The organism is Arthrobacter sp. TJ-238 (assembly GCF_058269215.1).
In genome coordinates this window covers 1-112,872 of record NZ_JBZCNH010000006.1, presented here as the reverse complement: position 1 = coordinate 112,872, position 112,872 = coordinate 1, and the positions used below count along the sequence as shown (strand labels likewise).

Here is a 112,872-nt window from a genome sequence, read left to right as displayed (position 1 = left end):
GAGTACCACCACCGAGGCACCCGACACCACGGCCGCCGTGAAGCCCAAACTCAAGACCTCCGCCATGATCGCTTCCTTCGCCGATCCCGGGCAGAAGACCGCCCCGGCACCGTTCGGGCACGCACTGGTCAAAGCAGCGGAACAGGACCCTCGCATAGTGGGTCTGACGGCCGACCTTGGCAAATACACCGACATGCACATCTTCGCCAAGGCATTCCCGAACCGGTTCTTCCAGATGGGTATGGCCGAACAGCTCCTCTTCGGGGCAGCCGCCGGAATGGCCGAAACAGGACTCGTCCCGTTTGCCTCCACCTACGCGGTCTTCGCCGCCCGGCGCGCCTACGACTTCCTCTGCCTGGACATCGCCGAACCGAACCTGAACGTCAACATCGTCGGCGGGCTTCCCGGCCTGACGACGGGCTACGGACCGAGCCACCAGGCGACAGAGGATATCGCCATCTTCCGCGGCATGCCCAACCTCACCATCGTGGACCCCTGCGACTCACTCGACATCGAGCAGGCCGTGCCACAACTGGCCGCGTCAGAAGGACCGACCTACCTCCGTCTGCTCAGAGGCAATGTCCCAACCGTCCTCGACGGATACGACTACTCGTTCGAGCTCGGCAAGGCCAAGGAACTACGCCCCGGCCGCGACGTCCTGTTCATCTCCAGCGGACTCATGACCATGAGGGCACTCCAGGCCGCCGAGGAGCTAGCCGCCCACCACGTCGATGCCGCTGTGCTCCATTCCCCCACGATCAAGCCCTTCGACAACGAGACAGTGCTCCGGGAACTCGGCAAGGACCGCCTCGTCGTCACCCTCGAGAACCACACCGAGGTCGGCGGCCTCTTCGAGACCGTCGCAAGCGTCGCAGTTCGACACGGTGCCGGCACCAGGATCGTGCCGGTCGCCCTGCCCGACCTGTTCCTCGACGCCGGCGCACTACCCACCCTGCATGAGAGGTACGGGCTCTCCCGCAACCGCATCGTGCAGAAGGTCCTCGGCGAACTGTCCTAGGACTGCAGGGTTCCGGCTACGGGGCCAAGCATGCGCCTCCCCAAAGGATCGGTCGGTCCGTAAGATCGATGTCGACGAGTGAATGTCGACAATCACCACCGGCGAAGGATTTCTCAATGACGGCAGCACCAGCATCGCTTCTCGGAGGGCTGGAGAAGAACAACCTCCGTCAGTTGGCGCTGAGCGCCCTCCGGCGCGCCATCACCACCGGTGAGCTCGCTCCGGGCACGCACCTGGTGGAGACGGAACTGTCAGAAAAGCTCCAAATCAGCCGGGGCACCCTGCGTGAAGCCATGCGACAACTGCAACAGGAGGGCCTCATCTCGGCCGGCGCCCGGGGGCGGCTTGCCGTACGGCACCTGGACGCCGCCGATGTCCACGACATCTTCCAAGTGCGAGCCGCCCTGGAGGGATTAGCCGCCCGGATGCTGTCCGAGCAGGACGACCGGGACGCCGTCGTACAGGACCTGGAGGATGGGATCCGGCGTATGGAGGAGTCGGCTGAAGGCGACCTGGACGAGCGCATCGAAGCGGACCTGAACTTCCACCAGACGCTATGCTCGCTCACCGGCAACCGGACGCTGCTCCACTCCTGGAAGTCCCTCGAGGGCTCCATCCGGATGAGCGTGATGTATGCCGGAGTCAGTCAGGCACTGAGCAACATGAGCGCACACCGTCACTCGAGCATCGTGGCGGCCATCAAGACCGGGGATTCCCTCGGTGCGACCCGCGCGGTCGAAGACCACATGCGCGAAACAGCACAAATCCTCACCGGCAACGGCGCCTAACTCGGCTGAGAAGGCGGACCCCGGCACCCCCGGGCACATCGCCGCGCGCTTCACTGAATCCGTCACCGTCGCCCGCGCGGAAGGGGATACCGTGGTTGCCGGCGACACCGTCGCCACGATAGAGGCCATGAAGACGGAGGCCAACATCACGACGCCGGTCGCCGGTAGCGCTCAGCGCTTCGCCTTCACGGGCGGAGCACATGCCTAGGGCGGTGACATCCTCCTCGTCACACCGTCCTGATAGCGGCTCACTGAGAACCAAGGGAAAGGGAACCCGACCATGACCGACCAAGTTCGCCACCTGACGGAAGATGGGTTATCGGCGCTTCAGGTGGAGCCTTGAAAGGGTCGCACAACGACCCTTCAGGAATTTTGATCACGCCAGATCGTGTCACGTCTGTGTCCGCGAGATTTGATGGGGAGCCAGCACCAGTTGCACCATGTCGTGCGTGAACGTCTGGTCCATGGTGGACCTGGCGAGTACCCGGAGGACCAGAGCGCCGATCAGGGCTTCGGCCACCTGATCCATCGGCACCTCCGGATGCAACTCGCCGGCCTCGATGCCTTGCTGAAGTCGGGCTTCAATGGTGTGACCACCGCCGAAGCGCGCATTGAAGTGCTCGGCAACACCCGGATCACCGGCCGCCGCGGAGATGAGCGACAGCAATAGCCGCGTGTTGGTCTCGGTCTGGAAGTAGTCGGCGACGCCGGCATACCAGGAACTGATGTCGTCGATGACGTGCCCGCCTGCAGCCGGGTCGAAGCGGTCGTTGGGTAGCAGATACCCCTCGGCGAGACACTCGGCGATCAGGGCACTCTTGGACGGCCACCAACGGTAAATGGTCTGTTTGCCCACTTTCGCGGCCGACGCTATGCCTTCCATCGTCAAACGCTCGTACCCTCTCGAGGCGAAGAGCTGTCCAGCAGCGGTGAGGATGGCTGTCCGGGCTGCTTCGCTGCGCTGGGCCCCAGCACGGTGGTTGATCGACATCACACCAGCCTAATTCGGACTTTGACGAGACGGTGCGTATCGTCTAAGTGTCGGTGTCGCTCGAAGCAAGGAATTCTCATGGCCCTGTTCCTCCACCGTCTCGGCTCATGGGCTGCGGCTCATGCCTGGCGCACCCTCGGGGCCTGGCTCGCCATCCTTGCGCTGGCTGTCACGTCCTTCCTGACGTTCGGCGGCGCGCTGGCCTCCAGTTTCGACATCCCCGGGACCGAGGCCGCGAAGGTCACCGACGAGCTTGCCGAGAAGTTGCAGGACCTCAGCGGTGGCTCCGGGGCGGTCGTTCTACAGACCGCTGATGGTGAGCCGTTCACGCAGGCCCAGAAGGACGCCGTCGCGGACCTGGTCGCTGATGCAGGGAACCTTGCCGATGTGTCCGCTGTCATCGATCCGTTCGACACCGAGGCGCAGCTCGCCGAGCAGGAGAAGACGCTGACGGACGGCCGCATCTAGATCGAATCGGCCCGCGCCGAACTCGACGCCGGGCAGGCGCAGCTCGATGCAGGTTTGCAACAACTCGACACCGCGCAGGCCCAGCTGGACCGCTCACGACAGGCTGCGACAGGGCCGGTAGTCCAGGCGTTGGAAGCCCAGCAACAGCGGCTCGATACGCAGTCGGCCACGCTCGAGGCGCAGCAGAAGACTCTCGATGACGGGCGGGCGAAGCTCGAGGAGCAGAACCGACAGCTCGAGGACGGCACGGAGCTCTTCTCCTTCACGGAGAACATCGGCTCCGTCTCCGACGACGGCACGACGGCGATCATCAACGTCAGCTTTGACGTGCCGCAGCTCGAGCTGAGCAACGAGACCCGCGAGGGGGTCATCGACTATGTGGCGGAGCATCCGATCGAAGGCGTGAACGTCGAGTACGCGAACTCCCTCGCCCAGGCCACCCCCAGCGTCTTCGGCCCCGGTGAAGCCATCGGACTGATCATCGCGGCCATCGTCTTGTTCGTCATGCTCGGCACGGTCCTCGCTGCGACGCTGCCCCTGGTCAGCGCCATCGTCGGCATCGGCGTAGCCCTTACGGCCTCGTTGGCATTCTCGGGCGCCGTGGAGATGGCATCCGTGACACCGGTCCTCGGCCTCATGCTGGGCCTCGCGGTCGGTATCGACTACTCACTGTTCATCCTCAACCGCCACCGCAAGCAACTCATCGCAGGAACGGACCTGCACGAATCCATCGGGCTCGCGAACGGTACGGCCGGCAACGCAGTGGTGTTCGCCGGGTCGACCGTCGTCGTCGCCCTGCTGGCCCTGAACATCACCGGGGTGCCGTTCCTCGGCCTGATGGGCACCGTCGGTGCCGTCAGCGTCGCCGTCGCGGTCCTCGTGGCCATCACCCTCACCCCGGCACTGCTCGGACTTGCGAAGGACCGGGTGCTTTCACGCAAGGAACGGGTCCACCGCGGGCATCCCCCGCAGCACCGCGTCGAGAAGCAAATCACCCCCATGCGGACCGGACGAGCGGTGACCAGCGTCATCGTCGGGGCCTCCGTCCTGTTGCTGGTCGCCGCGCCGGCCCTGTCGATGCGTCTCGGCCTGCCGGACGGGTCCTCCGAACCGGAGGACTCCACCCAGTACCGGGCCCACCAGATCACCACCGAGAAGTTCGGTGACGGAGTCAACGGGACCCTGCTCGTTACAGCCGACCTTCCAGAAGGAACACCCGACGACGAGATCCTGACGGAGCAGCTCGACACTGCCCGCTCAATTGCGGGCGAGGAGAACGTGACCGCCGTAGCGCCGATCGCCGTCTCCGACGACAACGCCCTGGCCGCATTTCAGGTCATCCCGACTGGAGGGCCCAACGACGCCTCGACCGAGGACCTTGTCCGCAGTCTCCGGGACCTCCCCGCCCCTGACGGGTCCACGCTCGGTGTGGCCGGTCAGGCTGCGACAAACATCGACATCTCCGGCAACCTCGCCGACGTCCTCCCGCTCTACGTAGCCGTCGTCGTCGGCCTGTCCTTCCTCATCATGGTCGTCGTCTTCCGGTCCCTGCTCGTCCCACTGATCGCAACGGCCGGTTTCATCCTGTCCCTCATCGCCACCTACGGGGCCCTCACCGCGGTCTTCCAATGGGGTTGGCTCGGCGGACTCTTCGGCATCCATGATCCAGGGCCGATCCTGAGCTTCCTGCCGGTCATCCTCGTCGGAATCCTCTTCGGCCTCGCCATGGACTATCAGCTCTTCCTCACCGCCGGAATGCGCGAAGCCTTCGTCCATAGCTCCCCTGCCCGACTCGCCGTCGCCCAGGGCTTCCGGGCCGGCCGCTCCGTCGTCACCGCTGCAGCCCTCATCATGGTCTCGGTCTTCAGCGGCTTCATCTTCGCCCACTCCACCATCATCCGAGCCGTCGGTTTCGGGCTCGCGTTCGGCGTGCTCGTCGACGCGTTCATCATCCGCATGCTCGTTGTCCCCGCCCTCATGCATCTCCTCGGACGCAGCGCCTGGTGGACCCCCGCCTGGCTGGGACGGATTCTCCCCAACGTCGATGTCGAAGGCGCCGCCCTCGAACGCCAGCACCCGCCCCGCCCCGTGGACCATCAGAACAACCAGCACGATCGAGCAGCGGCTCGTCCACCCCGAGGGCGGACCGGCTCTGCGGGGCTCTCTGGCGCAGGCCCGCACTGACGAGGCCGCCCTCGGCCCGGCTCGCTACATGCCCCTGCAGCAGTTGGTCGCCCTGAGCCAGGGCAGGGTCTGTCGGAGCGAATGCGTACTCATCGGTACAGAACGTATGGTGGACGCATGGTGAGTAACGAGACGGTCCGTAGCGGTCGACCTCGCGAGTTCGATGTGGACGACGCACTGGAGGCTGCGCTTACGGTCTTCTGGTCCAAGGGCTACGAGGGGTCGACCTTGGCTGATCTGACGTCCGCCATGGGGATCACGAAGACGAGCATGTACGCGGCGTTCGGCAACAAGGAACAACTCTTCCGGAAAGCTCTGGATCGCTATACGAACGGCCCCGCTTCGTACGGCTACCGAGCCCTCGAGGAACCCACCGCGCTTCGGGTTGTGACGACCCTGCTCCATGGTGCTGCAACGACAACTACACGCGGTGGAGCGCCAACTGGTTGTCTCGGGGTGCAGGGAGCGCTGGTGACAGGCGACGCTGCTCTTCCTGTTCGGGAGATACTCGTTGCGTGGAGGCGGGATGTCGGCGTCAAACTGGAGGAACGGTTCCGGCGGGCACTGGTGGAGGGTGATTTACATGAGAGTTCGGACCCTCATGCCCTTGCGACCTTTGTGATGAGTGTTGCTTACGGCATAGCAGTCCAGGCGGCAAGCGGTTACACCCAGTCCGACCTGCACGACGTGGCGGACCAGGCAATACGAAATGGTCCTTGGGGATCCGCAACCGCTGCTTAGGCGGTCAGCCCTGTTCAGAGGTGAGTCGAGCCGGGCTCGCGGCGCGAGCGAGCAGAACGCACCGCGGCAGCGAAGTCATCGGTCGACTACAGCCATGCTTTCTTCGTCGAAGCGCTCCCCCCTGGCCGACGGCAGGTTACTCAAGCGAGTGAGTTGAGCCGAGGAGAGCTCTATGTCATCCGCAGCACTGTTCTCCTCCAGGCGCGAGACGCGCTTGGTGCCCGGAATGGGGGCGATGTCGTCGCCCTGGGCGAGGAGCCACGCAAGCGCCACCTGCGCCGGCGTCCTATCGACCTCAGCCGCCACCGCCTCCACTTCATCGACGATCTTCAGGTTGAGCTCGAGGTTGCCGCCGGTGAAACGGGGATTCCCTCGACGCCAATCGCCACCCTCGAGGCCGTCGAGTGTGCGGATACCCCCTGTAAGAAATCCGTGACCCAGAGGCGAGAAGGGCACGAGTCCGATCCCCAACTCGCGCAGGACAGGGAGTACTTCGGCTTCAGTATCGCGAGTCCATAATGAATATTCGGACTGCACGGCCGCGATCGGGTGAACTGCATTCGCCCGGCGGATAGTCGAGGGGCCGGCTTCGGACAGCCCGAGGTGGAGAATTTTCCCCTCGCTGACCAGGTCCGCAAGAGCGCCGACGGTTTCCTCGATCGGCGTCGCGGGGTCCATGCGGTGCTGGTAATACAGATCGATGTGATCCGTGCCGAGCCGACGCAGAGAGCCCTCGACAGCCCTTCGTACGTTCTCGGCAGTCCCGTCCATCCCCTCCCTCCCGGTATGAGAGATCAGACCGAATTTGGAAGCGATGACGACCTCGTCGCGGCGCCCCGACAATGCACGAGCCAAAAGCTCCTCGTTGACGTAGGGGCCATACACCTCGGCAGTATCGAAGTGGGTCACTCCGAGGTCGATCGCCCGATGAATCGTCCGTATCGACTCACCCTCATCCTGTCCGGCACCTGTGTAGAACGCGGACATTCCCATCACCCCGAGACCAATCCGCGACACGTCAAGGCCGCCGAGATTCACAAGTTTCATGCTCACTCCTTCTTCAATTCAAGTGGTGGATGTGACCTCCAGGAAACCCGCTCTATAGCGCGGATGAGCATCGAAGTCGGCGGCCCGTCTTACCCTGACCTATTCAGTACCGTAAGGTACATAAGTCGCTCAGGTCAATGGTCGGGCGTGGGAAGCTCGGCATCTGGACGAGACAATGGGACTCGCCGATTGGTGGAACAACTGCGTTGATGGGCTGCCGATGAGGGTGCCGATCCCGTCGTACCCGTCGCCGGCGTGATCGTCCACGGGCAATACCGAGGCGATGCCGGTTCGGCCACGGTCGTGGAAGACTGCCTGCATGGAGACTCGAGCGCGCGACCACGACCTCGTTCTGCTCGGCGCCACGGGCTTCGTCGGTGAACTGGTCGCCGGGTACCTCGCGGACCACGCACCGCCGGAGCTCCGCGTGGGACTCGCGGGCAGGTCGAGGAAGAAGCTCGAAGCGGTGCGGTCCAGGCTGCCCGTCGCCGCACGCGACTGGTCCCTCCTTGAAGCCGACACGGAGCTCCCCGACTCGCTCGCCGCGCTGGCCGCGGGCACAAGGGCGCTTTTCACCACGGTGGGCCCCTACACGAAGTACGGATTGCCGGTCGTGGAGGCGTGCGCACGGGCCGGCACACACTACGGGGACCTGACGGGAGAGGTGTCCTTCGTCCGCGACGCCATCGACCGCTACGACGCCCTGGCGAGGACCACCGGCGCACGGATCGTCCATGCGTGCGGCTACGACTCCATCCCCTCGGACCTCGGGGTGCTGCTGCTGCACCGGGCCGCGCAGGCCGACGGTGCCGGCGGGCTGACCGAGGTCGAGCTGGTGGCGACCGCCAAGGGCGGCTTCAGCGGGGGCACGATCGACTCGATGCGGGGGCAGCTAGACGGCGTGCGCACGGACCCGTTGCTGCGAAGGCTCGCGGCCGATCCCTACTCCCTCAGCCCCGATCGGGCGGAGGAACCTCCTACGCGGCAGCCCGCGGATCTGGGCTGGGTCGGCCGTTCGAAGGACGGCCTGTGGACGGCTCCCTTCGTCATGGCGTCGGCGAACACGCGGATCGTACGTCGCAGCACCGCGCTGCAGGGGTGGGCCTACGGCAGGTCCCTGCAGTACGGCGAGGTGATGGGCATGGGACGCGGGCCCGCAGGGGCTGTCGTCGCCGGCGCGACGGCGATCGGTCTGCGCGCCTTCGGAGCTGCGATGGTGTTCCCCCCGACGCGGAAGCTGCTCGACCGGGCCCTTCCTGCCCCGGGCACCGGCCCGAGCGAGGCCACGCAGCGCGCTGGCTGGTTCCGTTCCCAGGTGACGGCCTCGACGGAGGGCGGTCGACGGTACCGGGCCGTCGCAGCCGGACCGGGCGATCCCGGGTACGCTGCTACCGCTGTGATGGCCGGGGAGACAGCGCTCTGCCTGGCCCTCGACGGCGACCGTCTGCCGCCCGCCGCCGGCTCCCTCACCCCTGCGACCGCCCTCGGCGATGTCCTGGTGGAGAGGCTGCGCGCGGCAGGCCACACCTATGAGGTCACACTCCTCACCTGACGCTCTAGTCCGACGACATCGTGTTCCGCCAGGGACAGCCGGTGGACCATTGTGTTCGAGGCCTGAGGACTTCAACGTCAGGGCAGCCGAGCTCGCAGGGTCGGGAGCCCGTCACCGGCGAGGACCCCCAGGGCAGCACTGCGCCCCGTGAGAACCAGCAGAAAAGCTTCCGCTCGACCACTGACTGATGGGCCGTGGCCGTGTGCCCAGTCGAGGTCGTCAGCTTCGAAGTGCAGTCCGTCCAGCAAACCCCGGGGGACGAGACCACGGCCGGATCGGCTGATCAAGAAGGTGAGCGACGTGGCCACCCGATCCTCCGGAAGCTCGCGTACCAACCCGAGCGGCCAGCGGATATCCAATCCGTGCACCAACAAGTCGGTGAGGGGCGCCTCCGGGCCAGACCCGGGTGGGGTGAAGCGCGATGCCGCTCGTCGTCGTAGCACCTCCACGATCTCGTCAAAAGGTCGCGCAGCCTGCTGGCGAGTCAGGCGCACGTTCGCGCGATCGAAGTCACCGCGACAGGCCAGCATCGTCAGGAGGAAGGCCGGCATACGCACCTCAAGAGGCATGACAAGATGAGCGGCGACATCGTGAACACTCCAGCCCTCGCACAGGCTCGGCGTCCTCTGCTGCTCCAGGGACAGCTCCGACAGCATGTCGGCCACGGCCCGACGCTCGTCGGCGATAGCCGCGAAGACATCCATGGGCCAATGGTTCCACGCTGAAGGTGGGTGGACCATACCTTGAGTCGGCCATCGGCGGTGCCGCAGGCCGGCTCGCTGACCGCAAAGCACCCGGCCGTTCCGGATGACGACCCCTCCCCTACTCATCGGCGGAGCTCCAGCACATGGGTCGGCGTACCACTCACCGATGGTAGTCAGCATGCTTTGATGACATATGAGTGTTTCCAAGAAGGCCAGATACATGGCGTCGGGGCTGCTGTTGACCATTTCTGGAGCAGTCGGTGGCGTCGTCTTCTTTCTTCAACCGTGGCGCAGTTGCCCCGAAATCGACGACAGTTCCGCAGGTTGCCCCGCCACATCGACCGATCAGGCTCTACTAGTCCTGGCTCTTTTCATTCTTGTGGTGGGAGTAATTCTTCTCGTGAACTCGATGAAACCAGAACGTTTGTCTTCCGACGCAGCAGGGCACTTCGGGAAGCTCAACTAGGCTGCTCACGTCTTTGGAGGAGGAATTGGGATTACCGCCGGAGAAACGCGGTACGGGTGCCTCTGATCAGTCATTCAAGGGTTTCATCACCTCGCTGCAGCGAGCCGATCAAATGCTGAGCGCGGGGCAGTCCGGGAGAGCCCAGGAGCTTTTCGACGGTGCAGCGCATCTAATAGGAGACACCTGGTCTTTCACCTCGGAGTTGGGTATTCATGTGCTCGAATACGTACGGGTGTCGACACATTGATCATCTGAGTCGTAACTGCTCGAGCTCCTGTCGGCGACGACAGCCAGGACGAACCGCAGCAGGGAGGATGGCTACGCGACAGTTCTCTGATGTATGAGAGCGGCACCGTGGTCGTCAGGTATTGCTCGTGCGTCAGCAGTGGGCGGTAAACAGGAACTCAAGGAAACGAAAGACCAAGCTGCTTAGCAAAAAGGGGAACAAAAGAATCTAGGCTGCTTAGTGAAAAGCGCGTTGAAATCACTGGTGCGGACGCATCCCATAGGCGGTTACTCGCCAGTAAGAAAAAAGACCTTTACCCTAGGTGCATTGGGTGTGGCTGGGGTCACATAGGGCAAGCCCTATCCCATTTCCGGGCCAACCGGAACGCAGCGCTGAGTTCCGGATTCGATGACGAACCGGGCAGTTCCCCTGCCTCGGTGATGAGGGGCTAGTTGTGAGCGGAACGTTTGAGCTTTTCCAGGACGGAGGAGCTTCCTTCAGGTTCAGGCTGAAAGCGGCCGGTGGGACGGTCGTCGCCGTATCCGGGCAGTTCCCGGACAAAGGGTCAGCGGTCGAGGGCATTCGCGCGGTCCGTGAGTGCGCCGGGACGGGGCTGATCACGGACCTCTGCCCACCGATGTCCTGTGAAGCAGCAAGGGAGCAGAACCCCTTCCCGGCCGCTGGGGCCGGGTGACACACCCTTCAGTCCAAGGAAGGCCGCCCGCGAGGCGCGGTACCCGATAGGCACCAGGTCGCCTGATACTTGAAGCGCTCACAGCGCCCGGCCAAGATATGCCGGAGCTGCGGAACGACAACCCGCTTCAAGAGCAGGCTTCCTGGCTCCTCACGGGTAGGGCACATCGCGGTTACCCATCACCTGTCCCGACAAGCGCACCAGCAAGCGGTGCAGTCGTGCAGGGCACGGGGGTTGCGACCGGCTTTGGGTGTGAGCCGCGCCGGCAAGCGGCAGGCACGGAGAATGGCCGCTGGAGTCAGGCGGCGGGGCGAGGGAAGATCCGGTCCAATTCCGTGAGGTCCTCGTCCGACGGCGACCATGCGGCAGCCGCCGCGTTCTGGCGCACCTGCTCGGGCGACGTGGCTCCGGCGATCACGGATCCGACCGAGGGCTGGGCCGCGAGCCAGGAGAAGGCGACCTGCACCTCGGTGAGGTCCCGCTCGGCTGTGAACGCCGAGAAGGCCTCGAGCTGGTCCCAGTCCGCCGTCTCCAGCACGTTCCTGCGGGAGTGCGTGAGCCTGCTGCCGGCCGGCACCTCGTTGCGGCGGTACTTGCCGGTCAGGAGCCCGTTGGCGAGGGGGAAGTACGGCAGGATGCCGAGACCGTAGGCCTCCGCTGCCGGCACGACCTCGCGTTCCAGCCGCCGGTCCAGCAGGCTGTAGGGATTCTGCGCCGAGATGAAGGGCGTGTAGCCGCCGCTGCGCGCGGTGAACTCCGCCTCGGCGATCTGCCAGCCCGCGAAGTTGGAGTGCCCCAGATAGCGGACCTTGCCGCTGGTCACGAGGTCGTCGAGGGCCGCGAGGGTCTCCTCGACGGGGGTGAGGGCGTCCGGTGCGTGGTACTGGTACAGGTCGATCCAGTCGGTCCCGAGGCGCCGCAGGGACGCTTCGGCGGCCCGGACGATGTAGCGGCGCGAGCCGCGCGCACCCCAGTCGGGTCCATTCGCACCAGCCATGTCCAGGCCGAACTTCGTGGCGAGCACGACGTCGTCGCGCCGGCTGCCCAGCGCCTTGCCCAGCTGGATCTCACTGACGCCGGGCGCCTTGCCGTACATGTCGGCGACGTCGAAGAGCGTGATGCCGGCTTCGATCGCGGCGTGCACCACGGCGTCGGTGCCCTCCTGCGACTCGGAGCTCGTGCCGGCCCTGCCCAGGTTGTTGCAGCCGAGCCCGACGGTGGAAACGCTGAGCCCGGAGGTACCCAGTCTTTGGTAGGTCATCATTGCCCTAACCTACCAAGACGGTTGCCCCGGGCACATGACCCGGGGCAACCGTTCATCCGCTGGCATTCTCAGGCGAACCAGATATCGATCTCGCGTTCGGCGGACTCCGCCGAGTCGGAGCCGTGCACGAGGTTCTGCTGCACCTTCACGCCCCAGTCACGGCCGAAGTCACCACGGATGGTGCCGGGCGCCGCCGTCGTCGGCTCCGTGGCACCGGCGAGGGAGCGGAAACCCTCGATGACGCGCTGGCCCTCGAAGATCGCGGCGACGACGGGCCCGCTGAGCATGAACTCGACGAGCGGGTCGAAGAACGGCTTGCCGACGTGCTCGGCGTAGTGCTCCTCGAGCAGCTCGCGGGTGGCGTGGACCTGCTTCAGTTCGGCGATGGTGTAGCCCTTCGCCTCGATGCGGGACAGGATGGTGCCGGTCAGGCCGCGGGCCACGCCGTCGGGCTTGACGAGGACAAGGGTTCGCTCAACGCTCATGGGATCTCCTTCAGGGGGCGCCGTTCTCGACGGCGCAGCGGATCAGTATCGGGTCCGACTCTACTAAAGGCGCCGCTACTCGGGGTTCGCCTTCTCCCACTCGGCCTGCAGGCGGTCCCGCTCCACGTTCTCGCGGTCCACCCGCCGGCCCTGGCGGAGGCCGTAGAGCCAGGTGAGGGCGAACGCGAGCCCGACGACGAACATGGTCGGCTCCAGGAAGCCGCCCGCGATGATCACGAGCTGCAGTACCCAGCCCACCGCGATCCCCCACCGTTTCGTCAGGACGGCGCAGGTCAGGACCAGCACCACGCTGAGGGTCAGCCCTGAGGTCAGGATGAGGGCGGGCGAGATCTCGTCACGGCGCAGACCGAAGACCGTAAGCGTCGCGAAGAACACCACGAACGCCTCGAGCAGCAGCACAGTCGAGGCGAACATGATCTTGGTGGACCTGCGCTTCTTCGGCGTCCCGGGGCGCCACTCCCGCTGCGCCCTCGTCATTCGTCGAGCCATGCTCTGCCTACTTCCCTAGGAGCGTGCGGGCTTCCCCGACCACCGTGATGGAACCGGTCACGAGGACACCGCCCGCGAGGTCGTTGTCCTCCTCGGCCTTCATCACGGCCCACTCGAGGGCGTCGTCGAGGCCCGGCGCGATGTTGATGTTCTCCTCGGCGAAGCCCGCCGACAGGGCGGCCTGCAGGAGGTCCGCGGCGGGCACCGAGCGGGGCGAGGTGGACTGCGTCAGGCAGACGTCCTCCAGGATCCCGCCGAGCTCCTCGTGGAGTTCGGCGAGGATGCCCGCGGCATCCTTGTCCTCGAGGACCCCGATGACCAGCACGAGCCGGGAGAAGTCGAACGCCTCGTTGACACCCTTCGCCGCCGCTCGCGCACCGGCGGGGTTGTGGGCGGCGTCCACGATGATGCTCGGTGCGGTGCGCACCACCTCGAGGCGGCCCGGGGAGGTCACGGCGCGCAGGCCGTTCCGCACCAGGTCCGTCTGCAGCTCCCGCTCGCCGGCGCCGAGGAACGCCTCGACGGCGGCAACGGCGACGGCCGCGTTCTCGGCCTGGTGCTCGCCGTGCAGGGGGACGAGCAGCTCGCCGTAACGGCCGGCCAGCCCGGTGAGGGAGACCACCTGCCCGCCCACGGCGACCGTGCGGGACTCGACACCGAACTCGACACCCTCGAAGCGGAACTCGGCGCCCACCTCGCGGGCCCGGTCGAGGAGCACTTGGGCCGCGTCGCGGGGCTGGATGGCGCTGACGAGGAAGGAGCCGGGCTTGATGATGCCGGCCTTCTCGCGGGCGATGTCCTCCTCGGTGTCACCGAGGAGTTCGGTGTGGTCCAGGGAGATGGGCGTGATGACCGCTACCTGCCCGTCACCGACGTTCGTGGCGTCGGTGACCCCTCCGAGTCCCACCTCGATCACGCCGACATCGATCGGCTCGTCGGCGAAGATCGCGAACGCGAGGATCGTGATGCACTCGAAGTACGTGAGCCGGGGCTCCCCGGCGACGAGGAGCTCGCCGTCGACGATGTCCAGGTAGGGCTTGATCTCGTCCCACACCCGCACGAAGGTCTCGTCCGCGACGGGCTCGCCGTCGATGCTGATGCGTTCCGTGACCCGTGACAGGTGCGGGCTCGTGAACCGGCCGGTCCGGAGGTCGTGCGCCAGCAGGATGCTCTCGATCATGCGCGCCGTCGACGTCTTGCCGTTCGTGCCGGTGATGTGGATGATCGGGAACGCCCTGTTGGGCTCCCCGAGGATCTCCATGGCCCGGTACAGCGGAGCCATGCGCGGCTCCATCCTGTCCTCCGGGGCGCGGCCCAGGAGTTCGGCGTACACGCTCTCGACCGAGAAGGCGTCGAGCCCCGCACCGGTACCGTTCGTCTCATCCATGCTGCTGCTCCTGCTTCGCGACGGTGATGGTGAAATCGTTCCCCGAGCCCTCGACGGCCTCCACGCGGAGGTCCACCGTGAGCGTCTCGGTCCGGATCAGGCCGGCATTGGCCTCGAGGGCGGCGACCTGCTCGGCGGCGACCCCGATGGTGGTGCTGATGCGGTCGCTGATGTCGAGATCGGCGTCCCGGCGAGCCTGCTGAATGGCCCGGATGGCGTCCCGTGCCGTGCCCTCGGCCGCGAGTTCCGCGGTGACCTCGGTGTCGAGGACGAGGAATCCACCGCCCGGCAGCACGGTGACTGCCTTCGACGCGGCGTCGTTGCCCTCCACGACGGTGTCGAGCGTGTACTCGTGCGGCTCGAGCGCGAGGCCACCGGCGGTGACCTCGCCGGCGTCGTCCACGGACCAGTCCCCGGACTTCGAGGCCTTGATGACGGTCTGCACGTTCTTGCCGAGGCGGGGCCCGGCGGCCCGGGCGTTCACCACGAGGCGCTGCGCGATGCCGAACTCGGCCGGCTCGGCGTCCGCGGAATCCACCAGGCGGACGCCCTTGAGGTTCAGTTCGTCGGCGATGATCGAGGCGTACTGCCCGGAGAGGCCCTCGGCGCCGGGCGCGACGACCGTCAGCTCCCGCAGCGGCAGGCGCACCCGGAGGTTGGCCGCCTTGCGGAGGCTCGATCCGACGGAGCAGACCTGGCGGGTCCGGTCCATCTGCTCCACGAGGTCGGGAGCGGCCGGGAACGACGCCGCCTCGGGCCAGTCGGTGAGGTGCACGGACCGGCCGCCGGTGAGGCCGCGCCAGATCTCCTCCGTGACGAGCGGCAGCAGCGGGGCCGCCACGCGGCAGACGGCCTCGAGGCAGGTGTAGAGCACATCGAAGGCGTCGGTGTCCTCCTCGAAGAACCGCTGGCGGCTCCGGCGGACGTACCAGTTGGTCAGTGTGTCCAGGTAGCGGCGCAGCGACTCGCAGGCGTCGCTGATGGTGAACGCGTCGAGCGCCTCCGTGAGGTCCCGCACGAGGTTCCCCGTATTCGCGAGGATGTACCGATCGATCGGCTCCGCCAGCCGGGCGGCCGCCTCCGGGGTGACGGTCCTCGCCTCGTAGCCCTCGCCACCGTTCGCGGCATTGGTGTACAGGCTGAAGAAGTGCCAGACGTTCCACAGCGGCAGGATCACCTGGCGGACGCCGTCGCGGATACCCTGCTCGGTGACCACGAGGTTGCCGCCGCGCAGGATCGGGGAGGCCATGAGGAACCAGCGCATGGCGTCGGAGCCGTCGCGGTCGAACACCTCGGAGACGTCGGGATAGTTCCGCAGGCTCTTGGACATCTTCTGCCCGTCGGAGCCGAGCACGATCCCGTGGCTGATGACGTTGCGGAACGCGGGCCGGTCGAACAGCGCCGTGGACAGGATGTGCAGCATGTAGAACCAGCCGCGGGTCTGCCCGATGTACTCGACGATGAAGTCCGCCGGGTTGTGCGTGTCGAACCACTGCTCGTTCTCGAACGGGTAGTGCACCTGCCCGTAGGGCATGGAGCCGGAGTCGAACCAGACGTCGAGGACGTCCTCGACGCGCCGCATGGTGGAGCTGCCGGTCGGGTCGTCCGGGTTCGGGCGCGTGAGCTCGTCGATGAAGGGACGGTGGAGGTCCACCTCGCCCTGCTTGTTCACCGGCAGGCGGCCGAAGTCGGCCTGCAGCTCGGCGAGCGAGCCGTACACGTCGGTGCGCGGGTACTCGGGGTTGTCCGACTGCCACACGGGGATGGGGCTGCCCCAGAAGCGGTTGCGGCTGATGGACCAGTCGCGCGCGTTGGAGAGCCACTTGCCGAACTGGCCGTCCTTGACGTTGCCGGGGATCCAGGTGATGTCCTGGTTCAGCTCGACCATGCGGTCGCGGATCTTGGTGACCTCCACGTACCAGGAGGACACGGCGCGGTAGATGAGCGGGTTGCGGCACCGCCAGCAGTGCGGGTAGCTGTGGACGTAGCTGGACTGGCGCACGAGCCGTCCCTCGGATTTCAGCACGCGCGTGATGTGGCGGTTGGCCTCGAAGACCTGCAGGCCCGCGATCTCAGCGAGCGGTCCCTTGCCGAACAGGGGGAGGAACTTGGCGCCCTCGTCGACGGAGAGGATCACCTGGATGCCGGCGTCCTCGCAGACCTTCTGGTCCTCCTCGCCGTAGGCGGGTGCCTGGTGGACGAGCCCGGTACCGTCCGTCGTCGTCACGTAGTCCGCGACGAGGATGCGGAACGCATGGCGGTATCCGCCCTCCTCCGGGTCGGCGAGGTAGTCCCAGAGCGGCTCGTAGGTGAGACCCTCCAGTTCGGTGCCGCGGTGGCGGGAGGTGACCGCGTCGCGTGCGGCGGCGGCATCTGCGAACCCGAGGTCCTTGGCGTAGTTGCCGAGCAGGTCCTCCGCGAGGAGGTAGCGGCCCGCCCGGCCTCCGTGCTCGCCGTCGACGACGACGTAGGTGATGTCCGGCCCGACGGCGAGCGCCGCGTTGGTGGGCAGGGTCCAGGGTGTGGTGGTCCAGGCGAGGGCCTGGACGCCGGCGAGGTCCCGCGAGAGCTCGGTGGTGCCGGCGAGGATCGGGAAGGTCACCGTGACGGTCTGGTCCTGGCGGTCCTGGTAGACGTCCTCGTCCATGCGGAGCTCGTGGTTGGACAGCGGCGTCTCGTCGTTCCAGCAGTACGGGAGCACGCGGTACCCGTTGTAGGTCAGACCCTTCTCGTGCAGCGTCTTGAACGCCCAGAGGACGGACTCCATGTACTCGGGGTTGAGGGTCTTGTAGTCGTTGTCGAAGTCGACCCAGCGGGCCTGGCGCGTCACGTAGTCGCGCCACTCCCCGGCGTATTTCATGACGGAGGCGCGGGAGGCCTCGTTGAACTTGTCGATGCCCATGGCGAGGATCTGCTGCTTGTCGGTCATGCCGAGCTGCTTCATCGCCTCGAGCTCGGCCGGCAGGCCGTGGGTGTCCCAGCCGAAGCGCCGCTCCACGCGGTGCCCGCGCTGCGTCTGGTAGCGGCCCACGAGGTCCTTGGCATAGCCGGTGAGGAGATGTCCGTAGTGCGGCAGGCCGTTGGCGAACGGCGGGCCGTCGTAGAAGACGAACTCGTTGGAGCCGTCCGTCCCGGCGTCGCGGTTGTCGATGGAGGCCTGGAACGTGCCGTCCTTCTCCCAGTAGCTGAGCACGCGCTGCTCGAGCTCGGGGAAGCGCGGGGACGCGCTGGTCCCGGAGGTGGGCGCACCCGCGTCGTCGGGCGACACTGCTTTGGGGTAGATCTGCGGCATGGTTCTCATCCTGTGTACGGCGGCGTGGGGTGGGCAGTCCTGCCGTGAGGACGGGAGCCTGTTCGGTCCGCCGCCGGTTGCCTGACCGGCCGCAGGGAACTGGACCCGCGGTACCACCTCACTTGCCGCCGTCGTCCGCCGTGCCGCTCGTCGCGGGCACTGCGGGCGGGGCCGCCGCTCGTTGCCAGGCTGTGACGGGCCGCCCCGTCCGGTTCTACGGGCCGCCGCGCGGGCTGGCCTTTCTTCCGGAAGCTCACCGGTGATCGCCGGGTCGATGCTGATGCAGCAAGTCTAGCGCCGGGGCGAATTCCTTGTCGAAAGGGCGCCCGCACAGCCGGCGGGTGCGTGGGCGCCGGGAAATACGTTGTGGCGGCGGCGCATGCTTGGGAGGCTGGGAGAGTACCCGAAGCAACAGGATGGATGCCGTATGCCGACCACCGCCCCCACCGCGACCACCGCCCCCACCGCGACCGGTCTTCCGACCGCGACCGCACTGGACACCGCACGGCTGCTGCTGGGGGTGTTGCTGCCCACCGTCGTCAAGGGACCCATCATCCGCAGGCCGTGGGCGGTCGGGCTGACCGCCCGCCTGGGCCTGGACACGAGGGCCGTGGGGATCGTCCGGAAAGTTCATGCGAGATACCCGTCGGGGCCGCTGATGCTGAAGCTGCCGGTCCGGAAGCAGGCGATGGTCCTGGACCCGGGCGACGTGAACACGGTCCTGGCGCACTCCCCGGAGCCGTTCTCCCCCGCGAGCAGCGAGAAGAAAGCAGCGCTCTCACACTTCCAGCCCGCCAACGCACTGATCTCCCGCGGGTCCGTCCGCACCGTGCGCCGCGCGCTGCACGAGCAGGTCCTGGACACGGACCACCCGGTGCACCACCTCGCGGACACGTTCCTACCGGTGGTGGAGCAGGAGATGCAGGGCCTGCTCGCGGAGGCACTGAGGACCGGATCGCTGCCCTGGGCCGACTTCCTCGACGCCTGGTACCGCGTGGTGCGGCGGGTTGTCTTCGGCGACCACGCGCGGGACGACAAGGAGCTCACCGCGATGATCATCCGGCTGCGGAAGGACGGCAACTGGGCGTTCCTCAAGCCGGTGCGGAAGGACACCCGTCGCCGCTTCCTGCAGCGGATCAGCGACGAGCTGGCGAACGCCGAACCCGGCAGCCTGGCCGCCGTGATGGCGGCGGCCCCAAAGGCAGAGGGCGCCGAGCCCGCGCAGCAGGTGCCCCAGTGGCTGTTCGCCTTCGACCCGGCGGGCATGGCGGTCTTCCGCACCCTGACCGTGCTCGCCACCCACCCGGAGGCGATGGCGACGGCCCGCCGCGAGATCGACGGCGACACCTCGGGGCGGCGAGTGCTCCCCTACCTGCGCGCGAGCGTCCTCGAGACCCTGCGCCTCTGGCCCACCACCCCGATGATCCTCCGCCAGACCACGGGACCCGTGGAGTGGCCGGAGGGGCCCATGCCGGCCGACTGCGGCGTGCTCGTCTACGCGCCGTACTTCCACCGCGACGAGCGCTCGCTGCGCAGCGCCCACAACTTCTCGCCCGAGCGCTGGCTGACCGACGAGGACGACGGCTGGCCGCTCGTTCCGTTCAGCGACGGACCGGTGGTGTGCCCCGGGAAACAGCTGGTGCTGCTCCTGACGAGCGCGGCCCTCGCCTCGCTGGTGAGCGGGCACGACGTCCGCGTGGAGGAGGGCCAGGATCTCGACCCGGAGCGGCCCCTGCCCGGGACCATGGACAACTACTCGGTGCGTCTCGTCGTCTCGCCACGGGCCTGACCCGTCGATCTCACCGGTCTGCGCGAGGTTCTGCTACGACCCGGATCGCAGCACCTTGTGGTTGGCGGCCTGGGCGAGCGGGCGCAGGACGAGGTGGTCGATGTTCATGTGGTGCGGCGCGTTGAGGGTGAAGGCCACCGCCGAGGCGACGTCGTCGGCGGTCAGCGGGAAACCGACGCCCTCGTAGACCCTGTCCGCCGCGCCCCGGTCACCGCCGAGACGGTTGAGGGAGAACTCCTCGGTGTACACCATGCCGGGCGACACCTCGATCACGCGGATGTTGTGCTCGGCCTCCTCGAGCCGGAGCGAACGCGCCATCGACTCCTGGGCCGCCTTGACGCCGCAGTACCCGGCCCCGCCCTCGTAGGCGGCGAGCGCAGCGGTCGAGGTCAGGAACAGGACGCTGCCCTGGCCGCCGTCGCGCAGGGCCGGCAGCAGTGCGCGGGTCATGCGCATCGAACCGAGGACGTTCACGTTGTACATCCATTCCCAGTCCGCCGTCACCGCGTCCGCGACCCGGTCCGCACCGAATGCTCCGCCCGCGTTGTTGACGAGCGCGTGGACCGGTCCGGCGGCCGTGACCTCCGCGGCGAAGGCATCGACCGAGGCCTGATCGGTGACGTCGAGGGCCATCGGCGTGGCCCGCGTCTCCTCCGCGAGCGCCGTGAGGCGGTCCAGGCGCCGGGCCGCCGCGACGACGTCCCACCCGTCGCGGCGGAGCGCGCGCACGGTGGCCGCGCCGATCCCGGAACTGGCTCCGGTGACGATCACGCGCAGGGCGGAAGGGGCAGGATCTGCAGGGGCGCCGAGCGGCGCGGGCGATGACTGGCTCATGGGGCCACTGTAGCGATCGCCTCCGGGACAAGGAGTCCTGCAGGCTCACCCACGGCCAGCCCGCCGCCTGATGATCCGTGCCGGAGGACGTCAGGATCTCCTCGGGGCGGTCCGGAGAACGGGTCCCCCGGGGTAGGGAACAATGGAGGGATGGCCGACACCACCCAGGGCACAGACACGCCCTCCCCCCAGCCCGTATCCGTTCCCGACAAACCCGCCCTCGAGGGCCTCGAGGAGAGGCTGTCCCGCCAGTGGCGTGAGGACGGCACCTACACCTTCCGGCGCGACACCACGCGCGAGCAGGTGTACTCGATCGACACTCCCCCGCCCACGGCGTCGGGTTCCCTCCATGTCGGGCACATGTTCTCCTACACGCAGACCGACGTGATGGCCCGCTTCAAGCGCATGAACGGCGCCAACGTGTTCTATCCGATGGGCTGGGACGACAACGGCCTGCCCACCGAGCGCCGCGTGCAGAACTACTACGGCGTGCGCTGCGACCCCTCGGTGGCCTACGACGCCGGCTACCGGCCGCCCGCGGAGCCGGCGAAGAACCAGCGCGACTTCGACGCCGTCTCGCGCCGGAACTTCATCGAGCTCTGCGAGGAACTGGCCGTCGAGGACGAGAAGGTCTTCGAGAACCTCTTCAGCACCCTGGGGCTCTCGGTCGACTGGGACCTGACGTACCGGACCATCGACGACACCTCCCGGGCCGTCTCGCAGCGCGCCTTCCTCGAGAACCTGAAGGCCGGCGACGCGTACCTCGCCGAGGCCCCCACCCTGTGGGACGTCACCTTCCGCACCGCCGTGGCCCAGGCGGAGCTGGAGGACCGTGAGCAGCCCGGCGCGTACCACCGGATCGCCTTCCATCTGCCGGACGGCGGGCAGGTCCACATCGAGACGACCCGGCCCGAGCTGCTCCCGGCGTGCGTGGCACTCGTGGCCCACCCGGACGACGAGCGGTACAAGCCGCTGTTCGGCACCACGGTGACCTCGCCCCTGTTCGACGTCGAGGTGGAGGTCAAGGCGCACCCCCTCGCCAAGCCCGACAAGGGCAGCGGCATCGCGATGATCTGCACCTTCGGCGACCTCACCGACGTCACCTGGTGGCGTGAGCTGCAGCTGCCCACGCGCGCCGTCGTCGGCAGGGACGGACGCCTCCGCTCGGAGACGCCGGAGTGGATAGCCACCGAACGGGCGCGTGAGCACTACGGGCAGCTGGCCGGCAAAACGATCTTCAGCGCCAAGGAGGCCGTCGTCTCGATGCTCCGCGACAGCGGGGACCTCGAGGGCGAGCCGAAGAAGATCATGCATCCGGTCAACTTCTACGAGAAGGGCGACAAGCCGCTGGAAGTGGTGACGAGCCGCCAGTGGTACATCAGGAACGGAGGCCGCGACGCCGGCAAGCGCGAGGCGCTAATCGCGCGCGGTCGCGAGATCGACTTCCACCCGGCCTTCATGCGCTCGCGCTACGAGAACTGGATCGAAGGCCTGAACGGCGACTGGCTCGTCTCCCGCCAGCGGTTCTTCGGCGTGCCCGTCCCGGTCTGGTACCGCCTGGACGCCGACGGCGAGCCCGAGTACGAGGACCCCATCCTCCCTGCGCTCGAGGCCCTGCCCGTGGACCCGGCAGCCGACCCGGCGCCGGGCTTCGACGAGTCCGCCCGGAACCAGCCCGGCGGCTTCATCGGTGACAGCGACGTCCTGGACACCTGGGCGACGTCGTCCCTCACCCCGCAGATCGTGGGCGGCTGGGCGCGCGACGAGGACCTGTTCGCCACGGTGTTCCCGTTCGACCTGCGTCCGCAGGGGCACGACATCATCAGGACCTGGCTGTTCTCCACCGCCGTCCGCGCCGACGCACTGCAGGACTCGGTGCCGTGGAAGCACGCCGCGCTCTCGGGCTGGATCCTCGACCCCGACCGCAAGAAGATGTCGAAGTCCAAGGGCAACGTGGTGGTCCCGACCGACGTCCTCGAGCAGTTCGGCGCCGACGCGGTCCGCTACTGGGCCGCCTCGGCGAAGCTCGGCGCGGACACCGCGTACGAGGTCAACCAGATGAAGATCGGGCGCCGCCTCGCCATCAAGCTCCTCAATGCGTCGAAGTTCGTGCTGAACCTCGGGGTCACGGATGCGTCCGTCGGCGAGGGGTCGCTCGGGCGGGTCACGGAGGCGCTGGACCTGGCGCTGCTCGCGCAGCTGCGCACCGTCACGGAGCAGGCGACGGCCGCGTTCGAGAAGTACGACTACGCCCGGGCACTCCAGCTCACGGAGTCCTTCTTCTGGACCTTCACGGACGACTACGTGGAGCTTGTCAAGGACCGCGCCTACGGCGATGCGGGCGACGCGGGGACGCAATCGGTCCAGACCGCCCTGGCCACCACGCTCGACGCCCTGCTGCGGCTCTTCGCACCGTTCCTGCCGTTCGCGACCGAGGAGGTGTGGAGCTGGTGGCGCCAGGGTTCCGTGCACCGGGCGGCCTGGCCGAGCGCCGGGTCCCTCGCCGGACTGCCCGGAACCGCCGATGCCGGCGTGCTGACGACCGTGGCCCTGGCCCTCGGAGGCATCCGCAAGGCGAAGTCCGAGGCGAAGGTCAAGCAGCGCACCGAGGTGGAGACCGCCGTCGTGACGGCGCCCGCCACGCAGGTGGATCAGCTACGGGCAGGTCTCGCGGACCTGCTGGCGGCCGGCAACGCGAAGGACCTCCGGTTCGCGGAGGGCGACGGCCCGCTGGCCGTCTCCGAGGTGGAGCTCGTCCCGCAGCCCGAGCAGTAGCCGGCCGGCGGCCGGTGGGAAGCAGAAAGGACCCGCTCGGGCGAGCGGGTCCTTTCTGCTTCCCAGGGCGCCTAGTCGAACGCGGGGCTCTCCGTGCGGGAGCGCTTGAGCTCGAAGAACCCGGGGAACTCGGACATCAGCACGGCGCCGTCGAAGATGCGGCCGGCCTGCTCGCCGCGCGGGATCCTCGTGAGCACGGGGCCGAAGAACGCGGTGCCGTTGAATGCCACGACGGGCGTCCCGACCTCGTCGCCGACGCGGTCGATGCCGTCCTTATGGGAGGCGCGGAGCTGCGCGTCGTACTCGTCCGAGCTCGCGTAGCGCGCGAGCTCGGACGGCAGACCGACCTCGTCGAGCGACTCGCGGATGACCACGTCGAAGTCCCTGTTCTGCCCGATGTGGATGCGGGTGCCCATCGCGTCGTAGAGCTTCTTGACGTACTCGCCGCCGTGCAGCTCCGCCGCGGCGATGATGACGCGGACGGGGCCCCACCCCCGATCCATCAGGGTCCGGTAGTCCTCCGGCAGGTCGCGTCCCTCGTTCAGCACGGACAGGCTCATGACGTGCCAGTCCACCGAGATGTTCCGGACCTGCTCGACCTCGCCCATCCAGCGCGACGTGATCCAGGCGAAGGGGCACAGGGGGTCGAACCAGAAATCGGCTTTCTCGACGGTGGTGGACTCGCTCATGCAGTACTCCTTCGAATAGTGGACAGGCCTCGGGCCTTTCCCCGTGCAACCCGCGTCGTACGCACCGTATTCCGGGCGTCCCGTCAGGACGGCTTGCTCGAAATTGGTGCGGAGCCGTGCGGGGCGGTCTAATGGGAGGACACGACCAGTCGACGGTGCCTGGCGCTATCCCTGCGCCGCCATCCGGCTGGAGGAGTCCGCACCGGTTATGCCGGTGCCCGAAGGGATGAACTCTTGCAGCACGACCGGATAGAGAACCACACCGAGAACCACACCGGGAACCACGCCGAGACCCATGACATGTGGCTCGAGCGCGAGGCGCTCGCCGAGGCCATGATCCCGCTGATCGGACGTCTGTACCGCACCAACAACGTGGTCACGAGCATCCACGGGCGCAGCCTGATCAACAAGTCCACCATGAGCATCCTCAAGGCGCACCGCTTCGCGAGGCGCATCACCACCGAGGCGCTCCTCCTCGAGGACACCGCGCCCCTGCTGAAGATCCTCACCGACCTCGACCTCGGGGCCGCGGCCATCGACATCGGGCGCCTGCGCAACGCCTACGACCGCGCCGTCGGCGCCGGCGACGGGCGCACGCTCGAGGAGTTCGTCCGGGCGGAACTGGCCGACATCGTAGGACAGGGCGGGCGGGACGAGCGCACCAGCACCGACGTCGTGCTCTACGGGTTCGGGCGGATCGGTCGCCTCGTGGCCCGCCTGCTCATCGAGAAGGCCGGCGGCGGCCACGGGCTGCGGCTGCGCGCCGTCGTGGTCCGCCGCGGCTCCGACAACGACCTCGTCAAACGCGCCAGCCTGCTCCGCCGCGACTCCGTCCACGGACCCTTCGAGGGCACCATCCAGGTCGACGAGGCGGCGAACACCATCACCGCCAACGGCATCCGGATCCAGGTCATCTACTCCGACGACCCGGCGGCCATCGACTACACCGCCTACGGCATCCGGGACGCCCTCGTGGTCGACAACACGGGCCGCTGGCGCGACGAGGAAGGCCTCTCCCAGCACCTCGAGAGCACCGGCGTGGCCAGGGTCCTGCTCACAGCCCCGGGCAAGGGGGCACTGAAGAACATCGTGCACGGCATCAACCACGACGCCATCGAGGACAGCGACCGGATCATCACCGCGGCGTCCTGCACCACGAACGCGATCACCCCGGTCCTGAAGGCCATCAACGACCGGTACGGTGTGGTCCACGGGCACGTGGAGACCGTGCACTCCTTCACCAACGACCAGAACCTCATCGACAATTTCCATAAGGGCGACCGCCGCGGCCGCTCCGCGGCCCTGAACATGGTCCTCACCGAGACCGGGGCCGCGACGGCCGTGGCCAAGGCCCTCCCGGAGCTGTCCGGCAAGCTCACGGGCAGCTCCATCCGCGTCCCCACCCCGGATGTCTCCATCGCCATCCTGAACCTCACCCTCGAACACCCCACCTCCAAGGACGAGGTCAACGAATACCTGCGCGAGATGTCCCTGCACTCGACCATCCGTAAACAGATCGACTACATCGCCAGCCCCGAAGTCGTCTCCACCGACTTCGTCGGCTCACGCCGCGCGGGCATCGTCGACGGACTCGCGACCATCGCCGACGGACACCACGCGGTGCTCTACGTCTGGTACGACAACGAGTTCGGCTACAGCTGCCAGGTCGTCCGCGTCATGGAGGAGATGGCCGCCGTCCACCCGCCCACCTACCCCGCCGTGAACACCGAAGCAGAGGTCCCCGCCGGCCTGTAGTCCCGCGTTCCCGGAGGCTCAAGACAGGAAGGGCCCGGCCGAACGGCCGGGCCCTTTCTGTGGTGTGAGCGTCAGGCGGACTTGTTGCGCCGCTTGGCGACCACTTCGTGGGAGATCAGCGTGGGCTCTGCACGACGCCCGACGACGTCGTCCGTGATGACCACGGTGGCGATGTCCTCGCGGCTCGGGAGGTCGAACATGACCGGGAGGAGCACCTCCTCCATGATGGCGCGAAGCCCGCGCGCACCCGTGCCGCGGTCGAGGGCGAGATCGGCGATCGCCTCGAGCGCCTTCGGTTCGAAGACGAGCTCGACACCGTCGAGCAGGAACATCTTCTGGTACTGCTTCATGAGGGCGTTCTTGGGCTCGGTCAGGATCTGCATGAGCGCCGGACGGTCGAGGTGCGTCACCGTGGTGATGACGGGGAGGCGCCCGATGAACTCGGGAATCAGCCCGAATTTCAGCAGGTCCTCCGGCATGACGTCGCCGTAGCTGACCTCCTCGTTCTTCAGCGAGCTCAGCGGCGCGCCGAAGCCGATGCCCTTGCGGCCGGCCCGCGACCCGATGATCTCCTCGAGCCCCGCGAAGGCGCCGGCGACGATGAACAGCACGTTGGTGGTGTCGATCTGGATGAACTCCTGGTGCGGGTGCTTCCGCCCGCCCTGCGGTGGCACCGAGGCGACAGTGCCCTCGAGGATCTTCAGCAGCGCCTGCTGGACGCCCTCGCCGGAGACGTCACGCGTGATCGACGGGTTCTCGCTCTTGCGCGAGATCTTGTCGATCTCGTCGATGTAGATGATGCCCTGCTCGGCCTTCTTGACGTCGTAGTCGGCGGCCTGGATGAGCTTCAGGAGGATGTTCTCCACGTCCTCGCCGACGTAGCCCGCCTCGGTGAGAGCCGTGGCATCGGCGACGGCGAACGGGACGTTCAGCCGGCGGGCGAGCGTCTGGGCGAGGTAGGTCTTGCCACAGCCCGTGGGGCCGATGAGAAGGATGTTCGACTTCGCGATCTCGACGTCCTCGGTCTCGGCCGCGTCGGCGAGTGTCCCGGCGGCGCGGGGGCCGTTGCCGGACTGGATGCGCTTGTAGTGGTTGTACACGGCGACCGCGAGGGACCGCTTGGCCGGCTCCTGGCCGACGACGTACTCCTGCAGGAAGTCGAAGATCTCGCGGGGCTTGGGCAGCTCGAACGTGCCGAGATCGGCCACCTCGGAGAGCTCCTCCTCGATGATCTCGTTGCACAGGTCGATGCACTCGTCGCAGATGTACACGCCGGGACCGGCAATCAGCTTCCGTACCTGCTTCTGGCTCTTCCCGCAGAAAGAGCACTTGAGCAAATCGGTGCTCTCACCAATGCGAGCCATGGTTCAATCCCCTTAGGTATTACACGATTGCTAAGACCACTGTAGGCCACATGGCCTCGGTGGCCAGTATCAAAATGCCCGTGGTGCCTTGAGGCGCCACGGGCGGTGAAGCGGCCGGATGACGCGGCCGGCGGTCGCGTGGACCGCCGGTCGCGCCGTCCCGGCTACGGGGTGTTGATCTTCGGCGGGGTGATCTTGCGCGAGTTCAGGACCTCGTCCACCAGGCCGTACGCGACGGCATCGGCGGCGGTGAGGATCTTGTCGCGCTCGATGTCGATGTTGACCTGCTCGGACGTGCGGCCCGAGTGCAGGGCGAGGGTGTCCTCGAGCCAGGTGCGCATGCGCATGACCTCGTTGGCCTGGATCTCCAGGTCGGAGGCCTGGCCGCCCTGTCCTCCGGAGAGGGCGGGCTGGTGGATCAGCACGCGTGCGTTCGGCAGGGCGAGGCGCTTGCCCGGCGCGCCGGCGGCGAGCAGGACGGCGGCGGCACTCGCGGCCTGGCCGAGGCACACGGTCTGGACCTCGGGCCGGATGAACTGCATGGTGTCGTAGATCGCCGTCATGGCGGTGAAGGACCCACCGGGCGAGTTGATGTACAGCGTGATGTCGCGCTCGGGGTCCGTGGACTCGAGCACGAGCAGCTGGGCCATGACGTCGTCGGCGGACGCATCGTCGACCTGCGTGCCGAGGAAGATGATGCGGTCCTCGAACAGCTTCGTGTAGGGGTCCTGGCGCTTGAAGCCGTAGGGCGTGCGCTCTTCGAACTGGGGGAGGATGTAGCGGCTCGTGGGAAGGTTCCGTGCGCTGGATCCCGCGGCTGCCTGGAAATCGTGGTTCATGGTGTCTCCTGTAGGACGACTGGTAGGAGTGGGGCTGCTGCGCGGACTACGCGGACTGCTCCGTCTGGTCGGTGCCGCCGCCGCCCGCGACGGAGCCGGAGTGCGCGGAGATGTGGTCGAAGAACCCGTAGTCGAGGGCTTCCTGGGCCGTGAACCACTTGTCGCGGTCGTTGTCCTTGAGGATCGTCTCGATCGTCTGGCCCGTCTGCTCCGCGGTCAGCTCGGCCATGACCCGCTTCATGTGGAGGATGAGCTCTGCCTGGATGCGGATGTCGGTCGCCGTGCCGCCGATGCCGCCGGAGGGCTGGTGCATCAGGATGCGTGCGTGCGGGGTCGCGTAACGCTTGCCCTTCGTGCCCGAGGACAGCAGGAACTGGCCCATGGACGCGGCGAGCCCGGTGGCCACGGTGACGACGTCGTTGGGGATGAACTGCATGGTGTCGTAGATGGCCATACCGGCCGTCACGGACCCGCCGGGAGAGTTGATGTAGAGGTAGATGTCGCGCTCAGGGTCCTCGGCGGACAGCAGCAGCAGCTGGGAGCAGATGACGTTCGCGTTGTCGTCGCGGACCTCGGAACCGAGCCAGATGATGCGCTCCTTGAGGAGCCGGTTGTAGATGTACTCGTCACGACCGCCCATTTCGGGGCCTGCCATGCTCGGGGTGCGTGGTTCGGTTGTCATGGACGTTGACCTCTCACTCTGGCGGGTGGTGCCTCGTCGGCCTACCCGTCCTTTTGTCTCTTCTTGGACACTAACCCGCTGCCCGGCCGATTTGCTCCCGCGCGGGGAACTGTTCGCTGACGGCGCACGGTGGCTGAGCCCGTCCCCACCGACGTCCCGCGGGCACACCGCGCCGCCGCTCCGGGGGCTTAACGCGGCAGCGGTGCCGCGCCCGAAGGCTGCGGCACCGCTGTCGACATGGCTGGTCCTACTCGGCGGCCGGCTTCTTCCGCGGGGCGCGCTTCTTCTTGGGCGCCTCGGCGGCCTCCGGCTCCTCGGCCGACCCGGCGGGCTCGGCCGCGGCGTCGGTCGACTCCGAGGTCTCGGGCTCGGCCGTGGCTGACTCGGCGGTGGCTGCCTCGGTGGTGTCGGCTTCCGTCGCCTGGATGTCCTCGACGGCGTCCTGCTCGGTCTCGACGTCGTCGACCTGGACCGTCTCGGCCTCGTCGTCGCCCGCGGGGCGCACGAACTCGGTGAGGTCGACGGCCGCACCGTTGGTGTCGGTGACCGTGGCGTACTCGAGGACCTTGGCGAGGGCCTTGCGGCGGCGGACCTCTCCCACGATCATCGGGACCTGGCCGCTCTGGTCGAGCATCTGGGCGAACTGGTTCGGTTCCATGCCGTACTGGCCGGCGGTGGAGACGATGTAGTCGATCAGCTCGCTCTGACTGACGCCCACCTCCTCCTTCTCGGCGACGGCGTCGAGGATGACCTCGTTCTGGAAGGCGCGCTCCGTGTTGGTACGGACCTCGGCGCGGTGCTCCTCGGTGTCGTGGTCCGCTGCGGCAGTGTGGGCGTTCTCGCCGTTGAAGTGCTGCTCCAGCTGCTCCTCGATGACGCTCTCGGGCACCGGCACGGCGACGAGCTCGACGAGCTTGTCCAGCACCTTGTCCCGCGCCTCGACGCCCTGGTCCATGAGCTTGGACTCGGATGCCTGCTTCGTCAGGTCGGCGCGCAGTTCCTCGGCGGTGTCGAACTCGCTGGCGAGCTGGGCGAACTCGTCGTCGACCTCGGGCAGCTCGCGCTCCTTGACGGCCTTCACGGCGACGGTGACCTGTGCGTCGGCACCGGCGTGCTCACCACCGGCCAGCTTGGTCTCGAAGGTCGCGCTCTCGTCCGTGGACAGCCCGGTGACGGCCTCGTCCATGCCCTCGAGCATGGTTCCGGAGCCGATCTGGTAAGACAGATCCTGTGCCGAGTCGACCTCGACGCCATCGACCGATGCGGTGAGGTCGATGGTGAGGAAGTCGCCGTCCTGCGAGGGGCGGTCGACCGTGATGAGGGTGCCGAAGCGGCCGCGCAGCTCGTCCATGGCCTTCTGGATGTCCTCGTCCGAGGCCTCGACGGGCTCGACGGTGACGTCGATGCCCTTGTAGTCGGGCAGCTCGATCTCGGGGCGGATGTCCAGCTCGACCGTGAAGGTCAGCTGGCCGTCCTTCTTCGCGGGGTCCGGGACCTCGGTGATCTCGACCTCGGGGCGGCTGAGCGGGCGGATGCCCGTCTCCTGCACGGCGCTCTGGTAGAAGCCGTTCAGGCCATCGTTGATCGCGGTCTCGATCACGTAGCCGCGGCCGACCCGCTGATCGATGAGCTGCTGGGGGACCTTGCCCTTGCGGAAGCCTGGAACCTGGACCTGGGTGGCGATGGTCTTGTAGGCCTCGTCGATGCTGGGCTCAAGTTCCTCGAAGGGGACCTCGACGTTCAGCTTCACCCGGGTGGGGGAAAGGGTTTCAACAGCGCTCTTCACAGCGTAGGACTCCTGGGATGATTGGGATTGGTTCTGCAGCGGAGGCACTTTCCTCATCACACGACAGAGTCGGGGTGACAGGAGTTGAACCTGCGACTTCCTGCTCCCAAAGCAGGCGCTCTACCAAGCTGAGCTACACCCCGTAAGTGCGAGTGTCAGTCTACGCACCTTTACGAGAACCACGCACATTTGGCGAACGCGCGGCGGCTGTGGTGTAGTTGTAGGCGTTCCACGAGGGTCCACGAGGCCTCGCTTCGGGGATGTAGCTTAATGGTAAAGCCTCAGTCTTCCAAACTGATTACGCGGGTTCGATTCCCGTCATCCCCTCTGATCCCGGCAGGCGCCGGACCCGGACCCGCGCGTCCGGGTGTTCCGCTTTAACCGGCCAATTCCATACCGCCGGTCAGGCCACCCGGGTGCCCTTCAGTCCGCCTGGCACTGCGGGCACCAGTACACCGTCCGCGCCGCCATGTCGGCGGTCAGGATCGGCGTCGCGCAGCGGCGGCACGGGAGCCCCGTCCTCTTGTACACGTAGTTCGGCGCCGACCGCTTCGGCCTGCCGTTCCGGGCCTCCGCCGTCGTCGTGATGATGCGTCCCTCCCGCACGCCGTCCTTCATGAGCCGCACCGCGTCCGCCCAGAGGCCGGCTGCCTCGTCGTCGCGGAGCTGCTTCCCGGGGCGCCACGGGTTGATCCCCTGCAGGAACAGCACCTCGGCGCGGTAGATGTTGCCGATCCCTGCGATGACCGCCTGGTTCATGAGCTGGATGCCGACCGGCGTGATGCTCGACATGACCTTGCGGACGAAGACGGTGCCGTCCGCTGCCGGCTGCAGCGGATCCGGGCCGAGCCGAGCGCGCGCGGCCTCCTCCTCGGCGCCGGTGATGACCTCGCAGGCCGTCGGTCCGCGCAGATCCGCCCAGCCGTGGGCGGACACGAGCCGCACCCTTACTGCTCCGACGGGGTCGGGCGGACCACCGTAGCCGGCGGCGGGGTCGTCGCCCTCGGCGGAGGGTTGCTCCGACTCCCCCACCCGGCGGGGTGCGCCGATGCTCGACGCCCCCCGGAAGGTCTCATCGCCGCCGAAGCTCCACGCACCGTACAGCCCGAGGTGGACCCGCAGCACCCGGTCGCCGTCGAACCGCAGGAACATCTGCTTGCCGTGCGCGATGGCGCTGAGCAGCGTGCCGCCGTCGAGCAGTGCCGCGCCGGCGGCGAAGCGTCCCTGCGGGCTGGACACTGCGAGCTGCTCGCCGACGAAGACCGAGGTGAACTGCTTCGCCAGCCGATGGACCGAGTGGCCCTCAGGCAAGAGTCCCCGTCTCCTCGAATCGGGCGATCTGGGCGATCCGGCGGCTGTGCCGCTCGGCGCCGCTGAACGGCTCGGCGAGGAACGCCTCGATAATGGCCGTCGCCTCCTCCACGGAGTGCTGGCGGCCGCCGACGGCCACGACGTTCGCGTCGTTGTGCTGGCGGCCGAGGCGCGCGGTGTCGAGGTTCCAGGCGAGGGCCGCCCGTGCGCCCCGCACCTTGTTCGCGGCGATCTGCTCGCCGTTGCCGGAGCCGCCGAGGACGATCCCGAGGGCCTCGATGCCGGCGGCCCGGTCCGCGACGACGGCCTGCGCGGCGTGGATGCAGAAGGAGGGGTAGTCGTCCTCGGGGTCGTACGACGCCGGGCCGTGGTCGACGACGTCGTACCCGGCGGCGGTGAGGTGCGAGAGCAGGTGGGCGCTCAGCTCCATGCCGGCGTGGTCTGTGGCGAGGTGGACGCGCATGGACATCTGTTCCTTCGGGACGGCGCCGGGGGGGTGACCGGCGGTGGCTGCGGGGGGGGTCGCGTGCCCGGCAGGGCAGGACGCGTCCCAGCCTAGTCCGCCCGGGTGACGGCCGGATGACCCCCGGTGCGAGCGGCGGCACCTGGCGGAATGAGAGAATCTAAGCGCCGCGTAATCCCCATCACACGTGCGGCCCCCGATTCCCACCCTGGAGGCGATCCTTGCCCGGTCTGAACCTGACGCGCGACGAAGCACGTACGCGCGCCGATCTGCTCACCGTCCACTCCTACGAGATCACCCTCGACCTGACACGCGGCGAGCGCCTCTTCCGGTCGACGACGGTCGTCTCCTTCGACGCCGAGCCGGGCACGGCGACATTCATCGACGCCGTGACGGACGCCGTGCACCGCGTCGAGCTCAATGGTGTCCCACTCGACGCCGCAGAGGTGTCCGACGGCGCCAGGATCCAGCTGCCGTCGCTGGCCGCGAGCAACCGGCTCGTGGTCGAGGCCGACATGCCGTACATGAACACGGGCGAGGGCCTGCACCGCTTCACCGACCCCGTGGACGGGGAGGTGTACCTGTACACCCAGTTCGAGGTGCCCGACTCCCGCCGCGTCTTCGCCGTCTTCGAGCAGCCGGACCTCAAGTCGAGGTTCCGCTTCACCGTGACGGCGCCGTCCCACTGGGACGTCATCTCCAACAGTGCGACGCCGGAACCCGTCCAGGCCGGAGCGGACGGCACCGCCGGTGCCGAGGCCTCCACCTGGGCCTTCGAGCCCACGCCCGTCATGTCCTCCTACGTGACCGCGCTGATCGCCGGGCCATACCAGTCCGTGCGCAGCGAGCTCACGAGCTCGGACGGGCGGACCATCCCGCTCGGCGTCTTCGCCCGGAAGTCGCTCATGCAGTACATGGACGCCGAGAAGATCTTCGCGCTCACACGCCAGGGCTTCGCCTTCTACGAGGAGCAGTTCGGCGCGCCCTACCCGTTCGAGAAGTACGACCAGCTGTTCGTGCCCGAGTTCAACGCCGGCGCGATGGAGAACGCAGGCGCGGTGACCTTCGTGGAGACCTACGTCTTCCGGGGCCGGGTACCCGATGCCACCGTCGAACGGCGCGCCATCACGATCCTGCACGAGCTGGCCCACATGTGGTTCGGCGACCTCGTCACCATGCGCTGGTGGAACGACCTCTGGCTGAACGAGTCCTTCGCGGAGTTCATGTCCACCCTCGCCGCGGCCGAGGCGACCGAGTTCGAGCAGGCGTGGACGACCTTCGCGATCCTGGAGAAGGGCTGGGCCTACCGCCAGGACCAGCTGCCCTCCACGCACCCCATCGTGGCGCAGATCAACGATCTCGAGGACGTGCAGGTCAACTTCGACGGCATCACCTACGCGAAGGGCGCCTCGGTGCTCAAGCAGCTCGTGGCCTGGGTGGGCCACGAGGAGTTCATGGCGGGCGTCCGCCAGTACTTCGCCAAGCACTCCTGGAAGAACACCGAGCTCGTGGACCTCCTGTCCGAGCTCGAGGCCTCCAGCGGCCGCGACCTGAAGGCGTGGTCGGCCCTGTGGCTCGAGACCGCCGGCGTCAACACCCTCCGCCCCGAGATCACCACGGACGAGGACGGCACCATCACCGCCTTCACCATCGTGCAGACGGCGATCGAGGAATTCCCCACCCTGCGGCCGCACCGCCTGGCGGTCGGCTTCTACGATCACGACGACGACGGCTCGCTGGTCCGGGTGCACCGGCTCGAGCTCGACGTCGACGGCGAGCGCACCGACGTCCCCGAGCTCGTGGGACGCACCCGGCCCGTCCTGGTCCTGCTGAACGACGACGACCTCGCCTACGCGAAGATCCGGCTCGACGCGGCGTCGCTGCGGGCCTCGGTACGCCATGTCAGGGACTTCGAGGACTCCCTCCCCCGCACGCTCGTCCTCGCCTCCGCGTGGGACGCCGCGCGCGACGGCGAGACGCCCGCCCGTGACTACGTGGAGCTCGTGCTGCAGAACGTGGGTGCCGAGTCGGACTCCTCCGTGGTACTCGTGCTGCTCCGGCAGCTCGCCTCGACCCTCGCGTTCTACGTCGACCCCGCGGACCGCGAGGCCATGGGCGATGCCGCGGCGGACAGCCTGCTCGAGCTCGCCCTCGCCGCCGAGGCGGGGTCCGATGCCCAGCTGCAGTTCACGAAGGCGTTCTCCGCGCACGCCCGCACGGCGCCCCAGCTCGACACCGTCCACACGATGCTCACCGGTGAGCGCGTGCCCGAGGGCCTCGCCGTCGAGCAGGACCTGCGGTGGGAGCTGCTGACCAGCCTGGTGGCCGGCGGCCGTGCAGGTGCCGCCGACGTCGAGGCCGAGCTGGCCCGGGACTCGACGGCGACCGGTGAGCTGGCGGCGGCGGGGGCCCTCGCGGCGCTGCCGACGGCGGAGGGCAAGGAAGCCGCGTGGACGGCGCTCGTCGACGCCACCGACCTGCCCAACGCCACGCAGCGCGCCATGATCGTCGGCTTCACCCGCGTGCACGAGCGTGCACTCCTCGAGCCATACGTGGAGCGGTATTTCGCGTCACTGCGGCAGGTGTGGGAGACGCGCACGCACGAGATCGCCCAGCAGATCGTCGTGGGCCTGTACCCCTCGCTGCAGACCACGCAGGAGACCCTGAACCGGACGGACGCCTTCCTCGCCGAGCTCGGCACCGAGGCGCCCTCGCTGCGCCGCCTGGTGCTCGAGAGCCGCGACGGCATCGTGCGGGCCCTCAAGGCGCAGGCCGCCGACCGGTAGGGGCACCCGGGGAGGGCCGCTCCGGTCCTCCCCCCGCGTGCACGAGTACTCACTGGTACTAGGGTCGAGTCATGAACCTGCAGGAACACTCCTACGCGGCGCGGATCCGCTGGACGGGCAACCTGGGCACCGGCACGGCGGGCTACCGCGCCTACAGCCGGGACCACGAGGTGGACGTGGAGGGCCCGGGGCGCCTCCTCGGGACCGCCGATCCCACCTTCCACGGGTCGAAGGACCGGTGGAATCCCGAGCAGCTGCTCCTGACGGCCGTGGCGCAGTGCCACATGCTGTCCTACCTGCACGTCGCGGTGAGGGCGGGCGTGGTGGTCACCGGGTACAGCGACGAGGCAACCGGGACGCTGCGCCTCAACCCGGACGGCAGCGGCGAGTTCACGGGCATCGTGCTGCGCCCCCGCGTCGAGCTGCAGGATCCAGGGCAGGCGGACCTCGCGGACTCCCTGCACGCGGAGGCGAACCGGCTCTGCTTCATCGCCCGGTCGCTGGCCTTCCCCGTCCACCACGAACCCGCGTCGGCAGGGGCGCCGCTGTAGCCTGTTAAGGCATCCCCGCGCCACTGTGCCCTCGTGGCGGACGTCCCGGATGCCTGCCTGAAAGTGACCCCTCATGACATTCCTCACCCCCCTCGGCTATGGCGGCCAGGTCATCACGGCACTGATCATCATGATCAGCGCCCTCCTGCTGTGGCTCGTGGTCCGCTACCTCATTGCGCGGTCCGTCACACGCGTCCAGAACGGCTACAGCGTGTTCAAGAAGCCCCACTTCAAATGGGCCCAGCCCGCACTGCGCCCGTTCGACAGTGCCCGTCGGGTGCAGCGCGCCGAGACCATCGGCGGCCTGCTCTCGAGCATCGCCGCCGTGACGATCGCCATCATCGCGATCCTCATGGCCATCGAGACGCTCGGGTTCAACATCGGGCCGATCCTCGCGAGCGTCGGGATCGTCGGTATCGCCATCGGTTTCGGTGCCCGTGAGGTCATCCGCGACGCCTTCCTCGGCTTCTTCATCACCATCGAGGACCAGTACGGCATCGGCGACACCATCGAGGTCGGCGAGACCGTGGGCGTGGTGCAGTCCCTGGGCCTGCGCATCACGCGCATGGTCGACGAGCACGGCGCCATCTGGTACGTGCGCAACGGCGACATCACCAAGGTGGGCAACCGGTCGCAGGGCGACTACGTCGCTCCCCCGGCCGCACACGCAGCCACCGCGGAGGACCGGGCATGACCGGCGAGCAGGCACCCGGCGGCTCCACGCCCGACCCGGCCTCGCCCGACCCGGCAGCGGCTCTCCCGTCCCCGGCGTCACCCCCGGCCGGAGCGCGGGCCGCGCTGCCCGTCGAACGGCTCGTCGCGGCGGGTCAGGGCTTCAGCCAGCCCCAGTACACGGACAACTTCTACGAGACGGTGGGCGGGCACGCGACGTTCGTGAAGCTCGTCGACGCCTTCTACGACGGCGTCGCCGATGACGAGGTGCTGCGCCCCATGTACCCGGAGCAGGACCTCGGACCGGCGAAGGAACGGCTCCTGCTGTTCCTCGAGCAGTACTGGGGCGGGCCGAAGACCTACGGCGAACAGCGCGGCCACCCGCGGCTGCGCATGCGGCACATGCCGTTTCGGGTGGGGCCCCAGGCGCGGGACCACTGGCTGCAGCACATGCGCGCGGCCGTGGACTCCCTGGGACTCGCTCCCCTGCACGAGGCGACCCTGTGGGACTACCTCGAGCGCGCCGCGCACTCGATGGTCAATTCCGCCGACTAGCCCGGCGGGCGCCGGCGCCTGCGCTCGTGTGCCGGCGTCTCCGTCGCAGTCAGAGGACGGCTGCGGCCCGTACGAGGATGTGCCCTCGGGCAGTACTCACCCGGGACCAGCGGCCGTTGACGTGGATCGTCGCGGCGGCATCCGGGGCGAGGAAGCCCAGGCTGAACGCACCGAAGGCCGCTCCCGCGGGCACCGGGCCGGCCGCGCCGCCGAGGGGCCGGCCCCAGACGGCGGCCCGTGCACTGCTCACGAGCGGCGCGCCGGCGCGATCGGGCAGGCTCCGGGCCACCTCGGCGATGCCGTCCTTCGCCGCCCGGTCGAGGGCGGCGCATGGCACCTCGCCCGCGGATGCCCAGCCGGACCGGGGCGGAAGGATCCCGGCCCAGGTCTCGGTGACCGGGACGGTCGGGACCGGGAACACGACGTCGTCGACGGGCATGCGGGCGAGCCTGTCGAGGACCGAGCCCAGGGAGACGGTCACGTCCACCTCCGCACCCTCCCTGAGCGCCATGGTGCGGAGCCCGAGCACGGTGGGCAGCGGCTCCCCCAGCACCGTGGGACCGAGGGTCCGCACGTACGCCGCCGCCACGCGGCCGACGCCCACCAGCCGCATGCCGCCGTCGTCGTTCGCCCGGGCCCGCGCGGTGAAGGTGCGGAAGTCCGCCACCGACTGCGCATCTGCGAACCGTAACTCCGAGGACCCCACGCCCGCCCCTACTTCCCTCGTGCGCGGCGGAAGGGGACGGCCGGTCCCTGCCAGGACAGCAGCACGTCCTTCTGGTCGCCGGAGAGACGCACCGGCCGCCCGGTGGACCTGCTGACCAGCACCATGGTCGTCGCGGCGACGGCACTCGTGGTGCTGCCCTCGGCGTCCACGCGGTCCCGTACGGCGTAGCCCAGCTCGAAGCTCGACCCACCCACGGCCGTGACCCAGAGGTCCACCGCAGCCGGGCGGGTGCTGAAGTTCAACGGCGCCCGGTACTCGATCTCCTGGCGCCCCACGAGCGTGTAGTGGTCCGGGTCGATCAGGTCCATGAACGAACCACCGGGCCGGGACCCGCTCATCAGGTGCACGCGTGCGTCCTCGAGGAACTGCAGGAACCGGACGTTGTTCACGTGGCCGTACGAGTCCTCGTCGCCGAAACGCAGCTGAAGGGGGAAGGTGTTCACGGGGGGCATGATGCAATCCTCTCAGGGAATCGGCGGGGCTCCGGCCTGCGGTCGCTCTTTGGTCGCTCGTGCGGTCGCTCCTGCGGACGGCGAGTGGTTTTGAGCAGGGCGGATGCGTCCGTCTAGTGTCGGACGTAGCCGTTCCCCGTTCCCCGCTTCCGCCGACACCACCGCAAGGACCACGATGACCGATCTGCCGCACGAGGCCGGCGCCGCGGCGCCCCCGACCGATCCGACGCAGGCGCTCCTCGGCCTGCTGGACCTCAGCAGTGCCGAGGGGGCGCAGACCGACGAGGAGATCTTCGTGGGCTCCTCCGCCCGCCAGCCGGGACGCCGTGTCTTCGGCGGCCAGGTGCTCGCCCAGTCCCTGATCGCCGCGATGCGGACCGTCGACTCGTCGCGCGAGGTCCACTCCATGCACGCCTACTTCCTGCGCGCAGGCGACTCGGACCAGCCGATCACTTTCGGCGTGCAGCGGCTGCGGGACGGCCGGTCCTTCTCGGCGCGCCGTACGCACGCCTACCAGAACGGCGTCCCGATCCTGTCGATGATCGCGTCCTTCCAGACCCCCGATGAGGGGATCGTGCACCAGGACACCATGCCGGCGGGGATGCCCGATCCGGAGAGCCTGCCGACCACCGCCGACCTCCTCGGCCGGCTGGACCATCCCGTCGCCCGGGCGTGGGCCTTCGAACGGCCCTTCGACATCCGGCACGTCGACGCCCCGCTGTACCTGAGCAACGAGGGCTCCCGGGAGCCCCGGAACGCCGTGTGGATGCGGAGCCTGGGAGCGCTGCCCGACGATGCGAACCTCCACCGCGCGGCCCTCGCCTACGCGAGCGACTACACCCTGCTCGAATCCATCCTCCGGCCCCACGGGCTCAGCTGGATCCAGCCGGGCATGAGCGTCGCCAGCCTCGACCACGCCATGTGGTGGCACCGCCCCGTGCGCGTCGACGAGTGGCTCCTGTACGTGCAGAGCTCACCGAGCGCGTCCGGTGCGCGCGGCCTGGCCGCAGGACGCATCTACAACCGGGAGGGCGAGCTGGTGGCGAGCGTGGCGCAGGAGGGCATGATCCGCGTCCCGCCGGCCTGACCCGACTGCTTACAAGCTGCTGACTGGACAACAGAAGAGGGACACGGCATCCGCCTTGTCCCTCTTCCTGCATCACGTCCTGCGTCGGGGCACTAGTCGCGGGTGAGGCGGCGGTGCGTGACGCGGTGCGGCTTGGCGGCGTCGGGGCCGAGCCGCTCCACCTTGTTCTGCTCGTAGGCATCGAAGTTGCCCTCGAACCAGTACCAGGCGTCCGGGTCGTCCTCGGTGCCCTCGTAGGAGAGGATGTGCGTGGCGACCCGGTCGAGGAACCACCGGTCGTGCGAGACGACGACGGCACAGCCGGGGAACTCGAGCAGCGCGTTCTCGAGGCTCGAGAGCGTCTCCACGTCGAGGTCGTTGGTCGGTTCGTCGAGGAGCAGCAGGTTGCCACCCTGCTTCAGCGTCATCGCGAGGTTCAGGCGGTTGCGCTCACCACCGGAGAGCACCCCGGCCTTCTTCTGCTGGTCCGGTCCCTTGAAGCCGAACGCCGACACGTAGGCGCGTGACGGCATCTCGACCTGACCCACCTGGATGAAGTCGAGGCCGTCTGACACGACCTCCCAGAGGCTCTTGTTGGGGTCGATCCCGGCGCGGGACTGGTCGACGTAGGAGATCTTCACGGAGTCACCGATGCGCAGTTCACCGCCGTCGAGGGGTTCGAGACCCACGATGGTCTTGAACAGCGTGGTCTTGCCGACTCCGTTGGGACCGATGACGCCGACGATGCCGTTGCGGGGCAGCGAGAAGGACAACCCGTCGATGAGCATCCGGTCGTCGTAGCCCTTGCGCAGGTTGCGCGCCTCGATGACCTGGCTGCCGAGCCTTGGGCCCGGTGGGATCTGGATCTCCTCGAAGTCGAGCTTCCTGGTGCGCTCCGCCTCCGCGGCCATCTCCTCGTAGCGGTTCAGGCGCGCTTTGGACTTCGTCTGGCGGCCCTTGGCGTTGGATCGGACCCACTCCAGTTCCTCGGTGAGGCGCTTGGAGAGCTTCTGGTCCTTCTTGCCCTGGACCTCCAGGCGTGCGCGCTTCTTCTCGAGGTACGTGGAGTAGTTGCCCTCGTAGGGGTACAGGTTGCCGCGGTCCACCTCTGCGATCCATTCGGCCACGTGGTCGAGGAAGTAGCGGTCGTGGGTCACGGCCAGGACGGCACCGGCGTAGGACGAGAGGTGCTGCTCGAGCCAGAGCACGCTCTCGGCGTCCAGGTGGTTGGTGGGCTCGTCGAGGAGCAGCAGGTCCGGCTTCTGCAGCAGCAGCTTGCAGAGCGCCACCCGGCGTCGCTCACCACCGGACAGGACGGTGACGTCGGCGTCCGGCGGCGGGCAGCGCAGGGCGTCCATGGCCTGCTCGAGCTGGGAGTCGAGGTCCCAGGCGTCGGCGGCATCGATCGCTTCCTGCAGCTTGCCCATCTCGTCGAGCAGCGTGTCGAAGTCGGCGTCCGGGCTGGCCATCTCCTCGGAGATCTCGTTGAAGCGCTGGATCTTGCCGTAGATCTCGCCCACGCCCTCCTGGACGTTGCCGAGAACGGTCTTCTCCTCGTTCAGGGGCGGTTCCTGCAGGAGGATGCCGACACTGTAGCCGGCGCTCAGGCGGGCCTCACCGTTCGAGGGCGTATCCAGGCCGGCCATGATCTTGAGGATGGTGGACTTGCCGGACCCGTTCGGGCCGACGACGCCGATCTTCGCGCCCGGGAAGAACGACATGCTGACATCGTTGAGGATGACTTTGTCGCCGACGGCCTTGCGGGCCTTGGTCATTGTGTAGATAAATTCCGCCATGCCTCAAGGCTAGTGGGTGCTCAGGGTGTTCTCACACTCTCACCGCTGGTCACCGCTGGTCACCGACGAAGCACCTGCCCGACGCCAGGGCCGGCAGCACGACGACCGACACGGCGCCCTCCCGCACCTCCCCGAACACGCAGCGCCCGCCCAGGAGGCCGGCACCCTGGATCGCGTCGACGTCCAGACCGGTCGGGGTCGTGTCGACCGACACCTCGACCGTCTCCGGCGCGACGCCCGATGCGGTGAACCCCTGCTCGATCGCGCCCCGGACCTGATCGCTGGTGACCGCGTCCTGGTTCGCTGCCAACGCTCGCAGGGCGGCATCGACCGCGCCGGACACCCCGGCGAGGTCGTCCTCGGGCGGCGCCGTACCGGCAGGCAGGTCCTGGTCCTCCGGTACCGGCGCCGTCGTGGCGGGGTCGGCCGGTTCGCCCGCCGGCGCCGCGGAGACTTCCGGAGCCTCCATCGCGGGCGAGGCCGCGCAGGAGCTGAGCGCGATGAGGATCGCGGCCAGCGTCGCTGCACCCGCGGTGCGCCGTCGGCCGGTGGTCGGACGGACGAACTGGGCGGGGACGGCGGTGATCACGTGTTCATCCTGCCATGCACCCGCGGCCGGCCCCGGCCGTTCCGGCCCGCGGCGGCTGCCCTGCTCCCTGTCCGAGGGCGGCGCCCGACGATCCGTGGGCAGCCCCCTCGCCTCACCGGCGGGCTGTCAGAAAGGAACGCTCGCCGTGTCCACGGCGTCCTCCCTGTGCGACCGGTCCAGGTCGTCGGCAGGACCGGGCCCGCCCGGATCTGCGGTGCCGCCGATCTCCCCGAAGGCCGCGGTCGTGTCGTACAGCTCGCCGGTGGCGACGTCCATGCCCTCGGGTAGGCCGTCGTCCGCAGCGCCGCCCGGCTGGTCCTCCTGTTCGGCCGCGGCCCGCGTGTCCGTGCGGTCCGCCGTCGTCCTCCGGAAGTTCGCCGTCCCCCACATCAGGTCGTGGCCCGCGGTGTCGGCGTCGATCTCCACCGACGTGCCCGTCCTGCCGTCCACGCTGCTCCATGGCCGTACCCTCAACCGGCCCGTGACGATCACGCGGTCCCCCTTCTTGATGCTGGCCCCGGCATGCGTGGCGAGCTGACGGAACATCGACACGGAGTACCAGTTGGTGTGGCCGTTCACCCACGCGTTCGTCTCCCGGTCGAAGCGGCGCTCCGTGGAGCACATGCGGAATCCGGCGATCGCCAGCCCGCTCTGGGCGGAGGTGAGGCGCACATCCGTGGCGACATAGCCGCGCACGGTGATGGTGTCAGTCATGGGTCTGTCCTTCCGTAGATCGGAGGAGCGGCGAGGTGCGCTCCCGATCAAGCGTCGGTCGGGCAGGTCTCCCCGCGAGAGCCGAGAGCTCCTATGTGGACAACCACGCGCCCGCGGCGCCGCGGTAGAGCACAGGAGGGGGCGAGCGGAAGTACTGGTGGTGTGCGAATCGATTCTTGGGGCGCATGGTGGTCCGTTCCTAGCATGGAGACATGGACACGGCAGCACCTTCCCGCACGAGGGCGGAACCGGGCACCGACACCCGAGCGGACACAGAACCGGACACCGAACCGGACACCGAAGCAGGCACAGAGGCAGCAACCGACGCCGACACGGGCGAGCGCGTCATCACCACGCTCGACGAACTCTGCGAACTCGTGCAGGGACCGTGGACGATGTACCTCCGCTACTCCTCCGGCTTCGAGGCGGACCGCGGCGGGACGAGCAGGGATGGCGAGAGCGGACTGGACCTGCCGGGTCTGTCCGTCAACCCGCTGACGCCGGAGCGGTGGTGGACGCGACCGCTCACGGACTGGCTCGCCCGCCAGATCTGCCAGTACCGGCATCTGGCGGAAGAGGAGGAGGAGCGCTTTCCGTGGGTGCTGAGGGGCCGGTGCGTTGGCCGCGGCCCCGACTGCGAACCGCTCCTCACCGATGTGGCGCCGCTCGGGAGGCTGCACGACGATCTGCTCCAGGAGGCAGGGCGGGTGTACGACGAGAGATTCGACACCGGCAATCGCCCGTAGCCCGGACGCCGGCGCGGCTACGCGCCGGACGCGGGTCGACGGCGGGAACGGCCTGCGGCCGGGACGGGCGTACGGAGAACGGAGGGCCGGACGCGCGGCGTCCGGCCCTCGTGCTGTGCCCCCGGCAGGATTCGAACCTGCGACCAGAGGATTAGAAGGCCCCTGCTCTATCCCCTGAGCTACGGAGGCAGTGCGCCCAGTTTACTATGGGCGGTTCCGGGCGCCGGGCGTCGGCTCGGACTCATTCGTCCCCGGGGAAGCTCACCCTCAGCTCGAGGCGGTGCTGTCCGTCCGGGTCCTGCGAGTAGACCGCCTTGCCGGAGATGCCGTGCAGACCCTCGGTACCGGAGCCGGGGACGATGTGCCCCGAGCTGGCCGCTTCGGCGCCCTCGGCGACGCCCCAGTGCTGCACCGTCATCGCCCCGGTGCGCTCGCCGACCGTCCCCACGAACTGTTCGGAGGCCACGTACCCGGCGCCGACGTCGTTGCCCGCCATGAGCAGCTCGGCCGTGCTCGTTCCGCTGATCTCGCCCTCGAACACCTTCGCGGCGCGCACCCTCGACAGCTCGCCGGTGCTGCCGGGTTCGGTGTAGGGCTCGGCGTCCCATTCGGTGATCTCGAACTCGCCGTTGTACGTCGTCGTTCCTGTTTCAATCATCTGCTCAGTATCGCCGCTCCGCGCCCGTCCCGCATGCCCATATGTGTCTCGGGGCCCGTGAATCACCCCGGCAGAGCGTAAATCAGTGCAGCTGGCCGGGTTCCAGCGGGTGGTAGCGCTTGCGGAACAGGACCTTCGTGCTCCGGTCCACGAAGACGAGGTACAGCGCGAACGCGAGGGCGACGACGGCTGCCACCTGGCGCGCCATCATCAGGCTGAAGTCGAAGTAGGGGAAGATGTCCAGCTGGTCCGTGATGGCGTAGACCATGAAGAAGGCCACCGTGAAGTAGAGGAACTTGACCTGCCAGTCGTCACGGATGCCGGTGACGGCGAACAGCGGGATCAGCCACACCACGTACCAGGACTGGATCATGGGCGAGAGCAGCACGATCGCGGCGAAGGCGAACGCGAGCCGGCGCACGAGACGGCTGTGGTCGCCGCGGAAGATCTGCAGCGCGATGATCACCAGCGAGGCCACGCGGGCGAGGGTGTTGAAGGCGTTGGTGATGTCCCAGCCGTTGAGCCCGACGGCGTCGCCCAGGGTCGCGATGACGAGGCCCATGAAGCCGATGGGCGCGTACCAGATCCACACGCTGCCCGGCGTGCTGAGGGCGCCCACCCAGCCGAAGCCGAAGGTGTTGACCATCCCCATCACCCACAGGATGCCGAGGGACAGCCCGGCTGTGAGGAACCAGTAGAGGAAGCGTCGCGGCCAGGAAGCTCCCCTGCCCGCCCACATCAGCCCGACGAACGGCAAAAAGATCAGGGTGATCGGCTTGATGCCGACGGAGAGGGTGATGAGCAGGATGCCGAGGAGCGGCCGCCGGGTCGCCGCGAAGTAGAGCCCGGCGAGCGCGAGGCCGATCATCAGGGAGTCGTTGTGGATCGCGGCCACGAAGTTGATGAGGAACAGCGGGTTGGCGACGGTCAGCCAGAGGGCGCGGTTCGCGTTGATGGAGTGCAGTTCCGCCAGCTTGGGGACGAAGTAGACGCACAGGGCGACACCGATGAGCGCGACGACCCGGAACAGGATGATCGAGGTGTCGGGGTGCCCGCCGGTGAGCCTGACGATGCCTTCCTCGATCCAGAGGAACACCGGGCCGTACGGGGTGGGGCTCTGGGCCCAGAGGTCGTCGGCGCCGATCTGCAGGTAGTTGGAGATCTGCGAGTAGCCGTCCACGTACGGGTTGAGCTTGGCCACCATGACCTGGCCCTGCGCGATGTAGGCGAACACGTCGCGGCTGAACAGCGGCAACGCTGCGGCCAGCGGAATGGTCCACGCGACGATGGCTTTCAGCACGTAGGGGCGGGTCTCGTCCGACCAGCCGTTCAGCCGCTGGCCCAGGCGGAGCCAGGCCCGGATCAGGAGCATCCCCCCGAGTGCGAGCAGCAGCACGGACAGGACCGCACCGGCGGGTTCGAAGCGCAGCCAGATGATCACGGGGTTCCGCCTCAACTCCGTGGAGGCCAGCGACAGCCAGCCGACGCCGAGGGATCCCATCCACATCAGCAGCGAACCGACGAAGCCCTGTACGACGGCGACGTTGGGGCGGTTCGGGCCCGGCTGCGTCTCGACCTTCGCGAGGGGGACCTGGGCGGGCATCTGGGGATTCCAATCGTCGTCAGGCAGGAGGTCGGCGTCGCATGCCCACGTTCTCGGGCCGCCGACGGGTCGCGATCGGACGGCGGACACCGCGGTGCCCTGTGCCGGAAGCGGCGGGGGCACCCAGGTCTCCCCGCAGCCCCGAGCGGACTGTTCGAATATTAGCACCGGGCCCCTGCGCGGGTCCCCCGGGCACGGCCCTCGGGGCGGCGGACACGCGCCTTCGACCGGCGGGCGGGGCCGTCGGTCCCGGGCGGTACATTGGTCGAATGCCGATATCGAGTGAACACATCGTCTGGATCGACTGCGAGATGACGGGGCTGGACCTGACCCACGACGGGCTGATCGAGGTGGCCGTCCTCGTCACCGACTCGGAGCTCAACATCCTGGGCGAGGGTGTGGACGTCGTGATCAAACCGACCGCCGAGGCCCTCACGCACATGGGAGATTTCGTCCGGCAGATGCACACGACGTCGGGCCTGCTCGACGAGCTGGACAACGGCATCAGCATGGGCGAGGCCGAGCAGCTGGTGCTCGAGTACATCCGGACGTGGGTACCGGAGCCGCGCAAGGCGCAACTGGCCGGCAACTCGGTCGGCACGGACCGGAACTTCCTCGCCCGCGACATGCCGCTCGTCATCGACCACCTGCACTACCGCGTCATCGACGTGTCCACGATCAAGGAGCTCGCGCGCCGCTGGTACACCCGCGCCTATTTCCAGGCGCCGCCCAAGACGGGCGGGCACCGCGCCCTCGGCGACATCGAGGATTCGATCAGGGAGCTGCGCTACTACCGCGCCTCGGTCTTCGTGCCCTCGCCGGGGCCGGACTCGGCCACGAGCAAGGCCATCGCCGGCACCGTCGCTCCCTGAGGCCCACCGGCGGGTGCCCGGATCGTGTGTCGGGAACACACCGAAATGTGTGTAAACTTGTATCCGCTGCCTGTCGCTGACAGTCCGGACGGGGTTCCCACGGGCTGGCCGGTGACGACACATGGTGGGTATAGCTCAGTTGGCAGAGCGCCTGGTTGTGGTCCAGGAGGTCGCGGGTTCAACCCCCGTTACTCACCCTCAGGTGCCAGGGAAGGTCCTGGCCACGTATGCCGCCCCGGAGATGATCCGGGGCGGCATCCGCATTTGCGGCCCACCCAGCCCAGCCCCGGACGGCAGCCCTCGGGCCATGCCCGCGGCTGCCAGCACCGAAGGACCAGGAACCATGGAACGCACAGTGTTCGACGAGGATCACGAGCTCTTCCGCGACGTCGCCCGCGAATTCAACGAACGGGCCGTCGCCCCCCACTACGCGGGGTGGGATCAGCAGCACATGATGGACCGGTCCGTCTGGACCGCCGCGGGCGAGCAGGGCCTGCTCGGGCTCGCGGTCCCCGAGGAATTCGGCGGTGCGGGCATGTCCGACTACCGCTTCCGCTCGGTGCTCGACGAGGAGTTCGCCCGCAGCAACCACCTCGCCGTCGGACTCGCCTTCCACCTGCACGACGACCTCGTCCTCCCGCACCTGCTCGCGCACGCCTCCGACGACCTCAAGGAGCGGTGGCTTCCCGGGATGGTCTCCGGCGAGATCGTGACGTCCTGTGCATGGACCGAACCGGGAGCCGGCAGCGACCTGCGGGGAATCCGCACCCGGGCCGTCCGCGACGGCGACGACTGGCTCATCACCGGCCAGAAGGTGTTCATCGGCAACGGCATCAGCGGTGATGCCTCCCTGGTGCTCGCCCGCACCGACGGCAGCACGGGCCGCGGGGCCAGTGACTCCTTCTCCCTGTTCATGGTGCGCCGCGGCGAGGGGTACACGCCCGGGCGACAGCTGGACAAGATGGGGCTCCGCGCGTCGGACACGGCCGAGCTGTTCTTCGACAGCGTGCGCGTCCCCGGCGCGGACCTCGTGGGCGAGGTGGGCCAGGGCCTGCGCTACAGCCTCGAGCAGATCCCCCAGGGCCGCCTCGGCATCGCCGTCGCCGCTGCCGCCCTCGCCCGGGCGACCTACGAGCAGACCCTGCGGTACGTGACCGACCGCAGCGCCTTCGGGGAGCGCGTGCTCGACTTCCAGACCACCCGCCACGTGCTCGCGGACATCCTGACGGAGATCCATGTGACGGAGACCTTCGTCGACCACGCGGTCCTCGCCTTCAACGCCGGCACCCTGACCCCGACGTCCGCCGCCCAGGCCAAGCTGTGGGCCAGCGAACGCGCCAAGTCCATCACCGACCGGTGCCTGCAGCTGCACGGCGGCTACGGGTACATCCTCGAGTACCCCGTGTCGCAGGCCTTCCTGGCCGCCCGGCTGCTGACGATCTTCGGAGGCACCAGCGAGATCATGCGTGAATCCATCGGACGCTCCATTGCGGACCGTCCCGCCCAGAACAGGTAGGTCCCATGACCGTCCATCCCATCGTCATCACTGGTGAGCCCGTCCTCCATCGGCGCGCGCAGCCGGTGGAGGCCTTCGACGACGGACTGCGCACGCTCATCGCCGACCTGTTCGAGACCATGGACACCGCGAACGGCGTCGGCCTCGCCGCACCGCAGATCGGTGTGGGGCTCCGCGTGTTCGTGTACGGGATGGAGAACGACGACGACGTGCCGCCGCGCGGGGTCCTCGTCAACCCGACCCTCGTGACCTCGAAGGTGCCCGGGTCAGATCCCGATCCCGACGACGAGGCCGAGGGCTGCCTGTCCGTGCCCGGCGAGGCGTTTCCGCTCAAGCGCGCCGAGTGGGCGCGGATCTCGGGCTTCGACGGTGACGGTACGCCCGTCGAGTTCGAGGCGACGGGGTGGTTCGCACGGTGCATGCAGCACGAGTTCGACCACCTGGACGGGAAGCTGTACGTGGACCGCCTCGACGCCCGGCAGACGAGGAAGGCCAGGAAGGCCACGAAGAGCAACGGGTGGGGCGTGCCGGGCCTGACCTGGATGCCCGGCGTCGACCCCGACCCGTTCGGTCACTGAGGCCTGCGGACGGTCACGCCGGACGCCGGCGCGTCCATTCGTCGGGTCAGGTGTTCGTCGTCGCGGCCGAGCGGGCGTCGGGTGCGGGTGCGGGTGCCTCGACGAGGTCCTCCAGCCGCCGGACGCCCCGGAGCGGTCCGAGCAGGGCCACCAGCGGCGCCAGGGTCGCGATCACGACGCCGACCACCACGGCCCCGCGCACCCCGATGGTCTCGGCCAGGATGCCCGCCAGCAGGCTCGCGACCGCGAGCATGCCCCAGCTCACCGTGCGGGACGCCGCGCCGAGGCGTCCCATCATGCCGGGCGGGCACACGCGCTGGCGGAAGCTCGAGCCCACCACGATGTTCCACGCGACGCTCGCGCCCATGACGAACATGCCGACGACGCCCCACAGCATGCCCCAGCCGGGTGTGAGCACCAGGAGCGAGGCGTAGCCGAGCACCCCCGGCACCATGGACCAGCGCCAGAGCGGTCCGGAGCCGATGCGCTCGCCCAGCGCGTTCGCGGTCGTGCCACCCACTGCGCCGCCCACGGACGCGGCGGCCAGCAGCAGCCCGAGCCACACCTCCGACTCCCCCAGGGTCCGCAGGACCAGGACGACGAGGAGGGACGCGGCGATGTTGCCGCCCAGGTTCCACAGCGCCGCGTTGAGGAGGATGGCCCGTAGCGGGGCGGTGCTGAAGGTGTACCGCAGCCCTTCGGACATCTCCTGTAGGATGCGACGGTCGCTTCGCGGCTGCACGACCTCCTGCACGTCGAGGCGCAGCAGGGCGAGCAGGGACACCACGGAGGTGGCCAGCTGCACGATCAGCGCGTTGGACGCCCCCACCGTGCCGGCCAGCCACCCCGCCACCGATCGTCCCGCGGCGTCCGCCGCGGCGCCGGAGCCGGTGATCAGGCCGTTGCCCTCCATCAGTTCGTCGGGTGTCACCGCCTGCTGCACCAGGGCCGAATCCGCCAGCTGGAAGAACACGGACGCCACCCCTGCCACGAAGGCTGCGGCGAACAGCAGCGGCGTGGTGAGGAAGCCCAGCCAGTATCCGAGCGGAAGGAGCGCGAGGACCATCACGCGCACCGCCAGCGCCGCCAGCATCACGGGCCGGCGGGGCAGACGGTCCACCCACGCGCCGATGACGAGTCCGAGGAGGAGCCAGGGCAGGAACGTCATGCCGGCCAGGGCAGCGACCGCGAAGTCGCTGGCCCGGAGTTCCACGGCGGCGATGACGGGCAGCGCCACGGCGGCGACCGCGTTCCCGAACACGCCGAACGTGCTGGAGACCATGAGGGCACGGAAGTTGCGGTTGCGCGTCAGAAGCCATCGGCTCCCCCTACCCCCTGCGCTCATCCGATCACCCTAGCCCAGGCATCGTGACGGCTCAGGGCGCGCCGGGGGTCCCGGTCAGGGTGACTTCGCAGGGTCTTGACGAGGCGTGCATCACCTCCGATAATCCGTTGCCTGTGGCATCTTCCGAGTTCCCGCGTTCTCCCATGGCTTAGAGGGCCCTCCTCGATTGCCGCACCACCGGCGGAAGCGGAGAATAAGGGGTGGGAGTGGGTTACGCGGTCGTTCCCCCAGCAGTACCGCGGTCGACCAGCTCCTGAGGCGGCTATAGACGCCGGGCGGTCCCCCTACCTCTTGAGACCGGGTACGGGGGGCCGCTTACTTCTTGATCCGGGAAGCGCGGACGGTCAGCTAGCGGTCCGCTCTCCGGGGAGGTGAACGGGTCAGCCCCGTAGCCCCAGCGGTAGGCCGACCCGTTCGTACCGCCGTGCTCATCGAGGAGACCCACGGCGGTGTTCACAGAGTATGTGGACGCGCGGCCTTCGCGGACGCGCGACGCGCCGAGAATCCTGCGGCAGCACGCAGACGGTGACGGGCTTCGTGATGGCCTGGGCGAACAGCCTCGTCCTCTGCCAGTGGGTGGACGGTGGTGTCGTCCGCCGGCGTCGGCCCGAGGAAGGAAACGGGACGGAGGCGGCTAGTTGTCTCGTCGGAAGGCCGCTGCGATACCGTGCACCAGGACGATCAGTAGTAGTGTCGCCCCGCCGAGGAACAGGGCGCCGAGCCATAGGTCAGGAGCTTCGCCGCTGCCGTTGGTTCCCCACCCGAGGCGCCGCGCTGCGATCGTACAGGCGATCATGGAAGCACCGACGATGAAGCAGATCGCCGCCCACTTAGGACGTCGTTCAGACATTTTATCAGCTTAGATCAGGTGAGCGGGCGAGGGATGGGTCGACCGATACGCCGGGTTCTGTCATCGCGCGTCGTCGCCGACGCGCGAGTAGCGGCCATCCATCTACGGACGCCGTTGCCGACGCCCTCCAGCGGCCTACCCGTGCCCTCGGGCGGGCAGCCCTCGAACGGACACTGTCTGGCCTTGCTCCGGGTGGGGTTTACCGAGCCACACCGGTCACCCGGCGTGCTGGTGGTCTCTTACACCGCCTTTTCACCCTTACTGCCTGCGCCGGCCGGAGCCTGCAGCACGCAGCGGTCTCTTTTCTGTGGCACTGGCCTGCGGGTTACCCCGAGTGGGCGTTACCCACCACCCTGCCCTGCGGAGCCCGGACGTTCCTCGGTGGATCGGGCGCGTGCGCACCGTCCAACGCGGCCGCCTGGTCGACCCATCCGTCATCCATTCTAGACGGGTCGGCGGGCCCATCCCGACGGCGACAGGAGGGCCGCCGACGTCCGATAGGGTTGATCGGTGCTGATCCTGCTCCCCCCGTCCGAAGGCAAGTCCGCCGCCCGTACGGGCGGTCCCGTGCGGCTCGAGGACCTCCACTTCCCTGTACTCAACGACGCCCGCCGCTCCGTGCTCGCGGCCCTGAAGTCCGTCAGTGCCGACCATGACGCGCACGCGGTCCTCGGCGTCGGCGCGTCCCTCATCGAGGACGTACAGCGGAACCTGGTGCTCGACGTCGCCCCGGCCGCCCCCGCCCACGACGTCTACGCGGGAGTCCTGTACGAGGCCCTCGGGTATGCCCGGATGACGCCGGTGCAGAAACGCAGGGCGCGGGAGCAGTGCGTCGTCGTGTCCGGTCTCTGGGGTGCCCTCGGCTTCGGTGACAGGATCCCCGCCTACCGTCTGTCCATGGCAGTGGACCTGCCCGGCACGGGTCGCCTGGCGTCCTTCTGGAAGAAGCAGCTGGCCCTGCCGCTGGCCGAGCACGCGGGCACGGGCCTGGTCGTCGACTGCCGGTCGAGCACCTACGCAGCGGCGTGGAGCCCGCCGCCCTCGCAGAGCGCCGCCGTGAACGTCTTCCAGCTGCGCGACGGCCGACGGACGGTGGTGTCCCACTTCGCCAAGCACACGCGCGGCGAGTTCGCCCGCCACCTGCTCACGCGACGCGGCACGGCTCCCGGGACACCGGCGGCGCTCCTCGCCGCGGCCCGCGAGAAGTGGGCAGCGGACCTTGAGCCCGCGACGGCGCGGAAGCCCGCCCAGCTGAACATCGTGCTCGACTGACGTCCGTCAGTCGGCGACCAGCTCCACCTCGAACCCCTCGGCGTTCTCGAGGTACGCGGCGTAGTGGTCCGGCCCTCCCGCGAAGGGGTGGCGGTCGGGGAACATCAGCGACCAGCCGTGGCTCCCGGCACGGCGTGCCAGCAGATCGACGGCGGCGCGCGGGCCGGCGCGAAAGGCGAGGTGGTTAACCCCGGGGCGACGGCGCTCGTGGACGCCGGCGGTCACGTCCGGCCCGCTCTCGAGCACGATGTAGAAGTCGTCCGACCCGAAGCTGATCCCGTGCTCCCAGGACTCCCTGCGCGGGAACCCGAGGCGCTCCAGCAGCCAGCCCAGGCTCGCCTCCGCAGCGGCGAGGTCCCCGGTCCACACCTCGACGTGGTGCAGCCGGCCAGCGGGCCGCGGAGCCTCCTCCGCGGACGGAGCTGCCGGGGTGCCCGGCGTCGGGTCCGGCGCGGGCACGGCGGCGCGCGGCTTCCACGGCACGCCGGCCATGCCGGCGTCCATGGCCTCGTTGGAGAGCCGGTCGGCGTCCTTGTTCCGCTCGCGCGGGATCCACTCGTAGGTCACGCGCCGCGGGTCGAGGACCTTGCGCGCCTTCGCCGCGAGCACCTTCATGTCGGCGTGCTTGATCTGCCACCGCCCGGACATCTGCTCCACGACGAGCTTCGAGTCCATCTTCACGTGGACCGCGGCCCGCGGGTTGATCTCCCGAGCGAGTTCGAGCCCCGAGACGAGGCCCGAGTACTCGGCGACGTTGTTCGAGGCCTTGCCGATGTACGCGGCCTTCTCCACGAGGATCCGCCCCGTGTCCGGATCGCGCACGAGGGCGCCGTAGCCGGCGTGCCCCGGGTTGCCGCGGGAGCCGCCGTCGGCCTCGACGACGAGGCGCGCGGGCCCGTCCGCGGCCGCCGGGGAGTCGGAGTCGTCGCGCTCGTAGGGGTCGAAGAGTTGCTGGTGCGTCACGGCTGCTGGGGTCCCCAGTCGCTCGAGCGGACGAGGATACAGCCGGAATCGGGGCACAGCACCACGTCGTCGGGCGCCGCGCCGGCGATGTCGCGGAGGTCGCCGGGGCTGAGCTGCATGCCCGACCCCTCGGACTTGCCGTGGAACAGCCGGGCGGCGCCGACGCCGCGCTTGACGAGGATCCGCTCGTAGAGGGCGAGGAGCGCCGTGTCGAAGGTCGAGGCGAGGTCGTTGCGGCGCGCCTGCACGTCGACGCGCTGCACGTCGATGTCCGCGAGCTCCAGCTCGCGCGCCTCCTCGAGGTCGCGGAGTTCGGCACGGACGTCGTTGGTGCGCTCCTGGACCTCGGCCCGGGCGGCGCGCGCCGCCTCCACCCGTTCCATGACGTCGAGTTCGATGTCCTCGAGGTCGGAGCGCCGCTTCGTCAGCGAGGCGACCTCGTGCTGCAGCGCGGTGAGATCCTTCGACGTCCCGGTGCCGCTGTTGAGGCGCTTCTCGTCCCGCTCGAGGCGGTCCACCACGGACTGCACCTCGTCCTCGGCGCGCGTCAGTTCACGCTCGAGGTCCCCGACCTCCGTGCTGGCCCGCACCAGTTCGGCGTCCACCTCGGCCACGCGGGCGGCGACGGCGCCGAGCGCGGGGTTGCCGCGCGCCGCGACGGCCTGGCGGGAGAGCTTGTTGAGGGTCGAGTCGAGGGCCTGCAGGTCGAGCAGGCGGAGTTGTTCCTCGGGTGCAGCCTTGGCCACGGTTAACCTCCAGGGTCGGACGGACGGGGCTCGACGGCCGGGTCGGACGCGTCGTTCCAGCCTAGGCCACCGGGGCCGCGCGGCAGGTCAGTCGCCGGTCAGCGCCGGTCAGTGGCCGGGCGTCAGCACGAAGTCCCAGGGGTCGGTGTTGACCCCGCTGACACGGATGTCGGTGGTGAAGCCCTGGTCCGAGAGGACGTTGCCGAGGGCGTCCGCCGCCGGGGTGAGCCACAGCCACTCGCTGCCGAAGTGCGAGACGTCGATCAGGTACGGCGGGCCGTCGGCGGCGGCCTCCCTGACCTCCGACGCCGGGTGGTGACGGAGGTCAGCCGTCACGTACACGTCCGCGTGGCTCGAGCGGACGCGGTCGAAGAGGGAGTCGCCCGCCCCTCCGCACACGGCGACCCTGCGCACCTGCGCGTCCTTGTCGCCGGCGACGCGCACGCCGCCGGCCACGGCGGGCAGGATCGAGAACACGGTCTCGGCGAAGACCCCGAGAGGAACAGGCTCGGCGAGCTCGCCCACGCGTCCGATGCCCTCCTCCGGCAGACCGTCCGCAGCCCGGGCGAGGGGTTCCACGTCCTGCAGCCCGAGGGCGTCGGCAAGCACGTCCGACACCCCGCCCACGGCACTGTCACCGTTGGTGTGCACCGTGACGAGGGCGCAGCCCGCCTCGATCAGCCGGTGGATGGCGTCGCCCTTGAACCCGGATGCCGCCACGGTGGAGACCGGCTTCAGCAGCAGGGGGTGATGGGACACGATCATCGTCGCCCCCCAGTCGAGCGCCTCGTCGAGGACGGCGGCCGTCGGGTCCACCGTGAAGAGGATCTTCCCGGCCCTGTTCCCGGTCCGGCCCGCCACCAGCCCGACGGCGTCCCACCCCTCGGCGAGGCTCTCCGGCCACAGCTCCTCGATGGCCACGAGGACCTCGCCGACGGTCGGCACGCGGACGGCCGGTGCGGGCACTGCGCGCGCGGGGACGGCGGACGAACCCTCGCCCACCGTGGCGATCCCCGCGGCTCCCGCCGGACCGACGCCGTCGTGCTCTTTCTGTTCCATGACTCCAGTAATACCTGCCGCCCTGCCGCCCCTCCAACCCTTGCGGGTTCACTCACGGCAGATGACGGTCGGGAATCATCGGGGCGCACCGCGCATTGACACAGTCATGAAGACTTTCGTGCTCGGTGGGGGCTGTTTCTGGTGCCTCGATGCCCTCTACCAGAAGACCCGTGGCGTGACCGAGGTGGTGTCCGGCTACACGGGCGGCCACACGCGGCACCCTGACTACGACTCCGTCTGCTCCGGCATCACGGGCCACGCCGAGGTGGTGGCGGTGACGTTCGACGAGACCGTCATCCCCGAGGACGTCATCCTCGACATGTTCTTCGTGTCCCACGACCCCACCACGCTGAACCGGCAGGGCTACGACGTCGGCACCCAGTACCGCAGCGTCATGTACTACCAGGACGCCGAGCAGAAGACGCTGTTCGAGGACGCGATCCGACGCAACCAGGAGAACTGGAAGAACCCGATCGTCACCGAGGTCAGCCGGCTCCCGCAGTTCCATGTGGCGGAGGAGTGGCACCAGAACTACTACGCCAAGCACCCCGAGCAGGGCTACTGCCAGGTGATCATCAACCCCAAGCTGTCGAAGGCCCGCAAATATTACGCCCAGTGGCTCGCCGCCTAGGTGCTGCGTCGGTCACCAGTTAAGCTGACCGCCGTCGCTCGGGGGCAGGCGCCCCACCCGCCACGACCGACGTCGCCCCTCCCCTTTCCAGAACAGGCAGGCTCCACATGGCAAAGATCTACGACGACGTCACCCAGCTCGTGGGACGGACCCCCCTCGTCCGCCTGAACCGGCTCACCGAAGGCCTGGACGCCCAGGTCGCCGTGAAGCTCGAGTTCTACAACCCCGCCAACAGCGTGAAGGACCGCATCGGCGTGGCCATCATCGACGCCGCGGAGAAGGCCGGCGCCCTCCGGCCCGGCGGCACGATCGTCGAGGGGACCTCCGGCAACACCGGGATCGCCCTGGCGATGGTCGGTGCGGCACGCGGGTACCGGGTGCTGCTGACCATGCCGGAGACCATGTCCACGGAACGGCGGGTGATGCTGCGGGCCTACGGCGCCGAGATCATCCTGACGCCCGGTTCCGAGGGCATGCGGGGCGCCGTCGAGCGGGCGAAGGAGATCGTCGCGACGACGGAGAACGCCATCTGGGCGCAGCAGTTCGCCAATGCGGCGAACCCTGCCATCCACCGCACCACCACGGCCGAGGAGGTCTGGGAGGACACCGACGGCGAGGTGGACATCTTCGTGGCCGGCGTCGGCACCGGCGGCACCATCACCGGCGTCGGCCAGGTCCTGAAGGAGCGCAAGCCCGGCGTGCAGATCGTCGTCGTCGAGCCCGCGGACTCCCCCATACTCAATGGCGGCGCTCCCGGCCCGCACAAGATCCAGGGCCTCGGGGCGAACTTCGTCCCCGAGAACCTCGACCGCGAGATCTACGACGAGGTACTGGATGCCACGGTGGAGGACTCCGTACGCATCGCCCGGGCGCTGGGCACCCAGGAGGGGATCCTCGGCGGCATCTCCTCGGGAGCCATCGTCTGGGCGGCCCTCGAGCTCGCCAAGCGCCCCGAGAACGCCGGTAAGCTCATCGTGGCGGTCGTCTGCGATTTCGGCGAGCGCTACATCTCCACGGTGCTGTTCGACGACATCCGCGGCTGACCCCGCCCCGACTCGACACCCCGTTCCTATCGATCCCCGAGAGGGTAGCCGGTGAGCTTCCTAGAACGACTGCGCGAGGACCTCGAGACCGCGCGCACGCATGATCCGGCTGCCCGTGGGTCCCTCGAGAACACCGTCGTGTACTCCGGGCTGCACGCCATCTGGGTGCACCGGCTTACCCATCGCATGTGGCGGGACGAGCGGCTGCGCTTCCCGGCGCGGGTACTGTCGCAGCTCGCGCGGGCCCTGACGGGGATCGAGATCCACCCGGCGGCGACCATCGGGCGCAGGTTCTTCATCGACCACGGCATGGGGATCGTGATCGGCGGCACCGCGGAGATCGGCGACGACGTCATGCTGTACCAGGGGGTGACGCTCGGGGGACGTTCACTGGAGAAGGTGAAGCGCCACCCCACGATCGGTGACCGGGTGACCATCGGGGCGGGCGCCAAGGTGCTCGGACCCATCACCATCGGCGCGGGGAGCGCTGTCGGCGCGAACGCCGTCGTGGTGAAGGACACGCCGCCCGACTCGATCGTCACCGGCATCCCGGCCACGTTCCGGCACCGCGACTCGCGCCGCGAGACGCAGCCCGCGGTCGATCCCGCGGAGTACGTGGATCCGGCCCTCTACATCTAGGCACGCCACCCATCAGGCCTCGTACGACGGAAGCCCCGGACCACGGTCCGGGGCTTCCGTCGTACGCGCCGGCGGTGGAGGACCGTCAGTGCGTGTCGACGGCGCTGATCTCGGACCTGTCCTCGCCCCACAGGGTGTGGAACGTGCCCTCGGTGTCCACGCGGTTGTAGGTGTGGGCGCCGAACAGATCGCGGAGACCCTGGGTCAGGGCGGCGGGCAGGCGCTTGCGGCGCAGGCCGTCGTAGTAGGCCAGCGACGCCGAGAACACCGGCACCGGGATGCCCAGCTGGACGGCGGTCGCCACCACGCGGCGCCAGGCCGGGACCGCGCCCGCGATCGCCTCGGCGAAGGCCGGGGCCAGCAGGAGGTTCGCGGGACGCTCGTCGGCCACGGCGTACGCCTTCATGATGTCGTCGAGCAGCTCGGCCCGGATGATGCAGCCGGCACGCCACAGCGACGCGATCTCGTCCAGCTTCAGTTCCCAGCCGTACTCCTTCGCCGCGGCTGTGAGCATGTCGATGCCCTGCGCGTAGCTGACGAGCTTCGAGGCGTAGAGCGCGAGCCGCACGTCCTCCACGAAGGTGTCCGGGAGGTCGACGGTCCCCTCGTGTCCCTGCAGGATGTCCTGGGCCTGGAGGCGCTGCTCGAGCTGCGAGGACAGGGCGCGCGCGAACACGGATTCGGCGATGCCCGACGTCGGGCTGCCCAGTTCCAGCGCGGACACCACGGTCCAGCGGCCGGTCCCCTTCTGGCCGGCCGCATCGACGACGACGTCGACGAAGGGCTTGCCCGTGCGTCCGTCGGTGTGCGCGAGGACCTCGGCGGTGATCTCGATCAGGAAGGAGGACAGTGTGCCGCTGTTCCAGTCCGTGAAGATCTTCGCCTGGTCCGCCGGTTCGATCCCGGCGCCCGAGCGGAGGAGGTCGAACGCCTCACCGATGACCTGCATGTCCGCGTACTCGATGCCGTTGTGCACCATCTTCACGAAGTGGCCTGCGCCGTCCGTGCCGATCCAGCGGCAGCACGGCTCGCCGTTGTACTTCGCGGAGATCTTCTCGAGCATCGGCCCGAGGGAGTCGTAGGACTCCCGCGAGCCACCGGGCATGATCGACGGGCCCAGCAGCGCGCCCTCCTCGCCGCCCGACACGCCGACACCGACGAAGTGCAGGTCGTGCTGCGACAGCGCCGCCTCCCGGCGGCGCGTGTCCTCGTAGTGGGAGTTGCCGCCGTCGATCACGATGTCGCCGGGTTCGAGCAGCGGGGTGAGCTGGCCGATCACCGAGTCCACCGGCTCGCCGGCCTTGACCATGATGAGCACGCGGCGGGGCTTCTCGAGGGAGTCGACGAGCTCCTGCAGGGTCTCGGTGCGAATGAACTCGCCGTCCTCGCCGTGCTTCTGCAGCAGCGCGTCCGTCTTCTCCACGGACCTGTTGTGCAGGGCCACGGTGTAGCCGTTGCGCGCGAGGTTCCGTGCGAGGTTCGCTCCCATGACTGCCAGGCCCGTGACGCCGATCTGTGCGCTCAATGTCTTCTCCGTCGTTAGTCAGCTGGATGCAGGACGCTGCATCGGCCGGTGCATCAGCCGGCATCCGGGGCGTTCCCCCGCCGGCCGCCCGGTCGCTTTCACACTATTACCGTGCCGGCACTGCCCGCCAGACGCGCCGCCTCACGCCGCGTTTTGTGTCGTGGTCGGCTCCCGCGGATAGCGTGTCCGACGCGACAGGTCCCCGGCTGGGACGCTGGCGCCATCCGTGAAACAATGATAAGGATGTCCGACGTTACGGTAACCCCCGCCCTTGCCCCCACCGCTTCCGCGCGCCCCCAGGTGCGGCCCGAAGTGGAGGGCGCGCAGCCGATCGTCTCGAGCGACGGTCGGCCCCTGCTGCAGTTCAAGTCCCCGAGGGTCAGCCAGCCGCCCGTGCACCTCGCGGACCTCACGCTCGCCGAACGCCAGGAACGCCTGAAGGAGTCGGGCCACCAGGGCTTCCGCGCGAAGCAGCTGTCCACGCACTACTTCACGCACTTCACCACGGACCCTGCCGCGATGAGCGACCTCCCGAAGGCGGGGCGCGAGGAGCTGGTCTCGGCGATGTTCCCGCCGCTGCTCACCGAGGTGAAGCGCCTGACCACGGACAACGGCGACACCATCAAGTTCCTGTGGCGCCTGTTCGACGGCGCCCTCGTGGAGTCCGTCCTCATGCGCTACCCCGGGCGTGTGACCCTCTGCGTGTCCTCCCAGGCGGGCTGCGGCATGAACTGCCCGTTCTGCGCCACGGGCCAGGCCGGGCTGACCCGCAACATGTCGACGGCGGAGATCGTCGACCAGGTGGTCGCCGCGAACCGCGCCCTCGCCGAGGGTGCCCTCGGCGACCTGCGCACGGACGGCGGGCACGACGCCCACCGCGTGACGAACATCGTCTTCATGGGCATGGGTGAGCCGCTGGCCAACTACAAGCGCGTCATGGCCGCCCTGCACCGCTTCGTCGACGACTCCCCCGAAGGCCTCGGCATGTCGGCCCGCAACATCACGGTCTCCACCGTGGGACTCGTGCCGGCCATCAACAAGCTCGCGGCCGAGTCGCTGCCGGTCACCTTCGCGCTCTCCCTCCACGCGCCCGACGACGAGCTCCGCGACGAGCTCATCCCCGTCAACACGCGGTGGAAGGTGGACGAGGCCCTCGACGCCGCCTACAACTACTACCGCACCACGGGCCGGCGCGTGAGCATCGAGTACGCGCTGATCAAGGACATGAACGACCATGCCTGGCGCGCCGACCTGCTGGCGAAGAAGCTGAACCAGCGCGGGCGCGGCTGGGTGCACGTCAACCCGATCCCGCTGAACCCCACGCCCGGCTCCATCTGGACGGCATCCGAGAAGAGCGTGTCGACCGAGTTCATCAACCGCCTCCGCGCCGCCGGCATCCCGACCACGCTGCGGGACACCCGCGGCAAGGAGATCGACGGCGCCTGCGGACAGCTCGCCGCCGGCGAGTAGCAGGCGGCCGGATTGGCGGAACACCGCAGCCGGCCGGTATAGTCGTCCCTCGTGATGCAGCCGTCCGGCAGGTGCCGGAACGGCGGATCGCAGGACGAGGGTCTTTAGCTCAGCTGGTAGAGCGCCACGTTTACACCGTGGATGTCATCGGTTCGATCCCGGTAGGACCCACCACGAGAAACCCCGCCATTCCCAGGCTGCAGGCCGCGAGATGGCGGGGTTTTCTGGTGTTTAGCTGTTCCTCATCACTGAAGGGGCCTGCCTCGTAGCGGCGATCGTTGGGTGGGAAGCAGCCGCCCGGGCGGGCCTTCTCCTCTCCATCGTCACTACGCCGTGCTGGGCGGGCGAATTCTTTGTATTCGTCCACGGCGCACTTCCACTGGGGACACCGGCGCATTGATCTGGACCGCGGTCTTCCTCAAGGATGCGTCCATACTCCGCCAACCGCTCCGCAATCCATATCAATCGCTGATCCAGAAGGTGACGGTCGATTTGACGCGGCGCAACAACTAGGGGACACACATGCATCGGCCGTACACCAAGCGTGGGAGGATACGGAACCCAATTCATCGCCAGCCCTCTCAACCTTCCGGTTGGCTCCGCGGTCTCCTAATGACCTTTGGTGGCCCGCACCGCGCCTGTCATCCTGGCCCCCGTCAGCGCTATCGCGTCGACGATCACCGTTGCCAAAAAATCGGCATTGCCTACCACGCTTAGGTGCGCAACCGAGACCCCCCGTTCAATAGCCGGGGGTGAGCGCTCAGGAACGGGCAGCGACGGCAGACGGGTCTTCGACGTGGGATCCGAAGAACTGCAGAAATTCGGAGTCGGGTAGCTTGCGTACTGCCAGGTACGTCTGCTTGTAGTGGATCGCGCTGTCTGCCGTGACCTGCCCAATCTGCTTTGCGGGCAGGCCGGCGACGATTCCGCCAGCAGGGACGTCCCGTGTCACCACAGCATTCGCCCCAACGATGGCGAAAGCTCCGATGGTCACACCACCGAGGACTTTGGCGCCCGTCGCGATGTACGCGTACGGGTCCACTCTTGGAACGTTCACCGGCCGCCCAGTGACCGCGCTCAAACGCGTCGGCTTCTGCTTGCCACCCAGGGTCACGTTCGAGCCAATCACCACGCCGTCGCCGATCTCACAAAGCGGGTGAATAATCACGCCCATCCCGCCGTACCCGAACTGCACGTTCTCACCCATCTGGAGCTGGGTGGGGATGTAGCTGTTGTGCAGGATCTTGATCAATGACTCACAGCGCTTAACGCGGTCCTCGTTTCCGGCTGCCTTATACCGCTGCGCCGATTTCCAGATTCGGTAGGCGCTCGGCAGGTCGATCGGCATGTTCTCGAGCTCGTCTAACCACGGGTCGACTTGCTTGTCCCAGCCGTACTGGGCAACGAATTCAAGATCCATCCGACAAGGTTATCGGGTGGGAACTCTCTACACGTGCGCGCCCTCGTACCTGCGAGCCCTGGCCCGCCATCGGCGCGCCACCAAACGAACAGTCCCTGAAAGGGGCGCTCACGACACTGATCCAACCTTGGCCGCAACTGGAATGGCAACGGGTCAAAGACCTCGAGCGGAAAGCATCATCTTCTTCGCCTACCTGCTTATCGCGATCACCGGCCTCGTGACCCGGATCCTCGCCGTGCTCGCCGCGATCGAGTGGACCCGATCGCACCTGTCGCTGCTGTCCCCCGACGTTGACGCACCCGGACGCCACGAAGCCTGACTTCGCGCCCCATCCTCCTCGCGAGGGTGGGGCGCTTCCTCCATTGACGGCAGCTACGGCTGGTTCTGCCAACCGTCCTCGCCGATAGCCCGCGGTAGCGAAAGCAGAAGCAAGGAGAGCAACTTCGGGTGGAGTTCTCCCCAGTGGGGAGAAGGGAGGCAAGCCTCGGCAGGGGGGACAGCTTCCATCATGGGTCGAGACCAATCATGCGCGGGGAAGAATGAGACAGACAACGGCTCTGAATGCCGCTGCAGGAAGCATAGGGCCGCTGAGCCAACTCCACTAGTGCTTTGACCGTGTCGTGCCCCGGCCCCCGGCCCCTACGCCCCTAGCACCTAGCCCCCTAGTCCCTACCGTCGTCCGCAGGCGAAACAGCCGCGGCACGGGACCGCACGCACTCCGACCACGGAGAACATAGCGCCAATCCGGGTAGACCTCATCTACACCGACGGCCGCCCGCAGACGATGAAGGCTTAGCGATTGCATGGACGAACAGCCTCGTCCTCGGCCAGCGAATGGAGTTCAGGGTCGCCCGCGAGGCATGGGTGGAGGCGCATGTCGTCACGCAGCGAATGATCGAGGACCGCCGACCGCACCGCGACGACTAGATCTAAGTCCGTCAGGGATCCCCTGGGCCGGCGACCGAACCTACGCCGATACCCAGGAGTGAGACTCCCTCGTAAGGGAGCCGGGGACTCTCGCTCCTCGGCTTCGGGCTACTGTGCCTTCAGCGCCGCACCGAGAAAGCAGCGTCTGAGGAGTCCGAAAGAGCGGGTGCACCAAGTTCTGGCGCTTGGATCACCTCGGACCAGGGACCAGGGGTCGACGTCAGGAACGAAGCGACTCGCTCGAGGTAGTCGTCGGGCACGGGCACGTGACCGGGCCCCCAGTCCTCCGTAAGGACACGGATGCTGGCGTCCTGAGGCAGAGTGCCGATGAAGGGCTCCATGTGCTGCCAGTGGTGCTCGTCGGCAGAGTTCTGGATGTACAAGAGGTTGTTCGGCACGGACCCCGCGTAATGCTCAATGAGATTGCCGCACAGGTCCGCGTCGAACAGCTGCCTGTAGTCGTCCGCATTCGTCAAGCCGTGTGCGTACCGAGCGTAGGCACGCTGGTGTGGGATCGGGGTTTGCCTGAGGTCGGTCTGCGGGTTCATCGCCACTGCCAACGATCCGGGGAAAAGCCTCGAGTAGTACAGGGCGGCGAACCCTCCGATAGAGGGACCCCAGAATACGGTCCGCGTTCCACCGGCGGCAGCGATGAGCTTGGCCAGGATCGGAGGGAGAAGCGATTGCAGGTTCATCCCCTTGACACCGGCGTAGCAGCCGAACCGAAGCTCGGCGGAGACGGCGGGATCCGACACGAAGATCCGATTTGGCTGGCCCTGGGCAGTCACGATGCCGCCTGAGAAGAAGGGCAGCACTACATCTCGAGAGGCGACTGCCGCATTGAAGATGACGTAAGTGGTGTCGTTACCAGTCGGCTGGTAGAGAATGTCGATGGGAACCTGGTCCTCGATGGTGAGGATCCCGCGAAGCGGCTCGTCCGCGGACAGAAATTCCTCGACTGACGTGTACTGCTGGTGTTTGTATCGCGGTCGAGACTGAATGCGGCGCTCCGTTGTTCCCATTTCCGAACCTTATCGCAGAGAATCCCTTACCTGACGGAGCCACGAGCGACCTCCTACGGGGCCTGACACCTATCGGCGAACGCACCTCCTATTTGGGCGGGCCCTAGCGCCGTCCTACAGCCATAGCGGATGCAGGATCGGGAGCCCAGCATTTGGGGTGCCCACCTCGCGACAGAGGTCGCTATCGCTTTCAAATGAGCACAGCAAGACGGCGGATAAGAACAGCGAGGAGGAGACATGCCCCACAGAGAGCAGTAGCGCGAGCCACGGTGACGGAGAACGCGCTTCGGTTCCCTACCCGAGGCGTCGAACCGCCACGGTCAGAGCAATCCTGAAAGCGCTCACGATGGTTGCCGCTGTGCGCCACCGTGCCCCGTTCATCCCGTCAGCTTGGGTGAACCACGTCAGCTACTCGCGGAGCGCTTCCCGTCCGGGACTCGGAAGCGCCTGAGCGCCCGACGCGGCCCCTGGTCCTCACAGGACCTGCCCGGCATGGAGCAGTCGAATGACTGTTGAAGGCGAGGCCCAAGCCTCGAGCGCCCCGCTCAGGCGGTCTGTTTCTCCGGCAGCGCAGCGCATGCCGTATCACCCGCGGCCGTTTCCCGGCAGTCCTCACAGAAGACCTGCTCTGCGATCTCACCACAGCACTGACACCGATGCTCCGTGTAACCCATGAATCAACGGTAGGGGCGGGAGCAAAGGCCATGGCAAGTACCGGATACCTGTCTTGCAACGTCGAAAGCAAGTAGTGAGGCTGAGCACCATCACTTCGGAGGCACGTTCGTTGCCTCGGCGCGCGGCAGGTCAGGCAGCTGCCGCGCGAGGTAGTCCAGGGCCTCCGAGACGCCGGCCTCGATCTTCAGGGAGGCGAACTCGTCCCCCCGCGTGTGCCCGCGGTTGATGATCACCACGGGCTTGCCGGCCTTGAAGGCGTGACGCACGAAGCGCAGCCCGCTCATGACGGTCAGGGAGGACCCGGCCACGAGGAGGGCGCCGGCGTCGTCCACCATCGCGTAGGCGTCCGCGACGCGCGCCTTGGGCACGTTCTCGCCGAAGTAGACGAAGTCGGGTTTGAGCATCCCGCCGCAGACCGGACAGGGCGCCATCAAGAAGTCGCCCGTGTCGTCGACGTCGGCGTCCGCGTCGGGCGCGACGTCCCCGGCATCCGATTCGCGTTCGAGGTACCCCGGGTTGAGCTCCTCGAGGATCTCGGCGATCCGCGACCGAGGGAAGGTGGACGCGCACTGCAGGCACACCACGCGGTCGAAGGTGCCATGCAGGTCGACGACATTCACGCTGCCGGCCGAGGAATGCAGTTTGTCCACGTTCTGGGTGATGAGGCCGGAGAGCAGGTTGCGCTGCTCCAGCAGCGCCACGGCCGCGTGGCCCGCATTCGGGTCCGCCCGTCGGAGATGCCGCCAGCCCACGTGGTTGCGCGCCCAGTAGCGGCGTCGGAGCGCCTCGTCCCCGACGAACTGCTGGTACGTCATGGGACTGCGCGGCACCGATCCGGGTCCGCGGTAGTCGGGGATCCCGGAGTCGGTGCTGAGGCCGGCGCCGGTCAGCACGGCGAGCCGGTGGCCGGCCAGCAGCGCGACGGCCCGGTCGAGCAGCCGACGCTCCTCGGGCTCCAGCTCGGCGAGGCCATGCGCGGGAGCGGCGCTCACGAATCCCGTCAGGCCGAGCCTCGGGTTGTCGGCGGGTCCGGCCGGATCGTCCGGGCCCTGACCCGGCCGGTCGGTCACAGCGCGGCTTCGACCGAGCTCAGCGCGCGGGCGTAGTCGGCGATGGGCCGCCCCTGCCCGTGGGAAGAGGACACGACGGCGCGGACCGTCCCGGAGCCGTCCAGGACGTAGCTGACGCGCTCGGCGTAGCCGCGGTCGTCGTCGAACGCGCCGTACGCGCGGGTGACGGCGCCGTGCGGCCAGAAGTCGGCCAGCAGGTCGAAGGAGATGTCGTTCGCGTCGGCGAAGGCGCGCAGCGTGTACTTGTGGTCCACCGAGACCGCCACCAGCGTGACGCCCGCGGCGTCGAAGAGGTCGAGATTGTCCCGCAGCTGGCCGAGCTCGTCGGTGCACACCCGCGAGAACGCGAACGGGAAGAAGACGACCACCGCCCCGCCGACCAGGGAGCTGCTCTCGACGGTCTCGCCGAACTGGTTCGCCAGCGAGAAGTCCGGGGCGACCGCCCCTACGTCCAGTGCCAAGGCCTACTGCTTCCGGCGGCTGACGAGTCGCGTCGCGGACCATTCACGGGAGACACCGGCCGACGACGTGGAGTGCAGGCCGGCGGTTGGAGCGGCTTCCTGCACATCGGCAGGAGAGACGTAGCCCGGCCGGCCGGACTTCGGGGTGAGCAGCCAGACGACGCCCGCGGCGCCGAGGGAGGTCAGGGCATCCACGAGGGCGTCGACGAGGTCTCCGTCACCGTTCCGCCACCACAGGATGACGCCGTCCACGACATCCTGGTCGTCCTCCGTGAGCAGTTCGGACCCGATGCCCTCCTCGAGCTGCTCGCGGAAGTCGAAGTCGACGTCGTCGTCGTAGCCGAGTTCCTGGACAAGGTCACCGTCTTTGAAACCCAACTTGCCTGCCACGTTGACCGCAGTGGCGGCTTCAGCCTCGCTCACTTAGCTCCTCCTGAAAAAACGGGACTGTCGGGTGAACGGCCCTCGTATGGATGTACATGGCTACCAGCCAACACCTTTATACGCCAAGCATCAAGCCAGCCGGCCGATTTGGACTCCCCGCGGCCCGTTACCCGCGCGGCGGGACGGAGTGTGTGCAAGCCCTCGGCGTAATCTGCCCCGAGACCCTGATCCTGCTACGCACGGACCGCGTGGCGGCGATAGAGTGATGCGGTATATGGCCGCGGTGCTAGCGCCGGGCCAGCATCTCTGCGCGGGCCGAACGAGCCGTGCGCAGGCATTAAGCGACACGGACACGATCCGTGGAAGTGGAGAGATATCGCGTGGCTGCAGAACAAGGTACGGCGGATATTCTGAGCGGTCTGACCGTCGGCAAGCCCGACGGGGATCCCGAGGAGACCGCGGAGTGGATCGAATCCCTCGACCAGCTTATTCGCACCCAGGGCACCGAGCGCGCGCAGTACATCATGCGTTCGCTCCTGCAGCGTGCCGGTGCGCAGTCCGTGGGCGTGCCCATGGTCACGACGACGGACTACGTCAACACCATCCCGGCGGATCAGGAACCCGAGTTCCCCGGCGACGAGGAGATCGAACGCAAGTACCGCGCGTGGTTGCGCTGGAACGCGGCCGTCATGGTGCACCGCGCCCAGCGGCCCGAGATCGGCGTCGGCGGTCACATCTCGACCTACGCCGGTGCCGCCACCCTGTACGAGGTGGGCTTCAACCACTTCTTCAAGGGCAAGGACCACCCCAGCGGCGGTGACCAGGTGTTCTTCCAGGGTCACGCCTCCCCCGGCATGTACGCGCGGGCGTACCTTGAGGGCCGCCTCACCGAAGAGGACCTGGACGGATTCCGGCAGGAGAAGTCGAAGGAGGGGCACGCGCTGTCCTCCTACCCGCACCCCCGCCTGATGCCCGACTTCTGGGAGTTCCCCACCGTGTCCATGGGCATCGGCCCCATGAACGCCATCTACCAGGCGCAGTCCAACCGCTACCTGCACAACCGCGGTTTCAAGGACACCTCCGACCAGCAGGTCTGGGCCTTCCTCGGCGACGGCGAGATGGACGAGCCCGAGTCGCGCGGCCTGCTCCAGCTCGCGGCGAACGAGAAGCTGGACAACCTGAACTTCGTGATCAACTGCAACCTGCAGCGGCTCGACGGGCCGGTGCGTGGCAACGGCAAGATCATGCAGGAGCTCGAGGCGTTCTTCCGTGGCGCGGGCTGGAACGTCATCAAGGTGGTCTGGGGGCGCGAGTGGGACTCGCTGCTCGCCAAGGACACGGACGGCGCGCTGGTCGACATCATGAACCAGACGCCCGACGGCGACTACCAGACGTACAAGGCCGAGTCGGGTGGATTCGTCCGCGACCACTTCTTCGGGAAGTCGCCGGAGACCAAGGCGATGGTCGAGGACCTCTCCGACGACGAGATCTGGAAGCTCAAGCGCGGCGGCCACGACTACCGCAAGGTCTACGCGGCCTACAAGGCGGCCACGGAGTTCAAGGGCAAGCCCACCGTCATCCTCGCGAAGACCGTCAAGGGCTACGGCCTCGGCCCGCACTTCGAGGGGCGCAACGCGACGCACCAGATGAAGAAGCTGACCAACGCCGACCTGAAGGCGTTCCGCGACCACCTGCGCATCCCCGTCACCGACGAGCAGATCGACGACGACCTCTACAACGCGCCGTACTACCACCCGGGCGCCGACGCACCCGAGATCAAGTACCTCATGGAGCGTCGCCGCGAACTCGGCGGTTTCGTGCCCGAGCGGCGCACCAAGCACGCCGACGTCGTCCTGCCGGGCGACAAAGCGTACGAGATGGCCAAGCGCGGGTCCGGGAAGCAGATGGCCGCCACCACCATGGCGTTCGTCCGCATCCTCAAGGACATCATGCGGGACAAGGAGTTCGGCCGGCGGATCGCGCCGATCATCCCCGACGAGGCGCGCACGTTCGGCATGGACTCGTTCTTCCCCACGGCGAAGATCTACAACCCGAACGGCCAGAACTACCTGTCCGTGGACCGCGACCTGGTCCTCGCGTACAAGGAATCCATCGAGGGCCAGATCCTGCACGCGGGTATCAACGAGGCCGGATCCATGGCCGCCTTCACCGCCGCGGGCACGGCCTACGCCACCCAGGGTGAGCCGCTCATCCCGATCTACGTGTTCTACTCGATGTTCGGCTTCCAGCGCACGGGCGACTCCATCTGGGCCGCGGCCGATCAGATGGCCCGCGGGTTCATCATCGGCGCGACCGCCGGTCGCACCACGCTGACCGGTGAAGGATTGCAGCACGCGGACGGGCACTCGCCCATCCTCGCGTCGACGAACCCCGCCGTGATCACCTACGACCCCGCTTTCGGCTACGAGATCGGGCACATCATGCGCGACGGTCTCCACCGGATGTACGGGGACATCGGCGACAAGCCGGAGTCCTTCCGCAACGTCATGTACTACATCACCGTGTACAACGAGCCGTTCGTCCAGCCCGCGGAGCCGGAGGAACTGGACGTCGAAGGGCTGCTGAAGGGTATCTACCTGCTCAAGCCCGCCAAGGTCGACGGTCCCCGCACCCAGCTGCTCGCCTCCGGCGTGGCGGTCCCCTGGGCCCTCGAGGCGCAGAAGATCCTCGCGAAGGACTGGGGTGTCTCGGCCGACGTGTGGTCCGTGACGTCCTGGAACGAGCTGCGCCGCGACGGCCTCGCCGCCGAGGAGGAGGCCTTCCTCAACCCCGGCGCGGACGCGCGCAAGCCGTTCATCACGCAGCAGCTCGAGGGTGCGACGGGCCCCATCGTCGCGGTCTCGGACTTCATGAAGGCCGTGCCCGACCAGATCCGCCAGTTCCTGCCCAACGAGTTCGCGACGCTCGGGGCCGACGGCTTCGGCTTCTCCGACACGCGGGCGGCAGCGCGCCGGTTCTTCAAGATCGACAGCCACTCCGTCGTCGTCCGCGCGCTGGAGATGCTCGCCCGCCGCGGGGAGGTCGACGCGAACGCTCCCAAGGAAGCGATCGAGAAGTACCGCCTGCTCGACGTGAACGCCGGGACCACCGGCAACGCCGGCGGCGACTCCTAGCGTCCACGCCTCATCGGAGGGCGACGGCGGGAGCAGCCCAGTGCTGCTCCCGCCGTCGCCCTTTTTTGTAGCTCCTCCACAAATGGGAGCCTGGGACTTGGAGACCGTATGCTCGGAGCATGCCGCAGCCCGAAGATGTCCCCGGTAGCACCCGGACTGCCCCGGGCGCCATGAACGCGGGGGCCGCTCCCGCGGACCCCGCCACCGTCGAGAAGCTGCGGGCCACGATCGGCTCCCTCTCCACGGCGACCCTGAAGCAGCTCGACACGGATCTGCCGTGGTACCGCGGCCTGCGCGCCGATGAGCGATCCGCCCTCGGCATGGTGGCCCAGAAGGGCATCGCGTCCTTCGTCAACTGGTACCAGAAGCCCGTCTCCCCCGCCTGGGTGCTCAGCGACGTGTTCGGCACCGCGCCCACCGAACTCACTCGCTCCATCAGCCTGCAGAAGGCCCTGCAGCTCATCCGCGTGGTGGTGCAGGTGGTCGAGGACCATGTGCCTTTCCTCGCCCCCGCCGCCGATCAGGGGCCCCTCCGCGAGGCCGTGCTGCGCTACTCGCGCGAGGTGGCCTTCGCTGCCGCGGACGTCTATGCGCGCGCCGCCGAGACCCGTGGATCGTGGGACACCCGCCTCGAGGCCCTCGTCGTCGACGCGATCCTGCGCGGCGAGAGCTCGGACGCGCTCCGCTCGCGCATCGCCGCGGTCGGCTGGACATCGCAGGCGCGCATCACGGTCATGGTGGGCAGCGCGCCCCAGGAGCCGGACGCCGGCTTCCTCAACGAGCTGCGGCGCGTCACGGGCCGCCTGGCGGAGGACGTGCTGGTCGGGATCCAGGGCGAACGGCTCATCCTCGTGCTGGGCGGCGTGAAGGATCCGGCCAAGGCCTACCCGCGGATCACCGAGCTGTTCGGTGCCGGCGCCGTCGTCCTCGGTCCGGAGTCGGATTCGCTCGTCGAGGCGAGCACGTCGGCGCAGGCCGCCTTCGCAGGGCTCACCGTCGCCCGCGCCTGGCCCGGGGCGCCCCGGCCGGTCTCCTCGGAGGACCTGTGGCCCGAGCGCGTGATGTCCGGCGACGACACCGCACGGCGCGCCCTGGTCCGGACCATCTACCGGCCGCTGCTCGCGGCGTCGAACGGCCTGGAGCAGACACTGTCCGCGTACCTCTCCCTCGGGCATTCCCTGGAGGCCACGTCCAGGGCCCTCTTCGTCCATGCCAACACCGTCCGGTACAGGCTCCGCCGCGTCTGCGACGTGACCGGCTGGGACCCTTTGATCGCGCGCGAGGCCTTCGTGCTGCAGACCGCGCTGGTGGTCGGGCGCCTCTCGGCCGCTCCACCCGATGACTTGTAGACTTCCTACAACACGGCACAGCCAGCTTGGTTCAGCCGAACACCCGATAATCCCTCACCGATTTGGAAAGCTGGAACAGTGCTTGCAATCGCCTGCCCCGGACAGGGCTCACAGACCCCGGGCTTCCTGAGTCCATGGCTCGAGCTACCCGGGGTGCGGGAGCATCTGGAAGAGCTCAGCGACCGCGCGGGCACCGACCTCGTGCGGCACGGCACGGTCTCCGACGAGGAGACCATCAAGGACACCGCGGTCGCCCAGCCGCTCATCGTCGCCGCCGGGCTCGTGACGGCCCGGGTGCTCCTCGACTGGTCCGCGCTCACCGCGGCCACCGTCGTCGCCGGCCACTCGGTCGGCGAGCTCACGGCATCCGCGCTGGCCGGAGCACTCACCGAGGACGACGCGGTCGCCTTCGTCCGCGTGCGCGCCACGGCGATGGCCGAGGCTGCCGCTGCCCGCCCCACCGGCATGAGCGCCGTCCTCGGCGGTGACGCAGACGAGGTGACGGAGCGGCTCGCCGAGCTGGGCCTCACCGCGGCGAACGCGAACGGCGGCGGCCAGGTGGTGGCTGCGGGAACGCTCGAGCAGCTGGCCGGACTCGCGGCGAACCCCCCGGCCAAGGCGCGCGTCATCGCCCTGAAGGTAGCCGGGGCCTTCCACACGGACCACATGTCGCCGGCCGTCACCGCACTCGAGGCACTGCGGCCCTCGCTCTCCCCCTCGGATCCGGTGGCGACCCTCATGTCCAACTTCGACGGTCGTCCCGTCGCCACCGGCGGGGGCAACCTGGACAGCCTGATCGCGCAGGTCTCCCGCCCGGTCCGCTGGGACCTCTGCATGGAGTCGATGCAGGCCATGGGCGTCACGGGCATGCTCGAGCTGTCCCCCGCCGGGACCCTGACCGGGCTGGCGAAGCGCGGAATGCGCGGCACGGCGACCCTCGCCGTAAAATCGCCGGAGGACCTGGATGCCGCCCGCAGCTTCATCGAGGAGCACTCGCGGACCACGGACCTCGATCCGACCCTTACCTCCGAAGGACCCCAGTGAGCATCACCGCCATCAAGCAAGCCCCCCTCCGCGAGCACACGCGCATCCTCGGCGTCGGTGCGTACCGGCCCGAGGTGATCGTCACCAACGACGACGTCTGCCAGTGGATCGACTCCTCCGACGAGTGGATCCGCCAGCGCACCGGCATCGTCACGCGACACCGTGCACCCCGTGACGTGAGCGTCATCGACATGGCGGAGGCGGCCTCCCGGGAGGCGCTCGCCTCCTCCGGCATCGACGCGTCCCAGATCGGCGCCGTCCTCGTCTCGACCGTGACCCACCCCTACGCCACCCCTTCGGCGGCCGCGCAGCTGGCCGACCGGCTCGGTGCCACCCCGGCGCCCGCCTACGACATCTCCGCCGCCTGTGCCGGCTACTGCTACGGCATCGCCCAGGGCGACGCCCTGGTGCACGCCGGTACGGCCGAGTACGTGCTAGTCGTCGGCGTGGAGAAGCTGTCGGACTTCATCGACAACTCCGACCGCACCATCTCCTTCCTCCTCGGTGACGGCGCCGGCGCCGTGGTGATCGGCCCCGGCGACGCCGCGGGTATCGGCCCGTCCGTCTGGGGCTCCGACGGGAGCAAGCACGAGGCGATCCGCATGACCCGATCCCTGCTGGACGTGCGCGACTACGCGGCCGGCGTGGTGGCCACGGACGCCGAAGCCGCGGAGGACGGCGCCGAGGGCGAGAGCCTGTGGCCGACCATGCGCCAGGACGGTCCCTCGGTCTTCCGCTGGGCCGTGTGGGAGATGGCGAAGGTCGCCCAGCAAGCGCTCGACGCGGCCGGCGTCACCGCCGACGACCTGGCGGTGTTCCTCCCCCATCAGGCCAACATCCGTATCATCGATGAGATGGTGAAGCAGCTGAACCTGCCCGAGCACGTCTATGTCGCACGGGACATCGTGGATGCCGGCAACACCTCCGCCGCCTCGATCCCCCTGGCCATGCACCGGACCCTGAAGGAACAGCCGGAGCTCAGCGGCAAGCTGGCCCTGCAGATCGGATTCGGCGCGGGCCTCGTGTTCGGCGCGCAGGTCGTCGTCCTCCCCTAGTTTCCAAGCCCAGACCGTGACAGTGCGGTCTGACCAACCCCGCCGGTGCTCCGGCGACAATAGAAAAGGAGCCATCATGGCTAGCAACGAAGAAATCCTGGCCGGCCTCGCCGAGATCGTCAACGAGGAGACGGGCCTGGCCCCCGAGTCCGTCGAGATGGACAAGTCCTTCACCGACGACCTCGACATCGACTCCATCTCGATGATGACGATCGTCGTCAACGCCGAAGAGAAGTTCGGGGTACGCATCCCCGATGAAGAGGTCAAGAACCTGAAGACCGTCGGCGACGCCGTCACCTTCATCTCGGGCGCGCAGGCCTAGTCCCTGCGCTTCCCGGTGTTGCGGCCGCTCCCGGCGTTCCCGCCGTGGGCGGCCGCACCCATCCCTCCGCTCCGGTGCTGCCGGCGCAGGCCCTAGCTTCGAAAGAGTGACCATGCCACGCAAAGTCGTCATCACCGGACTCGGTGCAACCACCCCGATCGGCGGGGACGTGCCCACCATGTGGGCCAACTCCCTCAAAGGAGTCTCCGGCGCGCGGACCATCGAGGCGGACTGGGTTGCCCAGTACGAGTTGCCGGTGACCTTCGCAGCCCAGATCGCCACCCCCGCATCGGAGGTCCTCTCCCGGGTGGAGGCGAAGCGCATGGACCCCTCCACGCAGTTCGCCGTCGTCGCGGCCCGTGAGGCCTGGCGGGACTCCGGTATCGAGGAGGTCGACAAGGACCGCCTCGCAGTGGCCTTCGCCACCGGCATCGGCGGGGTGTGGACCCTGCTCGACGCCTGGGACACCCTGCGCGAGAAGGGCCCCCGCCGGGTGCTCCCCATGACCGTGCCGATGCTGATGCCCAACGGACCCGCCGCCGCCGTGAGCCTGGACCTCGGTGCTCGCGCGGGAGCGCACACGCCGGTGTCGGCCTGTGCGTCCGGCACGGAGGCCGTGCATCAGGGACTCGAGCTGATCCGCTCCGGTAAGGCGGACGTGGTGGTGTGCGGCGGCGCCGAGGCGGCGATCCACCCGATGCCCATCGCGGCTTTCGCGTCCATGCAGGCACTGTCGCGGCGGAACGACGAACCGGAACTCGCCTCGCGCCCCTACGACACGGGCCGCGACGGATTCGTCATGGGTGAGGGCGCCGGAGCACTCGTCATCGAGGCCGAGGAGCACGCCCTGGCGCGCGGTGCGCGGATCTACGCCGAGCTCGGTGGCACGTCGGTCACCGCCGACGCGTACCACATCACCGCGCCCGACCCGCAGGGCCTCGGCGCCACCCGTGCGCTCAAGGCGGCGCTGTTCGACGCACGGGCGCAGGCGGAGGACGTGGTGCACGTCAACGCCCATGCCACCTCCACCCCGGTCGGCGACAAGCCCGAGTACACAGCCCTGAAGGCGGCGCTCGGCGCCCACATCGACCAGGTGGCGGTGTCGGCGACGAAGTCCCAGACGGGTCACCTCCTCGGTGCCTCGGGCGCGGTCGAGGCCGTCATGACGGTGCTCGCGATCCACGAGCGGAAGGCGCCGGTGACGATCAACCTCGACAACCAGGATCCCGAGATCCCGCTCGACGTCGTGACGGCACCGCGCGACCTGCCCTCGGGCGACATCGTGGCGCTGAGCAACTCGTTCGGTTTCGGCGGCCACAACGCGGTCATCGTGCTCCGCAGCGTCTGACCGCCGTCCTCTGCACGTAAGAAGGGCGCCACCGCAGGTGGCGCCCTTCTTGCGTGCTCCGTACGGGTGGTAAGCCCGCGTCGTGGACTGTGGCGGGTGGGTCAGCCGACCTGGTGGAGCCAGCGCACGGGAGCCCCCTCGGCGGCGTACCGGAAGGGTTCGAGCTCCTCGTCCCAGGACTCCCCCAGCGCCAGGGACAGCTCGTGGTAGACCGCTGCCGGGTCACCGGCTCCCGCCTCGTAGGCGTACCGGATGCGGTCCTCGGTCACCATGATGTTGCCGTGGACGTCCGTGGTGGCGTGGAAGATGCCGAGCTCCGGCGTGTGCGACCAGCGGCCGCCGTCGGCACCGGCGCTCTGCTCCTCGGTGACCTCGTAGCGGAGGTGGGCCCAGCCGCGGAGGGCGGAGGCGAGCTGTGCCCCGGTACCCTGCGGACCGACCCAGGACAGCTCTGCACGGAGCATTCCGGGCGCGGCAGGTTGCGCCGTCCACTCCATGTCGAGTCGCTTGTCCAGCACGGAGCCGACAGCCCACTCGACATGAGGGCACAACGCAGTAGGGGCCGAGTGCACGTACAAGACACCGCGCGCCATCACAACAGACATTCCATCCTCCATAGCTGTAGGTACGTCTTCCCCAACGACCTTCAACGGATGATGCAATGCGCAATGACCGGCAACTTCACGAGACCCACCCGCGCACGGAGTGCGGGTTCGACCGAACTACTGCTCATTGTGCCGGACGGACGTGAATTTCGCCACTATGCGCGGCGGCCGCCCTGCCGACGTCCACAGGTTCCGCGCGCGGCAGGCAACCGGTGCTTCAGGCGCGCGGGTGGGCCTGCTCGTAGCTACGCCGGAGACGGTCCACGGACACGTGCGTGTAGAGCTGTGTCGTGGCGAGGCTCGAGTGCCCGAGCAGCTCCTGCACCGCCCTCAGGTCCGCGCCGCCGTCGAGCAGGTGCGTGGCGGCGGTGTGCCGGAGCGCGTGCGGGCCACGCGCTGCCGTGTCCCCGAGGGCGTCCAGTGCCTCTTTGACCTGGGTGCGGACGGCGCGCTGGTCGATGCGCCCGCCGCGGCGGCCCAGGAACAGCGCCGGCCCGCTCTTCTCCGTGACCCATCGTGGGCGGCCGCGTCGGACCCAGTCGTCGAGGGCGTGGGCGGCCGGCACACCGTAGGGGACGGTGCGCTCCTTCGAGCCCTTGCCCAGCACGAGGAGCGTGCGCCGCTCCGTGTCGACGTCGTCGAGGTCGAGGCCCACCAGCTCCCCGACCCGCACGCCCGTGGCGTAGAGTACCTCCACCATAGCCCGCCGCTGGAGTTCGTGCGGGTCGCCCTCGACGGACCGGTCGTCGAGGTCCTCGAACAGGGACCCGGCCTGCGGCCCGCTGAGAACCGCAGGGAGGGACCTGCTGCGCTTGGGTGAGCGCAGGCGCAGGGCCGGATTGGCCGGGATCAGCTCCTCGCGGACGGCCCAGTCCATGAAGGACCGGACCGAGGCTGCCCGGCGTGCGATGGTGGCGCGGGACATGCCGGCAGCGTCCAGCGCTCCGAGCCATGCCCGGAAGTGGCTGAGTTCGAGTTCGCTCAGCGCCGTGACCCCGGACTGCGCCGCGTGGGCGAAGAAGAGTTCCAGGTCCGTGCGGTAGGCCCGGACCGTGTGCGCCGAGCGGTTACGCTCCCGCGTCAGGTACAGCTCGAAGCCCCGGGCCGCCGCCGTCAGTGCCTGCCCTCGTCCTGCGTCCTCGTGTGTCATCGTCCCTCCGGTACCAGTATCGCCGCCCGCGCCCGGCTCGGAGCGTCGACAGGCCCGGAGCGTCGGCTGGCCGCCTCAACCGGTGACCTGGGAGTGCGAGGCCCCCGGGCCGGCCTCCAGCTCCAGCAGGGCCGTCTTCGTTCCGGTGCCTGCCGCGTAGCCGATGACGGCCCCGCCGCTGCTCACGACGCGGTGCCCGGGGACGATGATGGAGACGGGATTGGCCCGCACGGCCGCCCCGATCGCCCGCCCCATCCGGGGGTTGCCGAGGTCACCGGCGATGTCGCGGTAGCTGCGGCGCTGCCCGTAGGGGATGCACTGCACTTCGGCCCAGACGGATCGCTGGAAGTCGGTGCCGTGCAGGTCGACGGGCACAGCAAACCCGTGCCGGAGGCCGGCGAAGTACTCCCCCAGTTCCACCTCCACCTGATGCAGGAGGGCCAGCGTCGGTTCCGGTGTCGGAGGACCCCACATGCCGACGGCGTCGGCAGCGACGTCTGGGTCGGCAGCGCCATCGGTGACGGCACCGGCATCGGTGTACACCGGGTCGCCGCGCTCCGGGGTACCGGCGGGGCCGCCGGGTACGCGCCGGCCGAGGAGCCCCGGTGGAGGTTCCGGCGTATGGTCGGCGTGATAGAGACCGACGATCGCGGTCAGGCCGGCGACGATGCGCAGCACCCCGACGGGTGTGGACATCTCGGCGTGCCATCGCTCGTCCTCGGCGGCGGGGTTACTACGGGTCACGACATCCTCCTGGTGTGATTCACGGGTCGGGCCTCGGGACCCGTGCCCGTTGGCTCTGCTGGCCCGATGGCTCTGCTGGCTCTGTTGGCTCTGCTGTCAGTCCCTCTGGCGGCGCCAGCCGCCCGCCGCCCTGACGGCGAGACCGGCCAGTTCGAGGCGGGCCAGTCCGCCGATGACCTGGCGTGGGGACAGGCCGGCGACGGCCGACAGTTTGTCGACGGTCGTCGAGGCGTGCAGAGGCAGGCCATCCAGTAGCAGCAGGTCGGGGACCGTCAGCCCGTCCTGCGCGCGCAGCTCTTCGGCGTCCGCCCTGCTCCGATCCCCCGACGGTTCGCTGCCGAACGGCCCGGCGAGTTCCGCGACGTCCGCGGCATCCGTGACGCACACCGCACTTCCGTCCCGAAGCAGCCGATGGCACCCTGCCGAGTTCGCCGAGTGGACGGAACCTGGCACAGCGCCGACGGGACGCCCCAGCCCGGCCGCGTGGTGCGCGGTGTTCAGGGCGCCGGATCGCCAGCGGGCCTCGACGACCACCGTGACGGCGCTCAGGGCGGCGATCAGCCGGTTCCGCTGGAGGAACCGGTATCGCGTGGGCGAGCTGCCGGGCGGCACCTCGGAGATCAGCAGTCCCCTGCCCGCGATGGTTCTCAGGAGCTCCTCGTTGCCGGCGGGGTAGTACCTGTCCACGCCACAGGCCAGCAGGGCGATGGTGGGAGGGACATCACTCTCCTGGGACGAGGCGAGAGCCGCCCGATGGGCCTGGGCGTCGATACCGTAGGCTCCTCCCGAGATCACCGAGTAACCACGCAGGGCGAGACCGGCCGCGAGTTCCGTGGTCACCGATGCCCCGTAGGCGGTGCTGTCCCTCGATCCGACGATCGCGGCGATGCGGGCCTGCGCCGGGATGTGCGTCCGGCCCCTCACCCACAGGCACAGGGGTCGGGCGAGTTGCAGGTCGTCCAGCGCATCCGGCCACTCCCCCGTCTCGGGCGTGACGAGCCTGCCGCCGAGTCTTTCCAGGGTGGCGAGGTCCCGCTCGGGCGCGAGATCCTGCAGCCGCGGACCCCAGCGGGCCAGACCGTCCTTCAGCGGATCCCGGGGGCCGTCGGGCAGGTCGAGGGCGTCCCTCAGGAAGCGCCGGTCGGCCGAACCCGCATCGACCTCACCGCGGATGATGCGCAGGGCATCGACCGGGCCCACGACCGCCACCAGTGCCATGCCGACCGTGTCCGACGGTTCGAACAGCCGCGAGAGCGCGGCCCGGGCGAGCCTGTCGCCTACCGCCTGGCTCACACCGCACGCTCCTGGATGCGGAAGGCCAGGGCTGTGACGACGTCGTCCGTGTCCGGCCGTGCCCTGCCGGCGAGATCGGCGATCGTCCACGCCACGCGGAGCACCCTGTCCCAGCCCCTCGCGCTGACGAGGTTCCTGTCCAGCGCCGCGTCGAGGGACGCCGTCACGGTCCGCGGGAGGGCGAGCTCACCCCGCAGGACACGCCCCTGGACCTCCGCGTTCGAGGCGTAGTCCCAACGCCGGAGCCTGTCCCGCTGGGCGGCGCGCGCGTCGGCAACCCGGGTGGCGACGATGGCGGAGGCCTCCGCGCTCCGGGTATCCGTATAGTCCGCGAGGCTCACCCTCTGCACGGCCAGCTGCAGGTCGACGCGATCCAGCAGGGGTCCCGACAGGCGGTTGAAGTACCTCCGGCGCTGTTGCGCCGTGCACATGCAGTCGATCCCCTTGCCGCTGGCCAGCCCGCAGGGACAGGGGTTGAGCGCCAGGACGAGCTGGAACCGTGCGGGGTAGGACGCCGTCCCCGACGCGCGGTGGAGGACGAGGCGACCGCTTTCGAGCGGCTCCCGCAGCGCCTCGAGGACGCGGCGCTCGTACTCGGGTGCCTCGTCGAGGAAGAGAATGCCCCGATGGGCTCTCGACGCCGCGCCGGGCCTCGGGATACCGCTGCCCCCACCGATGATCGACGCGGGCGTCGCCGTGTGGTGAGGGCTCTCGAACGGCGGTTTCCGGACGAGTTCCGTACAGTGCCGGTCACCGCTGAGGCTGTGGATCGCCGTCACCTCCATCGCCTGCTCGTCCTCGAGGTCGGGCAGGATGCCGGGGAGGCGCTCCGCGAGCATCGTCTTGCCGGAGCCGGGTGGTCCGACCATGAGCAGGTGATGGGAACCTGCAGCCGCGATCTCGAGGGCGAAGCGGGCCTCCTGCTGCCCTGCGATGTCCGAGAGGTCCTTCAGGGGTTCGGACGGCACCACTGCGGGGCCGGGACCGCTGCGGCCCACCGGGTCCGGCAGGCGCACCTGCGCAGCGTCCGCGCCGAAGGCGAGGGCCACCTCGGCCAGGGTCCGGAAGGAACGGACCTCGGCCGACGGTACCAGCGCGGCCTCGGCGGCGTTCTCCACCGCCACCACGACGCCCCGGTGTCCGGCGTGCACGGCCGCCATCACCGCCGGCAGCACGCCGCGCACGGGCCGGAGTTGCCCGTCGAGGCCCAGCTCCGCGAGGAAGACCGTGGTGCCGCAGCCGCGCACATCCCCCGCTGCCGACAGCGCCGACATGACGATGGCGAGGTCGAAAGCGGATCCGCGCTTGGGCAGGGACGCAGGGATGAGATTCACCGTGATCTTGCGCCGGCTCAGCGGGACGCCTGCGTTGCGCGCCGCCGCCCGGATGCGGTCCTTGGCCTCGTTGAGCGACGCGTCGGGCAGGCCGAGCAGCACGAAGGCCGGCAGGGTCTGCCCGATGTCCGCCTCGACCTCGATGACGTGCCCGTTCATCCCGACGAGGGACACCGCGTACGTGCGTCCGAGCGCCATCAGATCAGGGCCCGGACATGCTCGATGCGCGGGGTCCCGGAGCCGTCGTCGAGCACCCCGACGGCGTCGATCCGGAACCCGCTGAACCTCAGGCTGTGAGCCCGCGCCCACTTGGACGCCAGCAGGTACAGCCGCTCGAGCTTGGCCGCGGTGATGGATTCCAGCGGCTGCCCGAAATCGTCCGAGCTCCGGGTCTTCACCTCGACGATCACGAGCGTGGATCCATCGACCGCCACGAGGTCGATCTCCCCCACCGGACACCGCCAGTTGCGGTCCACGATCTTCAGTCCCGCCTGTTGCAGATAGGCGGCGGCCGTCGCTTCCCCGCGACGGCCCAGTTGATCCTTGGCCAGCATGGGCCTCACCTCCTCCACCAGACTCCGGGACCCGGCGAGGGCGCATGTCAGCGGGGACGGCTATGTGGACAACCCCGGGGGCCGGGCTGACGCGAGAGGACGACGACCGGAGAAACCTGTGGCATCCGACCTCTCCTACCTCGTACCGTGGTGGGGCGACGCCGCGGTGGCGCCGGTACGAGCCGAAGGAGGACACGATGGCGGCAGAGGATCTCACAGCCGGCGGGAGCGAGGCCGATCGGCAGGAGCAGGGCGTCCCCGATCAGGCGGCCGACACGGCGCCCGGCGGGACGATCGCGGGCGCAGGGACGGGCGGGTCCGAGGCCGACCTGCAGGAGCAGGCCGCGTCCGTCCAGGGCGAGACCGGGTCCGGCGAAGGGATCGCCGGCGAGGGAACGGGCGGATCCGAGGCCGACCGGCTCGAGCAGGCCGCGGACGTGCCGCTCGACGGCGACGACGCCTTCCCGCATGGCGGGACGGACGACAGCCCGACCGCCTGACGGCGGAGCCGGGACGCCGGCGTCAGTTGCCCAGCGTGCCGTCCTTCGGAAGCGCGATGTCGTCGGACTTCGACAGCTCCTCCACGTTGACATCCTTGAACGTGATCACGCGGACGTTCTTCACGAACCGCGCCGAACGGTAGACGTCCCAGACCCAGGCGTCCTGCAGCGTCAGGTCGAAGTACACCTCGCCGTCCGCCGAACGGGCCTGCAGATCCACGCTGTTCGCCAGGTAGAACCGGCGTTCCGTCTCGACTACGTAGCTGAAGAGCCCTACGACGTCCCGGTACTCGCGGTAGAGCTGGAGCTCCATGTCGGTTTCGTAGTTCTCAAGATCTTCGGCACTCATCCGTTCATCATCCTCCAATTTCCACGCGTGCTGCGCCGGGTCCGTCCGCACGGCCCAGGCGCCAGGTCTTCCGGTGGTACTCGCTCGGCCCGACGGCGTCGATCGCCGCGCGGTGCGCCTCGGTGGCGTAGCCCTTGTTCCCGTCCCAGCCGAACGCGGGGTGACCGGCGGCGAGAGACACCATCCGGGCGTCGCGCTCCACCTTGGCCAGTACGCTCGCGGCCGCGACGCTCTGGCACTTCAGGTCCGCCTTGATCCGTGTGTGGACCGGGGCGGTGCAGCCGGCCGGCCCGACGGGCGCCGTCCCGCCGTCGCCGGTGCCGAAGAGCAGTCCCTGGGGGCGCGCCGAGAGCCAGTCGTGGTTGCCGTCGAGGATGACGGCGTCCGGGGTGACGGTGTCGAGGACCGAGGCCCACGCCCGGGCACCGGCGGCCCGCAGGGCGGCCATGAGGCCGTGCTCGTCGATCTCGGCGGCGGAGGCGTGCCCCACCGCGCAGGCGACGGACCAACGGCGGATACGCGGTACCAGCGCCTCGCGGTGCGCCGGCAGGAGCAGCTTGCTGTCGCGCACGCCTGTCAGGCTCCTCGCGGCGTCGAGGTCGACGACGACGATCCCGACGGAGACCGGCCCGGCCAGCGCTCCCCGGCCCACCTCGTCGCACCCGGCGATGAACCGGTGCCCCGCGGCGGCGAACGAGCGTTCGACGCTCAGCGTGGGCGCGGCGATGCGCTTCGTCCGGGGTGGGGTCATGATCCTGCGGGAGCCGGCGCGGGCTCGGGGACGCCGTCGAACACGTCCGGGTGGTTCCCGAGGAACCCGATCCGGTTCAGGGGCCAGGCGATGACGGCGGCCTTGCCCTCGATGTCGTCGATGGTGACGAAGCCCTCGCCGGGCTTGTCCTGGTTGGCGCGCGAGTCCGCCGACGCATTCCTGTGATCGCCCATGACCCAGACCTTGCCGTCGGGGACCACGACGTCGAACGGGAGGTCCGACGGTGTGGCGCCGGGGTAGAGGTAGGGCTCCTCGAGCGGTTCCCCGTTGACGGTGATCCGGCCCTCGGTGTCGCAGCAGATGACGTGGTCGCCCGGAAGCCCGATGACGCGCTTCACGAGGTGCTGCTGGGACTCGTCCGGGGCGAGGCCGATGAAGATCAGCGCCTCCTTCAGCCAGCTGACCGACACCTCCTCCTGGGGCGGCAGCCACTCTTCCGTGTCGCGGAAGACGACGATGTCGCCGCGCTGGAGGTCGAAGGGCTGCGGGACGAGCTGGTTCACGAAGATGCGGTCGTCGATCTCGAGGGTCTCCTCCATGGAGCCCGACGGGATGAAGAACGCCCGGAACAGGAAGGTCTTGATGAGGAAGGACAGCACCAGCGCGATCACGACGATCGTGGCGATCTCCTTCAGCCACGCCCCGAAGCCGTGGTCGGCGTCCTTCCTGCCACGCGAGGAGCTCCTGGAGGCGTCGTCCGCGGCCCCGGTGCCCGGCTCGAACGCGTGTGCTGCGGGTGCCTCGGCTCCCGTGGGCGACTTCCTGCGGAAGCTGCGTGCCATGTGAAAGGTTTCCTCTGTGGTCGTGGCACCCGGCGCAACCCCGGATGCGGTCCTGCTCGTGCGGCGTCGTCCGTGCTGCTACGACGTCGTCGCGGGCCGCTCGACCGGGGCGAACCGGTCAAGTGGCCAGACTAGCTGAAAGGCCCGACCGATGATCCGGTCCTCGGCGATGAGCCCTCCGCCCGGCGCGCCCAGCAGCGAGCGGGAGTCCATCGACGCCGAGCGGTGGTCGCCGAGGAGCCACAGCCGCCCCTCCGGGACGGCGACGTCGAACGCGTCCTCGCTCGGTGCGTCGCCCGGGTACACGTACGGTTCGTCGATCGCCGTCCCGTTGACGGTCAGACGGTGGTCGTCGGTGCAGCACGCCACGCGGTCCCCGCCGACACCGATCACGCGCTTGACGTAGACGGTGTCGCTGCCGGTGAGCCCCAGCCACTGGCCCGCACCCGCGACGACGCGCTCGGGCAGGCTGCGCGGATCGGTGATGGGGTCGAACGAGCCACGGCCGTCGAACACGACGACATCGCCCCGGCGGACCTCCCCGGGCGTGTCCTCCAGCTTCGTGACGAGCACGCGGTCGCCCTCGGACAGCAGGGGTTCCATGGACGCGGACGGGATGAAGTAGACGTCGACGAGGAAACCGCGCACGAGGCCGGTGACGAGGACCGCGACGACGACGGCGGAGAACACGAAACGCCAGCCCACTGGATGGGACCGGCGTTTCGGGTGCTCTCCGGCCGGTGACCGGGAAGCGGGGGTGGACTGCACCAGAGGGTTACTTGACCGTCTTGGGGTCGCGCTTTTCCTTGATCTTGGCTGCCTTGCCGCGCAGTTCGCGCATGTAGTACAGCTTCGCGCGGCGCACGTCGCCCTTGGAGACGACCTCGATCCTGTCGAGGACCGGGCTGTGGACGGGGAACGTACGCTCCACGCCGACACCGAAGCTCACCTTGCGGACCGTGAAGGTCTCGCGGATACCGTCGCCCTGGCGGCCGACGACGAAGCCCTTGAAGATCTGAACACGGGTGTTCTTGCCTTCGATGATGTTGACGTGGACGTTGACGGTGTCGCCGGCGCGGAAGTCGGGGAGGTTGTCGCGGAAGGATCCGGCGTCGACGGAGTCGAGGATATGCATGCTGATTCTCCTGGTGAACGCCACAGGTCATTCACGTTGGTCACGGCGGGCAAGGACAGGACCCGAGGCCCTGACAGTGCCGCCGAAGCAGGTTTCCCGGCCGATCCGGAGAGTCGGCGGCCGGTGCGCGCTAACTGTTGGCCGGACACCCCCTGTGGCAGGGTCCGGCCCAGTGGGCACAATCTCCGATTATTCCACAGCAGCGCCGTCAACCGCTAATGCGCGGTCCGCGTGAGCCTGCCGTCGACGACGTCGAACCCTGCCTCGCGGAGCGCCTTGAGGTCCGCCCTGGTCAGTGCGGCGGTGTCGACGGCGGCGAGCAGGTCGGGCCGACGGTCGGCCGTCCGGTGGAACTGCTCCAGGCGCCGCCACTGGGCGATCCTCGCGTGGTTGCCGCTGAGCAGCACCTCGGGGATGTCCCGGCCGCGCCAGGAGGACGGCTTGGTGTACACCGGGTACTCGAGCAGCCCGTCCGCGTGGGACTCCTCGACGAGCGACTCGGGGTTGCCGACGACACCGGGGATGAGCCTGCCCACGGCCTCGACCATGGCGAGCACGGCCACTTCCCCGCCGTTGAGGACGTAGTCACCGAGGGAGACCGGCCGGACGTCGAACTCCGCGCGCGCCCAGTCGATCGCGCGTTCGTCGATCCCCTCATACCTGCCGCACGCGAAGACCAGGTGGTCGAGCTCCGCGAACTCGTGCGCCATGGCCTGGTCGAACACCGCGCCGGCGGGCGAGGGGACCACGAGGGTGGGCCGCCGCGGGGCCGCGGGTGCCTCGGCCAGGACGGCCTCGAGGGCCAGGGCCCACGGCTCGGCCTTCATCACCATGCCGGCACCGCCGCCGTAGGGTGTGTCGTCCACCGTCCGGTGCCGGTCGGTCGTGAAGGCCCGCAGGTCGTGGACGCGCACGTCGAGCACGCCGTCCTGCCGCGCCTTGCCGATCAGGGACAGGTCGAGGGCGGCGAGGTACTCCGGGAAGATGGAGACGACGTCGATGCGCACTAGTCGCGCGCCTCACCGGACGCGACGTCGTCGCCGTCGTCCGGCGCCTGGTTGGACCCGGGGGTGTTGAGGTCGAACAGTCCGGCGGGCGGCACGATGGCCACGAAGCCCGCCTCCGGATCGACCTCCGGCACGATCTCGCCCACGAACGGCACGAGGGCCTCGTGCCCGTCGGCGAGCTCGACCACCAGGAGGTCCTGCACGGCCATGGTCCGCAGCCCGGTCACCCTGCCCACGGACCGGCCGTCCACCCGTGCGTCGAGGCCCACGAGCTCGTGCTCGTACCAGGCGTCGTCCTCGTCCTCGGACTCGGTGGTGTCGATGAACAGCTGGGCTCCGCGCAGCGTCTCGGCCTGGTTGCGGTCGGCGACCTGCTCGAACCCGACGATCAGGATGTCCTTGTTCCAGCGGGCGCGGACCACCGTGAGCTCCGTGACGGCGGCGCCCTCGACGCGGAAGGTCTCGCCGGCGTCGAACCGGTCCTCGGGTGCGTCGGTGAACAGCTGGACGGTCACCTCGCCCCGGATACCGTGCGGCTTGCCGATCCTCGCTACGAGTACGTCCATGGTGGTGCTCCTGCTGTCGCGTCGGTGGGTGGGACCGGGGGTCGTCCGGGTGGTGCATGAGATCGGCCCCACCACCATGTCCTGGTGATGGGGCCGATTCGGTTCGTGCCTGGCTCTGGGAGGGTCAGCCCCGGCGGCGGTCGGTGTCGACGACGTCGACGCGCACCGGCGCACCGTTCGCGAGGGCGGCGACCACCGTGCGCAGTGCGCGGGCGGTGCGCCCCTGGCGGCCGATCACGCGGCCGAGGTCCTCCTGGTGCACGCGCACCTCGAGCGTCTCGCCGCGACGGTTGTTCTTCGCGGAGACCCGGACGTCGTCCGGGTTGTCGACGATGCCGCGGACGAGGTGCTCCAGAGCTTCGGCGAGCAATCTACTCCGCCTCGGTTGCTTCCGTGGCGGCGTCGTCGTTCTTCTTCGCCTTCGGCGTGATGGCCTCGGGGACGATGACGGAACCCTTCTCGGGTGCCACGAACGACTCCTTGGCCGCCTTGGTCCTCAGGGTGCCTTCCTGGCCCTTGAGTCCCTTGAACTTCTGCCAGTCACCCGTGATCTTCAGCAGGACGGAGACCTGCTCGGTCGGCTGGGCGCCGACTCCCAGCCAGTACTGGGCACGCTCGGAGTTGATCTCGATGAACGAGGGCTCCTCGGTCGGGTTGTACTTGCCGATCTCTTCGAGGGCACGGCCGTCACGCTTGGAGCGTGCATCCATGACGACGACACGGTAGAACGGTGCGCGGATCTTGCCCATGCGCTTGAGGCGAATCTTTACGGCCACTTGTGTGGTCACTCCTTGTAAATGAAAAGGGGCGAACCCGTCGTCCTGCTCCCGTGGGGCGGGCCATTCGGAGGGGTTCAGAGGACACAATTCACGCACAGAGAGAGGGGCTGCACGGATCGAGTACGAGTCCATTGTGCCAGACAGGCGTAAATTAGGCGATTCAGGCGGATTGTGCGCGGCCTCCTGACGGGGAGCACCGCGATCGCCCGCATCCGGGCGCTCCGGGCGCCACACATCCCCCATGAGCAGGAGAACAGGAAACACCATGACTGACGTGACACGGACGCTCGAGGGTATCGAGATCCCCATCCCGGAGGGCGCGGACGAGGAAGTGGCCGCCGCGGTCACCGGTATCTATACGGAGGGCATCATCGCGAAGAAGCAGGCCTTCTCCCGCGAATGGGCCGAACAGCTGCGCGAGGACATCGACGCGGCGTTCGAGGAGGCGCTGTCACGGCCGAACGGCGCCGTGGGACGGGGCCCGAAGCGCTACTACGTCGAGATCCACCCCGAGCAGCTGAGGGGCTGGCTCGAACTGGTGGACCACCCGTGGGTCCGCATGGTCTGCGAATCCGTGCTCGGCCCGGACTACCAGATCGTGGAACTGGGCTTCGACGTGCCGGGCGTCGGCGCTGTCAACCAGCCGTGGCACAGGGACTTCCCGATGCCCGACGAGACCTGGACGAACCGTCGCCTGACCTCGCTGGCGTTCAACGTGACCGCCGTCGACACGGAGCAGGACATGGGCCCCTTCGAGGTCGCGCCGACCACGCAGTGGGACCTCCCCGAGGGCTTCGACCACGAGATGTTCCCGCCGAAGGCCGCGTACCCGCGCTACGAGTCACTGGCGCAGCGGAAGTTCCCGCAGATGGGCGACATCTCGGCACGCTCGGCCCTCACGATCCACCGGGGCACCCGCAACGAGTCGCAGAAGTCGAGGCCGGTCCTGGTGCTCGGCGTCGACGCCCCGGGGGCGGGCAATGCCGAGCACCACGACATGGCGGTCACCCGCGGGTTCTACGAGTCGCTGCCCCAGCGCGTCCGCGACCACCTCAGCTGCCCGGTGGTCGAGACGCTGACCCCGATCACCCAGAAGCACTCGATCGAGGGGCTCATGATGGGCGAGGCCTGAGGCCCTAGGCGCGGTCTGCGACCTCTACCCGCAGGCGGTTGCGCCACGGGTCCTCGAAGCGCAGTTCGGCGCCCGTGTGGTGGCTTCCGATCCCGGCGGAGGCGAGCCGGTCGGCGAGGGCTGCCACCTCGTCGGCCGCCGGCACGCGGATGAGGACCTCACCGAGTCCGAGGGTGTCCTTCCGCGGGCCGGCATTCCTGCTGTTCCAGACGTTCACGGCCATGTGGTGGTGGTACCCACCGGCCGAGACGAAGAGCGCCTGGTCGTGCCAGCCCGCGGTGCGCTCGAATCCGAGCACGTCGACGTAGAAGCGGCGCGCGGTGTCCACGTCGCCCACCTGGAGGTGCACGTGCCCCACCGTGGCGCTGCCCGACTCCGGCGAGGACGCCGCGGCCTCGGTGAGGTGCGTGCGGATGTACTCCCGAGGCGGTAGGGGCAGGCTGCCCATCGTGACCTCGCGATTGCCCCGTCCGTCGTCCGTCCACTGCCAGCCCGCGCGTGGCCGGTCGACGTACAGTTCGATGCCGTTGCCCTCGGGGTCGCTGAAGTAGAACGCCTCACTGACGAGGTGGTCGGCGCTGCCCACGTAGGCGCTCAGCGGGTGGCGGGCCGCGGAGGCGACGGCGGCCGCGAGGTCCGCGCGATCGGCGAAGAGGAGGGCGGTGTGGAACAGGCCCGCCTCGCCGCGGCTCGGGAGCCGCAGGTGCCGGGCCTCCTCGAGGCGGAGCACAGCGCTCCCCCGGCGGCCGAGGACGACGGCGTCGGGGCCGTCGACGAGCACCTCGAGGCCGAGGGCGGTGGCGTAGTAGCCGGACATGGAGGCCAGGTCGCCGACCTTCAGCGTCAGCGGACCCATGGCGGTGGCTGCGGGCAGGAGATCCTGGGCGGACATGCGACTCCTCGGGGTGCGGTCGTTGTTGTCCGGTACAACTCGTTGAAGCTTCAAGTTATTCCCCGACCGCTGCATCAGGGGGCGCGGGGATTTGCCTTCCCGCGCGGGGCGGCTCAGGCCGCCGCGTCCAGCCTTGCTGCCGCCAGGAACGCGCGGATCAGCGCGGCACCCTCCGCGGTGTCGTGCGGACGGTGGCCGCCCGGCGTGATGCGGTGGACGGCACCGGTGCCCGCGAGGTACTCGGCCACCTCCTCGTACAGCGGCTCCCACCCGCCCGTGAGCACGAGCGTCGGCACGCCGGGGACGATCGACAGGGGCGCCTCCCACGGAGGGCTCTGGAGCCGCAGCCGGGCGGCGTCGCGCCGCGCGTCGGGTGTGGCGGGCACGCGGGCGTCCGCGTCGAACACGCGGCGGACGAACGCCCGCAGGAAGTCGTCGTCGGACATGGCGGCCCGGTCGGCGAACAGGGGCGCCATCCGCGCGATGTGGGCAGCAGTCGCCGGGAGGTCCGCCGTCAGGGACAGGCAGGCGGGCTCGACCAGCGTGAGCGTGCGCACGAGGTCCGGGCGCTCGACGGCGAGCATCATGGCGGAGACGGCGCCCTGCGAGTGGGCGACGAGGTGGCCCCCGCCCCCGAGGGCCTCCGCGATGATGTCCTGGTCGCGACCGTGGTCGGTCGGGAGCGGTTCCTCCACCGCCGAGAAGCCGTGCCGCCGGACGTACAGGCAGTCGTAGTCGAGGGACAGCCCGTGCTGGCGCGGCCAGGCAGCCGCACCGAAGGAACCGCTGCCGTGGACGAACACCACGCGCTCGAGCGCCATCACCGTCCCCCGACCTCCGTCAGGGGCCTACCGTCCGTCACGGGGGGCTACTTGCCGAGGAACTTGTCGAAGCCCTTGGGGAGGTTCATGGCCGACGGGTCGAAATCCTGCTGGCCGCCGAACGCCGCCCCGGTGGGCGCGGCGGTGCGGGCCGCTGCACGTCGTGCCTCGGCTTCCTGCAGCTCCTGCGCGGCCTTCGCGGGGTTGCCCGAGCGGGGCTTCTTCTTGCCCTTCGCGGCTGCCGCCTTCTTGCGCGGACCACCGAAGCCGCCGGGTCCGGCCATGCCGGGCATCCCCGGGATGCCACCGCCCGAGGCCATCTTCCGCATCATCTTCTGCGCCTGGCCGAACCGTTCCAGCAGCCCGTTCACCTCGGACACGTGCACGCCGGAACCGCGCGCGATCCTCGCGCGGCGCGAGCCGTTGATGATCTTCGGCGCCAGGCGTTCGTGCGGGGTCATCGAGCGGACGATCGCCTCGACGCGGTCGATCTCCCGCTCGTCGAAGTTCTCCAGCTGCTCCCGCATGTTGGCCGCGCCGGGCATCATCATGAGCATCTTCTTCATGGAGCCCATGTTGCGGATCTGCTGCATCTGGGCGAGGAAGTCGTCGAGGGTGAAGTCCTCCTGGTCGGCGAACTTCTTCGCCATCCGGGCGGCCTCGTCCTTGTCCCAGGACTGCTCGGCCTGCTCGATCAGGGTCAGGATGTCGCCCATGTCGAGGATGCGCGAGGCCATCCTGTCGGGGTGGAACAGTTCGAAGTCGCCCAGTCCCTCGCCCGTGGAGGCGAACATGACGGGCTTCCCCGTGACGGAGGCGACCGAGAGGGCGGCGCCGCCGCGGGCATCGCCGTCGAGCTTGGTCAGCACGACGCCGGTGAAGTCCACGCCCTCGTTGAAGGCGAGCGCGGTGTTGACGGCGTCCTGGCCGATCATCGCGTCGATGACGAACAGCACCTCGTCCGGGCTGATCGCGGCGCGGATGTCCGCGGCCTGCTGCATGAGCTCGGCGTCCACGCCGAGGCGTCCGGCGGTGTCGACGATGACGACGTCGTGGAGCCGGGCGCGGGCCTCGGCGACACCCTGGCGGGCGACGGCGACGGGGTCGCCGGTGGCGGCCTCGAACTCGGAGCTGACGCCGGGGTGCGGGGCGTACACGGGGACGCCGGCGCGCTCACCGTTGACCTGGAGCTGCCGGACGGCGTTGGGGCGCTGGAGGTCGCACGCGACGAGCAGCGGGCTGTGGCCCTGGCCCTTGAGCCACTTGGACAGCTTCCCGGCGAGGGTGGTCTTTCCCGCACCCTGCAGGCCGGCGAGCATGATGACGGTCGGCGGGTTCTTCGCGAGCCGGAGGCGGCGCGTCTCCCCGCCGAGGATCCCCACGAGTTCCTCGTTGACGATCTTGACGACCTGCTGGCCCGGATTCAGTGCCTGGGAGACCTCGAGGCCGAGGGCGCGCTCCTTGACCGCGGCCGTGAAGGCGCGGACCACGGGCACCGCGACGTCGGCGTCGAGCAGGGCGCGCCTGATCTCGCGGACCGTCGCGTCGATGTCCGCCTCGGTGAGGCGGCCTTTGCCGCGGAGGTTCTTGAAGGTCGCAGTCAGCCGGTCGGAAAGTGAATTGAACACGTGCCGTGCACTTCTTTCATCGGGAAGGATGGAGACTCAACTCCCTAGGGTATCAACTGGGGCCCCCCGAAGGACGACCCCGCGGAGGCGCCGTCGAGCCGTCCGGCGCAATTGCGCCGGCATTGTCCGAGAGCAGGACACCCGCGGGGATAAGTGGCAAGGTGAAGAGGTGGACACTGAACTGCTCGCCGAACACGACACCATCCCCGCCGACGCCGAGACGCGCGTGCGGACGCTGCTGATCCTGGGTGCCTCCGGTGACCTGACGGGCCGGCTCCTGCTGCCGGGGCTCGCACGGCTCATCCGCCTCGGTCGCGCCGACGGGCTGCGGCTCGTGGGCGCCGGGTCCGACGACTGGACGGACGAGCAGTGGCGTGAGCGCCTCGACGGCGCCTTCGCCGCCGCCATGGCGAAGGCGGACGAGCGCGGGCGCGAGGCGCTGCAGCAGGTCCGGGACGACAGCTCCTACCGCCTCATCGACGTCACCCAGGACGGCCTGGCCGCGCTCGTCGGCACCCTCGAGGGGCCGGTGGCGATCTATTTCGCGCTCCCGCCCGCCGTCAGCCAGATGGCCTGCAGCGCCCTGGGCTCGAATTCCCTGCCGAAGAGCACACGCCTCGTGATGGAGAAGCCGTTCGGCACGGACCAGGCCAGCGCGCACCGCCTCAACGCCAAGCTCTCGAAGCTCGTCCCGGAGCAGAACATCCACCGCGTGGACCACTTCCTCGGCAAGGCGACGGTGTTCAACATCCTCGGCCTGCGGTTCGCCAACCGCATCCTGGAACCGGTGTGGAACAACCTGCACATCGAGAAGGTCGAGGTCATCTTCGACGAGGACCTCGCCCTCGAGAACCGCGCCCGCTACTACGACGGCGCAGGCGCGCTGCGCGACATGATCCAGAGCCACCTGCTCCACGTGATGGCGCTGCTGGCGCTCAACGCGCCGTCGACCCTGCACGAGCGGGACCTGCGCGACCACATCGGGTCGATCCTCCGGGCGAGTTCCGTGGACCTCGACGCTCCGGGCAGCAGCCGCCGCGCGCGGTACACGGCGGGCACGATCGGCGATCGGCGGATCGTCGACTACACCGCCGAATCCGGCGTGGATCCCGCCAGGGGCACCGAGACGCTCGCGGAGGTCACGGTGTCCATCAACAACGAGCGGTGGTCGGGCGTCCCGTTCGTCCTGCGCTCCGGCAAGGCGCTCGGCGTCAAGCGCAAGGAGGCGGTCATCACGTTCCGGCCGGTCAGCCACCTGCCCGTCGGGTTCACGGGCCAGGACGCGCCGACGAAGCTGCGCATCGGGTTCGGGCCCGACACCCTGCAGCTGGAACTCGACGTGAACGGCCCCGGTGACATCTTCTCGCTGGACCGGGCCACCCTCAGCGCGGACCTCAACGAGTCGGACCTACTCCCCTACGGCGAGGTGCTCGACGGCGTCCTGGCGGGCGACCCGACCCTCTCCGTCCGAGGCGACACGGCCGAGGACTGCTGGCGCATCGTGGAACCCGTCCTCACCGCGTGGGCGCAGGACCGGGTGCCCCTCGAGGAGTACACCGCAGGATCGGCGGGCCCGGACACCTGGCCGTCGTCGCACGGCCGGGCCTGAAGCCCCTCGGGCATGCACACGAGAGAACGGAAGGGCCGCCGGGGTGGCGGCCCTTCCGTTCTTCGGCGCATGCGCCGGCCGGCGCTGTCCCGGCCTAGAGGGCTGCTTCCCCCCGCTCGCCGGTGCGGACGCGGACGGCCTCCTCGACCGGGATGACCCACACCTTGCCGTCGCCTGCGCGGCCCGTGTTGGCGGTGGAGACGAGGACGTCGACGATGTCGGTGACCCAGGCGTCCGCGACGAGGACCTCGACGCGCGCCTTCTGCAGGAGATCCACGGTGTACTCGGCGCCCCGGTAGACCTCAGTGTGGCCGCGCTGGCGGCCGTAGCCGCTGGCCTGGCTGACCGTGAGGCCCTGGACGCCGTAGTTCTCGAGAGCCCCCCGGACGCCGTCGAGCTTGTCGGGACGGACGATCGCTGTGACCAGTTTCATGAATTTACGCCCTCCGTGACGTTCTGCTGGGTGGTCTGAGGTCCTGCTGACGTCCGCTGCCCGAACATCTGCTCGGCGAAGGGGTGGAAGGACCCACCCACGCCGAGCCCGCCGAACTCGTAGGCGGTCTCCGCGTGCTCCGAGAGGTCGACGCCGGACACCTCGCTGTCGGAGCTGATGCGGAAGCCGATGGTCTTGTGGATGGCCAGGCCGATGATCGCGGTCATGACCGCGGACAGGGCGATGGCGATCGCCGCCGCCACGACCTGGGCGACGAGCTGGCCCGGGCCGGCGCCGTAGAACAGTCCACCGACCCCGTCGACGGGCATCATGATGAACCCGAGGGACAGCGTGCCGACGATCCCGGCGACGAGGTGGACGGCGACGACGTCGAGCGAGTCGTCGAAGCCCAGTCGGTACTTGATGCCGACGGCGAGGGCGCACAGTGCACCCGAGACGATGCCAAGACCCACGGCGCCCACCGGGCTGACGTTGGCGCAGGCGGGGGTGATGGCCACGAGGCCGGCGACGATGCCGGAGGCTGCGCCGAGGGATGTCGGCCTGCCGTCACGGATGCGTTCCGTCACGAGCCAGCCCACCATCGCGGCGGCGGGGGCGGCCATGGTGTTGACCCAGATGAGGCCGGCCTCCTCGGCCGAGCCCGCCGCGCCACCGTTGAAGCCGAACCAGCCGAACCACAGCAGGGCCGCGCCGAGCATCACGAACGGGATGTTGTGGGGGCGCTGCGCGGGGTCCTTGCCGAAGCCCTGGCGCTTGCCGAGGATCAGGGCGAGGACGAGCGCCGCGACACCGGCGCTGATGTGCACCACGGTGCCGCCCGCGAAGTCGACGGCCTCACCGACGGCGCCGCCCACGGCGCCGTCGGCGCTGAGGAGCCCACCGCCCCACACCATGAACGCGAGGGGGCAGTACACGGCCGTGACCCAGATGGGCACGAAGAGCGTCCAGGCGCCGAACTTGGCGCGGTCGGCGATCGCACCGCTGATGAGCGCCACGGTGATGATGGCGAACGTGGCACCGTAGCCGGCGCCGATCAGGTCCTCGGTGCCGATGAGATTCGTCAGGCCGAACGAGGCGAACGGGTTGCCGAAGAGCTGCGCGACGCCGTCCCCGCCCGTCATGGAGTAGCCCCAGAGGACCCACACGATCCCCACGAGGCCGACCGCGATGAAGCTCATCATCATCATGTTGAGGGCGGCCTTGGCGCGGGTCATGCCGCCGTAGAAGAAGGCGAGGCCGGGGGTCATGAGTAGTACGAGGGCGGCTGAGATCATCACCCAGACATGGCCTGCTGTCAGATCCATCAAACGCTGTCCTTCCGAAGAGGGCGGGGACTTCCCGCCCTTCCAGAATGCGTTGCGCGTGTTTCCGGCTGCTGGGTGTCGTGTTGCGCGCAGGTTACGGAGATCGGGTCCGGGTAAAAGACGCGTGACACTTGTGTTTCGGACAGGTTTCGCGTCGGCCGGCGACGCCGTCGCAGCTCTCGGCGGGCCCCTCGGCAGGCCCCTAGGCGAGCAGTGCGTCGACGAAGCCCTCGGCGTCGAACGGGGCGAGGTCGTCCGCGCCCTCACCGAGACCGATCAGCTTGACCGGGACGCCGAGACTGCGCTGGATGGCCACCACGATGCCGCCCTTCGCCGTCCCGTCGAGCTTGGTCAGGACGATGCCGGTGATGTTCACGACCTCGGCGAACACGCGGGCCTGGCTGAGGCCGTTCTGCCCCGTCGTCGCGTCGAGGACCAGGAGTACCTCGTCGACGGTGCCCTGCTTCTCGACGACGCGCTTGACCTTGCCGAGCTCGTCCATGAGGCCCACCTTGTTCTGCAGGCGCCCGGCGGTGTCGATCAGGACGACGTCGACCTCCTGTTCGATGCCGGCCTTTACGGCCTCGAACGCGACCGACGCGGGGTCGGCGCCGTCGACGTCGGACTTGACGGTCGGTACGCCCACGCGCGCTCCCCAGGTGGCGAGCTGCTCGGCGGCGGCGGCGCGGAAGGTGTCCGCTGCCCCGAGGATGACGTCCTTGTCATCGGCGACGAGCACCCGGGCCAGCTTGCCGACCGTGGTGGTCTTGCCGACGCCGTTGACGCCGACGACCATCACGATGGCGGGCCGGTCGGCGTGGCGCAGCGTCGCGAGGGAGCGGTCCATCGACGGGTCGACCAGTTTGATGAGCTCCTCCCGGAGCATGTCCTTGACCTCCGCGGCATCGCGGCTGCCGGCCACCTTGACACGCTCGCGCAGGGCGTCGACGAGCTCCATGGTCGGCTCGGTGCCGAGGTCCGCCAGGAGGAGGGTCTCCTCGACCTCGTCCCAGACGTCCTCGTCGATCGTGTCGCGCGACAGCAGCGCGAGGAGCCCCTTGCCGAGGGCGTTGTTGGACCGCACGAGGCGGGCGCGCAGGCGGGCGAGCCTGCCCTGCACGGGGTCGACCGTGTCGAACTGCGGCCGGGCCGGCGCCTCGTCGAGACCGCTGAGGTCGTCGGGAACGAGCACATCGGTGGTCACGCCGTCCGGGCGGTCGAGGACATCGGTGGACGTCGAACCGTGGGCGCCGCCGGCCTCCAGGTCATCGGGATCGCGCGGTGACGGGTAGAGCCCCGGGGGCGTGCGGCGGCCGCGGACGAGGAGGGTCGCGACCGACCCGATCACGACGATCGCGAGGATGACGAAGATGACAGGCAGGAGGAGTTCGTTCACCGATCCACCTTCTCATACGGGCCGATTGAGCATCCCGGCGCGCGGGTGACAGAATTCAGGGATCATGGCCGGATTCCCTCGCGCGCGCGCCCCTTTCCCGCAACGACCCGGGCAGGCGGACCGCGAGCGTATCCCCCGCGAGATCAGGGTGCTCATCGCGGCGGCGTTCGTCATCGCCATCGGGTTCGGCCTCGTGGCCCCGATCCTCCCTCAGTTCGCCCGGAGCTTCGACGTGGGGGTCACGGCGGCCTCGGTGATCGTCAGCGCGTTCGCCTTCACCCGGCTGGTGTTCGCGCCGGCGGGCGGGTGGCTCGTGGAGCGGCTCGGCGAGCGTCCCGTGTACATCGTCGGCCTGCTCATCGTCGCCCTGTCCACCGCGGCCTGCGCCTTCGCGGGCGACTACTGGCAGCTCCTCGTCTTCCGCGGCCTCGGCGGCATCGGGTCGACCATGTTCACCGTGTCGGCGATGGGCCTGATCGTCCGGCTCGCGCCGCCGTCCATCCGGGGTCGTGTCTCGGGCGCCTACGCGACCGCCTTCCTGCTCGGGAGCATCGGCGGTCCCATCCTCGGCGGGCTGCTCGCCGGGTTCGGGCTGCGCGTGCCGTTCCTCGTCTACGCGGGGGCTCTCCTCGTCGCCTCGGCCGTGGTCTTCTTCCAGCTCAAGGGCACCTCGCTCGCGGACCGCCAGGCGGCCCGGGACATCGCCCCCCTGACCGTCCGCGACGCCGTCAGGGACTCCGCCTACCGCGCGGCCCTCGTGTCCAGCTTCGCCAACGGGTGGTCCTCGTTCGGCATCCGCATGGCCCTCGTGCCGCTGTTCGCCGCCGCGGTGCTGGGCGCCGGGCCGCAGATCGCCGGCATCTCCCTCGCGTTCTTCGCCGCGGGCACGGCGCTCGCCCTGACCGTCTCCGGGCGCCTCGCCGACACCGTCGGCCGGAAGCCCCTCGTGGTCACCGGGCTGCTGGTCAACGGCGCCGCCATGGCGGCGCTCGGGTACTCGGGGAACGTCGTCGTGTTCCTCGCCGTGTGCGTGCTGGGCGGCGTGGGGACGGGCCTGCTGAACCCGGCGCAGCAGGCCGCCGTCGCGGACGTCATCGGCAACGACCGCAGCGGCGGGAAGGTGCTCGCGGGCTTCCAGATGAGCTCCGACCTGGGCGCGATCTTCGGCCCCATCGTGGCGGGCATCATCATCGACCGGCTCTTCGTCGGCTCCTACGACCTCGCCTTCGTGGTGACCGGCGGCCTCGCCGTCGTCGCCGCGGCGGTCTGGCTCACCGCGCGGGAGACGCTCCCCGCGGCGGCGCGCCCGGCCCCGGGCGGTCCGGCCAGCTGAGCGCCGGTTACACCGCCGCGTCCAGGCGCTGGCTGATCACGGTGGACACGCCGTCGCCGCGCATCGTGACGCCGTAGAGCGCGTCCGCCACCGCCATGGTGCGCTTCTGGTGGGTGATGATGATCAGCTGGCTGGATTCCCGCAGCTCCCGGAAGATCGTGAGGAGGCGGCCCAGGTTGGTGTCGTCGAGGGCCGCCTCCACCTCGTCCATGACGTAGAACGGGGAGGGCCGGGCCTTGAAGATCGCGACGAGGAGTGCCACGGCCGTCAGGGAGCGCTCCCCGCCCGAGAGGAGGGACAGCCGCTTGATCTTCTTGCCCGCGGGCCGGGCCTCGACCTCGATCCCCGTGGTGAGCATGTCCGAGGGGTCCGTGAGGACCAGCCGGCCCTCACCGCCCGGGAACAGCGTCGCGAAGACGCGCTCGAACTGCTCGGCGGTGTCGCGGAAGGCCGCCGTGAATACCTGCTCCACACGCTCGTCGACATCCCGGATGATGTCCAGGAGGTCCTTCCGGGTGGCCTTGAGGTCGGCCAGCTGCTCGCTGAGGAACTGGTGCCGTTCCTCGAGCGCGGCGAACTCCTCGAGCGCCAGCGGGTTCACCTTCCCGAGGGCCGCCAGGTCGCGTTCGGCGCGCCTGAGCCTCTTCTCCTGCTGCTCGCGCACGAACGGCACGCCCACCGGCACGGGGTTGCCGTCGTCGTCGACCGGTGCCCGCAGGGCGGCCCACTTGTCCTCCGGCAGCGCGTCGGCAGGTACGGGCAGGTGCGGACCGAACTCGTCGATGAGGTGGTCCGGGGTCAGTCCCAGCTCCTCGATGGCCCGGTCCTCGAGAGCCTCGATCCTGAGCCTCTGCTGCGTGCGGGCGATCTCGTCTCGGTGCACGGAATCGGTCAGCCGCGCGAGGTCGACGGCGAGGTCCGCGGTGGCCCTGCGCACCTGCCGGAGTTCGGCGTCCTGCTGGTCGCGCAGGCGCTCGGCGGCGTCGCGGTGGTCCGCGGCCGCGGTGACGGAGGCGGCGGCGGCGCGCTCGGCGCGGCGCGCGGCCGTGGCGACGGCAGCGGCCTTGCGGGCCTGCGCAGCGCGGATCCTCGCCTTCTCGGCGGCCTGCTCCCGCGCGCGGCGCTCGGACTGGGCGGCGCGTTCGAGCGATGCGGCGCGGTTGGCGAGCGCGGAGAGCTGCTCCTCCCGGCCACGGAGTGCCAGGCGGGCGTCGAGTTCGGCCTGCCGGGCGTCGACGGCGGCGCGCTGCAGGGCGTCGCGCTGCTCGGTGGAGGGCTCTGCCTCCACGGGCTGCTCCTGCAGGTCCTGCAGGCGCCGGGCGGCCTCCTGCAGTTTCGCCTCCTCCTGGACGAGGTTCGCCTCGGCGGCGCACACCAGGGAAGCGAGGCGTTCCGCCTCGCCGGCCGCCGAGCGGAGGGTCGCGTTCAGCTGGCCGAGCTTCTCGGCACCGGCCGCCATCCGGGCGTCGGATTCGTGGAGGCGTTCCAGGGCCGCGTCCACGCCCTGCTGGGCGGACTGCCGGCGTGCGGTGACGGCGGACAGCCGGAACCGCAGGCGCTCGGTCGCGGCGGCGGCCTCCGCGAGGTCCGCCTCCGTCCGATCGGCCGCTGCCCGCACCTCGAGGTAACCGGCGGCCCCTGGTGTCCCGCCGCGCGCGGTGTGCCGGGACAGCAGGTCGCCGTCACGCGTGACGGCCACGGAAGCCGTCCCGTCCTCCACCAGGCGGGCGGCCCGGGCGAGGTCCTCGACGACGACGACGCCGGCCAGGAGGTCGTCGACAGCGGGCCGGACAGCGGCCGGTACGGTCACGACGTCCAGGGCCTGCACCGGCGCGTCGTGCGCCGGGGATGCCGGGGAAGTCGGGGGCCTGTCGTGCCCCGGCACGCCGGGTGCGACGACGAGCGACACCTGCCCGGCGTCGTCGTGCTTGAGGAATTCCAGGGCGCGGACGGCTGCCGGGACGCTGTCGACGGTGACGGCGTCCGCGGCGTGGGCGAGTGCTGCGGCGACGGCCTTCTCGAAGCCCGGCACCACGTGGAGGAGCTGCGCGAGCGGCGAGCCCACGCCGTCGAGTGCTGCGGCGAGGAGTGCCGCCGAGCCGTCGCGCTGCTGCAGGCCCTCGCGCTGCGCCTCGAGCCGGGCCGCGAGGGCGCCGCGCGCGCGGTCGGCCGCACGCTCCTCCTCGACGAGGGCCTCCCGCTCCTCGGTGGCGGCCGCCAGGACGGCGGCGGCTTCCTCGTACTCCGCGTCGAGGCCCTCCTCCCCCTGCTCGGCGCCGGCCACCTGGGTCTCGAGGGCCGCGAAATCGCGTTCGGCGGTCCGGCGCCGTTCCTCGGCGGCGGTGATGGATGCCCGGAGGCGGCCGAGTTCGGCGACGGCGGACTCGACGCGTGAGCGCGCCGCGCCCACGGTTCCCGCGAGCCGCGCGTCGCCCTCGCGCCGGTCCGCCGCGGCCCGGAGGAGCCGCGCGAGCCGCGCGTCCTCGGCGGAGGAGGCCTCCTCGGCCGCCCGGCGCGCAGCGAGGGTGTGCTCGAGGGCGCGCGTGAGCGATGCGACCTCCTCCTGCAGGACCCCCACCTCGGTGCGGAGGCGCTCGGCCTGCCGGTCCAGGTGGTCGGGGTCGCGGCCCTGGTCCGGTTCGGTGCCGCCCTGCCCGAGGAGGGAGCCCCGGTCCTCGGCGCGGGCGGCGAGTGCCGCGAGCTTCTCCCGGACGCTCGAGAGCGCGTACCACGTCTCCCGGGCTCGGTTGAGCGCCGGGACGGACGCGGCGGCGGCCTGCTCGAGGTGCGCCTGGCGTTCCTGGGCGGCGCCGAGCTCCGCCTCGACCTCCTCGCGGCGCGCCTGCAGCGCCGCCTCGGCCGCGGTGTCGCGTGCAAGACCCGCTCGCAGCGTGACGAGGTCGTCGGCGAGCAGGCGCGATCGCGCGTCCCGGACGGCGAACTGCACCTGCTGGGCCCTGCGGGCCACCTCGGCCTGCTTCCCGAGGGGTGTCAGCTGCCGCCGCAGCTCCGCTGTGAGATCGGACAACCGCGCGAGGTTCGCCTGCATGGCATCGAGCTTCCGGACGGTCTTCTCGCGGCGGCGGCGGTGCTTCAGGATCCCGGCGGCCTCCTCGATGAAGCCGCGCCGGTCCTCGGGTGTGGCGTGCAGCACCTTGTCGAGCTGACCCTGGCCGACGATCACGTGCATCTCCCGGCCCAGCCCGGAGTCGGAGAGCAGTTCCTGGATGTCGAGCAGCCGGCAGCTCCTGCCGTTGATCGCGTACTCCGAGCCGCCCGCCCTGAAGAGCGTGCGGCTGATGGTGACCTCGGTGTACTCGATGGGGAGGGCGCCGTCGCTGTTGTCGATGGTGAGCGACACCTGCGCCCTGCCCAGCGGGGCCCGGCCGGCCGCGCCGGACGTGCCCGCGAAGATGACGTCCTCCATCTTGCCGCCGCGCAGCGTCTTGGCGCCCTGCTCCCCCATCACCCAGGCGAGCGCGTCCACCACGTTCGACTTGCCGGAGCCGTTGGGCCCCACGACGGCGGTGACGCCGGGTTCGAAGTCGAAGGTGGTCGCCGAGGCGAAAGACTTGAACCCTCGCACGGTTAGACTCTTCAGATGCACGGTGTCAGGATCTCCAGGTGGTGTAGGACCTCCCCAATCTACTGGAATCCACCGACGATGCCGGGAACCGGGCACGGAGCGGGGACCGCACGGAGCCGGTGGGAGGCGGCGTATCGGGAGACTCGGCCGCACGCCCGGCCGAATTCCACGTGACCCGCCACCGCATTGCGAAGTAGGCTTACAAAAGTTTCAGCAGTATTCAGAGCGTCCAGGCCGATCCATCCGTGGGTCCTTCACGGCCACGCACCGGCGCTGACAAGACGAGGCAGGAAATTTGACCGGTAACGCGACGTTCCGACATGACAACACGGCCTTGCTCGCCGTCACGAGTGTGGAGGCGCCGGTAGTCGTCAGTTCCGCAGAGTTCGACGAGCGGCTCGCCCCCAGCCTCAAGAGGCTCCGCCTCTCCAAGCGGCTCCTCGAACGCGTGGCGGGCGTCACGGAGCGGCGCTGGTGGTCACCGGGGTCCGACTTCGACGACGCCGCCATCGAGGCCGGCGCGAAGGCGATGGCGGAGGCCGGCATCGAACCGGGCGACGTGGGCCTGCTCATCAACACCTCGGTGACCCGGCGGAACCTCGAACCGTCCGTGGCCGTGAAGATCCACCACTCGCTGGGGCTACCGTCCTCGGCCATGAACTTCGACCTCGCGAACGCGTGCCTCGGCTTCGTCAACGGCATGACCCTCGCGGCGAACATGATCGATTCGGGGCAGATCAAATACGCCCTGATCGTGGCGGGCGAGGACGCCCAGCGGACGCAGGAGGCGACGTTCCGCCGCCTCAACCGCGAGGATTCGACGCGCGCCGACTTCCTGGCCGAGTTCGCGACCCTCACCCTCGGGTCCGGCGCCGCGGCCGCCGTCATCGGCCCGGCCGACCTGCATCCGGGCTCGCACCGCATCCTGGGCGGCGTGTCCCGCGCCGGGACACAGCATCACGAGCTGTGCGTGGGCGGGATCGACGGCATGTACACCGACACCAAGGGCCTGCTCGACGGCGGCCTGGAGCTCGTGGTCACCGCATGGCACGAGGCGCAGGCGGACGGCTGGGCGTGGGATTCTATGGACCGATATGTCACCCACCAGGTCTCCAACTCGTACACCAACGCCATCATCAAGGCCGTGGACCTCGAGCGCGAGCGCGTGCCCATCACCTTCCCGCACTGGGGCAACGTGGGGCCGGCGTCGCTGCCGATGACCCTCGCGCAGGAGTCGCAGTCGCTGGCCCCCGGAGACCGCGTGCTGTGCCTCGGCGTCGGCTCGGGCCTGAACACCTCGATGATGGAGCTTGCATGGTAGCACTCCCCGGCGTCGATCCCTCGTGGTCGGCGCGCATCGACGTGCCCTCGACCAGCGGCGCGGACGCCCCGGGTACGACGCACCGGTGGCACTACCTCGACAACGGCGCGGAGCTCGCAGGGCCCGTGCAGGGCACGCTGCTGTGTGTGCACGGCAACCCCACCTGGTCCTACCTGTGGCGTAGCTACCTCGCAGCAGGACGCGACGCCGGCTGGCGCGTGATCGCCGTCGACCAGCTCGACATGGGCTACTCGGACCGGACCGGCGTGTTCCGCAGACTCGCCCACCGCATCACGGATCTCGAGGACTTCGTCGCCGCCATCGGCCTCACCGGGCCTGTGGTCACGGTCGGCCACGACTGGGGCGGCGTCGTCAGCCTCGGCTACGCCGACCGCAACCGGGACTCCCTGGCCGGTGTCGTCCTCACCAACACGGCGGTCCACCAGGACGGGGACCGCCCGATCCCCGCGCCCCTGCGCCTCGCCCTGGCACCCGGCGTCCACCGGCTCGGTACGCGGACGAGCACCGCCTTCCTCGACGTCACGCTCGGCCTCGCGCGGCCCGCGCTCGACCGCGAGGTCCGCCGCGCCTTCCGCGCCCCCTACCGGTCCGCGACGGACCGCCAGGGCATCGCGAACTTCGTCTCGGACATCCCCGCCGATTCCTCGCACCCGAGCTACCCGGCGCTCACCGCGACGGCGGAGGGCATCCGCAGCCTCGACGTCCCCGTCCTGATGATGTGGGGCCCGCACGACCCGATCTTCTCGGACACCTACCTCGAGGACCTCGCCGGGCGGCTGCCCCACGCGGACGTCCACCGCTTCGAACACGCGGGCCACCTCGTGCAGGAGGACGCCGACACGGCGTCGACCGCCGTGGAGTGGCTCGCGGCCCGCTCCGTCGGCGCCGGCACCGTCGGGACAGCCGCAGGAGCAGCCACCGGACCAGCCGCCCCGGCCAGCGCCACCGCAGCCACCGCCGCAGCCACCGCCGCGGATCCCGCCCGCTCCCGCGACGCCGTCCCCTACGTTCCGCTCGGCCGGCGCCTCGCCGACCTGGCGGGCAGCACCGAGGGCTCGACGACGGCGGTCGCCGAGATGACGGCCACGGGTGCCCCGCGCATGCTGTCCTGGCGCCAGCTCGACGACGACGTCGCCGCCGTCGCCGCGGGACTCACCGCGCTCGGGTACGGCCCCGGCACCCGGGTCAGTCTCCTGGTACCGCCCGGCGTGGACCTCACCGTCCTGATCTACGCATGCCTGCGGATCGGCGCGGTCATCGTCGTCGCGGACGCCGGTCTCGGTGCCCGCGGCCTCAGCAGGGCGGTCAAGGGCGCAGCGCCCGACGTCGTGATCGGCATCGAGCGGGCACTCCTCGCCGCCCGCGCCTTCGGGTGGCCCGGCCGCCGCATCGGCGTGGGACCCCTCCCGGCGGCGAAGCGGAGGGCGCTGCACGTGGAGGCCTCCCTCGGCGACCTCCGCGCCGCCCATCCCGTCCCGGACGTCCCGGCGCCCGATGCCGACGCCGACGCAGCGATCCTGTTCACCTCGGGTTCCACCGGTCCCGCCAAGGGCGTGGTCTACACGCACCGGCAGCTCTCCGCGATGCGTGACGCCGTCGAGCGCACCCTCGGCCTGGGACCGGGAACGGCGCTCGTGGCCGGGTTCGCGCCCTTCGCCCTCCTCGGGCCCGCACTCGGTGCGACGTCCGTGACCCCGGCCATGGACGTGACCGCCCCGCGGACGCTGACGGCCCGGGCGCTGGCCGCCGCCGCCGGCGCCGTCGACGCTACCGTCGTGTTCGCCTCGCCTGCGGCCCTGCGGAACGTCCTGGCGACGTCGTCGGACCTCGACGCCGACGGCCGACGCGCCCTCGGCCGGATCTCCCTCCTGCTGTCGGCCGGTGCGCCGATCCCCGTCCCGCTGCTCGACGCCGTCCAGTCCCTCGTGCCCGCAGCCGCCCTCCACACGCCCTACGGGATGACGGAGTCCCTCCTCGTCGCGGACATCGACCTGGACGGCATCCGGGCCGCCGCGGCGTCTTCTGCGGAGGGCGCAGGGAACGGCGTCTGCGTGGGCTTGCCCGTCCACGGGGCCCGCGTGGCCGTCAGCCCGCTCGACGGCGCCGGCGCGGCGACCGGCGCACCCGCCGCGACGCCCGGTGTCACGGGTGAGATCCTCGTCGACGCCCCGCACGTCCGGGACCGGTACTTCCGGCTGTGGCGGACGCAGCAGGACGCGGCACGGACCGGACCGTGGCACCGCACGGGCGACGTGGGCCACTTCGACGCCGGGGGGCGCCTGTGGGTCGAGGGTCGGCTGGGCCACGTCATCACCTCCGCCGCCGGCGTCCTGACGCCCGTCGGGCTCGAGCAGGCGCTGGAGACACTGGACGGTGTCCGCCTGGCCGCCGTCGTCGGCGTCGGCCCCGCCGGCACGCAGGCCGTCGTCGCGGTCCTCGAGACCGACACGGCGGGACGGCGTCCGCGCCTCGCGGACGCCCCGCTGGCCGCCGCCGCCCGCACGGCGGCGCGTGGGCTCGGCGTCGACCTCGCGGCCGTGATCGCGGTCCCCGCACTGCCCGTCGACGTCCGCCACAACGCGAAGATCGACCGCACCCGGATCGCCGCGTGGAGCGGCCGCTTCCTGTCCGGCGGGCGGGCGGGCTCCCTGTGACGGTCCTCGTGACCGGCGCGAGCGGCATGCTCGGGCGCGCCGTCGCGCAGCACCTGCTCGCCGACGGGCTCGACGTGCGGTGCTTCCAGCGCCGCCCCTCCGGCGTCCCGGGCGCACAGGACTCCCTCGGGTCCATCGAGGACGCGGATGCCGTCACAGCCGCGGTGCGCGGGTGCACGGCGGTGATCCACCTGGCGGCGAAGGTCTCCTTCACGGGCACCGCAGAGGAGTTCGACCGCGTCAACGTCGAGGGCACGAGGCGCCTGCTCGACGCGGCGCAGGACGCCGGCGCGACCGACGTCGTGCAGGTCTCCTCCCCCTCGGTCGCCCACGACGGGTCGTCCCTCGTCGGCGCTCCTGCCGGCCCCGCCGATCCTGCCTCTGCGCGCGGCGACTACGCGAGGACGAAGGCAGCCGCGGAGCTGCTGGCACTCGACCGCTCCGGGCCGGGCTTCCGCGTCGCCGCGGTGCGCCCGCACATCGTGTGGGGTCCGGGCGACACGCAGCTCGTCGAACGCGTCATCGACCGGGCGCGCCGCCGCCGCCTGCCCCTGCTCGACGGCGGCACCGCCCTCATCGACACGACCTACGTGGACAACGCGGCCTCGGGGATCGTCGCCTGCCTGCGACGCATGGACGCCGCCCAGGGTCGGGCCTTCGTGGTCACGAACGGCGAGCCGCGCCCCATCGCGGAGCTCGTGGCCGGCATCTGCCGCGCGGGCGGGGAGGCGCCACCGGCATGGTCGGTACCCGGAGCGCTCGCCCGAGGCGCGGGAGCGGTGATCGAGCGCGCCTGGCGCGCCGCGGGCCGCACCGAGGAGCCCCCCATGACCCGCTTCCTGGCCGAACAGCTCTCGACCGCGCACTGGTTCGACCAGCGGCGCACGCGCGAGGTCCTCGGCTGGGAGCCGGACGTCAGCATCGACGAGGGTTTCGAGCGGCTGGCCCGGCACTACTCGCGCTAGGGGCTCCGGCGCGTCACGCTCAGGCCCTCCGTGCAGCCAGGACCTCGAGGTAGTGCGGATTGTGCATGATGCCGAGCACGTTGCCGAAGGGGTCCACCACGGACGCCGTCGTGAACCCGCCGGTCCCGCGTTCCGTCACCGCCTCGTATTCGGTGGCGCCTAGCCGGAGCAGCCTGTCCAGCGTGCCGGTCAGGTCGTCGACGTGCCAGAACATGACGGCGCCACCCGGCCCGAGGGACGCCCCGGAGGGCCCGTACCTCCGGTCGATGAACCCGAGCTCGTCCTCGTCGTCACCCACCCGGAACTCGAGGTAGGCGGGAGGCTCGGGGGGCGGCGGGAAGGCGTAGTACGGCGCTGTCCCCAGCAGTTCCGTGTACCAGTCGCGGGCGGCGGCGAGATCGTCGGCGTAGAAGGTGACGGTGGCGAATCCTCGAAACATCGGTGCTCCTCCGGGTAGGCGTGACCCGCCGGAATGTACACCCGAAGCCGGGTACGGCAAAGGGCGGGGTGCAAGCACCCCGCCCTTTGCGTGTCGCGACCGGCGTCTGCCGCCGGTCTGCGCCGTCTGTCCGCTCTAGCGGGTGTAGTAACCGTCCACCGACATGACGTTGACCGAGTGCACCTGGGTGCCCTGCGACGGGTTCAGCGCGCTGACCATCTGGCCGTCGCCGAGGTAGATCCCGACGTGGCTGCCACCGTTCTGGCTCACCAGGTCACCCGGCTGGGGGGTGCTGGTGGGCGTCATGGCGGCGAACTGCGCCCACGTGGTGCGGGGCAGGTTGATGCCCTGCTGTGCGTAGGCCCACTGGACGAAGCCTGAGCAGTCCCAGGCGCCGTAGGCGGTGCCGCCGAAGACGTAGCCCGAGCCGACACCCTGCATCGCCGTGCCGACGATCCCGGGGAGCGAGGCCGCCCTCGGCGCGATGGAGGCGGCGGACTGCGTGCTGAGTCCAATGGAGTTGCCCGGGGTCGCCGTGGTGCTCGCGAGCACTGCCTGCGCGGGCGCTGCCTGTGCGGCCACGGACTGTGCGGGCACCGACTGAGCGGAGTACTGCTGCGGGGCGGCGGAACCGCCCAGCGAGATGGACTGCCCGGGGTAGATGACCGAGGCGTAGCCGAGGCCGTTGGCCGCGAACAGCGCATCGAGGCTGACGCCGTGCGAGGAGGCGATGCTGCCGAGCGTGTCGCCGGCCTGCACGGTGTAGGTGCCGGCCGCGGTGGTGCTCGCGGTGGACTGCTGGGTGTCGGTGCTGATCTCACCGGCTGCGCTGGCGGGAAGTGCCGCGCCGAACAGGAGGCCGGACGCGGTGACGACGACCGCGGCGGGCTTGCCGGCGACGGACGCGGTCGCAGTGACGGCGCGTGAGGCCGTGACGAGGGGGTTGGTGCGCGTGGGGACGGCCCGGTGGCGCGCGATATGGCTCTTGGACATGCTGTTGCCTTTCCCAAAGCCTGCGAAGTTAGCTGTCGGGTTCGGATGGGACATCCGGACACGCACCTGCCGACCAACGCCCCCAGGCTGGTCAACGCGTGTCTTTACCCCTAGGACTCGTTGAAGAGTCCGCTACTGGTTCCCCCGCCCCTGTCGAATGGTTTGTGCGAACGGTTCATCCTCATCGACAGGGTTCGGCTGAAAGAGGATGAGTGCCCCGCCGTGGTGGCGCGGGCACGGCTTCAACGGTACGCGAGAGGTCCCGGATTGTCACGTTTGGATCACGAGGGAAAGATCACGTCACTGGCCCGGGGAGGCTACGTCCTCGCGTTGCGTGGTCTCGGCTGGCAGTGCGGGCAGAGGTAGGAGGACCGGTTCATGAAGGACTCCCGGCGGATCAGCGTGTGCCGGCCCTCGTCCGCGCAACGGCGGCACGGCTGGCCGCCGCGCCCGTAGGCCTCGAGATCCCGCGCGAAGTAGCCCGAGGCACCGTTGACATTCACGTAGAGGGCGTCGAAGCTCGTGCCCCCGGCCGCCAGGGCGCGGGTCATCACACCGGTGGCCGCCTCGATGATCCGCCGGGTGTCCGGGCGCCGCAGGGTGTCGGTGGGCCGGGCGTAGTGGAAACGGGCCGCCCACAGGGCCTCGTCGGCGTAGATGTTGCCGATGCCGGAGACGAGCCCCTGATCGAGCAGCGCGCGCTTGAGTCCGGTCCTGCGGGCGCGAAGGCGCCGGTGGAAGGCCTCGGGGTCGAAAGCGGGGTCGAGGAGGTCGCGTGCGATGTGGGCGGCCTGGTGCGGCACGAGGGGCAGGCTGCCCTCCCCCAGCCCTCCCGGGTGACCGTCCCCGGTGGGCTGCAGGTCGGCGACGAACATGCCGCCGAAGATGCGCTGGTCCACGAAACGCAGCTCGGCGGGCAGCGGCACGCCCTCCTCGTCGAGCGCGGCGGAGAGGGTCAGGCGTACCTTGAGATGCTTCTCGCGCGGCGCGGCGGGTTCCTCGATGAGGAGCTGCCCGCTCATGCCGAGGTGCGCCATCAGTGCGACGTGCGGCGGGGTGTCCGCGCCGGCTGCATCTTCCAGAACGAGCCAGAGGAACTTCCCGCGGCGCACCACGTCGGTGACGCGCGCCCCGGTGACGTTGCCGACGAAGTCCTCGACGCCGTCGACGTGCCGCCGGAGCGACCGGGCGTCGACCACGTCCACGTCCTCGATGGTGCGTCCGGTCACCCAGCGGGCGAGGCCACGGCGGACCACCTCGACTTCAGGCAGTTCAGGCACTCAGGAACCGTCGCGCGCGTCGGAGGGTTCCCCGGCCCCGTGCACGGAACCGGCCCCTTCGGTGAGCAGCTTCCACGACGCCGCTGCCGCCGCCTGCTCAGCTTCCTTCTTCGACGGTCCGTGCCCGGAACCGTATCCGACCCCGCCGATCAGCAGGTGCGCCGTGAAGGTGCGGGCGTGGTCGGGGCCCGTGCCCTCGACCTGGTAGTCGATGAGGCCGAGTCGCCGCCCGGCCGCGGTCTCCTGGATGCGGGTCTTCCAGTCGGTGCCCTCGCCGAGGACCGCGGAGTCCCGCAGCAGGGGCCCGATGAGGCGCATGACCATGGCGCGGGCGGTCTCGATCCCGTGGCTGAGGTACGCGGCGCCGATCACGGCCTCCATGGTGTCCGCGAGGATCGACGCCTTGTCCCGCCCGTTCGTCAGCTTCTCGCCCTGCCCGAGCAGCACGTAGCTGCCGAGGTCGAGGGTGCGCGCGACGCCCGCGAGGGCCTTGGTACTCACGACGGCGGACCGCCGCTTGGCGAGCTCACCCTCGGACAGGCCCGGGTTGTCCCGGTACAGGGCATCGGTGACCGAGAGCCCGAGGACCGAGTCGCCGAGGAACTCGAGGCGCTCGTTGGTGGGGATCCCGCCCTTCTCGTAGGCGTAGGACCGGTGGGTCAGGGCAAGACGAAGCGTCTCGGTGTCGATATCGACACCGAGACGCTTCGTGAGCTCTTCTGTATTCTTCACAACCGCATCAACCGGCGCATCGGACGGGTGACCCGCCGGTGCGTGGACGCGGCGGGACGGGTCCCATGTCAGACGTCGGCGACCTTGCGTCCCTTGTACTCCAGGAACAGCGGCGTACCGGCCGAGTCGGTGACAACCTTGGCCTGGTGGGCGAGGCTGTAGGTGACGCGACCGTTCTCGAGGGTCTTGACCAGCTTGGGGGCGGTTGCCTTCCACTGGGACCGGCGTGCACGGGTATTCGCGCGGGACATCTTCCGCTTCGGGACAGCCACGGCTAACTCTCTTCTCTCTCGTCTGACTCTGACTTTGGTGCCGCGTCGTTCTCTGCGGCGGTGCCGGTCAGCCCGGCGAGGGCCGACCAGCGAGGGTCCAATACTTCATGGTGGTGGTCCGGATCGTCATTGAGCCGGGCTCCGCATTCGGAGCACAGACCCTTGCAATCCTCCCGGCACACCGGCTGGAATGGCAGCGACGTGACCACTGCATCCCTCAGCACGGGTTCCAGATCGACCGAATCGTTATCCACCCTGTGCTGTTCCTCGTCCTCCTCCACCGACAGCGACTCGGAGTCGCTGTAGAAGAAGAGTTCCTGGACATCCACGTCCTGCTCGTACCGCAGTGGCTCCAGGCAACGGCCGCACTCGCCGGTTACCTCGACGTTCGCCCTTCCCGACACCAGGATTCCCTCGTGCACCGATTCGAACCGCAGATCGAGTTCCATGTCGGAACCCTCCTGCACGCCGATCAGGGCGACACCGAAATCCTTCGGTGCCGGCACATGTTCTTCGACTGTCCGCATGCTGCCCGGACTGCGTCCGAGATCCTTGACGCTGAACGTCAGGGGCGAACTGAGATCGCTTTTGATGGTGACTCCTGTAGAACATATGACCGACGTATTATCCTACCCTGACGATCCGGGCTGGCCCAAAACGCCACCTCGTCTAGGCTCGGACGGTGACACCTGACTCCGCGCCCGCTTCCTCGTCCTTGACGCGCAGACCGTTCGTCCGGGTCCTGCGTCCGGTAGTGGGAGCGGTGGCGGTGATTCTGGTCCTCTGGCTGCTTCTTGCCTACCGGTTGATCTACGCTCCCCCACTGAGCCCCTTGCCTCCCGCCGGTGAAGCCGACGCGGTCGTGGTTCTCGCTGGAGCGGCGACCGAGCGCCTGGCGCTCGGTCAGGAACTCGTCGCACGCGGACAGGCGGACACCCTCGTCATTTCCTCGACCGGACTGCCGGGCAACGCAGCGGGTGACGACCTGTGCGCCGAGCAGGACCCGCGGACGGTCTGTTTCCGTCCTGATCCGCTCACGACACGGGGCGAAGCCCGCGGGATCGCCGATCTCGCGCGCGAGCGGGGCTGGGACGACATCATCGTGGTGACGTCCACCTATCACGTGACCCGCGCATTCACGAACGTCTCGCAGTGCTCGAAGGCGACTGTGACGATGGCGGCGTCGCGGCCGGACCTCGACGGAGCGGGGTGGGCTGCCCGCTTCGTCGAGGAGAGTGCGGCCTTGGCCGCCTCCGTCGCACGACCGGCGTGCGCGCAGCCCGTGTGAAGCAGTTCTGCCGAGGCTCAGGCCTCCGGCCGCAGGCGGGCGAGGACGGCGTCCGGGACGAACGCGCCGATATCCCCGCCGAGCGTCGCGACCTCCTTCAGCAGCGTCGAGGACACGTGCGCGAAGTCCGTGCCCGTGGGCAGGAAGACCGTCTCGATGTCGGCGAGGTGCCGGTTCATGGTGGCCATGGGACGTTCGTAGTCGAAGTCGAGGCTCGACCGCAGCCCCTTCACGAGCGTCACGGCACCGTGCTCCCGGCAGAACTCGGCGACGAGACCCTCCCCCATGGGCCGCACTGTCACCCCGGGCAGGTGCGCGAGGCTCTCGGTGCAGAACGCCATGCGCTCCTCGATCCCGAACCTGTACTTCTTGGCGTAGTTCGTCGAGACCGCGACGATCACCTCGTCGAAGAGGCGGGCGGCTCGGCTGATGACATCGATGTGCCCGTTGTGGATGGGGTCGAAGGACCCGGGGCAGACGGCGCGGCTCATGCCCCCACGGTACCCACTCGGAAGCGGCAATACTGGTGGTATGACGACACACGCGCGGCTCGCAGCCCCGAACAGCACCCCGCCATGGACGCGGGCGGCACTCGGCGCGAACCTGCTCGGCAGCGACGGCCGGCTCGGCATCACCATCTTCGAGGAGGTGACGGCCCTCGCCCGCAAGCACGCGGCGATCAACCTCGGCCAGGGGTTCCCGGACGAGGACGGGCCGCGCGAGATCCTGGACGCCGCGCGGTCCGCCATCGCGGACGGCGCCAACCAGTACGCGCCCGGGCAGGGGCTGGCCGTCCTGCGGCACGCGATCGCGGCCCACCAGGAGCGCTTTTACGGGCTGACGGTCGATCCGCAGACCGAGGTGATCGTGAGCACGGGGGCCACCGAGGCCATCGCCGCCGCGATCCTCGCGTTCGCCGGGCCCGGCGACGAGGTGCTGACGTTCGAACCCTTCTACGACTCCTACGGCGCGGTGATCGGCCTGTCGGGCGCCACCCACACCACGGCGCCGCTCCGCGCACCCGACTTCCAGCCGGATGTCGCGGCCCTGGAGGCGGCCTTCAGCGAGCGCACGAGGATCGTCGTCGTCAACAATCCGCACAACCCCACAGGCAGCGTGTTCAGCCGCTCCTCCCTCGAGCTCATCGTCAGGCTGGCGGAGCGCCACGGGGCGATCATCGTCACGGACGAGGTGTACGAGCACCTCACCTTCGGCGTGCCGCACCTCCCCGTCGCCACCCTGCCGGGAGCCGCGGAGCGGACCCTCACGATCTCCTCCGCCGGCAAGACCTTCTCCGTGACGGGGTGGAAGGTCGGCTGGCTCAGCGGGCCCGCGGACCTGGTGGCTCAGGTGCGCACCGTCAAGACCTTCCTGACCTACACCTCCGGGACGCCATTCCAGGCCGCCGTCGCCCTGGGCCTCGGACTGCCGGACGCGTTCTTCTCCTCCGCCGCCGCGACCCTCCGGAAGAAGCGGGACCTCCTGGGAGAGGGCCTCCGCGCGGCCGGCTTCGAGGTCTTCGAACCCGAAGGCACGTTCTTCACCATGGTCGACGCGGCTCCCCTCGGCATCGACGACGCGACCGACCTCGCGCGGCGCCTGCCTGAGCTCATCGGCGTCGCTGCGATCCCCGTGGCGATGTTCTGCCACGAGAACGGCGCCGAGCGCACCCGCTCGATGCTGCGCTTCGCGTTCTGCAAGAGGTTCGACGTCATCGAGGAGGGCGCACGGCGCCTCGGCACGCTGCGGGAGCACGTGTGACCGGGACGCCTGACCCGCGGCCCGCCGGTGGGTCCGACGGTGGGCCCGACGGGGCCGACGAGTTCGAGGTCCCGACGCGGTGGCTGCCGGACTCGGGCGCCTATGCGGAGATCGACGAGGACGCCTACATCGAGGGTGCCCTGATCCTCAGCGTCGGGGGCGCCCAGCAGTCCCACGTGGACCTGCTCCACCCCGAGCGGGTCTTCTACGAGTACCTGCAGCGCATCGGCAACGTAGTCGATCTCGTCGGTGTGCCGGGCGAACCCCTGCGGGTCCTGCACCTCGGCGCCGGCGCGCTCACCCTCGTGCGCTACGTCCAGGCCACGCGCCCCGGGTCCGCGCAGATCGCGGTCGACCTGGACGTTGCGCTGATGGACTTCGTGCTCGTTGCCATGCCGCTGCCGGACGGTACCGTGTGCGACATCGTCATCGGGGACGCCGCGGACGCCGTCCTCGAGCAGCCGGACGGCGCGTTCGACGTCGTCGTGCTCGACATCTTCGCCGGGGCCGACGCTCCCGCCCACCTGACCTCGCCGGACTTCGCCGCGCACCTCCTGCGGGTCTGCGCCCGCAACGGAGTGGTGCTGGTGAACGTCGGCGACGATCCTCCGCTCGCCTTCGCGCGCGCGCAGTGCCGGCAGCTCGCAGTCCTGGCCCCCGCGGCCGCCGCTCTCACCGAGGCGGGGATGGTGGACGGCTCACGGGCCGGCAACGTCGTCGTCGCCGCACGCAAGGGCCCCTGGCCGGACGCCTGGACGCGGGCACTCCTCGCAGCAGGTCCCCACCCTGCCGCTGTCCTCGTCGGGCCGGCCCGGGCGGCGTTCGAGCAGATCCCGCCCCCATAGCGGCCCGGCCCGCGGGTCGGCGCCATCTCCCGGACCGGAGTGGTTGCGCTTGTCAAGCAGCATTGCGGCCTCCAGCGGCGCTGGACTCCTCCTAGCCTTGGAAGTGCTTGAGCAGGCGGGCACCGACGATCTTCGTGCTGGGAGACCCCCGACCATGACCGCGAACCACAAGTTGCGTGTGACAGTCCGCCTCGACCTCGATCTGCGGTGGGCGCGCATGGAGATCCGCGGCTGCCTCACGGAGGAGAACTGCCCGGCCCTCGTGGTCGTCGTCGAACGCAGTCGCCGCATCTTGCGGGTGCCGACGATCGTGATCGACGCGGGCAGGGCGCAGCACGTCGAACGCGAAGGGCTGGACGCTCTGAACCTCTCCGGGATCCTCGGACCGGCCGCACCCCCTGCCCCCGGGCCGACCGGCGAGCCCTCGACGTGCTCGCTGGTCGTGCCGGACGTCCTGCCCGACTGCCCCGCCCACGCCCCCGCCCGCACGGCAGGCACCGGATCGCGGCATGACCTGCGCCGTCCCCGCGTCGGCCCCCGCCACCCGACCCCGCCCGGAACGCACCGTGACCGCTGAATACGCAGATTCGACCCTTGCGGCGACGCCCGCAGCCACCTCCGCCACCCGGTCCAGGGGACGGATCGTGGTGGAGTGGCTCACCACCACGGACCACAAGACCATCGGCTACCTGTACATCATCACGTCGTTCGTGTGGTTCTGCCTGAGCGGGGTGGAGGCCCTGATCTGGTTCTTCGGCCACCCCGAGGTGTACATCATCGCGCTGCCGTTCTTCGGCATCGTCTCGGAGATCTTCCCGGTGTTCAGCCGCAAGCCGA

106 protein-coding genes, 5 tRNA genes, 1 other RNA gene, 1 pseudogene and 1 riboswitch (1 of these 114 only partly in view) are annotated in these 112,872 nt (G+C 69.4%); of the genes and pseudogenes, 47 read left to right on the top strand and 66 right to left on the bottom strand.

Going from position 1 to position 112,872, the window contains the following annotated elements; genetic code table 11:
* From AC4D2O_RS13940 to AC4D2O_RS13930, 3 genes are all read left to right on the top strand, one after another.
* On the top strand, positions 1-1,018 hold the 3' portion of the coding sequence (locus tag AC4D2O_RS13940) for a transketolase family protein (RefSeq protein WP_490907946.1). Its footprint begins 20 nt before the window's first position; only the last 1,018 of its 1,038 coding nucleotides appear in the window; the start codon falls outside the window, past its left edge; it ends in the stop codon at positions 1,016-1,018.
* 116 nt (positions 1,019-1,134) lie between these two features.
* Positions 1,135-1,806 carry a GntR family transcriptional regulator gene (locus AC4D2O_RS13935; protein WP_490907945.1) on the top strand — a complete coding sequence of 224 codons (672 nt, stop codon included), beginning with the start codon at positions 1,135-1,137 and terminating at the stop codon, positions 1,804-1,806.
* Positions 1,739-2,014: a biotin/lipoyl-containing protein gene (locus tag AC4D2O_RS13930; RefSeq protein ID WP_490907944.1), complete on the top strand. Its 276-nt coding sequence runs from the start codon at positions 1,739-1,741 to the stop codon at positions 2,012-2,014. Before AC4D2O_RS13935 ends, AC4D2O_RS13930 begins: the two co-directional genes overlap by 68 nt.
* 183 nt (positions 2,015-2,197) lie before the next feature.
* On the opposite strand, the gene AC4D2O_RS13925 is transcribed toward AC4D2O_RS13930, so the two are convergent.
* Complete coding sequence (locus AC4D2O_RS13925; protein ID WP_490907943.1) at positions 2,198-2,797, bottom strand: TetR/AcrR family transcriptional regulator; 600 nt, start codon at positions 2,795-2,797, stop codon at positions 2,198-2,200.
* 78 nt (positions 2,798-2,875) lie between these two features.
* Between AC4D2O_RS13925 and AC4D2O_RS13920 the strand changes: the two genes are divergently transcribed.
* From AC4D2O_RS13920 to AC4D2O_RS13910, 3 genes are all read left to right on the top strand, one after another.
* The gene (locus tag AC4D2O_RS13920) at positions 2,876-3,265 is read left to right on the top strand and encodes a hypothetical protein (protein ID WP_490907942.1); all 390 of its coding nucleotides are present in this window, start codon (positions 2,876-2,878) and stop codon (positions 3,263-3,265) included.
* A gap of 54 nt (positions 3,266-3,319) precedes the next feature.
* Positions 3,320-5,449, top strand: coding sequence for an MMPL family transporter (locus AC4D2O_RS13915; RefSeq protein WP_490907941.1), 2,130 nt, complete (start codon positions 3,320-3,322; stop codon positions 5,447-5,449).
* 117 nt (positions 5,450-5,566) lie between these two features.
* Positions 5,567-6,190, top strand: coding sequence for a TetR/AcrR family transcriptional regulator (locus tag AC4D2O_RS13910; RefSeq protein WP_490907940.1), 624 nt, complete (start codon positions 5,567-5,569; stop codon positions 6,188-6,190).
* A gap of 75 nt (positions 6,191-6,265) precedes the next feature.
* Here AC4D2O_RS13910 and AC4D2O_RS13905 read toward each other — a convergent pair whose 3' ends face one another.
* Positions 6,266-7,237 (bottom strand): aldo/keto reductase, encoded by a 972-nt coding sequence (locus AC4D2O_RS13905; protein ID WP_490907939.1) that lies wholly within the window; start codon positions 7,235-7,237, stop codon positions 6,266-6,268.
* Between the two features lie 319 nt (positions 7,238-7,556).
* Between AC4D2O_RS13905 and AC4D2O_RS13900 the strand changes: the two genes are divergently transcribed.
* The gene (locus AC4D2O_RS13900; protein WP_490907938.1) at positions 7,557-8,789 is read left to right on the top strand and encodes a saccharopine dehydrogenase family protein; all 1,233 of its coding nucleotides are present in this window, start codon (positions 7,557-7,559) and stop codon (positions 8,787-8,789) included.
* A gap of 77 nt (positions 8,790-8,866) precedes the next feature.
* Here AC4D2O_RS13900 and AC4D2O_RS13895 read toward each other — a convergent pair whose 3' ends face one another.
* Positions 8,867-9,493, bottom strand: coding sequence for a maleylpyruvate isomerase family mycothiol-dependent enzyme (locus AC4D2O_RS13895; protein ID WP_490907937.1), 627 nt, complete (start codon positions 9,491-9,493; stop codon positions 8,867-8,869).
* Positions 9,494-10,639: 1,146 nt separating this feature from the next.
* On the opposite strand from AC4D2O_RS13895, the gene AC4D2O_RS13890 reads away from it, so the two are divergent.
* A complete protein-coding gene (locus AC4D2O_RS13890) occupies positions 10,640-10,879 on the top strand; it encodes a YegP family protein (protein WP_490907936.1) in 240 nt (79 codons plus the stop codon).
* 298 nt (positions 10,880-11,177) lie between these two features.
* Here AC4D2O_RS13890 and AC4D2O_RS13885 read toward each other — a convergent pair whose 3' ends face one another.
* The 5 genes from AC4D2O_RS13885 to ileS all read right to left on the bottom strand — a co-directional run bounded on the left by AC4D2O_RS13885 (position 11,178) and on the right by ileS (position 17,826).
* The gene (locus tag AC4D2O_RS13885; protein WP_490907935.1) at positions 11,178-12,143 is read right to left on the bottom strand and encodes an aldo/keto reductase; all 966 of its coding nucleotides are present in this window, start codon (positions 12,141-12,143) and stop codon (positions 11,178-11,180) included.
* A gap of 68 nt (positions 12,144-12,211) precedes the next feature.
* A complete protein-coding gene (gene ndk / locus AC4D2O_RS13880; protein WP_490907934.1) occupies positions 12,212-12,628 on the bottom strand; it encodes a nucleoside-diphosphate kinase in 417 nt (138 codons plus the stop codon).
* 75 nt (positions 12,629-12,703) lie between these two features.
* Complete coding sequence (locus AC4D2O_RS13875; RefSeq protein WP_490907933.1) at positions 12,704-13,138, bottom strand: DUF4233 domain-containing protein; 435 nt, start codon at positions 13,136-13,138, stop codon at positions 12,704-12,706.
* 7 nt (positions 13,139-13,145) lie between these two features.
* On the bottom strand, positions 13,146-14,525 hold the full coding sequence (locus AC4D2O_RS13870) for a bifunctional folylpolyglutamate synthase/dihydrofolate synthase (protein WP_490907932.1): 1,380 nt from the start codon (positions 14,523-14,525) through the stop codon (positions 13,146-13,148).
* Complete coding sequence (ileS, locus tag AC4D2O_RS13865) at positions 14,518-17,826, bottom strand: isoleucine--tRNA ligase (RefSeq protein WP_490907931.1); 3,309 nt, start codon at positions 17,824-17,826, stop codon at positions 14,518-14,520. The genes AC4D2O_RS13870 and ileS overlap by 8 nt, the downstream gene beginning before the upstream one ends.
* Before the next feature lie 418 nt (positions 17,827-18,244).
* Between ileS and AC4D2O_RS13860 the strand changes: the two genes are divergently transcribed.
* Positions 18,245-19,606, top strand: coding sequence for a cytochrome P450 (locus AC4D2O_RS13860; RefSeq protein WP_490907930.1), 1,362 nt, complete (start codon positions 18,245-18,247; stop codon positions 19,604-19,606).
* A 33-nt stretch (positions 19,607-19,639) separates the two neighbouring features.
* Here the strand turns inward: AC4D2O_RS13860 and AC4D2O_RS13855 are convergent, their stop codons facing one another.
* Positions 19,640-20,440 (bottom strand): SDR family oxidoreductase, encoded by an 801-nt coding sequence (locus tag AC4D2O_RS13855; protein ID WP_490907929.1) that lies wholly within the window; start codon positions 20,438-20,440, stop codon positions 19,640-19,642.
* 150 nt (positions 20,441-20,590) lie between these two features.
* Between AC4D2O_RS13855 and valS the strand changes: the two genes are divergently transcribed.
* Entirely contained in the window at positions 20,591-23,215 is a 2,625-nt protein-coding gene (valS, locus tag AC4D2O_RS13850) for a valine--tRNA ligase (protein WP_490907928.1), read from the top strand.
* Positions 23,216-23,286: 71 nt separating this feature from the next.
* On the opposite strand, the gene AC4D2O_RS13845 is transcribed toward valS, so the two are convergent.
* Positions 23,287-23,904, bottom strand: a complete 618-nt coding sequence (locus tag AC4D2O_RS13845) for a mycothiol-dependent nitroreductase Rv2466c family protein (RefSeq protein WP_490907927.1) — start codon at positions 23,902-23,904, stop codon at positions 23,287-23,289.
* A gap of 249 nt (positions 23,905-24,153) precedes the next feature.
* On the opposite strand from AC4D2O_RS13845, the gene AC4D2O_RS13840 reads away from it, so the two are divergent.
* Entirely contained in the window at positions 24,154-25,659 is a 1,506-nt protein-coding gene (locus tag AC4D2O_RS13840) for a glyceraldehyde-3-phosphate dehydrogenase (protein ID WP_490908150.1), read from the top strand.
* A 71-nt stretch (positions 25,660-25,730) separates the two neighbouring features.
* Here the strand turns inward: AC4D2O_RS13840 and clpX are convergent, their stop codons facing one another.
* From clpX to AC4D2O_RS13815, 5 genes are all read right to left on the bottom strand, one after another.
* Positions 25,731-27,023, bottom strand: a complete 1,293-nt coding sequence (gene clpX, locus AC4D2O_RS13835) for an ATP-dependent Clp protease ATP-binding subunit ClpX (protein ID WP_334210191.1) — start codon at positions 27,021-27,023, stop codon at positions 25,731-25,733.
* Between the two features lie 164 nt (positions 27,024-27,187).
* Entirely contained in the window at positions 27,188-27,862 is a 675-nt protein-coding gene (locus tag AC4D2O_RS13830) for an ATP-dependent Clp protease proteolytic subunit (protein ID WP_490907926.1), read from the bottom strand.
* A gap of 46 nt (positions 27,863-27,908) precedes the next feature.
* Positions 27,909-28,544 carry an ATP-dependent Clp protease proteolytic subunit gene (locus AC4D2O_RS13825; protein WP_490907925.1) on the bottom strand — a complete coding sequence of 212 codons (636 nt, stop codon included), beginning with the start codon at positions 28,542-28,544 and terminating at the stop codon, positions 27,909-27,911.
* A gap of 247 nt (positions 28,545-28,791) precedes the next feature.
* Entirely contained in the window at positions 28,792-30,330 is a 1,539-nt protein-coding gene (gene tig / locus AC4D2O_RS13820; RefSeq protein ID WP_490907924.1) for a trigger factor, read from the bottom strand.
* 69 nt (positions 30,331-30,399) lie between these two features.
* Positions 30,400-30,473, bottom strand: a tRNA-Pro gene (locus tag AC4D2O_RS13815).
* 113 nt (positions 30,474-30,586) lie between these two features.
* Between AC4D2O_RS13815 and AC4D2O_RS13810 the strand changes: the two genes are divergently transcribed.
* Positions 30,587-30,657, top strand: a tRNA-Gly gene (locus tag AC4D2O_RS13810).
* 96 nt (positions 30,658-30,753) lie between these two features.
* Here AC4D2O_RS13810 and AC4D2O_RS13805 read toward each other — a convergent pair.
* Together AC4D2O_RS13805 and AC4D2O_RS13800 are read right to left on the bottom strand one after the other, a co-directional pair.
* On the bottom strand, positions 30,754-31,641 hold the full coding sequence (locus AC4D2O_RS13805) for an Fpg/Nei family DNA glycosylase (protein ID WP_490907923.1): 888 nt from the start codon (positions 31,639-31,641) through the stop codon (positions 30,754-30,756).
* Positions 31,634-32,104, bottom strand: a complete 471-nt coding sequence (locus tag AC4D2O_RS13800) for a ribose-5-phosphate isomerase (RefSeq protein WP_490908149.1) — start codon at positions 32,102-32,104, stop codon at positions 31,634-31,636. Before AC4D2O_RS13800 ends, AC4D2O_RS13805 begins: the two co-directional genes overlap by 8 nt.
* A gap of 221 nt (positions 32,105-32,325) precedes the next feature.
* Between AC4D2O_RS13800 and pepN the strand changes: the two genes are divergently transcribed.
* The 4 genes from pepN to AC4D2O_RS13780 all read left to right on the top strand — a co-directional run bounded on the left by pepN (position 32,326) and on the right by AC4D2O_RS13780 (position 36,668).
* The gene (gene pepN, locus AC4D2O_RS13795) at positions 32,326-34,890 is read left to right on the top strand and encodes an aminopeptidase N (protein WP_490907922.1); all 2,565 of its coding nucleotides are present in this window, start codon (positions 32,326-32,328) and stop codon (positions 34,888-34,890) included.
* Positions 34,891-34,961: 71 nt separating this feature from the next.
* Complete coding sequence (locus AC4D2O_RS13790; protein WP_490907921.1) at positions 34,962-35,441, top strand: OsmC family protein; 480 nt, start codon at positions 34,962-34,964, stop codon at positions 35,439-35,441.
* A 73-nt stretch (positions 35,442-35,514) separates the two neighbouring features.
* A complete protein-coding gene (locus AC4D2O_RS13785; protein WP_490907920.1) occupies positions 35,515-36,135 on the top strand; it encodes a mechanosensitive ion channel family protein in 621 nt (206 codons plus the stop codon).
* A complete protein-coding gene (locus AC4D2O_RS13780) occupies positions 36,132-36,668 on the top strand; it encodes a globin (protein WP_490907919.1) in 537 nt (178 codons plus the stop codon). Before AC4D2O_RS13785 ends, AC4D2O_RS13780 begins: the two co-directional genes overlap by 4 nt.
* Positions 36,669-36,717: 49 nt before the next feature.
* On the opposite strand, the gene AC4D2O_RS13775 is transcribed toward AC4D2O_RS13780, so the two are convergent.
* The gene (locus AC4D2O_RS13775; RefSeq protein ID WP_490907918.1) at positions 36,718-37,374 is read right to left on the bottom strand and encodes a DUF8185 domain-containing protein; all 657 of its coding nucleotides are present in this window, start codon (positions 37,372-37,374) and stop codon (positions 36,718-36,720) included.
* An 8-nt stretch (positions 37,375-37,382) separates the two neighbouring features.
* The gene (locus AC4D2O_RS13770) at positions 37,383-37,847 is read right to left on the bottom strand and encodes an acyl-CoA thioesterase (RefSeq protein WP_490907917.1); all 465 of its coding nucleotides are present in this window, start codon (positions 37,845-37,847) and stop codon (positions 37,383-37,385) included.
* Between the two features lie 175 nt (positions 37,848-38,022).
* On the opposite strand from AC4D2O_RS13770, the gene AC4D2O_RS13765 reads away from it, so the two are divergent.
* Positions 38,023-38,934, top strand: a complete 912-nt coding sequence (locus AC4D2O_RS13765; protein WP_490907916.1) for an acyl-CoA thioesterase — start codon at positions 38,023-38,025, stop codon at positions 38,932-38,934.
* A gap of 92 nt (positions 38,935-39,026) precedes the next feature.
* Here the strand turns inward: AC4D2O_RS13765 and ettA are convergent, their stop codons facing one another.
* From ettA to ssb, 3 genes are all read right to left on the bottom strand, one after another.
* On the bottom strand, positions 39,027-40,709 hold the full coding sequence (gene ettA / locus AC4D2O_RS13760; protein ID WP_490907915.1) for an energy-dependent translational throttle protein EttA: 1,683 nt from the start codon (positions 40,707-40,709) through the stop codon (positions 39,027-39,029).
* A 49-nt stretch (positions 40,710-40,758) separates the two neighbouring features.
* A complete protein-coding gene (locus tag AC4D2O_RS13755) occupies positions 40,759-41,298 on the bottom strand; it encodes a DUF6993 domain-containing protein (RefSeq protein ID WP_490907914.1) in 540 nt (179 codons plus the stop codon).
* A 126-nt stretch (positions 41,299-41,424) separates the two neighbouring features.
* A complete protein-coding gene (ssb, locus tag AC4D2O_RS13750; protein ID WP_490907913.1) occupies positions 41,425-42,012 on the bottom strand; it encodes a single-stranded DNA-binding protein in 588 nt (195 codons plus the stop codon).
* 212 nt (positions 42,013-42,224) lie between these two features.
* On the opposite strand from ssb, the gene AC4D2O_RS13745 reads away from it, so the two are divergent.
* Positions 42,225-42,758, top strand: coding sequence for a DUF6098 family protein (locus AC4D2O_RS13745; RefSeq protein WP_490907912.1), 534 nt, complete (start codon positions 42,225-42,227; stop codon positions 42,756-42,758).
* Between the two features lie 116 nt (positions 42,759-42,874).
* On the opposite strand, the gene AC4D2O_RS13740 is transcribed toward AC4D2O_RS13745, so the two are convergent.
* From AC4D2O_RS13740 to mptB, 3 genes are all read right to left on the bottom strand, one after another.
* A tRNA-Arg gene (locus tag AC4D2O_RS13740) sits at positions 42,875-42,947 on the bottom strand.
* Between the two features lie 52 nt (positions 42,948-42,999).
* A complete protein-coding gene (locus tag AC4D2O_RS13735) occupies positions 43,000-43,416 on the bottom strand; it encodes a DUF3224 domain-containing protein (RefSeq protein ID WP_490907911.1) in 417 nt (138 codons plus the stop codon).
* 82 nt (positions 43,417-43,498) lie between these two features.
* The gene (gene mptB, locus AC4D2O_RS13730; RefSeq protein WP_490907910.1) at positions 43,499-45,019 is read right to left on the bottom strand and encodes a polyprenol phosphomannose-dependent alpha 1,6 mannosyltransferase MptB; all 1,521 of its coding nucleotides are present in this window, start codon (positions 45,017-45,019) and stop codon (positions 43,499-43,501) included.
* Between the two features lie 269 nt (positions 45,020-45,288).
* On the opposite strand from mptB, the gene orn reads away from it, so the two are divergent.
* The 4 genes from orn to def all read left to right on the top strand — a co-directional run bounded on the left by orn (position 45,289) and on the right by def (position 47,985).
* Positions 45,289-45,891, top strand: coding sequence for an oligoribonuclease (gene orn, locus AC4D2O_RS13725; protein WP_490907909.1), 603 nt, complete (start codon positions 45,289-45,291; stop codon positions 45,889-45,891).
* A 124-nt stretch (positions 45,892-46,015) separates the two neighbouring features.
* Positions 46,016-46,088: transfer RNA gene (locus AC4D2O_RS13720), tRNA-His, on the top strand.
* Positions 46,089-46,234: 146 nt separating this feature from the next.
* Positions 46,235-47,407: an acyl-CoA dehydrogenase family protein gene (locus tag AC4D2O_RS13715; RefSeq protein WP_490907908.1), complete on the top strand. Its 1,173-nt coding sequence runs from the start codon at positions 46,235-46,237 to the stop codon at positions 47,405-47,407.
* A gap of 5 nt (positions 47,408-47,412) precedes the next feature.
* A complete protein-coding gene (def, locus tag AC4D2O_RS13710) occupies positions 47,413-47,985 on the top strand; it encodes a peptide deformylase (RefSeq protein ID WP_490907907.1) in 573 nt (190 codons plus the stop codon).
* A 46-nt stretch (positions 47,986-48,031) separates the two neighbouring features.
* Here the strand turns inward: def and AC4D2O_RS13705 are convergent, their stop codons facing one another.
* The 3 genes from AC4D2O_RS13705 to rnpB form a co-directional block, all read right to left on the bottom strand.
* A complete protein-coding gene (locus tag AC4D2O_RS13705) occupies positions 48,032-49,330 on the bottom strand; it encodes an MFS transporter (protein ID WP_490907906.1) in 1,299 nt (432 codons plus the stop codon).
* 634 nt (positions 49,331-49,964) lie between these two features.
* Complete coding sequence (locus AC4D2O_RS13700; RefSeq protein WP_490907905.1) at positions 49,965-50,180, bottom strand: hypothetical protein; 216 nt, start codon at positions 50,178-50,180, stop codon at positions 49,965-49,967.
* Positions 50,181-50,210: 30 nt separating this feature from the next.
* Positions 50,211-50,610, bottom strand: an RNA gene (gene rnpB / locus AC4D2O_RS13695) — RNase P RNA component class A.
* Between the two features lie 80 nt (positions 50,611-50,690).
* Here rnpB and AC4D2O_RS13690 point away from each other — a divergent pair.
* Positions 50,691-51,452: a YaaA family protein gene (locus AC4D2O_RS13690; RefSeq protein WP_490907904.1), complete on the top strand. Its 762-nt coding sequence runs from the start codon at positions 50,691-50,693 to the stop codon at positions 51,450-51,452.
* A gap of 6 nt (positions 51,453-51,458) precedes the next feature.
* Here AC4D2O_RS13690 and AC4D2O_RS13685 read toward each other — a convergent pair whose 3' ends face one another.
* The 3 genes from AC4D2O_RS13685 to AC4D2O_RS13675 form a co-directional block, all read right to left on the bottom strand.
* Positions 51,459-52,415 (bottom strand): reverse transcriptase-like protein, encoded by a 957-nt coding sequence (locus AC4D2O_RS13685; protein WP_490907903.1) that lies wholly within the window; start codon positions 52,413-52,415, stop codon positions 51,459-51,461.
* Entirely contained in the window at positions 52,412-53,161 is a 750-nt protein-coding gene (locus AC4D2O_RS13680) for a zinc ribbon domain-containing protein (RefSeq protein WP_490907902.1), read from the bottom strand. The genes AC4D2O_RS13685 and AC4D2O_RS13680 overlap by 4 nt, the downstream gene beginning before the upstream one ends.
* A 108-nt stretch (positions 53,162-53,269) precedes the next feature.
* Positions 53,270-54,220, bottom strand: a complete 951-nt coding sequence (locus tag AC4D2O_RS13675; RefSeq protein WP_490907901.1) for a Nif3-like dinuclear metal center hexameric protein — start codon at positions 54,218-54,220, stop codon at positions 53,270-53,272.
* A 106-nt stretch (positions 54,221-54,326) separates the two neighbouring features.
* On the opposite strand from AC4D2O_RS13675, the gene msrA reads away from it, so the two are divergent.
* The 3 genes from msrA (at position 54,327) to epsC (ending at position 56,533) form a co-directional block, all read left to right on the top strand.
* Positions 54,327-54,851, top strand: coding sequence for a peptide-methionine (S)-S-oxide reductase MsrA (gene msrA / locus AC4D2O_RS13670; protein WP_490907900.1), 525 nt, complete (start codon positions 54,327-54,329; stop codon positions 54,849-54,851).
* A gap of 107 nt (positions 54,852-54,958) precedes the next feature.
* Positions 54,959-55,894, top strand: coding sequence for a cysteine synthase A (gene cysK, locus AC4D2O_RS13665; protein WP_490907899.1), 936 nt, complete (start codon positions 54,959-54,961; stop codon positions 55,892-55,894).
* Positions 55,895-55,945: 51 nt separating this feature from the next.
* Complete coding sequence (epsC, locus tag AC4D2O_RS13660; RefSeq protein ID WP_490907898.1) at positions 55,946-56,533, top strand: serine O-acetyltransferase EpsC; 588 nt, start codon at positions 55,946-55,948, stop codon at positions 56,531-56,533.
* Between the two features lie 85 nt (positions 56,534-56,618).
* Here epsC and gnd read toward each other — a convergent pair whose 3' ends face one another.
* Positions 56,619-58,058 carry an NADP-dependent phosphogluconate dehydrogenase gene (gnd, locus tag AC4D2O_RS13655; RefSeq protein WP_490907897.1) on the bottom strand — a complete coding sequence of 480 codons (1,440 nt, stop codon included), beginning with the start codon at positions 58,056-58,058 and terminating at the stop codon, positions 56,619-56,621.
* A 243-nt stretch (positions 58,059-58,301) separates the two neighbouring features.
* Between gnd and rlmN the strand changes: the two genes are divergently transcribed.
* Positions 58,302-59,528, top strand: a complete 1,227-nt coding sequence (gene rlmN, locus AC4D2O_RS13650) for a dual-specificity RNA methyltransferase RlmN (protein ID WP_490907896.1) — start codon at positions 58,302-58,304, stop codon at positions 59,526-59,528.
* A gap of 98 nt (positions 59,529-59,626) precedes the next feature.
* A tRNA-Val gene (locus tag AC4D2O_RS13645) sits at positions 59,627-59,702 on the top strand.
* Between the two features lie 586 nt (positions 59,703-60,288).
* Here AC4D2O_RS13645 and AC4D2O_RS13640 read toward each other — a convergent pair.
* Positions 60,289-60,948: a serine O-acetyltransferase gene (locus AC4D2O_RS13640; protein ID WP_490907895.1), complete on the bottom strand. Its 660-nt coding sequence runs from the start codon at positions 60,946-60,948 to the stop codon at positions 60,289-60,291.
* A 127-nt stretch (positions 60,949-61,075) separates the two neighbouring features.
* Here AC4D2O_RS13640 and AC4D2O_RS13635 point away from each other — a divergent pair, with 127 nt between their 5' ends.
* A complete protein-coding gene (locus AC4D2O_RS13635) occupies positions 61,076-61,267 on the top strand; it encodes a hypothetical protein (protein ID WP_490907894.1) in 192 nt (63 codons plus the stop codon).
* Positions 61,268-61,994: 727 nt separating this feature from the next.
* Here AC4D2O_RS13635 and AC4D2O_RS13630 read toward each other — a convergent pair.
* The 4 genes from AC4D2O_RS13630 to AC4D2O_RS13615 form a co-directional block, all read right to left on the bottom strand.
* Entirely contained in the window at positions 61,995-62,897 is a 903-nt protein-coding gene (locus tag AC4D2O_RS13630) for a hypothetical protein (RefSeq protein ID WP_490907893.1), read from the bottom strand.
* Between the two features lie 764 nt (positions 62,898-63,661).
* Complete coding sequence (locus AC4D2O_RS13625) at positions 63,662-64,576, bottom strand: NAD-dependent protein deacetylase (RefSeq protein WP_490908148.1); 915 nt, start codon at positions 64,574-64,576, stop codon at positions 63,662-63,664.
* A gap of 62 nt (positions 64,577-64,638) precedes the next feature.
* Positions 64,639-65,103: a redoxin domain-containing protein gene (locus AC4D2O_RS13620; RefSeq protein WP_490907892.1), complete on the bottom strand. Its 465-nt coding sequence runs from the start codon at positions 65,101-65,103 to the stop codon at positions 64,639-64,641.
* Between the two features lie 3 nt (positions 65,104-65,106).
* Positions 65,107-65,526 (bottom strand): DUF3052 domain-containing protein, encoded by a 420-nt coding sequence (locus AC4D2O_RS13615; protein ID WP_334210221.1) that lies wholly within the window; start codon positions 65,524-65,526, stop codon positions 65,107-65,109.
* Positions 65,527-65,867: 341 nt separating this feature from the next.
* On the opposite strand from AC4D2O_RS13615, the gene aceE reads away from it, so the two are divergent.
* The 6 genes from aceE (at position 65,868) to fabF (ending at position 73,739) form a co-directional block, all read left to right on the top strand.
* Entirely contained in the window at positions 65,868-68,621 is a 2,754-nt protein-coding gene (gene aceE, locus AC4D2O_RS13610; RefSeq protein ID WP_490907891.1) for a pyruvate dehydrogenase (acetyl-transferring), homodimeric type, read from the top strand.
* 170 nt (positions 68,622-68,791) lie between these two features.
* On the top strand, positions 68,792-69,970 hold the full coding sequence (locus AC4D2O_RS13605) for a PucR family transcriptional regulator (RefSeq protein ID WP_490908147.1): 1,179 nt from the start codon (positions 68,792-68,794) through the stop codon (positions 69,968-69,970).
* A 78-nt stretch (positions 69,971-70,048) separates the two neighbouring features.
* A complete protein-coding gene (locus tag AC4D2O_RS13600; protein ID WP_490907890.1) occupies positions 70,049-71,014 on the top strand; it encodes an ACP S-malonyltransferase in 966 nt (321 codons plus the stop codon).
* A gap of 2 nt (positions 71,015-71,016) precedes the next feature.
* The gene (locus AC4D2O_RS13595) at positions 71,017-72,069 is read left to right on the top strand and encodes a beta-ketoacyl-ACP synthase III (protein ID WP_490908146.1); all 1,053 of its coding nucleotides are present in this window, start codon (positions 71,017-71,019) and stop codon (positions 72,067-72,069) included.
* A 76-nt stretch (positions 72,070-72,145) separates the two neighbouring features.
* Positions 72,146-72,391 (top strand): acyl carrier protein, encoded by a 246-nt coding sequence (locus tag AC4D2O_RS13590; RefSeq protein ID WP_026552001.1) that lies wholly within the window; start codon positions 72,146-72,148, stop codon positions 72,389-72,391.
* Positions 72,392-72,503: 112 nt separating this feature from the next.
* Positions 72,504-73,739, top strand: coding sequence for a beta-ketoacyl-ACP synthase II (gene fabF, locus AC4D2O_RS13585; protein ID WP_490907889.1), 1,236 nt, complete (start codon positions 72,504-72,506; stop codon positions 73,737-73,739).
* A gap of 101 nt (positions 73,740-73,840) precedes the next feature.
* Here fabF and AC4D2O_RS13580 read toward each other — a convergent pair whose 3' ends face one another.
* The 6 genes from AC4D2O_RS13580 to AC4D2O_RS13555 all read right to left on the bottom strand — a co-directional run bounded on the left by AC4D2O_RS13580 (position 73,841) and on the right by AC4D2O_RS13555 (position 79,419).
* Positions 73,841-74,344: a DUF3145 domain-containing protein gene (locus AC4D2O_RS13580; protein ID WP_490907888.1), complete on the bottom strand. Its 504-nt coding sequence runs from the start codon at positions 74,342-74,344 to the stop codon at positions 73,841-73,843.
* A gap of 217 nt (positions 74,345-74,561) precedes the next feature.
* Entirely contained in the window at positions 74,562-75,494 is a 933-nt protein-coding gene (locus AC4D2O_RS13575; protein ID WP_490907887.1) for a tyrosine recombinase XerC, read from the bottom strand.
* A gap of 75 nt (positions 75,495-75,569) precedes the next feature.
* Positions 75,570-76,238 carry a methylated-DNA--[protein]-cysteine S-methyltransferase gene (locus AC4D2O_RS13570; RefSeq protein ID WP_490907886.1) on the bottom strand — a complete coding sequence of 223 codons (669 nt, stop codon included), beginning with the start codon at positions 76,236-76,238 and terminating at the stop codon, positions 75,570-75,572.
* Between the two features lie 96 nt (positions 76,239-76,334).
* Entirely contained in the window at positions 76,335-77,531 is a 1,197-nt protein-coding gene (dprA, locus tag AC4D2O_RS13565; RefSeq protein ID WP_490907885.1) for a DNA-processing protein DprA, read from the bottom strand.
* The gene (locus AC4D2O_RS13560; RefSeq protein ID WP_490907884.1) at positions 77,528-79,063 is read right to left on the bottom strand and encodes a YifB family Mg chelatase-like AAA ATPase; all 1,536 of its coding nucleotides are present in this window, start codon (positions 79,061-79,063) and stop codon (positions 77,528-77,530) included. Before AC4D2O_RS13560 ends, dprA begins: the two co-directional genes overlap by 4 nt.
* Positions 79,063-79,419: a YraN family protein gene (locus tag AC4D2O_RS13555; RefSeq protein WP_490907883.1), complete on the bottom strand. Its 357-nt coding sequence runs from the start codon at positions 79,417-79,419 to the stop codon at positions 79,063-79,065. Before AC4D2O_RS13555 ends, AC4D2O_RS13560 begins: the two co-directional genes overlap by 1 nt.
* 197 nt (positions 79,420-79,616) lie before the next feature.
* Between AC4D2O_RS13555 and AC4D2O_RS13550 the strand changes: the two genes are divergently transcribed.
* Positions 79,617-79,919, top strand: a complete 303-nt coding sequence (locus AC4D2O_RS13550; RefSeq protein WP_490907882.1) for a hypothetical protein — start codon at positions 79,617-79,619, stop codon at positions 79,917-79,919.
* 22 nt (positions 79,920-79,941) lie between these two features.
* Here AC4D2O_RS13550 and AC4D2O_RS13545 read toward each other — a convergent pair whose 3' ends face one another.
* The 9 genes from AC4D2O_RS13545 to rpsP form a co-directional block, all read right to left on the bottom strand.
* Positions 79,942-80,268 (bottom strand): DUF2469 domain-containing protein, encoded by a 327-nt coding sequence (locus AC4D2O_RS13545; RefSeq protein ID WP_490907881.1) that lies wholly within the window; start codon positions 80,266-80,268, stop codon positions 79,942-79,944.
* 7 nt (positions 80,269-80,275) lie between these two features.
* On the bottom strand, positions 80,276-81,019 hold the full coding sequence (gene rnhB, locus AC4D2O_RS13540) for a ribonuclease HII (protein ID WP_490907880.1): 744 nt from the start codon (positions 81,017-81,019) through the stop codon (positions 80,276-80,278).
* Entirely contained in the window at positions 81,016-81,822 is an 807-nt protein-coding gene (lepB, locus tag AC4D2O_RS13535) for a signal peptidase I (RefSeq protein WP_490907879.1), read from the bottom strand. Before lepB (AC4D2O_RS13535) ends, rnhB begins: the two co-directional genes overlap by 4 nt.
* A 78-nt stretch (positions 81,823-81,900) precedes the next feature.
* A complete protein-coding gene (lepB, locus tag AC4D2O_RS13530; protein ID WP_490907878.1) occupies positions 81,901-82,527 on the bottom strand; it encodes a signal peptidase I in 627 nt (208 codons plus the stop codon).
* Positions 82,528-82,597: 70 nt separating this feature from the next.
* On the bottom strand, positions 82,598-82,957 hold the full coding sequence (gene rplS / locus AC4D2O_RS13525) for a 50S ribosomal protein L19 (protein ID WP_490907877.1): 360 nt from the start codon (positions 82,955-82,957) through the stop codon (positions 82,598-82,600).
* Positions 82,958-83,172: 215 nt separating this feature from the next.
* Positions 83,173-83,964, bottom strand: a complete 792-nt coding sequence (trmD, locus tag AC4D2O_RS13520; RefSeq protein WP_490907876.1) for a tRNA (guanosine(37)-N1)-methyltransferase TrmD — start codon at positions 83,962-83,964, stop codon at positions 83,173-83,175.
* Complete coding sequence (gene rimM / locus AC4D2O_RS13515; RefSeq protein ID WP_490907875.1) at positions 83,964-84,530, bottom strand: ribosome maturation factor RimM; 567 nt, start codon at positions 84,528-84,530, stop codon at positions 83,964-83,966. Before rimM ends, trmD begins: the two co-directional genes overlap by 1 nt.
* Before the next feature lie 124 nt (positions 84,531-84,654).
* Positions 84,655-84,900 (bottom strand): RNA-binding protein, encoded by a 246-nt coding sequence (locus tag AC4D2O_RS13510; RefSeq protein WP_490907874.1) that lies wholly within the window; start codon positions 84,898-84,900, stop codon positions 84,655-84,657.
* Between the two features lies 1 nt (position 84,901).
* Positions 84,902-85,306 (bottom strand): 30S ribosomal protein S16, encoded by a 405-nt coding sequence (gene rpsP, locus AC4D2O_RS13505; RefSeq protein ID WP_334210237.1) that lies wholly within the window; start codon positions 85,304-85,306, stop codon positions 84,902-84,904.
* A 268-nt stretch (positions 85,307-85,574) separates the two neighbouring features.
* Between rpsP and AC4D2O_RS13500 the strand changes: the two genes are divergently transcribed.
* Positions 85,575-86,441 (top strand): phytanoyl-CoA dioxygenase family protein, encoded by an 867-nt coding sequence (locus AC4D2O_RS13500; RefSeq protein WP_490907873.1) that lies wholly within the window; start codon positions 85,575-85,577, stop codon positions 86,439-86,441.
* A 4-nt stretch (positions 86,442-86,445) separates the two neighbouring features.
* On the opposite strand, the gene AC4D2O_RS13495 is transcribed toward AC4D2O_RS13500, so the two are convergent.
* The 3 genes from AC4D2O_RS13495 to ffh all read right to left on the bottom strand — a co-directional run bounded on the left by AC4D2O_RS13495 (position 86,446) and on the right by ffh (position 89,782).
* Complete coding sequence (locus AC4D2O_RS13495) at positions 86,446-87,333, bottom strand: VOC family protein (RefSeq protein ID WP_490907872.1); 888 nt, start codon at positions 87,331-87,333, stop codon at positions 86,446-86,448.
* A 113-nt stretch (positions 87,334-87,446) separates the two neighbouring features.
* Complete coding sequence (locus AC4D2O_RS13490) at positions 87,447-88,154, bottom strand: alpha/beta fold hydrolase (RefSeq protein ID WP_490907871.1); 708 nt, start codon at positions 88,152-88,154, stop codon at positions 87,447-87,449.
* 47 nt (positions 88,155-88,201) lie between these two features.
* Positions 88,202-89,782, bottom strand: coding sequence for a signal recognition particle protein (ffh, locus tag AC4D2O_RS13485; RefSeq protein WP_490907870.1), 1,581 nt, complete (start codon positions 89,780-89,782; stop codon positions 88,202-88,204).
* Positions 89,783-89,951: 169 nt separating this feature from the next.
* On the opposite strand from ffh, the gene AC4D2O_RS13480 reads away from it, so the two are divergent.
* Positions 89,952-91,391 (top strand): glucose-6-phosphate dehydrogenase, encoded by a 1,440-nt coding sequence (locus AC4D2O_RS13480; RefSeq protein WP_490907869.1) that lies wholly within the window; start codon positions 89,952-89,954, stop codon positions 91,389-91,391.
* Positions 91,392-91,485: 94 nt separating this feature from the next.
* On the opposite strand, the gene AC4D2O_RS13475 is transcribed toward AC4D2O_RS13480, so the two are convergent.
* The 3 genes from AC4D2O_RS13475 to ftsY all read right to left on the bottom strand — a co-directional run bounded on the left by AC4D2O_RS13475 (position 91,486) and on the right by ftsY (position 94,545).
* Positions 91,486-91,824, bottom strand: a complete 339-nt coding sequence (locus AC4D2O_RS13475) for a P-II family nitrogen regulator (RefSeq protein WP_043445797.1) — start codon at positions 91,822-91,824, stop codon at positions 91,486-91,488.
* Positions 91,821-93,149: an ammonium transporter gene (locus tag AC4D2O_RS13470; protein WP_490907868.1), complete on the bottom strand. Its 1,329-nt coding sequence runs from the start codon at positions 93,147-93,149 to the stop codon at positions 91,821-91,823. The genes AC4D2O_RS13475 and AC4D2O_RS13470 overlap by 4 nt, the downstream gene beginning before the upstream one ends.
* Before the next feature lie 202 nt (positions 93,150-93,351).
* Positions 93,352-94,545, bottom strand: coding sequence for a signal recognition particle-docking protein FtsY (ftsY, locus tag AC4D2O_RS13465; protein ID WP_490907867.1), 1,194 nt, complete (start codon positions 94,543-94,545; stop codon positions 93,352-93,354).
* A 64-nt stretch (positions 94,546-94,609) separates the two neighbouring features.
* On the opposite strand from ftsY, the gene AC4D2O_RS13460 reads away from it, so the two are divergent.
* Positions 94,610-95,878, top strand: a complete 1,269-nt coding sequence (locus tag AC4D2O_RS13460) for an MFS transporter (protein WP_490907866.1) — start codon at positions 94,610-94,612, stop codon at positions 95,876-95,878.
* Positions 95,879-95,885: 7 nt separating this feature from the next.
* On the opposite strand, the gene smc is transcribed toward AC4D2O_RS13460, so the two are convergent.
* Positions 95,886-99,485, bottom strand: coding sequence for a chromosome segregation protein SMC (smc, locus tag AC4D2O_RS13455; protein WP_490907865.1), 3,600 nt, complete (start codon positions 99,483-99,485; stop codon positions 95,886-95,888).
* Between the two features lie 274 nt (positions 99,486-99,759).
* Here smc and AC4D2O_RS13450 point away from each other — a divergent pair, with 274 nt between their 5' ends.
* The 3 genes from AC4D2O_RS13450 to AC4D2O_RS13440 are packed head-to-tail and all read left to right on the top strand — an operon-like array spanning position 99,760 to position 104,425.
* Positions 99,760-100,785 (top strand): 3-oxoacyl-ACP synthase III, encoded by a 1,026-nt coding sequence (locus AC4D2O_RS13450; RefSeq protein ID WP_334210248.1) that lies wholly within the window; start codon positions 99,760-99,762, stop codon positions 100,783-100,785.
* Entirely contained in the window at positions 100,779-103,460 is a 2,682-nt protein-coding gene (locus AC4D2O_RS13445; protein WP_490907864.1) for an alpha/beta fold hydrolase, read from the top strand. Before AC4D2O_RS13450 ends, AC4D2O_RS13445 begins: the two co-directional genes overlap by 7 nt.
* Positions 103,457-104,425: an NAD-dependent epimerase/dehydratase family protein gene (locus tag AC4D2O_RS13440; RefSeq protein WP_490907863.1), complete on the top strand. Its 969-nt coding sequence runs from the start codon at positions 103,457-103,459 to the stop codon at positions 104,423-104,425. Before AC4D2O_RS13445 ends, AC4D2O_RS13440 begins: the two co-directional genes overlap by 4 nt.
* 19 nt (positions 104,426-104,444) lie before the next feature.
* Here the strand turns inward: AC4D2O_RS13440 and AC4D2O_RS13435 are convergent, their stop codons facing one another.
* From AC4D2O_RS13435 to AC4D2O_RS13410, 6 genes are all read right to left on the bottom strand, one after another.
* Positions 104,445-104,864: a VOC family protein gene (locus tag AC4D2O_RS13435; protein ID WP_490907862.1), complete on the bottom strand. Its 420-nt coding sequence runs from the start codon at positions 104,862-104,864 to the stop codon at positions 104,445-104,447.
* 135 nt (positions 104,865-104,999) lie between these two features.
* Positions 105,000-105,857 carry a C40 family peptidase gene (locus AC4D2O_RS13430; protein ID WP_490907861.1) on the bottom strand — a complete coding sequence of 286 codons (858 nt, stop codon included), beginning with the start codon at positions 105,855-105,857 and terminating at the stop codon, positions 105,000-105,002.
* Positions 105,858-105,859: 2 nt separating this feature from the next.
* A riboswitch (cyclic di-AMP (ydaO/yuaA leader) is annotated at positions 105,860-106,036 on the bottom strand.
* Positions 106,037-106,174: 138 nt separating this feature from the next.
* Positions 106,175-107,137, bottom strand: coding sequence for a bifunctional DNA-formamidopyrimidine glycosylase/DNA-(apurinic or apyrimidinic site) lyase (mutM, locus tag AC4D2O_RS13425; RefSeq protein WP_490907860.1), 963 nt, complete (start codon positions 107,135-107,137; stop codon positions 106,175-106,177).
* Positions 107,138-107,869, bottom strand: coding sequence for a ribonuclease III (gene rnc / locus AC4D2O_RS13420; protein WP_490907859.1), 732 nt, complete (start codon positions 107,867-107,869; stop codon positions 107,138-107,140).
* Between the two features lie 68 nt (positions 107,870-107,937).
* Positions 107,938-108,141, bottom strand: coding sequence for a 50S ribosomal protein L32 (gene rpmF, locus AC4D2O_RS13415; protein WP_043445822.1), 204 nt, complete (start codon positions 108,139-108,141; stop codon positions 107,938-107,940).
* Between the two features lie 2 nt (positions 108,142-108,143).
* Positions 108,144-108,710 carry a YceD family protein gene (locus AC4D2O_RS13410; protein WP_490908145.1) on the bottom strand — a complete coding sequence of 189 codons (567 nt, stop codon included), beginning with the start codon at positions 108,708-108,710 and terminating at the stop codon, positions 108,144-108,146.
* Positions 108,711-108,823: 113 nt separating this feature from the next.
* Here AC4D2O_RS13410 and AC4D2O_RS13405 point away from each other — a divergent pair, with 113 nt between their 5' ends.
* Complete coding sequence (locus AC4D2O_RS13405) at positions 108,824-109,429, top strand: YdcF family protein (RefSeq protein WP_490907858.1); 606 nt, start codon at positions 108,824-108,826, stop codon at positions 109,427-109,429.
* Between the two features lie 17 nt (positions 109,430-109,446).
* Here the strand turns inward: AC4D2O_RS13405 and coaD are convergent, their stop codons facing one another.
* The gene (coaD, locus tag AC4D2O_RS13400; RefSeq protein ID WP_490907857.1) at positions 109,447-109,920 is read right to left on the bottom strand and encodes a pantetheine-phosphate adenylyltransferase; all 474 of its coding nucleotides are present in this window, start codon (positions 109,918-109,920) and stop codon (positions 109,447-109,449) included.
* A 40-nt stretch (positions 109,921-109,960) separates the two neighbouring features.
* On the opposite strand from coaD, the gene AC4D2O_RS13395 reads away from it, so the two are divergent.
* The 4 genes and pseudogenes from AC4D2O_RS13395 to AC4D2O_RS13380 all read left to right on the top strand — a co-directional run.
* Positions 109,961-111,190 carry an aminotransferase class I/II-fold pyridoxal phosphate-dependent enzyme gene (locus AC4D2O_RS13395; RefSeq protein ID WP_490907856.1) on the top strand — a complete coding sequence of 410 codons (1,230 nt, stop codon included), beginning with the start codon at positions 109,961-109,963 and terminating at the stop codon, positions 111,188-111,190.
* Positions 111,187-112,035, top strand: a complete 849-nt coding sequence (locus tag AC4D2O_RS13390; RefSeq protein ID WP_490907855.1) for a spermidine synthase — start codon at positions 111,187-111,189, stop codon at positions 112,033-112,035. Before AC4D2O_RS13395 ends, AC4D2O_RS13390 begins: the two co-directional genes overlap by 4 nt.
* Positions 112,036-112,189: 154 nt before the next feature.
* A complete protein-coding gene (locus AC4D2O_RS13385) occupies positions 112,190-112,612 on the top strand; it encodes a hypothetical protein (RefSeq protein ID WP_490907854.1) in 423 nt (140 codons plus the stop codon).
* A gap of 163 nt (positions 112,613-112,775) precedes the next feature.
* Positions 112,776-112,872 (top strand): annotated as a pseudogene (locus AC4D2O_RS13380) (cbb3-type cytochrome c oxidase subunit I); the annotation flags it as partial.

What these genes read in the sequence shown, in the direction of transcription:
- AC4D2O_RS13935 (WP_490907945.1), top strand. Translation starts at nt 1,135, where the DNA reads ATGACGGCAGCACCAGCATCGCTTCTCGGAGGGCTGGAGAAGAACAAC.
- AC4D2O_RS13925 (WP_490907943.1), bottom strand. Translation starts at nt 2,797, where the DNA reads ATGTCGATCAACCACCGTGCTGGGGCCCAGCGCAGCGAAGCAGCCCGG.
- AC4D2O_RS13920 (WP_490907942.1), top strand. Translation starts at nt 2,876, where the DNA reads ATGGCCCTGTTCCTCCACCGTCTCGGCTCATGGGCTGCGGCTCATGCC.
- AC4D2O_RS13910 (WP_490907940.1), top strand. Translation starts at nt 5,567, where the DNA reads ATGGTGAGTAACGAGACGGTCCGTAGCGGTCGACCTCGCGAGTTCGAT.
- AC4D2O_RS13905 (WP_490907939.1), bottom strand. Translation starts at nt 7,237, where the DNA reads ATGAAACTTGTGAATCTCGGCGGCCTTGACGTGTCGCGGATTGGTCTC.
- AC4D2O_RS13900 (WP_490907938.1), top strand. Translation starts at nt 7,557, where the DNA reads ATGGAGACTCGAGCGCGCGACCACGACCTCGTTCTGCTCGGCGCCACG.
- AC4D2O_RS13895 (WP_490907937.1), bottom strand. Translation starts at nt 9,493, where the DNA reads ATGGATGTCTTCGCGGCTATCGCCGACGAGCGTCGGGCCGTGGCCGAC.
- AC4D2O_RS13885 (WP_490907935.1), bottom strand. Translation starts at nt 12,143, where the DNA reads ATGATGACCTACCAAAGACTGGGTACCTCCGGGCTCAGCGTTTCCACC.
- ndk (WP_490907934.1), bottom strand. Translation starts at nt 12,628, where the DNA reads ATGAGCGTTGAGCGAACCCTTGTCCTCGTCAAGCCCGACGGCGTGGCC.
- AC4D2O_RS13875 (WP_490907933.1), bottom strand. Translation starts at nt 13,138, where the DNA reads ATGGCTCGACGAATGACGAGGGCGCAGCGGGAGTGGCGCCCCGGGACG.
- AC4D2O_RS13870 (WP_490907932.1), bottom strand. Translation starts at nt 14,525, where the DNA reads ATGGATGAGACGAACGGTACCGGTGCGGGGCTCGACGCCTTCTCGGTC.
- ileS (WP_490907931.1), bottom strand. Translation starts at nt 17,826, where the DNA reads ATGAGAACCATGCCGCAGATCTACCCCAAAGCAGTGTCGCCCGACGAC.
- AC4D2O_RS13860 (WP_490907930.1), top strand. Translation starts at nt 18,245, where the DNA reads ATGCCGACCACCGCCCCCACCGCGACCACCGCCCCCACCGCGACCGGT.
- AC4D2O_RS13855 (WP_490907929.1), bottom strand. Translation starts at nt 20,440, where the DNA reads ATGAGCCAGTCATCGCCCGCGCCGCTCGGCGCCCCTGCAGATCCTGCC.
- valS (WP_490907928.1), top strand. Translation starts at nt 20,591, where the DNA reads ATGGCCGACACCACCCAGGGCACAGACACGCCCTCCCCCCAGCCCGTA.
- AC4D2O_RS13845 (WP_490907927.1), bottom strand. Translation starts at nt 23,904, where the DNA reads ATGAGCGAGTCCACCACCGTCGAGAAAGCCGATTTCTGGTTCGACCCC.
- clpX (WP_334210191.1), bottom strand. Translation starts at nt 27,023, where the DNA reads ATGGCTCGCATTGGTGAGAGCACCGATTTGCTCAAGTGCTCTTTCTGC.
- AC4D2O_RS13830 (WP_490907926.1), bottom strand. Translation starts at nt 27,862, where the DNA reads ATGAACCACGATTTCCAGGCAGCCGCGGGATCCAGCGCACGGAACCTT.
- AC4D2O_RS13825 (WP_490907925.1), bottom strand. Translation starts at nt 28,544, where the DNA reads ATGACAACCGAACCACGCACCCCGAGCATGGCAGGCCCCGAAATGGGC.
- AC4D2O_RS13800 (WP_490908149.1), bottom strand. Translation starts at nt 32,104, where the DNA reads ATGCGCGTCCACCTCGCCACAGACCACGCCGGCATGGAGCTGAGCGCC.
- AC4D2O_RS13790 (WP_490907921.1), top strand. Translation starts at nt 34,962, where the DNA reads ATGAACCTGCAGGAACACTCCTACGCGGCGCGGATCCGCTGGACGGGC.
- AC4D2O_RS13785 (WP_490907920.1), top strand. Translation starts at nt 35,515, where the DNA reads ATGACATTCCTCACCCCCCTCGGCTATGGCGGCCAGGTCATCACGGCA.
- AC4D2O_RS13780 (WP_490907919.1), top strand. Translation starts at nt 36,132, where the DNA reads ATGACCGGCGAGCAGGCACCCGGCGGCTCCACGCCCGACCCGGCCTCG.
- AC4D2O_RS13770 (WP_490907917.1), bottom strand. Translation starts at nt 37,847, where the DNA reads ATGCCCCCCGTGAACACCTTCCCCCTTCAGCTGCGTTTCGGCGACGAG.
- AC4D2O_RS13765 (WP_490907916.1), top strand. Translation starts at nt 38,023, where the DNA reads ATGACCGATCTGCCGCACGAGGCCGGCGCCGCGGCGCCCCCGACCGAT.
- ettA (WP_490907915.1), bottom strand. Translation starts at nt 40,709, where the DNA reads ATGGCGGAATTTATCTACACAATGACCAAGGCCCGCAAGGCCGTCGGC.
- ssb (WP_490907913.1), bottom strand. Translation starts at nt 42,012, where the DNA reads ATGACTGACACCATCACCGTGCGCGGCTATGTCGCCACGGATGTGCGC.
- AC4D2O_RS13745 (WP_490907912.1), top strand. Translation starts at nt 42,225, where the DNA reads ATGGACACGGCAGCACCTTCCCGCACGAGGGCGGAACCGGGCACCGAC.
- AC4D2O_RS13735 (WP_490907911.1), bottom strand. Translation starts at nt 43,416, where the DNA reads ATGATTGAAACAGGAACGACGACGTACAACGGCGAGTTCGAGATCACC.
- mptB (WP_490907910.1), bottom strand. Translation starts at nt 45,019, where the DNA reads ATGCCCGCCCAGGTCCCCCTCGCGAAGGTCGAGACGCAGCCGGGCCCG.
- orn (WP_490907909.1), top strand. Translation starts at nt 45,289, where the DNA reads ATGCCGATATCGAGTGAACACATCGTCTGGATCGACTGCGAGATGACG.
- AC4D2O_RS13715 (WP_490907908.1), top strand. Translation starts at nt 46,235, where the DNA reads ATGGAACGCACAGTGTTCGACGAGGATCACGAGCTCTTCCGCGACGTC.
- def (WP_490907907.1), top strand. Translation starts at nt 47,413, where the DNA reads ATGACCGTCCATCCCATCGTCATCACTGGTGAGCCCGTCCTCCATCGG.
- AC4D2O_RS13705 (WP_490907906.1), bottom strand. Translation starts at nt 49,330, where the DNA reads ATGAGCGCAGGGGGTAGGGGGAGCCGATGGCTTCTGACGCGCAACCGC.
- AC4D2O_RS13700 (WP_490907905.1), bottom strand. Translation starts at nt 50,180, where the DNA reads ATGTCTGAACGACGTCCTAAGTGGGCGGCGATCTGCTTCATCGTCGGT.
- AC4D2O_RS13675 (WP_490907901.1), bottom strand. Translation starts at nt 54,220, where the DNA reads ATGGAACAGAAAGAGCACGACGGCGTCGGTCCGGCGGGAGCCGCGGGG.
- msrA (WP_490907900.1), top strand. Translation starts at nt 54,327, where the DNA reads ATGAAGACTTTCGTGCTCGGTGGGGGCTGTTTCTGGTGCCTCGATGCC.
- cysK (WP_490907899.1), top strand. Translation starts at nt 54,959, where the DNA reads ATGGCAAAGATCTACGACGACGTCACCCAGCTCGTGGGACGGACCCCC.
- rlmN (WP_490907896.1), top strand. Translation starts at nt 58,302, where the DNA reads ATGTCCGACGTTACGGTAACCCCCGCCCTTGCCCCCACCGCTTCCGCG.
- AC4D2O_RS13640 (WP_490907895.1), bottom strand. Translation starts at nt 60,948, where the DNA reads ATGGATCTTGAATTCGTTGCCCAGTACGGCTGGGACAAGCAAGTCGAC.
- AC4D2O_RS13630 (WP_490907893.1), bottom strand. Translation starts at nt 62,897, where the DNA reads ATGGGAACAACGGAGCGCCGCATTCAGTCTCGACCGCGATACAAACAC.
- AC4D2O_RS13605 (WP_490908147.1), top strand. Translation starts at nt 68,792, where the DNA reads ATGAACGCGGGGGCCGCTCCCGCGGACCCCGCCACCGTCGAGAAGCTG.
- AC4D2O_RS13590 (WP_026552001.1), top strand. Translation starts at nt 72,146, where the DNA reads ATGGCTAGCAACGAAGAAATCCTGGCCGGCCTCGCCGAGATCGTCAAC.
- fabF (WP_490907889.1), top strand. Translation starts at nt 72,504, where the DNA reads ATGCCACGCAAAGTCGTCATCACCGGACTCGGTGCAACCACCCCGATC.
- AC4D2O_RS13580 (WP_490907888.1), bottom strand. Translation starts at nt 74,344, where the DNA reads ATGTCTGTTGTGATGGCGCGCGGTGTCTTGTACGTGCACTCGGCCCCT.
- AC4D2O_RS13575 (WP_490907887.1), bottom strand. Translation starts at nt 75,494, where the DNA reads ATGACACACGAGGACGCAGGACGAGGGCAGGCACTGACGGCGGCGGCC.
- AC4D2O_RS13560 (WP_490907884.1), bottom strand. Translation starts at nt 79,063, where the DNA reads ATGGCGCTCGGACGCACGTACGCGGTGTCCCTCGTCGGGATGAACGGG.
- AC4D2O_RS13555 (WP_490907883.1), bottom strand. Translation starts at nt 79,419, where the DNA reads ATGCTGGCCAAGGATCAACTGGGCCGTCGCGGGGAAGCGACGGCCGCC.
- AC4D2O_RS13550 (WP_490907882.1), top strand. Translation starts at nt 79,617, where the DNA reads ATGGCGGCAGAGGATCTCACAGCCGGCGGGAGCGAGGCCGATCGGCAG.
- AC4D2O_RS13545 (WP_490907881.1), bottom strand. Translation starts at nt 80,268, where the DNA reads ATGAGTGCCGAAGATCTTGAGAACTACGAAACCGACATGGAGCTCCAG.
- rnhB (WP_490907880.1), bottom strand. Translation starts at nt 81,019, where the DNA reads ATGACCCCACCCCGGACGAAGCGCATCGCCGCGCCCACGCTGAGCGTC.
- lepB (WP_490907879.1), bottom strand. Translation starts at nt 81,822, where the DNA reads ATGGCACGCAGCTTCCGCAGGAAGTCGCCCACGGGAGCCGAGGCACCC.
- rplS (WP_490907877.1), bottom strand. Translation starts at nt 82,957, where the DNA reads ATGCATATCCTCGACTCCGTCGACGCCGGATCCTTCCGCGACAACCTC.
- rimM (WP_490907875.1), bottom strand. Translation starts at nt 84,530, where the DNA reads ATGGACGTACTCGTAGCGAGGATCGGCAAGCCGCACGGTATCCGGGGC.
- AC4D2O_RS13500 (WP_490907873.1), top strand. Translation starts at nt 85,575, where the DNA reads ATGACTGACGTGACACGGACGCTCGAGGGTATCGAGATCCCCATCCCG.
- AC4D2O_RS13495 (WP_490907872.1), bottom strand. Translation starts at nt 87,333, where the DNA reads ATGTCCGCCCAGGATCTCCTGCCCGCAGCCACCGCCATGGGTCCGCTG.
- AC4D2O_RS13490 (WP_490907871.1), bottom strand. Translation starts at nt 88,154, where the DNA reads ATGGCGCTCGAGCGCGTGGTGTTCGTCCACGGCAGCGGTTCCTTCGGT.
- AC4D2O_RS13475 (WP_043445797.1), bottom strand. Translation starts at nt 91,824, where the DNA reads ATGAAACTGGTCACAGCGATCGTCCGTCCCGACAAGCTCGACGGCGTC.
- AC4D2O_RS13470 (WP_490907868.1), bottom strand. Translation starts at nt 93,149, where the DNA reads ATGGATCTGACAGCAGGCCATGTCTGGGTGATGATCTCAGCCGCCCTC.
- AC4D2O_RS13460 (WP_490907866.1), top strand. Translation starts at nt 94,610, where the DNA reads ATGGCCGGATTCCCTCGCGCGCGCGCCCCTTTCCCGCAACGACCCGGG.
- AC4D2O_RS13445 (WP_490907864.1), top strand. Translation starts at nt 100,779, where the DNA reads ATGGTAGCACTCCCCGGCGTCGATCCCTCGTGGTCGGCGCGCATCGAC.
- AC4D2O_RS13435 (WP_490907862.1), bottom strand. Translation starts at nt 104,864, where the DNA reads ATGTTTCGAGGATTCGCCACCGTCACCTTCTACGCCGACGATCTCGCC.
- AC4D2O_RS13430 (WP_490907861.1), bottom strand. Translation starts at nt 105,857, where the DNA reads ATGTCCAAGAGCCATATCGCGCGCCACCGGGCCGTCCCCACGCGCACC.
- coaD (WP_490907857.1), bottom strand. Translation starts at nt 109,920, where the DNA reads ATGAGCCGCGCCGTCTGCCCCGGGTCCTTCGACCCCATCCACAACGGG.
- AC4D2O_RS13395 (WP_490907856.1), top strand. Translation starts at nt 109,961, where the DNA reads ATGACGACACACGCGCGGCTCGCAGCCCCGAACAGCACCCCGCCATGG.
- AC4D2O_RS13385 (WP_490907854.1), top strand. Translation starts at nt 112,190, where the DNA reads ATGACCGCGAACCACAAGTTGCGTGTGACAGTCCGCCTCGACCTCGAT.